General features: G+C 43.9%; 104 protein-coding genes (1 of these 104 running past the window's edge). 48 read left to right on the top strand and 56 right to left on the bottom strand.

Translation table 11 applies throughout. The annotated features are described in order from the left end of the window. Positions 1 to 1,061 carry the 3' portion of a glycosyltransferase gene (locus EGI32_RS01410; RefSeq protein ID WP_255153569.1) on the top strand. Its footprint begins 118 nt before the window's first position, so the window shows 1,061 of its 1,179 coding nt (coding positions 119-1,179); its start codon lies off the left edge, out of view; the stop codon is at positions 1,059 to 1,061. A gap of 45 nt (positions 1,062 to 1,106) precedes the next feature. Continuing rightward, positions 1,107 to 2,591, top strand: a complete 1,485-nt coding sequence (locus EGI32_RS01405; RefSeq protein WP_255153568.1) for a malate:quinone oxidoreductase — start codon at positions 1,107 to 1,109, stop codon at positions 2,589 to 2,591. Position 2,592: 1 nt separating this feature from the next. Here the strand turns inward: EGI32_RS01405 and EGI32_RS01400 are convergent, their stop codons facing one another. From EGI32_RS01400 to EGI32_RS01390, 3 genes are all read right to left on the bottom strand, one after another. Beyond that, positions 2,593 to 3,336 carry an LVIVD repeat-containing protein gene (locus tag EGI32_RS01400; RefSeq protein WP_255153567.1) on the bottom strand — a complete coding sequence of 248 codons (744 nt, stop codon included), beginning with the start codon at positions 3,334 to 3,336 and terminating at the stop codon, positions 2,593 to 2,595. Between the two features lie 9 nt (positions 3,337 to 3,345). Beyond that, positions 3,346 to 3,909, bottom strand: coding sequence for a hypothetical protein (locus tag EGI32_RS01395; RefSeq protein ID WP_255153566.1), 564 nt, complete (start codon positions 3,907 to 3,909; stop codon positions 3,346 to 3,348). 87 nt (positions 3,910 to 3,996) lie between these two features. Further along, a complete protein-coding gene (locus EGI32_RS01390) occupies positions 3,997 to 4,803 on the bottom strand; it encodes a DUF2490 domain-containing protein (protein ID WP_255153565.1) in 807 nt (268 codons plus the stop codon). On the opposite strand from EGI32_RS01390, the gene EGI32_RS01385 reads away from it, so the two are divergent. Continuing rightward, on the top strand, positions 4,771 to 5,874 hold the full coding sequence (locus EGI32_RS01385; RefSeq protein ID WP_255153564.1) for an ABC transporter permease: 1,104 nt from the start codon (positions 4,771 to 4,773) through the stop codon (positions 5,872 to 5,874). The two genes, EGI32_RS01390 and EGI32_RS01385, sit on opposite strands and share 33 nt — an antisense overlap. A gap of 200 nt (positions 5,875 to 6,074) precedes the next feature. Here EGI32_RS01385 and EGI32_RS01380 read toward each other — a convergent pair whose 3' ends face one another. Together EGI32_RS01380 and aqpZ are read right to left on the bottom strand one after the other, a co-directional pair. After that, positions 6,075 to 6,548: an Lrp/AsnC ligand binding domain-containing protein gene (locus EGI32_RS01380; RefSeq protein ID WP_255153563.1), complete on the bottom strand. Its 474-nt coding sequence runs from the start codon at positions 6,546 to 6,548 to the stop codon at positions 6,075 to 6,077. Positions 6,549 to 7,051: 503 nt separating this feature from the next. Continuing rightward, positions 7,052 to 7,825, bottom strand: a complete 774-nt coding sequence (gene aqpZ / locus EGI32_RS01375; RefSeq protein ID WP_255153562.1) for an aquaporin Z — start codon at positions 7,823 to 7,825, stop codon at positions 7,052 to 7,054. A gap of 429 nt (positions 7,826 to 8,254) precedes the next feature. Between aqpZ and EGI32_RS01370 the strand changes: the two genes are divergently transcribed. From EGI32_RS01370 to EGI32_RS01350, 5 genes are all read left to right on the top strand, one after another. After that, a complete protein-coding gene (locus EGI32_RS01370; protein WP_255153561.1) occupies positions 8,255 to 9,547 on the top strand; it encodes a sorbosone dehydrogenase family protein in 1,293 nt (430 codons plus the stop codon). Positions 9,548 to 9,663: 116 nt separating this feature from the next. Continuing rightward, positions 9,664 to 10,374, top strand: a complete 711-nt coding sequence (gene trmB / locus EGI32_RS01365; protein ID WP_255153560.1) for a tRNA (guanosine(46)-N7)-methyltransferase TrmB — start codon at positions 9,664 to 9,666, stop codon at positions 10,372 to 10,374. After that, complete coding sequence (locus EGI32_RS01360) at positions 10,371 to 10,577, top strand: DUF5522 domain-containing protein (protein ID WP_255153559.1); 207 nt, start codon at positions 10,371 to 10,373, stop codon at positions 10,575 to 10,577. Before trmB ends, EGI32_RS01360 begins: the two co-directional genes overlap by 4 nt. Continuing rightward, on the top strand, positions 10,549 to 10,938 hold the full coding sequence (locus tag EGI32_RS01355; RefSeq protein WP_255153558.1) for an MGMT family protein: 390 nt from the start codon (positions 10,549 to 10,551) through the stop codon (positions 10,936 to 10,938). The genes EGI32_RS01360 and EGI32_RS01355 overlap by 29 nt, the downstream gene beginning before the upstream one ends. A gap of 16 nt (positions 10,939 to 10,954) precedes the next feature. Continuing rightward, a complete protein-coding gene (locus EGI32_RS01350; RefSeq protein WP_255153557.1) occupies positions 10,955 to 11,674 on the top strand; it encodes a hypothetical protein in 720 nt (239 codons plus the stop codon). Here the strand turns inward: EGI32_RS01350 and EGI32_RS01345 are convergent, their stop codons facing one another. The 15 genes from EGI32_RS01345 to EGI32_RS01275 all read right to left on the bottom strand — a co-directional run bounded on the left by EGI32_RS01345 (position 11,675) and on the right by EGI32_RS01275 (position 29,173). Continuing rightward, complete coding sequence (locus EGI32_RS01345) at positions 11,675 to 12,145, bottom strand: hypothetical protein (protein WP_255153556.1); 471 nt, start codon at positions 12,143 to 12,145, stop codon at positions 11,675 to 11,677. It lies immediately after the preceding gene. A 9-nt stretch (positions 12,146 to 12,154) separates the two neighbouring features. Then, entirely contained in the window at positions 12,155 to 12,736 is a 582-nt protein-coding gene (locus tag EGI32_RS01340) for a DUF420 domain-containing protein (protein ID WP_255153555.1), read from the bottom strand. Position 12,737: 1 nt separating this feature from the next. Continuing rightward, positions 12,738 to 13,523: an SCO family protein gene (locus EGI32_RS01335; protein WP_255153554.1), complete on the bottom strand. Its 786-nt coding sequence runs from the start codon at positions 13,521 to 13,523 to the stop codon at positions 12,738 to 12,740. A gap of 328 nt (positions 13,524 to 13,851) precedes the next feature. Next, complete coding sequence (locus EGI32_RS01330; protein ID WP_255153553.1) at positions 13,852 to 14,295, bottom strand: cytochrome C oxidase subunit IV family protein; 444 nt, start codon at positions 14,293 to 14,295, stop codon at positions 13,852 to 13,854. A 37-nt stretch (positions 14,296 to 14,332) separates the two neighbouring features. Next, positions 14,333 to 15,211 carry a cytochrome c oxidase subunit 3 gene (locus tag EGI32_RS01325; RefSeq protein WP_255153552.1) on the bottom strand — a complete coding sequence of 293 codons (879 nt, stop codon included), beginning with the start codon at positions 15,209 to 15,211 and terminating at the stop codon, positions 14,333 to 14,335. A gap of 195 nt (positions 15,212 to 15,406) precedes the next feature. Then, positions 15,407 to 15,976 carry a heme-copper oxidase subunit III gene (locus EGI32_RS01320; protein ID WP_255153551.1) on the bottom strand — a complete coding sequence of 190 codons (570 nt, stop codon included), beginning with the start codon at positions 15,974 to 15,976 and terminating at the stop codon, positions 15,407 to 15,409. Positions 15,977 to 16,064: 88 nt separating this feature from the next. Beyond that, a complete protein-coding gene (gene cyoE, locus EGI32_RS01315) occupies positions 16,065 to 17,027 on the bottom strand; it encodes a heme o synthase (protein WP_255153550.1) in 963 nt (320 codons plus the stop codon). A gap of 118 nt (positions 17,028 to 17,145) precedes the next feature. Further along, positions 17,146 to 18,951 carry a cbb3-type cytochrome c oxidase subunit I gene (locus EGI32_RS01310; RefSeq protein ID WP_255153549.1) on the bottom strand — a complete coding sequence of 602 codons (1,806 nt, stop codon included), beginning with the start codon at positions 18,949 to 18,951 and terminating at the stop codon, positions 17,146 to 17,148. Positions 18,952 to 18,989: 38 nt separating this feature from the next. Continuing rightward, positions 18,990 to 20,054, bottom strand: coding sequence for a cytochrome c oxidase subunit II (locus tag EGI32_RS01305; protein ID WP_255153548.1), 1,065 nt, complete (start codon positions 20,052 to 20,054; stop codon positions 18,990 to 18,992). A gap of 151 nt (positions 20,055 to 20,205) precedes the next feature. Then, positions 20,206 to 21,462, bottom strand: a complete 1,257-nt coding sequence (locus EGI32_RS01300; RefSeq protein WP_255153547.1) for a quinol:cytochrome C oxidoreductase — start codon at positions 21,460 to 21,462, stop codon at positions 20,206 to 20,208. Positions 21,463 to 21,494: 32 nt separating this feature from the next. Then, entirely contained in the window at positions 21,495 to 22,148 is a 654-nt protein-coding gene (locus EGI32_RS01295; RefSeq protein WP_255153546.1) for a cytochrome c, read from the bottom strand. 47 nt (positions 22,149 to 22,195) lie between these two features. After that, positions 22,196 to 22,786: a DUF3341 domain-containing protein gene (locus tag EGI32_RS01290; RefSeq protein WP_255153545.1), complete on the bottom strand. Its 591-nt coding sequence runs from the start codon at positions 22,784 to 22,786 to the stop codon at positions 22,196 to 22,198. A gap of 65 nt (positions 22,787 to 22,851) precedes the next feature. Further along, entirely contained in the window at positions 22,852 to 24,306 is a 1,455-nt protein-coding gene (gene nrfD / locus EGI32_RS01285) for an NrfD/PsrC family molybdoenzyme membrane anchor subunit (RefSeq protein WP_255153544.1), read from the bottom strand. 178 nt (positions 24,307 to 24,484) lie between these two features. Continuing rightward, a complete protein-coding gene (locus tag EGI32_RS01280; protein ID WP_255153543.1) occupies positions 24,485 to 27,778 on the bottom strand; it encodes a TAT-variant-translocated molybdopterin oxidoreductase in 3,294 nt (1,097 codons plus the stop codon). A gap of 108 nt (positions 27,779 to 27,886) precedes the next feature. After that, positions 27,887 to 29,173: a c-type cytochrome gene (locus EGI32_RS01275; protein WP_255153542.1), complete on the bottom strand. Its 1,287-nt coding sequence runs from the start codon at positions 29,171 to 29,173 to the stop codon at positions 27,887 to 27,889. 231 nt (positions 29,174 to 29,404) lie between these two features. Between EGI32_RS01275 and EGI32_RS01270 the strand changes: the two genes are divergently transcribed. The 3 genes from EGI32_RS01270 to EGI32_RS01260 all read left to right on the top strand — a co-directional run bounded on the left by EGI32_RS01270 (position 29,405) and on the right by EGI32_RS01260 (position 33,854). Further along, on the top strand, positions 29,405 to 30,286 hold the full coding sequence (locus tag EGI32_RS01270) for a phosphoribosylglycinamide formyltransferase (RefSeq protein WP_255153541.1): 882 nt from the start codon (positions 29,405 to 29,407) through the stop codon (positions 30,284 to 30,286). A 182-nt stretch (positions 30,287 to 30,468) separates the two neighbouring features. Further along, entirely contained in the window at positions 30,469 to 31,221 is a 753-nt protein-coding gene (locus tag EGI32_RS01265; protein WP_255153540.1) for a hypothetical protein, read from the top strand. Positions 31,222 to 31,655: 434 nt separating this feature from the next. Continuing rightward, complete coding sequence (locus tag EGI32_RS01260) at positions 31,656 to 33,854, top strand: penicillin acylase family protein (protein WP_255153539.1); 2,199 nt, start codon at positions 31,656 to 31,658, stop codon at positions 33,852 to 33,854. Positions 33,855 to 33,877: 23 nt separating this feature from the next. On the opposite strand, the gene EGI32_RS01255 is transcribed toward EGI32_RS01260, so the two are convergent. Then, positions 33,878 to 34,393, bottom strand: a complete 516-nt coding sequence (locus EGI32_RS01255; protein WP_255153538.1) for a GNAT family N-acetyltransferase — start codon at positions 34,391 to 34,393, stop codon at positions 33,878 to 33,880. A gap of 71 nt (positions 34,394 to 34,464) precedes the next feature. Continuing rightward, positions 34,465 to 35,001, bottom strand: coding sequence for a hypothetical protein (locus tag EGI32_RS01250; protein ID WP_255153537.1), 537 nt, complete (start codon positions 34,999 to 35,001; stop codon positions 34,465 to 34,467). A gap of 524 nt (positions 35,002 to 35,525) precedes the next feature. Between EGI32_RS01250 and EGI32_RS01245 the strand changes: the two genes are divergently transcribed. Further along, positions 35,526 to 35,852 (top strand): hypothetical protein, encoded by a 327-nt coding sequence (locus EGI32_RS01245; protein WP_255153536.1) that lies wholly within the window; start codon positions 35,526 to 35,528, stop codon positions 35,850 to 35,852. A gap of 163 nt (positions 35,853 to 36,015) precedes the next feature. Beyond that, positions 36,016 to 38,028, top strand: a complete 2,013-nt coding sequence (locus EGI32_RS01240) for a thiamine pyrophosphate-dependent enzyme (protein ID WP_255153535.1) — start codon at positions 36,016 to 36,018, stop codon at positions 38,026 to 38,028. Positions 38,029 to 38,213: 185 nt separating this feature from the next. On the opposite strand, the gene EGI32_RS01235 is transcribed toward EGI32_RS01240, so the two are convergent. The 4 genes from EGI32_RS01235 to EGI32_RS01220 form a co-directional block, all read right to left on the bottom strand. Further along, complete coding sequence (locus EGI32_RS01235) at positions 38,214 to 39,236, bottom strand: bestrophin family protein (RefSeq protein ID WP_255153534.1); 1,023 nt, start codon at positions 39,234 to 39,236, stop codon at positions 38,214 to 38,216. A 32-nt stretch (positions 39,237 to 39,268) separates the two neighbouring features. Then, a complete protein-coding gene (locus tag EGI32_RS01230; RefSeq protein ID WP_255153533.1) occupies positions 39,269 to 39,751 on the bottom strand; it encodes a universal stress protein in 483 nt (160 codons plus the stop codon). Positions 39,752 to 39,858: 107 nt separating this feature from the next. Continuing rightward, positions 39,859 to 41,226 carry a HAMP domain-containing sensor histidine kinase gene (locus EGI32_RS01225; protein WP_255153532.1) on the bottom strand — a complete coding sequence of 456 codons (1,368 nt, stop codon included), beginning with the start codon at positions 41,224 to 41,226 and terminating at the stop codon, positions 39,859 to 39,861. A gap of 9 nt (positions 41,227 to 41,235) precedes the next feature. Continuing rightward, positions 41,236 to 41,910: a response regulator transcription factor gene (locus EGI32_RS01220; RefSeq protein WP_255153531.1), complete on the bottom strand. Its 675-nt coding sequence runs from the start codon at positions 41,908 to 41,910 to the stop codon at positions 41,236 to 41,238. A gap of 231 nt (positions 41,911 to 42,141) precedes the next feature. Between EGI32_RS01220 and EGI32_RS01215 the strand changes: the two genes are divergently transcribed. Together EGI32_RS01215 and EGI32_RS01210 are read left to right on the top strand one after the other, a co-directional pair. Continuing rightward, complete coding sequence (locus EGI32_RS01215; protein WP_255153530.1) at positions 42,142 to 42,480, top strand: hypothetical protein; 339 nt, start codon at positions 42,142 to 42,144, stop codon at positions 42,478 to 42,480. A 326-nt stretch (positions 42,481 to 42,806) separates the two neighbouring features. Continuing rightward, on the top strand, positions 42,807 to 44,210 hold the full coding sequence (locus EGI32_RS01210) for a DEAD/DEAH box helicase (RefSeq protein ID WP_255153529.1): 1,404 nt from the start codon (positions 42,807 to 42,809) through the stop codon (positions 44,208 to 44,210). 76 nt (positions 44,211 to 44,286) lie between these two features. On the opposite strand, the gene EGI32_RS01205 is transcribed toward EGI32_RS01210, so the two are convergent. Next, a complete protein-coding gene (locus EGI32_RS01205; RefSeq protein ID WP_255153528.1) occupies positions 44,287 to 44,763 on the bottom strand; it encodes a nuclear transport factor 2 family protein in 477 nt (158 codons plus the stop codon). Between the two features lie 109 nt (positions 44,764 to 44,872). On the opposite strand from EGI32_RS01205, the gene EGI32_RS01200 reads away from it, so the two are divergent. After that, a complete protein-coding gene (locus tag EGI32_RS01200) occupies positions 44,873 to 45,538 on the top strand; it encodes a hypothetical protein (RefSeq protein ID WP_255153527.1) in 666 nt (221 codons plus the stop codon). A gap of 141 nt (positions 45,539 to 45,679) precedes the next feature. Here the strand turns inward: EGI32_RS01200 and EGI32_RS01195 are convergent, their stop codons facing one another. Beyond that, positions 45,680 to 48,904 carry an amidohydrolase family protein gene (locus EGI32_RS01195; RefSeq protein WP_255153526.1) on the bottom strand — a complete coding sequence of 1,075 codons (3,225 nt, stop codon included), beginning with the start codon at positions 48,902 to 48,904 and terminating at the stop codon, positions 45,680 to 45,682. Between the two features lie 187 nt (positions 48,905 to 49,091). Between EGI32_RS01195 and asnS the strand changes: the two genes are divergently transcribed. Together asnS and corA are read left to right on the top strand one after the other, a co-directional pair. After that, positions 49,092 to 50,534, top strand: coding sequence for an asparagine--tRNA ligase (asnS, locus tag EGI32_RS01190; protein WP_255153525.1), 1,443 nt, complete (start codon positions 49,092 to 49,094; stop codon positions 50,532 to 50,534). A 105-nt stretch (positions 50,535 to 50,639) separates the two neighbouring features. Further along, positions 50,640 to 51,731 carry a magnesium/cobalt transporter CorA gene (gene corA, locus EGI32_RS01185; RefSeq protein WP_255153524.1) on the top strand — a complete coding sequence of 364 codons (1,092 nt, stop codon included), beginning with the start codon at positions 50,640 to 50,642 and terminating at the stop codon, positions 51,729 to 51,731. 33 nt (positions 51,732 to 51,764) lie between these two features. Here corA and EGI32_RS01180 read toward each other — a convergent pair whose 3' ends face one another. Continuing rightward, positions 51,765 to 52,280 carry a DUF2480 family protein gene (locus EGI32_RS01180; protein WP_255153523.1) on the bottom strand — a complete coding sequence of 172 codons (516 nt, stop codon included), beginning with the start codon at positions 52,278 to 52,280 and terminating at the stop codon, positions 51,765 to 51,767. A gap of 71 nt (positions 52,281 to 52,351) precedes the next feature. Beyond that, entirely contained in the window at positions 52,352 to 54,484 is a 2,133-nt protein-coding gene (locus tag EGI32_RS01175; protein WP_255153522.1) for a SurA N-terminal domain-containing protein, read from the bottom strand. 584 nt (positions 54,485 to 55,068) lie between these two features. Between EGI32_RS01175 and nadA the strand changes: the two genes are divergently transcribed. The 3 genes from nadA (at position 55,069) to EGI32_RS01160 (ending at position 58,477) form a co-directional block, all read left to right on the top strand. Next, the gene (gene nadA, locus EGI32_RS01170) at positions 55,069 to 56,070 is read left to right on the top strand and encodes a quinolinate synthase NadA (RefSeq protein WP_255153521.1); all 1,002 of its coding nucleotides are present in this window, start codon (positions 55,069 to 55,071) and stop codon (positions 56,068 to 56,070) included. Between the two features lie 168 nt (positions 56,071 to 56,238). Next, entirely contained in the window at positions 56,239 to 57,180 is a 942-nt protein-coding gene (locus EGI32_RS01165) for an isopenicillin N synthase family oxygenase (protein ID WP_255153520.1), read from the top strand. A gap of 46 nt (positions 57,181 to 57,226) precedes the next feature. Continuing rightward, positions 57,227 to 58,477 (top strand): chromate transporter, encoded by a 1,251-nt coding sequence (locus EGI32_RS01160; protein ID WP_255153519.1) that lies wholly within the window; start codon positions 57,227 to 57,229, stop codon positions 58,475 to 58,477. On the opposite strand, the gene nadD is transcribed toward EGI32_RS01160, so the two are convergent. Then, complete coding sequence (nadD, locus tag EGI32_RS01155) at positions 58,457 to 59,050, bottom strand: nicotinate (nicotinamide) nucleotide adenylyltransferase (RefSeq protein WP_255153518.1); 594 nt, start codon at positions 59,048 to 59,050, stop codon at positions 58,457 to 58,459. The genes EGI32_RS01160 and nadD overlap by 21 nt on opposite strands. A 24-nt stretch (positions 59,051 to 59,074) precedes the next feature. Continuing rightward, positions 59,075 to 59,443 carry a FeoA family protein gene (locus EGI32_RS01150; protein ID WP_255153517.1) on the bottom strand — a complete coding sequence of 123 codons (369 nt, stop codon included), beginning with the start codon at positions 59,441 to 59,443 and terminating at the stop codon, positions 59,075 to 59,077. Between EGI32_RS01150 and ybeY the strand changes: the two genes are divergently transcribed. From ybeY to EGI32_RS01135, 3 genes are all read left to right on the top strand, one after another. Beyond that, a complete protein-coding gene (ybeY, locus tag EGI32_RS01145; RefSeq protein ID WP_255153516.1) occupies positions 59,381 to 59,806 on the top strand; it encodes an rRNA maturation RNase YbeY in 426 nt (141 codons plus the stop codon). The two genes, EGI32_RS01150 and ybeY, sit on opposite strands and share 63 nt — an antisense overlap. A 397-nt stretch (positions 59,807 to 60,203) precedes the next feature. After that, positions 60,204 to 62,072: a tRNA uridine-5-carboxymethylaminomethyl(34) synthesis enzyme MnmG gene (gene mnmG, locus EGI32_RS01140; protein ID WP_255153515.1), complete on the top strand. Its 1,869-nt coding sequence runs from the start codon at positions 60,204 to 60,206 to the stop codon at positions 62,070 to 62,072. A 32-nt stretch (positions 62,073 to 62,104) separates the two neighbouring features. Beyond that, complete coding sequence (locus EGI32_RS01135; protein WP_255153514.1) at positions 62,105 to 62,614, top strand: hypothetical protein; 510 nt, start codon at positions 62,105 to 62,107, stop codon at positions 62,612 to 62,614. Between the two features lie 40 nt (positions 62,615 to 62,654). On the opposite strand, the gene EGI32_RS01130 is transcribed toward EGI32_RS01135, so the two are convergent. Together EGI32_RS01130 and EGI32_RS01125 are read right to left on the bottom strand one after the other, a co-directional pair. Next, a complete protein-coding gene (locus EGI32_RS01130; RefSeq protein ID WP_255153513.1) occupies positions 62,655 to 65,135 on the bottom strand; it encodes a helix-turn-helix domain-containing protein in 2,481 nt (826 codons plus the stop codon). A gap of 155 nt (positions 65,136 to 65,290) precedes the next feature. Continuing rightward, positions 65,291 to 65,629 carry a single-stranded DNA-binding protein gene (locus EGI32_RS01125; protein WP_255153512.1) on the bottom strand — a complete coding sequence of 113 codons (339 nt, stop codon included), beginning with the start codon at positions 65,627 to 65,629 and terminating at the stop codon, positions 65,291 to 65,293. A gap of 162 nt (positions 65,630 to 65,791) precedes the next feature. Here EGI32_RS01125 and EGI32_RS01120 point away from each other — a divergent pair, with 162 nt between their 5' ends. Together EGI32_RS01120 and EGI32_RS01115 are read left to right on the top strand one after the other, a co-directional pair. After that, positions 65,792 to 66,166, top strand: a complete 375-nt coding sequence (locus EGI32_RS01120; RefSeq protein WP_255153511.1) for a hypothetical protein — start codon at positions 65,792 to 65,794, stop codon at positions 66,164 to 66,166. Between the two features lie 35 nt (positions 66,167 to 66,201). Next, positions 66,202 to 67,005, top strand: coding sequence for an amidohydrolase (locus EGI32_RS01115; RefSeq protein WP_255153510.1), 804 nt, complete (start codon positions 66,202 to 66,204; stop codon positions 67,003 to 67,005). A gap of 78 nt (positions 67,006 to 67,083) precedes the next feature. On the opposite strand, the gene EGI32_RS01110 is transcribed toward EGI32_RS01115, so the two are convergent. From EGI32_RS01110 to EGI32_RS01095, 4 genes are all read right to left on the bottom strand, one after another. After that, a complete protein-coding gene (locus EGI32_RS01110) occupies positions 67,084 to 68,502 on the bottom strand; it encodes a S41 family peptidase (protein ID WP_255153509.1) in 1,419 nt (472 codons plus the stop codon). A 227-nt stretch (positions 68,503 to 68,729) separates the two neighbouring features. Beyond that, positions 68,730 to 69,755, bottom strand: coding sequence for a thiamine-phosphate kinase (gene thiL / locus EGI32_RS01105; protein WP_255153508.1), 1,026 nt, complete (start codon positions 69,753 to 69,755; stop codon positions 68,730 to 68,732). Positions 69,756 to 69,847: 92 nt separating this feature from the next. Next, entirely contained in the window at positions 69,848 to 70,252 is a 405-nt protein-coding gene (locus EGI32_RS01100; protein WP_255153507.1) for a hypothetical protein, read from the bottom strand. A gap of 1 nt (position 70,253) precedes the next feature. Continuing rightward, on the bottom strand, positions 70,254 to 71,039 hold the full coding sequence (locus EGI32_RS01095) for an inositol monophosphatase family protein (RefSeq protein WP_255153506.1): 786 nt from the start codon (positions 71,037 to 71,039) through the stop codon (positions 70,254 to 70,256). A 110-nt stretch (positions 71,040 to 71,149) separates the two neighbouring features. Between EGI32_RS01095 and EGI32_RS01090 the strand changes: the two genes are divergently transcribed. After that, positions 71,150 to 72,400, top strand: coding sequence for a glycosyltransferase family 2 protein (locus EGI32_RS01090; RefSeq protein WP_255153505.1), 1,251 nt, complete (start codon positions 71,150 to 71,152; stop codon positions 72,398 to 72,400). Here the strand turns inward: EGI32_RS01090 and EGI32_RS01085 are convergent. Further along, positions 72,357 to 73,472, bottom strand: coding sequence for a glycosyltransferase (locus tag EGI32_RS01085; RefSeq protein ID WP_255153504.1), 1,116 nt, complete (start codon positions 73,470 to 73,472; stop codon positions 72,357 to 72,359). The genes EGI32_RS01090 and EGI32_RS01085 overlap by 44 nt on opposite strands. Before the next feature lie 252 nt (positions 73,473 to 73,724). Between EGI32_RS01085 and EGI32_RS01080 the strand changes: the two genes are divergently transcribed. Continuing rightward, the gene (locus EGI32_RS01080) at positions 73,725 to 73,925 is read left to right on the top strand and encodes a hypothetical protein (protein ID WP_255153503.1); all 201 of its coding nucleotides are present in this window, start codon (positions 73,725 to 73,727) and stop codon (positions 73,923 to 73,925) included. 6 nt (positions 73,926 to 73,931) lie between these two features. Here EGI32_RS01080 and EGI32_RS01075 read toward each other — a convergent pair whose 3' ends face one another. Then, positions 73,932 to 75,197, bottom strand: a complete 1,266-nt coding sequence (locus EGI32_RS01075) for a pyridoxal phosphate-dependent aminotransferase (RefSeq protein ID WP_255153502.1) — start codon at positions 75,195 to 75,197, stop codon at positions 73,932 to 73,934. A gap of 288 nt (positions 75,198 to 75,485) precedes the next feature. On the opposite strand from EGI32_RS01075, the gene EGI32_RS01070 reads away from it, so the two are divergent. Next, positions 75,486 to 76,067 (top strand): adenylate kinase, encoded by a 582-nt coding sequence (locus EGI32_RS01070; protein ID WP_255153501.1) that lies wholly within the window; start codon positions 75,486 to 75,488, stop codon positions 76,065 to 76,067. A 40-nt stretch (positions 76,068 to 76,107) separates the two neighbouring features. Next, positions 76,108 to 76,575: a DUF1569 domain-containing protein gene (locus EGI32_RS01065; protein ID WP_255153500.1), complete on the top strand. Its 468-nt coding sequence runs from the start codon at positions 76,108 to 76,110 to the stop codon at positions 76,573 to 76,575. Between the two features lie 147 nt (positions 76,576 to 76,722). On the opposite strand, the gene EGI32_RS01060 is transcribed toward EGI32_RS01065, so the two are convergent. After that, positions 76,723 to 76,947 (bottom strand): Kazal-type serine protease inhibitor, encoded by a 225-nt coding sequence (locus EGI32_RS01060; protein ID WP_255153499.1) that lies wholly within the window; start codon positions 76,945 to 76,947, stop codon positions 76,723 to 76,725. A gap of 186 nt (positions 76,948 to 77,133) precedes the next feature. Here EGI32_RS01060 and paaZ point away from each other — a divergent pair, with 186 nt between their 5' ends. Together paaZ and EGI32_RS01050 are read left to right on the top strand one after the other, a co-directional pair. After that, the gene (paaZ, locus tag EGI32_RS01055) at positions 77,134 to 79,212 is read left to right on the top strand and encodes a phenylacetic acid degradation bifunctional protein PaaZ (protein ID WP_255153498.1); all 2,079 of its coding nucleotides are present in this window, start codon (positions 77,134 to 77,136) and stop codon (positions 79,210 to 79,212) included. Between the two features lie 6 nt (positions 79,213 to 79,218). Further along, complete coding sequence (locus tag EGI32_RS01050; protein ID WP_255153497.1) at positions 79,219 to 79,989, top strand: enoyl-CoA hydratase/isomerase family protein; 771 nt, start codon at positions 79,219 to 79,221, stop codon at positions 79,987 to 79,989. A gap of 130 nt (positions 79,990 to 80,119) precedes the next feature. Here the strand turns inward: EGI32_RS01050 and EGI32_RS01045 are convergent, their stop codons facing one another. Beyond that, positions 80,120 to 80,596 (bottom strand): pyridoxamine 5'-phosphate oxidase family protein, encoded by a 477-nt coding sequence (locus EGI32_RS01045; RefSeq protein WP_255153496.1) that lies wholly within the window; start codon positions 80,594 to 80,596, stop codon positions 80,120 to 80,122. A 276-nt stretch (positions 80,597 to 80,872) separates the two neighbouring features. Between EGI32_RS01045 and EGI32_RS01040 the strand changes: the two genes are divergently transcribed. From EGI32_RS01040 to EGI32_RS01010, 7 genes are all read left to right on the top strand, one after another. Beyond that, on the top strand, positions 80,873 to 81,964 hold the full coding sequence (locus EGI32_RS01040) for a DNA topoisomerase IB (protein ID WP_255153495.1): 1,092 nt from the start codon (positions 80,873 to 80,875) through the stop codon (positions 81,962 to 81,964). A gap of 10 nt (positions 81,965 to 81,974) precedes the next feature. Further along, positions 81,975 to 82,226: a hypothetical protein gene (locus EGI32_RS01035; RefSeq protein ID WP_255153494.1), complete on the top strand. Its 252-nt coding sequence runs from the start codon at positions 81,975 to 81,977 to the stop codon at positions 82,224 to 82,226. 15 nt (positions 82,227 to 82,241) lie between these two features. Beyond that, on the top strand, positions 82,242 to 83,015 hold the full coding sequence (locus EGI32_RS01030; protein WP_255153493.1) for a Ku protein: 774 nt from the start codon (positions 82,242 to 82,244) through the stop codon (positions 83,013 to 83,015). Positions 83,016 to 83,096: 81 nt separating this feature from the next. Then, a complete protein-coding gene (locus EGI32_RS01025; RefSeq protein ID WP_255153492.1) occupies positions 83,097 to 83,711 on the top strand; it encodes a DNA polymerase ligase N-terminal domain-containing protein in 615 nt (204 codons plus the stop codon). Positions 83,712 to 83,770: 59 nt separating this feature from the next. Continuing rightward, positions 83,771 to 84,769, top strand: coding sequence for a non-homologous end-joining DNA ligase (ligD, locus tag EGI32_RS01020; protein ID WP_255153491.1), 999 nt, complete (start codon positions 83,771 to 83,773; stop codon positions 84,767 to 84,769). A gap of 155 nt (positions 84,770 to 84,924) precedes the next feature. Next, positions 84,925 to 90,180 carry a translocation/assembly module TamB domain-containing protein gene (locus tag EGI32_RS01015; RefSeq protein ID WP_255153490.1) on the top strand — a complete coding sequence of 1,752 codons (5,256 nt, stop codon included), beginning with the start codon at positions 84,925 to 84,927 and terminating at the stop codon, positions 90,178 to 90,180. Then, on the top strand, positions 90,177 to 92,465 hold the full coding sequence (locus tag EGI32_RS01010) for a BamA/TamA family outer membrane protein (protein WP_255153489.1): 2,289 nt from the start codon (positions 90,177 to 90,179) through the stop codon (positions 92,463 to 92,465). The genes EGI32_RS01015 and EGI32_RS01010 overlap by 4 nt, the downstream gene beginning before the upstream one ends. A gap of 172 nt (positions 92,466 to 92,637) precedes the next feature. On the opposite strand, the gene EGI32_RS01005 is transcribed toward EGI32_RS01010, so the two are convergent. From EGI32_RS01005 to EGI32_RS00990, 4 genes are read right to left on the bottom strand one after another with little or no spacing between them, the layout of a single operon-like run. Next, on the bottom strand, positions 92,638 to 92,892 hold the full coding sequence (locus tag EGI32_RS01005) for a hypothetical protein (protein WP_255153488.1): 255 nt from the start codon (positions 92,890 to 92,892) through the stop codon (positions 92,638 to 92,640). 35 nt (positions 92,893 to 92,927) lie between these two features. Further along, the gene (locus EGI32_RS01000; RefSeq protein ID WP_255153487.1) at positions 92,928 to 93,332 is read right to left on the bottom strand and encodes a hypothetical protein; all 405 of its coding nucleotides are present in this window, start codon (positions 93,330 to 93,332) and stop codon (positions 92,928 to 92,930) included. A gap of 1 nt (position 93,333) precedes the next feature. Beyond that, a complete protein-coding gene (locus tag EGI32_RS00995) occupies positions 93,334 to 93,678 on the bottom strand; it encodes a phage holin family protein (protein WP_255153486.1) in 345 nt (114 codons plus the stop codon). Between the two features lie 43 nt (positions 93,679 to 93,721). Further along, on the bottom strand, positions 93,722 to 93,988 hold the full coding sequence (locus tag EGI32_RS00990; protein WP_255153485.1) for a YtxH domain-containing protein: 267 nt from the start codon (positions 93,986 to 93,988) through the stop codon (positions 93,722 to 93,724). A 220-nt stretch (positions 93,989 to 94,208) separates the two neighbouring features. On the opposite strand from EGI32_RS00990, the gene EGI32_RS00985 reads away from it, so the two are divergent. Continuing rightward, the gene (locus EGI32_RS00985) at positions 94,209 to 95,615 is read left to right on the top strand and encodes an ATP-binding protein (protein WP_255153484.1); all 1,407 of its coding nucleotides are present in this window, start codon (positions 94,209 to 94,211) and stop codon (positions 95,613 to 95,615) included. On the opposite strand, the gene EGI32_RS00980 is transcribed toward EGI32_RS00985, so the two are convergent. Continuing rightward, on the bottom strand, positions 95,612 to 95,998 hold the full coding sequence (locus EGI32_RS00980; RefSeq protein ID WP_255153483.1) for a response regulator: 387 nt from the start codon (positions 95,996 to 95,998) through the stop codon (positions 95,612 to 95,614). The two genes, EGI32_RS00985 and EGI32_RS00980, sit on opposite strands and share 4 nt — an antisense overlap. A 319-nt stretch (positions 95,999 to 96,317) precedes the next feature. On the opposite strand from EGI32_RS00980, the gene EGI32_RS00975 reads away from it, so the two are divergent. Both EGI32_RS00975 and EGI32_RS00970 read left to right on the top strand, forming a co-directional pair. Beyond that, positions 96,318 to 97,241: a YihY/virulence factor BrkB family protein gene (locus EGI32_RS00975; protein WP_255153482.1), complete on the top strand. Its 924-nt coding sequence runs from the start codon at positions 96,318 to 96,320 to the stop codon at positions 97,239 to 97,241. Positions 97,242 to 97,323: 82 nt separating this feature from the next. Continuing rightward, positions 97,324 to 98,760 (top strand): sigma-54 dependent transcriptional regulator, encoded by a 1,437-nt coding sequence (locus tag EGI32_RS00970; RefSeq protein ID WP_255153481.1) that lies wholly within the window; start codon positions 97,324 to 97,326, stop codon positions 98,758 to 98,760. Between the two features lies 1 nt (position 98,761). Here EGI32_RS00970 and EGI32_RS00965 read toward each other — a convergent pair whose 3' ends face one another. Then, the gene (locus EGI32_RS00965; RefSeq protein WP_255153480.1) at positions 98,762 to 99,250 is read right to left on the bottom strand and encodes a hypothetical protein; all 489 of its coding nucleotides are present in this window, start codon (positions 99,248 to 99,250) and stop codon (positions 98,762 to 98,764) included. Positions 99,251 to 99,627: 377 nt separating this feature from the next. On the opposite strand from EGI32_RS00965, the gene EGI32_RS00960 reads away from it, so the two are divergent. From EGI32_RS00960 to EGI32_RS00950, 3 genes are read left to right on the top strand one after another with little or no spacing between them, the layout of a single operon-like run. Further along, positions 99,628 to 100,959, top strand: coding sequence for a pitrilysin family protein (locus tag EGI32_RS00960; protein ID WP_255153479.1), 1,332 nt, complete (start codon positions 99,628 to 99,630; stop codon positions 100,957 to 100,959). A gap of 27 nt (positions 100,960 to 100,986) precedes the next feature. Next, a complete protein-coding gene (locus tag EGI32_RS00955; RefSeq protein ID WP_255153478.1) occupies positions 100,987 to 102,264 on the top strand; it encodes a pitrilysin family protein in 1,278 nt (425 codons plus the stop codon). Positions 102,265 to 102,323: 59 nt separating this feature from the next. Next, complete coding sequence (locus EGI32_RS00950; protein ID WP_255153477.1) at positions 102,324 to 102,674, top strand: phage holin family protein; 351 nt, start codon at positions 102,324 to 102,326, stop codon at positions 102,672 to 102,674. A 51-nt stretch (positions 102,675 to 102,725) separates the two neighbouring features. Here EGI32_RS00950 and EGI32_RS00945 read toward each other — a convergent pair whose 3' ends face one another. From EGI32_RS00945 to EGI32_RS00935, 3 genes are all read right to left on the bottom strand, one after another. Continuing rightward, positions 102,726 to 103,916 carry a hypothetical protein gene (locus EGI32_RS00945; RefSeq protein WP_255153476.1) on the bottom strand — a complete coding sequence of 397 codons (1,191 nt, stop codon included), beginning with the start codon at positions 103,914 to 103,916 and terminating at the stop codon, positions 102,726 to 102,728. 303 nt (positions 103,917 to 104,219) lie between these two features. Further along, the gene (locus EGI32_RS00940; RefSeq protein ID WP_255153475.1) at positions 104,220 to 104,675 is read right to left on the bottom strand and encodes an META domain-containing protein; all 456 of its coding nucleotides are present in this window, start codon (positions 104,673 to 104,675) and stop codon (positions 104,220 to 104,222) included. Between the two features lie 89 nt (positions 104,676 to 104,764). Beyond that, positions 104,765 to 105,274 (bottom strand): class IV adenylate cyclase, encoded by a 510-nt coding sequence (locus EGI32_RS00935; RefSeq protein WP_255153474.1) that lies wholly within the window; start codon positions 105,272 to 105,274, stop codon positions 104,765 to 104,767. Between the two features lie 268 nt (positions 105,275 to 105,542). Between EGI32_RS00935 and rho the strand changes: the two genes are divergently transcribed. Continuing rightward, positions 105,543 to 107,207, top strand: coding sequence for a transcription termination factor Rho (gene rho / locus EGI32_RS00930; protein ID WP_255153473.1), 1,665 nt, complete (start codon positions 105,543 to 105,545; stop codon positions 107,205 to 107,207). Between the two features lie 161 nt (positions 107,208 to 107,368). Beyond that, positions 107,369 to 108,862: a hypothetical protein gene (locus EGI32_RS00925; RefSeq protein ID WP_255153472.1), complete on the top strand. Its 1,494-nt coding sequence runs from the start codon at positions 107,369 to 107,371 to the stop codon at positions 108,860 to 108,862. Here EGI32_RS00925 and ctlX read toward each other — a convergent pair. The 4 genes from ctlX to EGI32_RS00905 form a co-directional block, all read right to left on the bottom strand. Continuing rightward, on the bottom strand, positions 108,856 to 109,761 hold the full coding sequence (gene ctlX / locus EGI32_RS00920; protein WP_255153471.1) for a citrulline utilization hydrolase CtlX: 906 nt from the start codon (positions 109,759 to 109,761) through the stop codon (positions 108,856 to 108,858). The genes EGI32_RS00925 and ctlX overlap by 7 nt on opposite strands. A 3-nt stretch (positions 109,762 to 109,764) precedes the next feature. Then, complete coding sequence (locus tag EGI32_RS00915) at positions 109,765 to 110,013, bottom strand: 4a-hydroxytetrahydrobiopterin dehydratase (RefSeq protein ID WP_255153470.1); 249 nt, start codon at positions 110,011 to 110,013, stop codon at positions 109,765 to 109,767. A gap of 168 nt (positions 110,014 to 110,181) precedes the next feature. Then, positions 110,182 to 110,616 carry an IPExxxVDY family protein gene (locus EGI32_RS00910; protein WP_255153469.1) on the bottom strand — a complete coding sequence of 145 codons (435 nt, stop codon included), beginning with the start codon at positions 110,614 to 110,616 and terminating at the stop codon, positions 110,182 to 110,184. Positions 110,617 to 110,696: 80 nt separating this feature from the next. Then, a complete protein-coding gene (locus tag EGI32_RS00905) occupies positions 110,697 to 112,322 on the bottom strand; it encodes a M28 family peptidase (protein WP_255153468.1) in 1,626 nt (541 codons plus the stop codon). 147 nt (positions 112,323 to 112,469) lie between these two features. On the opposite strand from EGI32_RS00905, the gene feoB reads away from it, so the two are divergent. After that, a complete protein-coding gene (feoB, locus tag EGI32_RS00900; protein ID WP_255153467.1) occupies positions 112,470 to 114,596 on the top strand; it encodes a ferrous iron transport protein B in 2,127 nt (708 codons plus the stop codon). Between the two features lie 182 nt (positions 114,597 to 114,778). Here the strand turns inward: feoB and EGI32_RS00895 are convergent. Further along, the coding region (locus EGI32_RS00895) for a hypothetical protein (RefSeq protein ID WP_255153466.1) at positions 114,779 to 115,343 on the bottom strand (565 nt) is incomplete at its 5' end.

The following is a 115,343-nucleotide window of genomic DNA, read 5'->3' as shown; positions in this document are numbered from 1 at the left end:
TTTCAACAAAAGTCACGGTGATCATTCCCGCCCGTAACGAGGAAAAAAATATTGGCCGATGCCTCGAATCCATTACGGCACAGGATTTTCCTGCGGAGCAATTGCAGGTGATCGTGGTGGATGATCATTCAGAAGATGAAACAGCCTCGATTGTGCTAAAATTTGCCCATAAACAGGTAGAATTGATCGATTTAAGCTCATTTACCCACCAAAATATCAATTCTTACAAGAAAAAAGCCATTGAAGTGGCTATAGCAAAAAGTAGTGGTGAGCTTATCATAACTACCGATGCCGATTGCATCGTTCCTCCGTTATGGTTACAAACAATCGTTAGTTTTTTTAACGAGGAAAATGCCAAATTTATCGCCATGCCTGTCACTTTCAGCAGGAGACGGTCTTTGCTGGGGATTTTTCAGTTACTGGACTTCATGGTGCTCCAGGGAATTACCGGTGCCTCGGTGGAGCAGGGTGTGCACAGTATGTGCAACGGGGCCAACCTCGCTTACAGTAAAGAAGCATTTTTTGCGGTAGAGGGCTTCAAAGGAATCGATGGGATCGCCAGCGGCGATGATATGCTGCTCATGCATAAGATCGCCGTTCGTTACCCTGATGATATTCACTTTTTGAAATCCCCGGATGTAGTGGTAGAAACTGCCCCGATGGATACGCTTCGTGATTTTTTCAATCAGCGGATACGATGGGCGAGTAAAGCCGATAAATATGATGACAAAAGAATATTTGCGGTCCTGCTGATCGTCTATCTTTTCAATTTCCTGCTGCTGGCCATTCCGTTTGGATTGGCCTGGTTCAATCCGCGTTTTACTTTTCAGCTTTCGGGTATCACCATTATTTTCTCCCTGGCAGAATGGTGGGTATTGATGCTGGTGGTGAAAACATGGATAGAAATGCGTTTCCTTTTTCCGGTGGCAATGTTTTTTGACCGGGCAAAATTACTGTGGTGGTTTCCGCTGGCGCAGCCGTTTCATATATTATATACAGTGATTGCGGGTTGGCTGGGCAAATTCGGGAGTTACGAATGGAAGCAACGGAAGGTAAAATGAGTTGACAACTCAATGGAGTAGTCAACCGGAATAAATATTACAAACATGAACTTACAAAACGAACACCAACATGCCGTTCTTATCGGCGCCGGCATCATGAGCGCCACTCTGGCCATTTTTCTCAAAGAACTGGAGCCGGGCATCACCATAGATATTTACGAGCGGCTGCCGGCGGTAGCCGCCGAAAGTTCCGATGGCTGGAACAATGCCGGTACCGGTCATTCCGCTTTTTGCGAACTCAATTATACCCCCGAAAAAGAAGATGGCAGCATCGATATCAGCAAAGCATTGAAAATCGCTTCCTCGTTTGAAGTGTCCAAACAATTCTGGAGCAGCCTTGTGCAGCAAAACAAATTATCGGATCCCGCATCTTTCATCCACACTGTACCCCACATGAGTTTTGTTTGGGGAAAAGAAAATACTGCTTACCTTAAAAAGCGCCATGAAACCCTGACAAGATATACGTTGTTCCGGGAAATGAAATATTCCGAAGACAATACCCTGCTGGCGCAATGGATGCCACTGGTGATGCAAGGCCGCGATGCGGCTGAGCAGCATGCTGCCACAAGAATGGAGATCGGTACGGATATCAACTTCGGGGCGCTTACAGAAGCCATGCTCAAATACCTTGATCACCAGGAAGGCGTAAACATCTATACCCGCCACGAAGTAAAAGACCTGGAAAAACAAAAAGACGGCAAATGGAAGGTGACGGTGGAAGATTTTTTAATGGAAGAAAAAAGAAAGCTGTTGGCCGACTTCGTTTTCATCGGCGCTGGCGGCGGCACTTTACCATTGCTTGAAAGATCGGATATCGAAGAAGCCAGGGGATATGGCGGATTCCCTATAAGTGGGCAATGGCTGCGGTGCACCAACGAAGCGGTTATAGCTCAGCATGAAGCAAAAGTGTACGGCAAAGCCAGTGTAGGCGCACCTCCCATGAGTGTACCACACCTGGATACCCGTGTGATTGATGGAAAAAAAGAATTACTTTTTGGGCCATTTGCAGGTTTCTCCACAAAATTTTTGAAGAACGGTTCGTATTTCGACCTGCCTCTGTCGATTGAAATAGATAATATCTTCCCGATGTTATCCGCCGGCTGGCATAATTTACCCCTGACAAAATATCTTGTTCAGCAAGTTACGCAAAGCGATAAGGACAGGCTGGAAGCATTGCAGGAATATTACCCTGAAGCAGATGGAAAAGATTGGGAGCTTGCCATAGCCGGGCAGCGGGTACAGGTGATCAAAAAAGATAAAGATGGAAAAGGCATCCTCGAATTCGGGACCGAACTGGTCAATGCTGCCGATGGTACGTTGGCTGCGCTACTGGGCGCTTCGCCGGGGGCTTCCACAGCCGTTTCTATCATGCTCGATGTATTGAAAAACTGCTTTGCAGAAAATATGCAAAGTGAAAAATGGCAGTCGACACTTAAAAATCTCATCCCGTCTTACGGACAATCATTGATAGAAAACGACGCCTTGGCTGCGGGTCAAAGACAGCGTTCGAAAGAATTGCTGGAACTGTAGATCAGTTATTCACCAATGATAATTCTACCGGAGCCGATGGAACACTCACATCGTATAATGCCAGCCCGGTACTGATATAACATACCAGGATATTATCGTAACAGATGACATCCTCAAAAGTTTTGCCGGTGATCTTGTTTCTCAAAACGGGGGCCGCAGGGTTTTTTACATTGTAAATACTCATACCATTTGTCTTCTGGCAAACGTATAAAATAGAGTCCTGAAGCCCGATGCCATTTGGAGTGGGGATCTTGTTCAGATGAATCTGTACCGGTGTAAGGATGTTTTTGATATTGTACGTGTAAATCCCGTCTTCTGCCGGTCCGCAAGGCTGGTTGCCCATAAGTGATACAAATGCCACGGAATCATTGGCCACCACCGGATCGCAGCTGCGTGTATGTTTTGCCTCTCCCAAAAGCACAGGCGACGAAGGTGTTGTGATCGAATAAATATACATGCCATCGCGGGAGCCGATGAAGAGCTTGTCCTTGTACGGATAGATCGTTTCGACACCAAATCCAAGCGGAACGCTGTTTACGATACTCGTTGTTGCCGGATCGTGAATGTCATATACATGCAGCATGACATTGTCTACCGCATACAGGTAATCGCCTACAATAGTAAACCTGGCAAGCGATCCGCCCTTTCCGGCAGTGTTGCTGTTTCCGGTTGCGGCCGCATCGCCGGCTTTTTCGCAGGAAGTAAAAAACAATGCTGCGCAAACTATCAATAAAATATATTTCATATTAGTTGGTTAAGGCTTGTAACAGGAATTCGAACTGATGCTGTCTCTTCTCCAGTTCACTACCATCGAATCGGGGTAGCTATTGGGGCAATCGAAATATCCGCTTTCTTCCGGAGCCTGCCATGGGTAAGGGTTTTGTTGATCGTAAGCGATAAAGCTGTTTTTTATTCTCTTGATGATCTGCGGCGAAGTATTGTTGCTGAGGTCAATCACTACCAGGTCGGTGTAATTATTGGCATAGAGATAATTCCCTTTTATAGAAAATTCGGTATTGCCGGGCAAACCCCAGAATGCAATGCGGTGAGCGGCCGCGGAATTGCTGTTGTCAATCACATGAATACCCTTCCCTATCTCGTTTTGAAAGATCTTATTGCCGTACACATATATTTTACCGGCCTTTTCTACAGAACGTGGCGTATTTGATACCGTAAGATCGGAATAAGTGGACTCGTGTGCATATACCGGCCGCCAGCCCCATACTTTAGTAGCCACATAATCGCCGGGGCCTGGCTTTTTACCCCAAAAACACGAGCAAAGCTGAAGCAAAATAATCACTGATAAAAAATATCTCATAAGCCGGTTTTTAACATAGATACGTTAACACGCTAAAATGTTGCATCCCGGCATGAAATTTATCAGTTATATAAATTGATAAACATGCTATAATTTGAAATTATGAAACGCCATGATGTTAAATTGGGCCCTCGAGCGGTTTTCCTGCATCTGCGTCATAACGCCGGCGTCTACACGAAAATCTTTGCTGAACACGTAGCCGAGCCCGCCAAATAAGCGGTCGCGGTCGAAGAGCGGCCGGTCTGTGTGCAGGAATATTTCATTATAGGCGGAAAAATAAACCGTGCCTTTTTGCATCACCGGTTTGTTTAGGGCCACATTGGTAGAGAGAAAATAGCGGAAACGAACCCTGAAATCATTTTTCAAAAAACGTTCTTCGATCCTGTAGCGGTGCTGCAGGTTGAAGCGGCCGAATTGCTGGCGGAGGATCAGCTGCTGGTACAGCCGGTGCTCGGTAGTATTGGTAACCACCCCGGCCGAATTGTAATTTCTTCCGCTGATAAAACCATACCCCTGCGCTATGCTTACTGTGGGATTGATGTTATAAATGCCCGCCACCCTCAGCAGGATCTGCTCCCTGTCGTCGATGAAATTGTAGCTGCGGTATTGTGCTTCTGTCCAGATGCTCCACTTATCATTGACCTTACCTGTACCAAAATAAGTAAGCCAGTTACCGAAATCAGATTTTTGCGCCAGCAGGTTCTTTGCCGGAAAAAGAAAGAGGACAATTAAGCTTAAATATATTTTTCGCATCAACTCGTTTTTAAAAATGATGGTTTTACCTGCTGCAAAAGTAACGATCTGCTTTCTTTTCTCTCCCAGGCTTTGCAGTAATTCCCGAATGAATTTGTATTTTACATCATGCGCCAACAACATTTTTCTTTCAGGGCACAAACATGGCAACGTTTAAAAAAAAACAAACTGGCCATGGCCGGCTTGTGTATCATAGTGCTGGCTTTCCTGATGGCTTGTTTCGGTTACTTGTTAGCCCCCGATAATACGGTGTTTGCCGACCTGCAGACCGTAGAAATACAGGCAAAAAAACCGGGGTATACACAACAATTTTTAAAGATCACAGACAATAATAAAACGACCCGTGATGGCTGGTTATCGGCTATGTTCAAAGGAAAACACAGCGGCGACCGCTTTGTGCCGATCACCGGTTACAGCATTGCCGGTGCGGATATCGTCATCGATCGTTATATCGACGAAGACACCACTGTAAAACAATCTTTCAATATCGCCGCAATCACCCATGGTCATCCTGAGGAGATCACACAACATATCATCCGCAAAAAATACTGGCTGGGTACCGATGCTTTCGGCCGCGATATCCTGAGCAGGCTGATCATAGGCACACGGGTGAGCATTGCAGTAGGGTTGATCGCCGTACTCATTTCGCTTACACTCGGCATCTTGCTGGGCGCTTTAGCCGGCTACTACCGGGGATGGGTAGACGAAGCCATCATGTGGCTGGTAAATGTAACCTGGAGTATCCCCACATTGTTGCTGGTTTTTGCCTTCACCATGGCGCTGGGCAAAGGTTTCTGGCAGATATTCATCGCCGTAGGGCTCACACTTTGGGTGAGTGTAGCCCGCCTGGTACGTGGGCAGGTGATGGCGTTGAAGGAGCAGGAATATGTGCAGGCCGCAAGGGCATTGGGTTTCAGCAACGGCCGGATCATCTTACGGCATATTCTTCCGAACATATTAGGCCCGTTGATGGTGATCGCCGCCGGCAATTTTGCTACAGCTATCATTGTAGAAGCAGGCCTCAGCTTTTTAGGCATCGGCGTTCAACCGCCACAACCCAGCTGGGGATTGATGATAAAAGAGAATTATAATTTTGTGATAACACATAACCCGATGCTGGCCCTCATTCCCGGCTTCGCAATCATGTTGCTGGTGCTGGCGTTCAATTTATTGGGCAATGGGCTGAGGGATGCGGTGGACGTAAGGCAGTGAATAGTCAATAGTGAATAGTCAAAACTTCGAAGGTTGTTTAACTCTCAGAAAGGATTTTTATGATGTGTATTAGATATAACAAAAGGCAACGTAAAAAAAATAGTTGCCTTTTATTTTATGTAAATACTATTCTTAAATTTAAACCTCACGTATATAACTTGTACACTTCGAAGGTTTGACCATTCACTATTCACCATTGACTATTCTACAGGTGCTACCGGCACATTCCTGCTAAACCCTTCTTCCAGCGAAATAAACGTTTCCGTACGCTCGATCCCTTTTATCTTTTGCAGCTCATCGTGCAATACATAGCGCAGTTGTGAAATATCCTTGCAGACAATTTCGATGAACATGCTGTAATTACCGGTGATATAATTGAGGCGGATGATCTCCGGGATCTTCATCAGGTCCTGCGCCACGGTATCATACAGGGAGCTTTTTTCGAGATAGATACCTACAAATGCAGTGATATCGTACCCCAGCTGTTTGAGGTCTACATTCAATCTTGTACCTTTGACGATGTTAAACTCCTGTAGCTTTTTGATGCGTACATGAATGGTACCGCCGCTTACAAAGAGTTTTTTACCCAGTTCGGCATAGCTGATCTCTGCATTCTGCATCATGGCTTCGATGATCTGCAGATCGAGTTTGTCAAGATTTAATTTGGCTGCCATTTTTACAAGTTTAATTTGTAAATGTTCAATATTTGATACAAATATTTGAATAATTTCTATACTTTCAAAATTTTTGTTGAATTATTTTTAAATAAACTTCCTTTTCCCTTATTTTTGTGTTATCAAACCAAAGCGATAAAGATCGCATTATACTGTGGGGTGATGAAATTTTTGGCAGACATGCCCCCTTGTCTCGGGGGTGAGGACAACAGGATAAACGAAGTATAGAGCCATACCAACAGCAATGTTGGTATGACCGGGGTCGACCACCGAACTTTGTACTTTAGCTAACTGCCTCGTGGAGGTTCGAACCCTTCCCCTACAGCGCTTTAAAATTGCCCGTTCCGAGAGGAGCGGGTTTTTTGTTTTGAACTACGAAAGCACAAAGACATAAAGCTGCACTTATGAAATCCTGATCGAAACATTCCCGGGTTGAATAGCTCAGAAAAAAACATAAAAATAGCCGGTAAATTTTACCGGCTATTTTATTGTCCCCACTTACTTTACAATCTGTTTATGGATATGTCCTCATGTACATCAACGGTTTTCTTTGTTATCACATCTTCGCTACTCATAACTGTTTTCCAGAAAATGGCGGCAACAAGTCCTCCTGCTACAGGAGCTACAATAAAAAGCCACAGTTGCTTCAACGCTAGTCCGCCAGAAAATATAGCCGGCCCGAGACTACGTGCCGGGTTTACAGAAGTGCCTGTAACAGGTATCAGCACAAGGTGTATCAACACCAGCGAAAAGCCTATCGCCAGACCTGCGAGACTCGGGTTTGCGCGCCTGGCCGTTGTGCCAAATATTACAATCAGAAACAAGAACGTAAATACTGCTTCAGCAACAAACGCCGATGTGGTTGAATATTTACCAAGATACTCTTCGCCCCAGCCATTGGCGCCAAGCGCATATTCATTCATACTGAAACCAGGCTTGCCGGAAAGGACCAGGTACAATACTGCGGATGCTGCTATTGCTCCCAGGCATTGCGATATCACGTAACCAATAGTATCTTTCAGGCTGAGTTGTCCTGCCGCAAGCATTGCGATGGATATCGCCGGGTTGATATGACAGCCGGAAATAGGCCCGATGGTATAGGCCATCACAACTACGCTCAACCCGAATGCAAGTGAAATACCCAATAAGCCAATTCCCGACGGTGCTATACCTTCTGCTGAAGCCCCGGCAATAACGGCGGCGCCACAGCCAAATAATACGAGGCAAAATGTACCAATGAATTCAGCGATGTACTTTGTGGAAGATTTTGTTTCCATGTGTTGGTTGTTTTGGTTAAAAGAAATTATTAGATTAATAATAAGACGTATGTTTCCGGCAAATTGTGTAAATGATAGTAATTATAACTATTTGTTTTTAAAAATCAAATAGCACAAGCAGCCCCGAAAGTTCCAGACAACCGTATAGGTGCAAATTCGTAATCCTTTTCCCGTTTTTACTTTGCAATTCTATTCGTACCAGATCCTTGCCCTTCATTTCTACAAAGAAGGGAGGGGTTGCTGATCGCTGTACAACAGACATTTATCCCATACCCTTAAAAGATGGGAAATCGGATCTCAAAAAAAGAGGTTGTGAGTATTGCCCGAAAAAGAAAAAGTCATGAGAACTTTATTACACTTCCCTTAAATCATGGCCTGCCCTTTGTGATAAACCCATTAAATTTTACCTTCAACATCTAAAGTAATTTCATGAGAACAATCTTTTCGCAAGGCCGAATGGCCACATTGATGCTGGCAGCCATCCTTCCTTTAGCATCGCTGGCGCAAACTTCCAAAGACAGCATCACGCTGCCCGAGCCGTACGCCACTCCATCGGTGCAGGTATTTGTAAAAGCGATCGGCTGGAAAGGTGAACAAAAACCAATTGCGCCCCCGGGGTTTGAAGTGACCAAATTTGCTTCAGGGCTCGAAAACCCCCGCTGGATATACGTGGCGCCCAATGGTGATATTTTTGTAGCAGAAGCCGGCACCAAACGCAAAAAGAAAAAACAGGAGGATGAAAAGGATGCGTTCTTCAAATCGAAAGCGCAAAATTTTGGCAGCGCCAACCGCATCACATTATTCCGGGATAAAGATAAAAACGGCACTTACGAAAGTAAATACTCCTACATCTCGGGGTTGAACCAACCCATCGGAATGCTGGTGCTGAATAATTATTTTTACGTAGCCAACACCGATGAACTGCTCCGTTTTGATTACAAGCCGAAAGATACCGCCATCATTTCCGAAGGCAAAAAATTACTCGATCTGCCGGGCGGTGGATACAACAATCACTGGACGAGGAACATCATTTCCAACCCTGAAAAAACGAAGATCTATATTTCCGTAGGATCGGGCAGCAATGTGGCCGAGTATGGAATGGACAACGAGGTCCGCAGGGCGAATATTTTAGAAATAAACCCGGATGGCAGCGGCGAAAAAGTTTACGCCAGCGGCTTACGTAACCCGGTTGGTATGGACTGGGCTCCCGGCACCAAAACCCTGTGGACTGCAGTAAACGAACGCGACGAACTTGGCGACGACCTGGTGCCCGATTACGCTACCAGCGTGCAGGAAGGCGGCTTTTACGGATGGCCTTATTCTTACTTTGGCCAGCATGTGGATCCGAGGCAAAAAGGCAAAGGCGAAGACCTGGTAAAAAGAGCCATCGTGCCGGATGTGCCTTTGGGCTCTCATACAGCTTCTCTCGGGCTGGCATTTTACCGCGGCAAAGCATTCCCCGAAAAATACCGCAACGGTATGTTCATCGGGCAGCATGGCTCCTGGAACCGCTCGGTGTTATCCGGTTACAAAGTGATGTTCGTACCATTTGCCAATGGCAAACCATCGGGCCCGCCGGAGAATTTCCTGACCGGCTTCATCGCTGATGAAGAAAAAAAGGAAGTATTTGGCAGGCCGGTATGTGTGGCCGAATTGCCAGACGGATCAATATTAGTAACAGATGATGCGGCGAAAACCATCTGGCAGGTAAAAGCGATGTAGGAACGTGCCTGCAGCGCGTTCTGTTTTTGCCACGAATGCACGAATAAAATGCAGGTAATTTTAATTGCATTTTATTCGTGCATTCGTGGCATTTTTCTTTTTTATCTTTGTGTTTTATGGCACAAAAAAAATTACTTCGTTTCGCCCAGATAAGGGAATTTGAAAATGTACTCGAATATCCAAAAGATATGCAGGGTAAATGGTGGGGGCATTTTAAAAATCAGCACCCTATTACCCTGGAACTGGCCTGTGGCCGTGGCGAATATACCGTGGGTCTAGCGGCCATGCATCCCGAAAAAAACCTGATCGGTGTAGATATAAAAGGTAACCGGATGTACATCGGTGCAAAAAAGGCGTTGGATAATAAACTCGATAATGCCGCTTTCCTGCGCACACAGATTGAAATGCTGCCTGAATATTTTGCCGAAGGCGAAGTGGATGAAATATGGATCACTTTCCCCGATCCTCAACTTCGTACTTCCAAAGCTAAAAAAAGACTGACCCACCCGAGGTTTTTACGCCTTTATAACAAAGTATTGAAACAAGGCGGCAGCATACATCTTAAAACAGATTCGCCGGCTTTATTCGAATTCACCAAACGGGTGATAGAAATGTACAAACTTACTTTTATCGATAGTTGCGAGGATGTGTATCATCAGAGCTCAATGCCGGAACTGGCTATCCGCACGCATTATGAAGGCCTTGACATTGCACGCAGCAGCCGGATCTATTACCTGCATTTTGCCTTACCCGCCAGCATTCCCATGCTGGATGATGAGCTGCAGGAAGAGTTGAAACTGACGGAAAACCAGGAACAGCCATCATGAGCAACCTGATTGAAGGAGAAGACTTTTACTATAACAGTGCCGGATACATCGTGCTGACGGAAAAATTTCATCTGAAGAAAGGATTCTGCTGCGGCAACGGATGCCTTCATTGTCCGTACGAATATATCAATGTGGCGGAACCGAAACGCTCACAACTATTAAATAACAAAAGTGATGGCGAAGGCAAAGAAAACCATTCCTGAAAAAGAAAAGCTACCGGTAGCCAAAACAGTCAAAGAATTTACCTTTTTTGATGATGTGTACGAGGTGGTGCGTAAGATCCCGAAGGGAAGGGTAACTTCTTATGGGGCCATTGCAAGTTATGTCGGCACAAGGCTGAGCGCCCGTATGGTAGGCTGGGCGATGAATGCGGCGGGCAACGCCAAGCCTAAAGTGCCTGCCCAGCGGGTGGTAAACCGCAACGGGATGCTGAGCGGAAAACATCATTTCACCGGCACTTCCATGGAAGACCTTTTGAAAAAAGACGGCGTAAAAGTAAAAGACGACACGGTGCAGGATTTTAAAAAAATATTCTGGGACCCGGCAATTGAATTAGCTTTATAGATTCAACACAATTATTATGAGCGAAACCATACAGCAGGGAAAGATATCCTTCATCAACCACGAAAAGAAATATGCCATCATCGAGTATATGAATGCCGGCAAAAAAAAGAACGTGAATGGGAGCATCGATGAAAAGCAGCAACAGAAACTGAAAGAGAAGGGGCTCATCCGGAAGAAACATCATTTCCTCGTAGGTGATGTGGTGAATTTCAAAATAAAACTGAGCGACCGTGGCGACCGTATGATCGCTACCGAAATGGAATACAAATACAATACTGCGCTGGATGTACTGATCGACAAAAGCCGCACCAGCAACAAATTTATAGGTTACCTGAAAATGGTGGACGATAAATACTTTGTGAAAGAGATCGACAGCTACCTGTTTTTTCCGGTACCTTATTCTCCCTGGCAATTGCCGCCGACTGAAAAGGAACTGAACGAGCAGGTAACTTTTGCCCTGGAAAATACAGAGAAGAAAGAAAAGATCACTGCATCACTTTTTAATAATGCTTACATCCCGGAGTTCAATACCGCTGTGAAATTATCGAAGAGCAAAGAGCCGGTAGAAGCCGAAGTGTTCAAGGTTTCCCCGCATGGTGTTTATCTCAATGTGGTGGCAGATAAGATACAGGCCAAGATGAAACCGGAAGAATTGCCGGATGCCAAACCCGGAGATAAAGTGATGGTACGCATCACCTATTTAAGCAAAAGTAAGATCGCGGTGGAAAAGACCTGATCAGAGTTCCGCTGCCTCCGCATCACTGAGGCTGAGCTGAAACGCGACTTTAGCACGTGTTGGCGCCAGCATTCCAAAACAGATCAGCAACACTGCCGCCAATACGAGCAAGGCATAATTTCCACTAAGCAGGAAAATGATGATACACAGCAGTGTAGGGCCTTCCAGCATGGCCCATTGCAAAATGGCAAAGCTTTTAAAGAGATTGAATTTTTGTTGTACCGTACCGCTCATCGCACGGGCTTCCAATATTTTTTTCTTCATCAGGAATGTCCGGCCGAAAAAACCCGCTGCGCTGAAAACGAGTGCGGCCACCTGTAATATTTTTTCCGTTTCCTTATCAATGCCTGGCGGCACCGTATCGCTGTAAGAAAGATAAAAGCAGATGCCTGCAAATGCGATCTGTGTAAAAAACATCACTTTATGCAGCAGGCTCAGTTTCCTGATGGACGAAAGTTGTATTTCTGCCATGAGTTCGGTTTAATAGTAAGGTTGTATCATCAAATATACCACAACACCACTAACAGCCACATAAAACCATATCGGCCAGGTAAAGCGCGCCAGTTTTTTGTGGCGTGTATACTCTCCCGTTAGTGCACGGTAAGCAGTAAAAAGTATGAAAGGCAGGATGATTCCCGCCAGTGGAATATGTGTAAACAACAAGATGTAATAGATCGTTTTTACGCTTCCTACCTGCGCCGCCTCGGCATCGCTCAGTTTTCCATCGTGATCGAGGTCGCCGAAAGGAGTGGGATCGGTAAACAGGTGATGCGCAATATAACATAGCAGGAACAACACCGAAAGTACGATGGCTACCAGCATCAGCTTTTTGTGCAGCACATAATTCTGCTTCCGTACGGCCCAGAGAGCAGCCAGTAGAAAGATGGATACCAACGAATTGATCGTGGCATTGGCAAGTGCAAAAAGATGTGCATCAAAAGGCAGGTTTACATCGAGCTTTATTTTGGATAAAGCAATAACTGCGGTGAAAACGATCACCGAAACGGCGATGATAAAAATATTTGCTTTGCGGTCGTTCTTTTGTAAAACGGGTTGTAACATGTTATGAAAATTTGTTTACTGGTTTGCGTTTTAAAATAACTATCAGTACGATTACCATACCGATACCGATGAAAATAAGTGGCAGGATCGGGATGAAACTGCGTAAAATGGACGGCGTCTTTTTATCCCTTTCGAGCATCAGTGTGGGGATGTCGCGGGCAAGTTGCGAGAGCTGGAGGGTATCGAACCCATTGTAAAAACCGCGTAGCACACGATTGGTATCTATCAGGAAAAAGTTTTCGGTGTGTATGAAAGCGGTATCTACCCCCGGATCGAAAATATTTGCTTTGATCTCTTTATTTCCAAAATCGTATATCTGCTGTTTGTTTCCGGTAACGAACCACCAGGTATCATGATTGGCATTGTATCGGTCGGCAAATTTGCGCAGCTGCGGAACACTGTCGTTTTCGGGATCAACACTTACAGAAAGGAATTGTACGATGCTGTCGTTTTTGATGAACGAATCCTGCAGCTTCTTCATGTTGCGGGCAAGGCCGGGACAAATGCTCGGGCAGCGGGTGAAAAAGAAATCGAGTACGATGATCTTTCCCTTAAGATCATCGAGCGAAACCTGCTGACCTAACTGGTTGGTAAAGGGAATGCTTTTTATCTTATGCCATACGGTATCGTAGGTAGTTTTGCCGCCCTTTTCTATTTTAGTGATACTATCGGGGAAATAATGTTTCGGAATGTGAACGGCGTCTTTGCTATAAAATTTTACGATATAATATCCGCAGAGCGGCAATAATATGGCCAGCAGCAGGGCGAGAAAAGCGGTCTTCTTCATCTTGAAAATCTATTGTTGATGCCGGTGAGGAATGAAAATATTTTACGCTGCAAAGGTCGGTGTTTACAGTATACATTGAGGTTCCGGCAACGATTAATTCTGAAAAAAATCACGCAGATCCCGGTTTTTCTTTTCTCAAATTGCCTCTCTGCCAAATACACATCTTGCTTACGGCACAAAAAACGTTCATTCGTACCGTAGGTACGATGTGTGGTTGAGGTGTTGTACGATGGTGCCGGCAACCATATCATTGCGGGATGAAGAACGATCTGGTTATCAAACAAAAAGCCACCGCTTTCACGATGGCTTGTAAATATTATTGGAAATATCAATCTTTCTTTCCTTCTGTTTTTGCAGGAACAACGTGTTGCTGTTCGGTGGCCGGCTTGTATTCCCTGCTGCCCCCGTTGGTGTTACGCAGGTTTTTCCAGCTTTCGCCATCCCAGAGGAACGCGATGATGAACCATATGAACAATGCCAAAGGCACGATGATGGTCATGATAAAATTGCGCACTTCGCTGCCAAGATGCATGAAAACCGAAACGATGTAATAAGCTTTTGCTAAGGTAAGGATACACACCATCCCTTTGAAACCCAATACAAGCGTAGCATTCGGATGCTCCCCTTTATGGATATTATAAATGGCAAGCCCGATGATCAATTCGATTACAGTAAGAACCGAAAGAATTATAAACGTTCTCCAAATGGCTTTTGTTCCTCCGCTATGGTCTGGTGCAAATGTTATTTCCGGAGATATAGTATGTTGGCTCATATAATAATTTCAAAAAGTGATCGAATGTTTGTTGTTGTTAGATTAGATAGAAGCAAAGGAATACGAATACCCAAACCAGATCCACAAAATGCCAGTAAAGACCTGCTTTTTCTATCATTTCATAATGCCCGCGCTGATCAAAATGACCCAATCTTGTTTTGATATACATTACAATGTTGATGATCACCCCGCTGAATACGTGGAAACCATGGAAGCCGGTAATACCGAAAAAGTAGCTGCCGAATGCAGGACGCCCCACTGTATTCACATGCAGGTCTGCTGCCTGTATGGTGCTGATAAGTTGATCATGTGACATTGCTGCCGCATCATGGTGTGCCGCACCGCCGTGGCCCAAAGAATTCACGATATTAATAAGCTGATCATGGGGCGTTTTTTGCAAAGCAGCCAATACCTGGTCGTGTGGTACAGCTACACCCCATGGGTTTGATTTTACCGTAGTAGCCAAAGTAGCCAACGTGCCGTCATGCATCAGGGTAACGTGTTCGCCGGTGAGCAAATGCGTCCATTCCCAGGCCTGGCAGCCAAGGAAAGCCAACCCGCCGATGATGGTCATGATCATATATTTCTCTACTGCCTTACGGTTCATCTTGTGGCCTTCGTGTACCGCCAGTACCATCGTAACAGAACTGAAGATGAGGATGAAGGTCATAAGACTCACGAATGCCAGTGGCAGGTTTGCGTGACCCGCAAAAGGGAATGAATTGAACACATGGTTCGGATCGGCCCAGTCGTTCACACTGAAACGAATGGTACCATAACTGATCAGGAATGCACCAAATGTAAAGGCATCACTCATCAAAAAGTACCACATCATTACCTTCCCATAACTGGAGTTGAACGGGCTTCTGCCACCGTTCCACCATTTTGTTCCTGCCGGAATTGCTGTTGTTGACATAATCTTTAATTCTGGTTAAGAAGACAACCGACGACGGACAACCGAACGGCGATGACTCTTTTATGTTTAAACTATCTTTTTGACGACGGACGACCGACGACGGACAACCGATGCTATTTAATTATTTTTGTTACGTCTTGTGTTTGCGCCACAGGCAGAATCAACATTCACTCATTGCCGCATTCACCCATTCACTTACCTGATCATTACGAGAAATACCAACAGGTAGATCCATAGTATCCCCACAAAATGCCAGTAGGTGCTGATCAATTCTACCGGTACACTGCTGTAGCTTCTTACTTTGGTATTGAATGCTTTCAGCGACATCACGATAAGTACGATCACCCCTCCCAGCACGTGCGCTCCATGCAAACCAACGATCACATATAAAAAATCGACCGAGCTTTTTCTGCCCAGGGCTAACCCCTGCTGCACTAATTCCGAAAAACCTACCACCTGCAAAGCCACAAATACAATTCCAAGAATCAGTGTAGCCAGCATCAGCGAGCGGTATTTTCCCATCGCCCTTTCCCTGAATGCTTTCAATGCCATCCAAAGGGTAACACTGCTGAAAGCCATCACGGCAGTGCTGTACCAGAACGCCGAAGGAAGATCAAAGGATTCCCAGTTGGCCATATTTCGTTTAACGATATAGGCACTGGTAAGCCCTGCAAACATCATCAGGATGCTTCCAATTCCTACCCATAAGGTGAACTTATGCGGGTGTATCCTGTTTTTCCTGTTATCTATCATCACTGTATTCATTCTTCATTCTGCCACCGATGCCGGACGACCGACCACCGATGTTTTTTATATTTTAATCAGAACGCACCACATGCACGCTCCTGCATTCTTAATTTTTAATCCTTAATTCATAATTGTTTTCCGCCAGCATGCTTGTTTCCCGTTGTTTCTTGTTTGCATATAAACTAAGAAAAACGATCATCAGGTAGAAATAAGAGCTGAACATCACCCTTCTTGCCGATGGGATATCCATCTTTAAGAATAACCTGATACTCACATACACCATGAACAGGTTGCAGGCCAGAACGATCCACATGCTTTCTACCCCGCTCATTTTGTAGAGGTAAGGTAAAAACCCGACAGGTATCATCAATGCGCTGTAGATGATCGTCTGCAACGCCGTGAATTTCGTAGGCCCTTTATCACCCGGCAACAATTTGAACCCTGCTGTGGTATAATCCTGGTGCGCTATCCAGGCTATTGCCCAGAAATGCGGGAACTGCCACAGGAATTGAATCCCGAACAATATCCATCCACCTGTCCAGTCATTCGCGTTGCCATCTCCAAAACTCGCCAGCCATCCGATGAGACAAGGCAATGCGCCGGGGATTGCCCCTACCAGCACAGCGATGGAGTTGATTTTTTTCAACGGGGTATAAATAAACCCATACAAAACCAGACTGAACAGGCTCACCAACGCTGCTTCCATACTGAAAGTATACATTATGTATATTCCCAGCAGGCCTGCTACCGCTACAAATACCCACCCTTCTGTAACACTCATCCTGCCGCTGGCGACGGGCCTTTTGGCAGTGCGTTTCATCATGGCGTCGGTATCTTTTTCCAGTATCTGGTTGATGCCGTTGGCGGATCCTGTTACCAGCATGCCGCCTGCAAAAAGTAAAAGAACTTGTAGTAAATCAAATTTTATATTCGGCGCCAGCAGGTAACTTACTACGGTACTGAACACTACCATAAAACTTAGCGTGAATTTTATCAACAGAAAGTAATCCTTTACTTTGCTTGCCAACGTAAACGACGCTGAATTGGTTATCGTATTGTTCTCCTGCATGTATAATATGCCAATTTGCAAATTTGCAGATCTGCAAATTTTATTTCAACCTTTATTATTTATTTACCGCTCTTCTCTCCTCCACAATAATTTGCACGTTTGCAAATTTGCATATTTTTTAATGGTGCTTGCTTTCATCATCTCCCACCGGAACATCCTGTGGAATGAAATCCTTTCCGTCTTTTGCATAATCATATGCCCAACGGTGTACTTCAGGAATTTCACCTGGCCAGTTACCATGACCCGGACGGATCGGAGTGGTCCATTCCAGGGTATTTGCTTCCCATGGATTTTTGGTGGTCACTTTCCTTCCTTTGAAAATGCTATAGAAGAAGTTGAAAACAAACAACAACTGCACGGCGAATACGATCATCGCCACAAGGCTGATAAATTCGTTCAATCCGCCAAACATTTTGAATGATTCCCAGTTTGAGTAATCATAATAACGACGAGGCATACCCGCCAAACCTTCGTAGTGCATTGGCCAGAAGATCAGGTAAGCACCGATGATGGTTACCCAGAAATGGATATATGCCAGTGTATTATTTAAATATGTTCCGAACATTTTCGGATACCAGTGATAGATACCGGCAAACATTCCGAAGAAAGATGCCACACCCATTACGATATGGAAATGCGCAATTACGAAATAGGTATCGTGCAGGTGAATATCCAGTGCAGAGTTACCCAGGAATATCCCGGTAAGACCCCCGCTGATGAACAGGCTCACGAAACCAATCGCGAAAAGCATCCCCGGTGTAAAACGGATATTACCTTTCCAGAGGGTAGTCAGCCAGTTGAACACCTTGATAGCCGATGGTACCGCGATCAGTAATGTCAGCAACACGAACACCGAACCGAGGAACGGATTGAGGCCGGTTACGAACATATGATGCGCCCATACGAGGAATGCCAGGATTGTGATGGCAAACATCGAACCCACCATCGCCATGTAACCAAAGATCGGTTTGCGGCTGTTGACAGACAGGATCTCTGATGCCATACCCATGGCAGGTAGGAGAATGATATATACTTCGGGGTGACCAAGGAACCAGAATAAGTGCTGGAACAGGATGGCACTACCGCCTTCGTTTGGTAATATTTTACCTGCCACGATGATATCGCTCAGGAAGAAGCTGGTTCCGAGGTTCCTGTCGAACAGCAACAGGATGGCGCCAGACAACAATACAGGGAAAGAAAGTACGCCCAATACAGCGGTGAAGAACAACGCCCATATTGTGAGAGGCATACGGGTCATGCTCATACCTTTGGTACGCATGTTCAAAATTGTGGTGATATAGTTCAAACCACCGAGCAGAGACGATACGATGAACATCGCCATTGCTACCAGCCAGAGATCCATACCTATTTTGCTACCAAGGCTCGCGTCGCCCAAGGCGCTCAACGGAGGATAGATCGTCCAGCCGCCGCTTGCAGGCCCTGTTTGTACAAACAAAGAAGAAACCATGATGATAGAAGCCAGGAAGAAAAACCAGTAGCTCAGCATGTTTAGCATCGGCGAAGCCATATCCCTTGCCCCGATCTGTAATGGAATGAGGAAGTTGGCAAACGTACCGCTAAGGCCGGCTGTCAATACGAAGAACACTAGTACGGTTCCGTGCATGGTTACCAATGCGTAATAAAACTCGGGATGCAGCTTACCACCTTTTGCCCAATGACCAAGTATATCTTCCAGCCATGGGAAAGTGCTTTCAGGATAACCCAGTTGTAAACGGAATATCACCGAAAAGAAACCGCCAATGATAGCCCAGATGATCCCCGTAATAAGGAATTGCTTGGCAATCATCTTATGGTCCATGCTAAACACATATTTGGAAATAAATGTTTCATGGTGGTGATGTTCGTGATGTGCATCGGAATGGCCGTGTGATACTACATCGTGTGTTGAAGCTACGCTACTCATAATCTTTAATTTTTCTAAACCGGGTGTTCTTAATATTATTAGTGTGCTGCAGACATATTAGCAGCTACTGTTGTTGTCTTTGTTGTGTCGCTGGTTGCTTTGTTGGCATCCGGATCTTTGTCTTTGAACAAAGTAAAGTATTCAGGTTTTTGTTCAGACAACCATTTTTTGTACTCCGCTTCCGAAACTACAGTGATAGTACCTCTCATGGAATAATGCCCTTGTCCGCACATCTGATCGCAACTGATCTCGTAAACGAAATTCGGGTTGCCTGTTCTAACCTTCATTTCTTCGGTGGTGTATTTTGGTGTAAACCAAAGTGTGGTCGGGATACCCGGCACCGCATCCATTTTCAAACGGAAATGCGGAAGACCCACATCATGGATAACGTCCTGTGCATGGATGACAAATTTTGCAGGCCTTCCTACAGGCAGGTACATATTTGCCGCTACGTGGATATCATCCCAGCTTGCCGGGTCTTCGAAATCTACTGCAAGAGAGTTTCCAGAAGGCTGATTGTATTTTCTGTAATCAATTTTGCCCAATACACTGTCTTTACCCGGGTAACGCATATCCCAGCTGAACTGGTGACCAGTGATCTCTACCACTACCGCGTCTTTTGGAGCATCGCCGGTGATGAGGAACCAATGTTTCAAACCGAAAACCACTAATACTGTCAGCACGATAGCTGGAATGGTGGTCCAAATCAATTCAAGTTTTGTATTGTGCGGGAAATAAAATGCTTTCCTGTTATCTTTTTCCTGGTATTTGAATGCAAACCAGAACAACAGCACCTGTGTGATCACGAAGATGATACCGGTGATGGTGATAGTTACATACAGCATTGTGTCGATCTCTTCGCCTTCAACGGAAGCAGAACCCTGTGGAAACAAAGTCTTGCCATAGTACAGGTGATTACAATACCAGGCGCCGATAAGACCGAGCACCAGGAATGTGATCAGCATGAACCCATTGATCTTGTTATTCTGCTTGCGTGATTTCTCCTCACCTTTCAGCACACTTACATACTCGCTTGCTTTCGCAATCTGGAATATGATAATGAAAATCATTACAGCGATGACTACCACAAAAAAATCCTTCATTTGATAAAATTTTAGCGTCTTTCAATGCCTTTACATTTTCAAGACCTTTTTAATTTTTTTTGTCTGCGCCACAGGCACGACCTACAACTTTTGTATTTTGTTTTTCAGTTCGCTCCACAGGCGCGAACCTACATTCTTAATTCTTAATTGACTATGTATGGTGTATCATACTTTCTTTCATGAAAGGATGATTTTTCGGCACCAGTGAATTTTTCGTGATATAACGTCCTACTCCCCACATGATCACCCCGATGAAGAATGCTGCAGAACCGAATTCGAAGAAGCCCAGTTCAGCATGTTCGTGTAAAGTGCCCGGCATCACCATCTGGAATACATCGATCCAGTGACCGAAGATGATCATCACTGCAGTAAGCGTTACTACCGTCCAGCTTTTCTTGGTCGCTTTTTTCATCAGTATCAATAACGGGCCCAGGAAGTTCAGCGCCAGGTTCAGGAAGAAGATCCCGTGGAAAGGACCGCTTTTTTCAGCAGTACCGATACGGTCAACGAAATACCTTGTTTCTTCCGGCTGGTTACTGTACCAGATCAGCATATATTGAGAAAACCATAAGTATGTCCAGAATACGGAGAACGCGAACATGAACTTACCGATATCGTGCAGATGCTCGTCGGTAACATATTCCAGCTGTCCTTTGCTCCTTAAGTAAATAATATAGATGGCTATCAGCGACATGCTCGCCACGAATGTGCTTGCAAAAACATACCAGCTGTACATGGTACTGTACCAATGCGGATCGATGCTCATCAGCCAGATCCATGGAATGGTAGAAGCTACGGTAAGTCCGAAGAATACCGTGTATAAAGAAGCCCAAACCGTATTTTTCCAAATCCATGCTTTTCCTGTTTCGTAATCCATGGTGCCGTTCTTATCCGTATCAAGGCTCAGCTTGCGCATTTTGCGACCAAGCAATGACCAGAGGACGATTGAAATTGCAGACCAGGTGATGTAAAAACCAGGACTGAGGAAAGCGCTTTTTGCTTTCAGTATTTTATCGTGTGCAACCGCTTCTGCATCCAGCCAGTGATAGATATCTGTACGGTGGCCTAAAACGATGCAAAGCAATATGATGAAAGTAATCAATCCGAGTATAGGTACCACGCTGGAGATAGCCTCAGGAACACGGCGCAGGGCAACCTGCCATCCGCCCATTGCCATGGTAGTAACACATATAAAGAACATAGAAGCATTTACCAGCAAGAGCCAATACACACTATTCTGTAAAAGCACAGCCCAGAAACGGGTAGCCGCCACATTTTGACCATGGCCGCCATGAGCAGTAGCATCGAATGCAAAAAAGCCGTACACAATCGTCAGCAGCCCCACGATAAGAAGGATCAGGGTCCACTTTTTATAACTTCCCGGTAATACAAATTGATGGTTGTTCATCTAAAAAAATATTTTGTGTTAATGCTTCTGAATTATTTTGCTGTTTTTGCCGTGCTGTCTGTTTTTGCCGGTGCTGCTGTTGCTGCAGTAGCTGCTTCTGCTTTAGGTTGTAATGTTCTTACATATTTAATGATCGACCAGCGCTGTGCCCTTGTAAGCTGTGATGCATAGCTACCCATGTCGTTTTTGCCATAAGTAATGGAATAAAACATCGTTCCGTCTGCCATCGCCACGTAGTTTGGCAAAGTAAGGTTTGCGATCGCACCGATCTTTGAGCTCAGCGGGCCGTTACCGCCGCCTTTTTCACCATGGCAGATCGCACAGTTGATGTTGAACAACCTCCCTGCTTCCGCCAGCTGATCTTTTGTCAAAGAATCGATCGGGTTCTTCACTGTTCCGCTGATCTTGTAGCTGTTGGTATCGTGCGCCAGCGGGTAAGGATACAGTTCGCCCCTTTTCAGCGTACCTGATGGAGGCATGCTGTTGTAAAATATCTTATCGCCACCTTTGTCGTTGATGTCCATGGTAAATTTAGCTGTATCGTGTTCTGCATAAGATTCATACGCACGGCTATAGGTCATATCCGGCATGTAGATCTTACCTGGCTTACGTTTGCTGTCGCAACTCGCCACGCTTACTGCAACTGCTGCTACCAATATGGCTGTTATATAAGTAAATCGTTTCATTTATCAATTTATCAGCCTGCGTTTTACAGGCGGGTTAATAATTCAAATTAATATCCTGGTTCGTCCCTGTACAGCTTTTGTTCTTTGTCGTAACGACCGATCCACCAGCCGGTTTCAGCTACCTGCACATTGATCTCTTTTGCGCCGGCATTCTGAAGGAAATTTTGTACTTCATTGTCGTCTGTTTTATCGCTGCACTCAATGGCCATTACAAAAAGGTCATCAGTTGCCCTTGGGTGAAAATGATGTTTTTTTACAAACGGGGCCAGGTTACACAGGTAGCAAAAAGTAAGCACCATGCCCACGGCAGAAAACAATACAGTCAGCTCGAACGTGATCGGGATCCAGGCCGGCAATGCGAAATGCGGTTTACCACCGATGTTCAACGGCCAGTCTTTGGTAAATACCCAGCTGATAAATGTAAGCGCTGTGGTAGTACCGGTGATGGCGTAAATGAACCCTGCGGTATGCAGGCTCGTTTCGCGGATACCCATTGCGTGATCCAGGCCATGCACAGGAAATGGTGTGTACACATCATGGATCTTGTATCCTGCTTTGCGAACATTCTTCACCGCGGGAAACAATACCGCTTCGTCATCGAATGAACCAACTACAAATTTTTTTATTCCTCCAGCCATAGTATTTAGCTTTTGCTTTTTTTAAACCTTTTTGAACTTTTGAACTGTTCTAACTTTTTGAACTATTAATGTGCGTGTTCTACCTCTTCTATATAAAACTTCTCTGCATCCGCCCTTTCGATATCTGTCATTTTCGCTTTATAATTTTCACCGCTCGTTTTCAGGATCGACTTGATCTCTGCCAATGCAATCACAGGGAAATATTTAGCGAACAGGAAGAAGCAGGTGAAGAACAACCCGAATGTACCGAGGTAAAAACCGATCTCATAGATACTTGGGCTATAATAGGTACTCCAGCTCGATGGTAAGAAATCACGGTACACGGAAGTAACGATGATCACGAAACGCTCGTACCACATACCGATGTTTACGATGATACTCATGAAGAAGGTAACCGCGATATTCCTTCTCAACTTCCTGCTCCAGAACAACTGCGGAGAAACCACGTTACAGAACATCATCAGCCAGTAGCTCCAACCATAAGGACTGAAAATGTTGGCCCTGTTTTCCTGGAACACATACATTTCATACAGGTTCTGGCTGTAATATGCACCGATGAAAAGCTCGGTAAGGTAGGCACAACCTACTATGGAACCCGTCAATACGATCACTTTGTTCATCGCTTCGATATGCCCCATGGTAATATAATCCTGCAGGTTCATCACTTTTCTTACCACGATCAGCAGGGTTTGCACCATGGCGAAACCAGAGAAGATCGCACCCGCTACGAAGTACGGAGGGAAGATGGTAGTATGCCAGCCGGGAATTACGGAAGTAGCAAAGTCAAAAGATACGATGGTGTGTACAGAAAGTACGAGTGGTGTACTCAAACCTGCCAGTACCAGTGACAAAGACTCGTGACGTTGCCAGTGTTTGGTACTACCAGTCCAGCCGAAGGCTGCGATACCATATAATAATTTACGCAGTTTTGTTTTGGCCCTGTCCCTTACGGTTGCAAAATCCGGAAGCAGACCAGAATACCAGAACAATAATGATACGGTGAAATAAGTTGAGATCGCAAATACGTCCCACAGCAACGGAGAGTTGAAGTTTACCCAAAGCGGGCCGCGGGTATTTGCATAAGGTAATACGAAGAACGCCATCCACACACGGCCCATATGCCAGATCGGGAACTGACCTGCGCACATTACCGCAAAGATCGTCATCGCTTCAGCCGCACGGTTCACACCGGTTCTCCAGCCCTGGCGGAAGAGCAACAGGATCGCAGAGATCAGCGTACCCGCATGCCCGATACCTACCCACCATACGAAGTTGGTGATATCCCAACCCCAGCCAATGGTTTTATTAAGGTTCCACTGACCGATACCGTAGGTTACCTCACGATAGATCGAGTACACCCCGAATAAAAGGAGTGCCACACTAATCCAGAAGCCGATATACCAAAGCCTGGTGGGCTTCAGCTCTATCGGGCCAATGATATCTTCCGTTACCTGGTGATAGTTCTTGTCGCCATCTACCAGCGGTTCCCTTTGTTGCGATTCGTATTTCAGTAATGACATATCTTTTATTAAGCTTTTTGGCCTGACTTGATAACCTATTGGCAATCAATAAACAGTAATTAATTTTATTTAAACTAAGCTTCTATTTTTTCCAATTTCAACCTAAACTTTGAAAATTTTTTGTGTCAATTGTCAAAGTGCTGTTGGCATTTTGACACAAAGAATTATTTCTTCGTTCTTAATGATGAGCCGGTTCAGCTACTTTTTCTGTTGTTGTTTCTTCCTCTTCTTCCAGACCGATGTGCCTGTCTGTATTCCTCACTTTAGCCAGGTAGCTAACGTTTGGCAATACGTGCAGTTGTTCCAGTACGTAGAAGTTCCTGTTTTGATCCTGCCTTGCTTTGTACACATCGCTTTCTGTATCGTTTACGTTACCAAAAGTGATACAATCGCTTGGACAAGCCTGGGCGCAGGCAACTTTTACATTGCGGACCATGGTCGGGTCCTGGTGTTTCTTCGCTTCCAGTTTGCTTTCCTGAAGACGTTGTACGCAGAAAGAACATTTTTCAATCACACCACGGCTACGTACGGTAACATCCGGGTTCAGCACCATCCTGGTCAGGTCGTCATTCATCTGAAGGATCACTTCATCTGTATCTACACCGATCAGTGGTTTCTGGTTGTCAGCAAAACTGTCTGATCCGTTGAAATCAAGCCAGTTGAAACGACGTACTTTATAAGGACAGTTATTAGCGCAATATCTTGTACCGATACAACGGTTATAAGTCATCTGGTTCAACCCTTCGCTGCTGTGGTTGGTAGCGGCTACCGGGCAAACGTTTTCGCAAGGCGCATTATCGCAATGCTGGCACAACATCGGCTGGAATACCACATCCGGGTTTTCCTGGTCGCCGGTAAAGTAACGGTCGATCCTCAGCCAATGCATTTCATGTGCACGTTGTACCTGGGTTTTACCCACAACGCTTACGTTGTTTTCTGCCGTACATGCTACAACGCAGGCGCTGCAACCGGTACAGGTATTGAGATCGATGCTCATTCCCCATTTGATACCAGGTTTTACGTGGTCGGGGTACATGGTAGCATCTTTTGCGAAATCTGTTTTACCGTATGGAGTGGTGTTTGCCCTTTCCAATGCGGCTTCCGCCAGCAATGCTTTCGGGTTTTCCACGAAGCTCTTCAGGTTGGTTTCGTAGATCACCGGCCTTTTTTCTGTATAACCATGCACCTGTGTTTGTGCAAGCGCATAAGTATTACTGGTCTTTTCGAAAGAAGCTGAAGCTGAGTATACAAAGCTCACACCATCAAATGTTACCAGGGGGTAAGCATTTTTACCGGCACCTGTAGCGGCACGGCCGATACGTTCGAGGCTTACTTTGTTTTCTCCATCCTTATCTGCGGCACTGCGGCGGCCGTAACCTACTGCTATCGCGATAGTGGAGGAATGTATACCAGGGATGATCAATGCCGGCAATTCCAGCACATTTCCACCCACGGTTATTTTCACTACCGGTTTTTCCGGTGTTACTTCGTAACTATCTGCCTCGCGCTGATTTTTTATTACATCGATTCCAAAAATTTTGTGTGCCAGTTCAGGGTTCATCATCGCGTAATTGTCCCAGGTCACTTTAGAGATCGGATCCGGAACTTCCTGCAACCATGGATTGTTGGCCTGTGAACCATTTCCGATGGAGATCTTCTGGTAAAGCACTATTTCAGTAGCGCCGCCTTTGACAGCCGCGATCTTTGCAGCAGCTTCTGCCAGTTTACCAGCGTTGTAAGTGCCTGCTGCTATTACAGGAGTAGCTGGTTCTATCACACCATCCTGCAATGCTTTATCCCAGGTATCAACTGTACCCAGTTTAGACATCCAGTAATTTTTGTAATAAGTTTCGTATTCTCCATTACTGTCAGAAGTGGGCACAGGTGTAACTGCCACCGCTGAAGGCCTCGTAGTATCCTTTGCCGCTGTTGCTGCCGGAACAGTCGTTGCCGGAGATTTGGTATTTCCGCTCCATTTCAGCAATGAAGTCTGGAAAGGCCTTGTTTTGAACAGTGGGTTGATGATCGGCTGTATAAGGCTGATGTATCCTGATTTTGGTTCCGCGTCACCCCAGCTTTCCAGCCAGTGTGGGGCTGGGAGGATGAACTTACATTGTTCGGCCGTTTCATCCAGGGAGCCGTTGAAAGAAACGCTCAAAGGAAGTTTGGCGATATCTGCCGCCAGTTGTTTTCCTTGCGCATAAGTATATACAGGGTTGCTGTCGTAAACGAACAAACCGCCTATAGCGCCTGCTTTCAGGTCGTTGGCCAGTTGCACCATATCGGTATCAACACCTTTGCGGATGTTGGTAGTAGACCCCCAGTTGATAGTAGTACCATTTGCGCCGATCGCTTCATTGATCGCGTTTACCACGATCTGAACATTCGCGTCGTTGCTGCCGGAAACCACCAGCGCACTTCCTTTGCTTGCTGCAAGAAGGGCGGCAGTTTTGTCGATGCCGGCTTTCAATTTAGCATCGATGGCCGGAGCGGATACCGCTACCCCCAGTTTGGCTGCGAGGTTCAATGCGATCGCGCCGGTTTCGGATGGTTTGTGCATGTACCTGTCATCGGCGTTGCTGCCGGTAAGGCTCATCATGCTTTCGAAGTGGATGTGACGGCTGAGTTCAGGGTTTGCCTGGCCTTTCACTTTCCTGTTGTCTGCATAATGTTTGCTGTATTCAGTGCTGTTCAGCCATGTTCCGAGGAAATCGGCGCCCAGGCTCACGATCACTTTTGCTTTATCGAACTGGTAAGAAGGGATAGCCCTTTTACCATAAGATGCTTCATTTGCCAGCAACATACCGCTATGGCTTACTGCATCGTATTGTACGTGGCGGCTGCCCGGGTATTTCGCCAGGAATTCGCCGATGATCTGTAAAGTAGAGGGTGAATGAATGGTAGAGGTAAGGAGTACCAATGGTTTGCTTCCGATAGCGCCGATCGCCGAAGCGACCATGTTATCAAATGCGTCGAAGCTGGTTACTTCTTTGAATCCTTCGCCGTTTTTCTGTAATGGGTTACGCAAACGGATCGGGTCGTAAAGATCAAGTACGGAAGCCTGTGCCTGAGCGTTGGTACCGCCTTTGGTAACGGAAGAAAGTTCGTTCCCTTCGATCTTGATCGGACGGCCATCGCGTTGTTTTACCAATACGCTGATCGCGTCGCCACCATTTACATAAGTGCTGGCGTAAAAATCCGATACCCCCGGGATAATGCTATCCGGCCTGTTGAGGTAAGGTACCGCTTTACGTACCGGCATTTCGCAGCTGGCCGCGATCGCAGCCGCAGCAGTGCTGAAGCCTAAATATTTAAGAAAGTCTCTTCTCGGCGTTTTCGCATCCAGTAATCCCTTCCCGTCCAATTCTTCCAATGGCAGCAGCTCTTCCTGAAATTCTTTCTCTTTCGCCTGCTGAAAACGTTCAGAATCTGTAAGGTCTCCGAAATTTTGCCAGTACTTTTTGTTACTCATAATTTATTTTCAAATATGCAAATGTGCAGATGTGCAAATGTGCTAATTATAAATTGTTACTTATTTCTCTAAATGAACTATCCTATTGTATAGAAAGTATGCGTATGCTTAGTAGTGACATTTCTGACACTCTGTACCACCAATATGCTCTACAGTCACGCTATCCATTTTGTGATTCTTGATATCCTTGTGGAATTTCTCGTAAATGCTGTAAAACTTGTTGCCACTGCTGTCAGCTTCGTTGAAGAAGTTAACCTTGGTTTCCCTGTGGCAATTGATACACCAGCCCATGCTCAGTTCAGCAAACTGGTACACTTCGCCCATATCCTGGATATTTCCATGGCAGGTCTGGCATTGCTGCTGGCCCACTTTGATATGCTGGCTGTGGTTGAAATACACGTGATCCGGAAGATTGTGGATCTTCACCCATTCGATCGGGCGGGCACCATCAGGAATGCCATCGTGATTATTATCGGGATTGTAAGATTTCGTGGTAGGGTTCCAGCCTGCATAAGAATACAGTTTCTGGATCTCGGCAGTTCCGTTCACGGAAGAACCATCTTCACGTACGATCGGGTCGCCTTTGTATTCTTTGATCGCCATGTGACAGTTCATACACACATTCACCGAAGGAATGCTCGCCTGCTTGCTGTCCTGTGCACCACCATGGCAGTAAAGACAACTGATCTGGTTTACACCGGCATGAACTTTATGCGAATAATAGATCGGTTGTACCGGCTGGTAATTCTTCATACGGCCCAGGCCGATCGCTGCATTTGTAAGGAAGTAACCGGTAAGTACCGCAAAGAACAATACGCCGATCATCAGGTAAGTCTTGTTTCTGTAGAAAGGAACCGGTTCGCCACGATGAATGCCTTCTTTTTCGTCGGAAAGTTTACGGAGGTTACTGTTTACCTGCAATAATATAATACCTACCACTGCCAATACCAGGGTAAGGATACCGAAGAGTAATGAATTGTCTGAACCGCCTTCTGTACTACCTGCTACTGCTCCACCTGCTGCCGGTGCTGGTGGGGTATAATCATCCACATATTTCAGGATGGCATCGATCTCCGCTTTTTTCAATTGCGAAAAACCGGTCATCACCGTAGGCTTCCACTTTGCCGCAAGCTTTACCGCGTATGCATCGCCGCTACCGATCATACCGGCAGGGCTGGCGATCCACTTGTATACCCAGCCTTCTTCAGGTTCTCTTTCCTTCCAGCCTTTCAGCGCCGGGCCGGTAAAGTCTACATCCGGCTTATGACAGTTGGCACAATTGGCTTTAAACAATGCTTCACCATCTTGCGCAAACACATTGTTATTGGCAGAAAGAAGAACAACAAAGAGTAAACTTGCAAAAAGCTTGTTAATGATTTTTCTATAGCGACTCATACAGTTTCGGGGCTAATGTGGAAAATTTCCTTATACACGTGCAAAAGTAAGACACGATGTTGACATAATATCAACATTTGTTAATTTTTTTTTTCCTTATCCAGACTGGATTTCAGCCGATTGTGCAAAAACAAAAAATGCCATTGTCATAATTCTGTAAGGACAAATTAATCAAATATTTCATGTGTAAAAGCATAGCCGTTTTAACAAATTTTAACGCACATTTGCATCATGTTTCAAAAACTGCAGACAAAATGGAAAGTGAGCGGCGGGCGGCTGTTGCTGATCCTCGTCACTTTTGCCACCGGCGGAAGCCTCTGTGGTATTGCAGGGCGAAAGATCCTGGAATGGACCGGATTGGAAAAAGGCGTACTCTGGGTCATCTTATATATAGTATTGATCACCCTCATCTGGCCGGCGTGCGTTTTACTGGTAAGCATCCCTCTCGGACAGTTCGGTTTCTTCAAAAAATACATCCGCAAGTTATTTTTCCGGATGAGTGGGCAGAAAAACAACATGGTTTTGGGAGAAAAACAGCAGAATCTGGCCATTTTCGCTTCCGGAGCCGGCAGTAATGCCCAAAAGATCATTGAACACCTGTCTGGACATACTTCTATAAAAGTAGCCCTGGTGGTTTGCAATAAAGCCGGGGCCGGAGTGATCGCTATCGCTGAAAAAGCGGGCATCCCGGTGCTGATCATTGAAAAAGAACAGTTTTTCCGGGGCAATCATTATGTGGATGAGCTTCGGGCATATAATACCGACTGGATAGTGCTGGCCGGTTTTCTCTGGAAAGTTCCGGTGGGGCTCATCGCTGCTTTTGCCGGCAGGATCATCAATATTCACCCCGCATTGCTGCCAAAGTATGGCGGAAAGGGCATGTACGGAAAGCATGTACACGAAGCCGTTAGATCGGCCAACGAAACCGAAACCGGTATCACCATTCATTTTGTGGATGAATATTACGATCACGGAAAGATCATCCTGCAGGAAAAATGTACGGTGACCCCTGAAGATGATGCGGATTCGATTGCGCAGAAAGTGCATGCGCTGGAGCATCAGTATTTTCCAAAAGCTGTGGAAGACGTTATTTTAAATTCTATCATAAAGTAAAGGGTCCTGTCAGCCTGAGCTTGTCGAAGGCGATATTGGTAAGACTAAATCCGCCTTCGACAAGCTCAGGCTGACAGGAGTTTAACACGGGAGACAAAAAAGCAAAATCATAGTTAAATCAATCGACCTCTAATTTTATTAAATTATAGTTCCTTAATATTACGCCTCAAAAAACATTCTATTTGCGTTATTTATTAACCGGTTTACTGCTTACCCTTTTTTCTGCCGCTTCGCACGCGCAGATAGTCATAAGCGGTACCGTGCTGGATAACAGCAAAAAGAATTACGTGGAATCTGCCCGGGTGGAAAGTACCAGCGGCATGTTTTGCATGACGGATTCGCTGGGACATTACTCCATCATCGTGCACGAAAACGATTCGCTTTTTTTCACCTACAATAACAAGCCTACGCAGAAGTTTGCGGTAAAAAATATCACCAACCCCAACCAGTTTGATATTTCGCTTCGCATTCCGGTGCAAAGCCGGTACAATGTGTTGAAGGAAGTGATCGTGTATTCCAAATCCTTTAAGCAGGATTCGCTGGAAAACAGGCAGACCTACGCCGATGTGTTTGATTATAAAAAACCGGGCTTATCCACCAGTGTTGGCCCCGGAGGTACGGTTGGTGCCGATGTGAATGAACTCATCAATGTTTTCCGCTTCAGGCGAAACAAGCGGCTGAAGGCTTTTCAGCAAAGGCTGGAAGAACAGGAAAAGGAAAAATATATCAGCTACCGTTTCAACAAGATCACCGTGAAACGCGTAACAGGCCTGTCCGATGCCGCCCTGGACACTTTCATGATACACTTCCGCCCCACTTATGAATTTGCCGCACTCAGCGATGAAGTGCAATTCAACCAGTATCTGTTGAATGCATCTTCCTTATTCAAAAAACAAACAAACTTGTCTCCGGCGGCGAAGAAGAATGATGACTGATTTCCGCAGATAACGCAAATGGATATACACAGGTTTTCGCAAACGAAACTCCTGATCTGACGGAATAATTGTATCCCGTAAAAAACATTCCGCGACACAAACCGTACCTACGGCACGGATCATATTGATTGCATATTTTGGCTACCTATAAGTTGTCCCTACGGGACATGATTTTCTTTTTATTTTAAACTCACAGAAGCCTTGTTCATCATAACCAGAAGGAAAGACTTTTTAACAGCCTCAACAATACAATTCCGCATTTTCAGAAAATATTCACTGCATTGTTCCGTAAGAACATTTTGTGGGTAACAAATGACCATCCGGTTTTATCCGTGCCGTAGGTACGGCGTGTGATAAATGCGCAACCGGTTCCAAATGCTGCCAGCACAAGAAAAACATTCCCGCCCAATCCCGTTCACCCCGATATTTGTAGCATGAAAAATAATATCCGCATCGTATTATTCCTGCTGGCATTCTTTCCTTTGCCGTTGCTGGCGCAAAATTTTTCACAGGAAGATATTTCCCGTTGGGAAAAACAGGCGCAGAATGTTTCCATCATCCGCGACAACTGGGGCATACCACACGTGTATGGCGAAACGGATGCCGACGCGGTCTTCGGCCTGCTGTATGCGCAATGCGAAGATGATTTCAAACGGGTGGAGATGAATTATATCGAAAAGCTTGGGCGCATGTCGGAAGTGAAAGGCGCCGCTTCTTTATGGGATGACCTTTATTTAAAACTGATCATCGACTCTGTTGATGCCATGGCTGATTATAAAAAAAGCCCGCCTCGTTTCAGGATACTGCTCGACGCCTTTGCTGATGGCGTCAATTATTATTTATACAAACATCCGGAAGTAAAACCTGCCTTGCTGACAAAATTTGAACCCTGGTATGCTTTACTCTGGACCGATGGAAGCATAGGCGCCATCAGCACGGGCAGCATCACGGAGAAAGATGTAGAAAATTTTTATGGAGGCTTCAGCGGCGCTTATGTGCCTAAAAAAATTGTTGCGGAAGATCCTGTAATTGGTTCCAACGGTTTTGCCATTTCTCCCTTCAAGACAGCATCGGGTAACGCGATGTTATACATCAATCCGCATGTTACTTTTTATTTCAGGCCTGAGGTACACATGGTGAGTAAAGAAGGATTGAATGTATATGGTGCCGTTACCTGGGGACAGTTTTTCATTTACCAGGGATTCAATGAACATTGCGGCTGGATGCATACTTCCAGCGAAGTGGATGTATCGGATATGTATGCCGAAAAAATATTCCGGCAAAACGGGAAATGGATGTACGAATACAACCATGAATTGCGCCCGGTGAAAGAAAAGGAAATATCGATCGGGGTAAAAATGGGAACGAATACCAGCATCAGAAAATTCAGCACCTACTCTACACATCATGGCCCGGTGATGGCAAAAATAAACGACCGCTGGATCAGCGTGAAAGGATATAACCGTTCGCTACAAAGCCTTATCCAGAGCTGGCAGCGCACCAAGGCAACCGGATTAGAATCGTATAAAAATGCCATGGCGCTTTATGCCAATACTTCCAACAACACCGTGTATGCCGATGATCGCGGGAACATCGCCTACTGGCATGGAAATTATATTCCAATAAGGGATACGGCTTTCAATTGGGCAAGGCCGGTAGACGGCACTACGCCTGCCACCGAATGGAAAGGGCTGCATACCATGGATCAGTCGGTGCATGTGTACAATCCACCAAACGGGTGGCTGCAAAACTGCAATTCCACTCCGTTCAGCGTTGCCGGGGCCAACAGCCCGAAACGGGAAAATTACCCGATGTACATGGCACCCGATGGAGAAAACTATCGCGGCATCAATGCCGTAAGGGTTTTGGCAAGGGAAGATAAATATACGCTCGACAAACTCATTGCCGCAGGCTACGATACTTACCTGGCTGCATTTGAAAAGCTGGTGCCGGCGCTGGTGAATGCCGCCAAAAACCTACCTGATGATACGATCTATAGAGATCTTCAGCCCGCTATTGATACTCTAAAAAACTGGAACATGCGCAGTGGGGAAAATTCTATCGCCACCACTCTTGCCGTAGAATGGGCACAGCGGCTGATACCGAAGATGACTCAAAGTGGTGATGAGGATGAATATCAATTTGTTTACCAGGTCAAACGTACCGACCGTTTTCTGGCGGTTGCCACTCCACGGGACCTGGTGCTTCCGTTGGTGGATGTATTGGATACCCTTAGCCAAAGGTTTGGCAGCTGGCAGATACCGTGGGGACAGATCAACCGTTTTCAACGCATTTCTTCCGATATCGATCAACAGTATAATGACTCGGCAGTCAGCATCCCTGTTGGGTTTACATCATCCATCTGGGGGCAATTGCCGTCGTATACAAGCCGTTATTATCCTGGTACGATAAAACGATATGGTGTAAATGGCAACAGTTTTATCTGTGCCGTAGAGTTTGGTAAGAAAGTAAAAGCAAAGTCATTGCTTGCGGGCGGCGAAAGCGGTGATCCGTCATCGGCCCATTTTAAAGACCAGATGGAAATGTACAGTAAAGGTGTTTTTAAAGATGTGTTGTTTTACAAAGAAGATGTGCTGAAGCATGCGGAGAAAACGTATCATCCCGGGGAGTAACCCGCACCAGGTCCAACCCTGCCCTAAAATTCCAATAACATCCGGTGATTGGGATTGGAATGTGTAGCCGATATAGGAAAATCGTAACTGCCGGTTATTTTAAATCCCGATCTTTCATAAAAAGAAACGGCGCGTTTGTTTTCCGTCCAGGTATAGAGCCATAGCCCGCTTTGATTGTTTGCTCTGGCAAGGGCAATATCAAATTGTAACAACGCTTCTCCGAGTTTCAATCCATAAAATTCTTTCATCAGATAAATGCGGTCGAGTTTGGTAACATTATTTACCGGGCTGCCAGGGTAAGGCTCATCAAAAACAATGTTGGTATAACCCACCACTTCATCGTTGTAATAAAGCAGGTGATAATTATTTTTAGGATTGGCGAGTTCCTTCGCCATTATTTCATCAGTGTATTTTGCCTTTACATAAGCGTTGATATCATCAGTTTTGGCGCTGCTTCCATGCGATTCTATAAAAGTTATTTTTCCAATGTGTGAGAGTGTTGAAGTATCTTTTGTTGTTGCTTTAATAATGGATATCATTAAGCAAAATTAACAATTAACCTACTGGAAAGAAAAGGAGATTTGGTGCATTCAATAGAAATAATATTGGTTTAATCTTTCCAATTCAATAAGGTGCTATTGAAAAAACTCGGTCGATGATCGACAGGAACATTCAAAGAGTAAAATAGTTCTCTATCTATTGTTGAACCTAATAAACGTGTTAAAACGATTGATTCATTATTATGTAAAATTACTCGTCCATAATAATATCGAACAAAATGTAACGTTTTAAGGCCACTGTCGTAATTCCTTGCTTTAAATAAAATAACCTCTTTGATAGAACTTAAAGGAACTCTTTGGACAGATCCTTTTTTTTTAATTATTAAATCACTATCCGTTAATTGTACGGTAAGTTTCCAGTTAACTAATATGTATTCACAATGGAGATATACAGAAGGCAGGAATAAAATACAAAGTATGATAATAACCAAGGGGAAACTATTTTCTCCATAATTATTTTCAAATGCATTGGCTTGTGTATGAAGTATGATAGTTAACGCAATGAGAGAGAACATCCCCATAAAAAGAAATCCAGCTAGTTTAAAATGATTTAAAAATGTTTGCCGGTAAATCGGATTAGTATTCATTACAGCTAAGTTAACTTATAACATAGAAAACTGTAAAATACTCCGGTTAAAATCAGAAAAGCAAGGACCGGACTTTTTGAAAAATACTTGGTGTTTCTTTGTCTCTTTGTGACTTGGTGGTTAGCAGTAAACTCTGCGCAAAAAAAGATGGCGCAGACCCTGCTTACCGTTCTGAGGCTCTGGTAAGCCCGCACAGATAAGAGAGCCCACGCCAAATGACGTGGGCATTCTACTCATCCTCTCTGTGCGTTAAAAATGTACCAGATTTCAGAACGGAGATTCAAAGCGAATGCTTCAAAAGTATTTCATTGAAGAAGTCGCGAAATTAAAACAAATTTGCTTTAGTAAATCAAATATACAACATTGTACTTAATTGTACAATAATGCTCACGAAATTTATTTATTTGAACAAATAATGGGCTTTTTATTGTTCAATTATGTACTTTTCTTTACAGATGTTGGATAATTTTGAAAATAAACGGCATAGAGGTCAAGTCCTGGCTTCAGTGGCAAAAGCTTCGGGCATGACTGTAGAGAGTATCGTAAAGCGATTGAAGTATAATTCTAGAAACAGCTTTTACAATCATACCCGCAATCCGGATCTTTCTCTGGCCATCCTGGCCCGGTACGGCAAACTGTTCAATTATGATTTTTCGGTGGATATCGAAGAAATGAAAGCCTTCTCCGTAAAGGAGGATGAAGGACACTATACCAATAACCCGAAGAGCCGTGCAGATGCCATCAACCAGCGGGATTATTATAAAGACCTTTATATGGAGCTGCTGGAAAAAGTACGGGAGCTGAAACAGGAAATTTCTGAGCTGAAAGCTCAGAAAGTGAATGGTCAATAGTCAAACCTTCGAAGGTTGTAATAAAATCGCAGGTTTTTATTTTCTGCCATTCTAACTATCATAAAACCCTGTCAATATCTGACCGAAAGTACTAACCTATTTTTAATACACTTCGAAGGTTTGACCATTCACTATTCACCATTGACTATGCTATCTTTGCCAAATGAATTTCGATCCAAAGCACTACAGCCATACTACGCTCAAAAGTCTCTACCGGTCCCTCCTCCTCCCCCGCATGATTGAAGAAAAAATGCTGGTGTTGTTAAGGCAGGGAAAGATCAGCAAATGGTTCAGCGGAATCGGCCAGGAAGCCATTTCAGTAGGCGCTACCGCCGCATTGCAGCAAGACGAATGGATCATGCCATTACACCGCAACCTCGGCGTTTTTACCGGTCGTAATATGCCGCTCAGCAAATTGTTCATGCAATGGCAGGGCAACAAAGACGGCTACAGCAAAGGCCGCGAAAGAAGTTTTCACTTTGGCAGCAAAGAACATCATGTGTGCGGAATGATCTCTCACCTTGGCCCGCAACTCGCCATTGCCGATGGTGTGGCGCTTGCTTATAAATTGAAAAAAGAAGATAAGGTTTCGCTCGCCTTCAGCGGCGATGGGGGCACCAGCGAAGGCGATTTTCATGAAGCATTGAACACCGCTGCCGTGTGGGACCTGCCGGTGATCTTCATCATTGAAAATAACGGGTATGGATTGAGTACACCGGTAAATGAACAATACCGCTGCAAAAGCCTTGTAGATAAAGCGATCGGTTATGGTATCGAAGGCGTAAAGATAGATGGCAACAATATCCTGGAAGTGTACGATACTATCAAAGGCGTTCGCGATTACTGCATCAAAAATCAAAAGCCTTACCTGGTGGAATGTATGACGTTCCGCATGCGTGGGCACGAAGAAGCCAGCGGCGTAAAATATGTTCCGAAAGAATTGTTTGAAGAATGGGAAGAAAAAGACCCGATCAAAAATTACGAAGAATGGCTGCTGTCGTGCCATGTGATGACGAAGGAAGAAATTGAAAGCACAAGGGCGGAAGCAAAAAATTATATAGAAACGGAATTGAATAAGGCTTACCAGGCCCCTAAGATAATCCCGGATACAAAGGAGGAAATAGCCGACGTGTATAAGTTACGGCTGAAGAGTGACGGGTTATTGATCGTTGATAACTCTCAACCTGCCACCCGTAACCCGCAACCCGTAACCACTGAAAAGAAATTCATCCAGGCTTTGAGCGACGGCCTCCGCCAGTCGATGATCAAACACCCGAACCTGATTTTGATGGGCCAGGATATCGCGGAATATGGCGGTGCCTTTAAAGTGACCGAAAATTTTGTAACAGAATTCGGAAAAGAGCGGGTACGCAATACACCGCTTTGCGAAAGCGCCATCGTAGGCAGTGCTTTAGGCCTTAGCCTCGAAGGATATAAGGCAATGATGGAAATGCAGTTTGCCGATTTTGCTACTGTCGGTTTCAACCAGATCATCAACAACCTGGCGAAGATCCATTACCGCTGGGGACAAAACGCCGACGTAGTCATCCGGATGCCTACCGGCGGCGGTGTGGGCGCAGGGCCGTTTCACAGCCAGAGCAACGAAGCATGGTTTGCACATACACCTGGGTTGAAGGTCGTTTACCCAAGCACTCCCGAAGACGCGAAAGGTTTGCTGATAGCCGCTATCAACGATCCCAATCCCGTTTTATATTTTGAACACAAAGCGCTTTACCGCAGCATCAGCGGACAAGTGCCCGACGAATACTACGAAATAGAAATCGGCAAGGCACGCCATGTACAGGAGGGGCATGACCTGTCCATCATCACCTATGGCGCCGGTGTACATTGGGCACAGGAGTATGCGGAAAAACATAAAGACATTTCCATCGATATTCTCGATCTGAGAAGTTTGCTGCCGCTTGATTACGATGCTATCCGGGCAACTGTTGGCCGTACCGGCAAAGTACTGATCCTGCATGAAGATTCCCTCACAGGCGGCATCGGCGGAGAAGTGGCCGCATGGATCGCCGAGCATTGTTTCAATAAGCTCGATGCGCCGGTAATGCGTTGCGCCAGCATGGATACCCCTATTCCTTTCAGCATCGAGCTGGAGAAAAATTTTATGGCTTATTCAAAGCTGGAGGCAGTAATTGAGAAATTAATGATTTATTAATTTTATTACACGAATTTCCGCGAATTACACGAATTCGCGAAGAATAAAATAATACCTGATTTTACAAAAGTAATTCGTGTAATTCGCGAAAATCCGTGATTAAAAAAAGACAGGAAAACTTTCGTTTCACTGCCGGCTGTTGATCTGTGATCGTGGTAAGCGATCGTACTTCGCCTTGTCCCTGTTTACAATACGAAATATGTTTTATTAGAAGAGTGTCTGAAATATGATAATAGCCCGTCGTCGCCTGCATTTTCCTTTTGCCAGCCCGCCCACTCTGTTACTTTTGGCGGTTGCTCGTCAATACCTGCGATGGCTGGGTAATTGCGGTGATTTTTCGCCGGAGCCATCTGGTACAATTGCAGCAGATTTTTTTCTATGCCTTCGGCAATCGTTGTCACTGGCGTATCCGTAGGTTTATTTTCAAATGGATCCTGCAGGTGGATCGCCATTTTTTCGATCAATAAAAAGCAGGCTGAAATGGCTACCACCAACGGCACTTCTATGAAACCGAAATACTCTATCACACCAAATGGCAGCAACCCGATGAAGAGCATCAGCGAAAGATGGATATACAAACTATACGTGCTTGGGAAAACCGTATTCTTGATACGTTCGCATTTACCCATCGCATCGCAAAGCCTTGTAATGGTGCGGTCTATTTCCACCTGCTGGTAACTGTTGATCCAGCCTTTGTCGAGCGCAAGGTGCAGGTCGCGGCCCATGTTATCGATCAATGCCGATGGCACGTTATCGATGGATCGGAGGGCCTCCAGTTCGTTTTTATCCAGGTGTTTTTCAAGCCCGCGCCTCGCATCCTCATTACGAAGGTGACGCCCCAGGGCAAACGTCCAGGCGATCTGCCTGCGAATGATGCGTTCGCGAAACGCCTGCACATCTTCGCTGTGGTAACTGTTATGCGTAAACGACATTACCTGGCGCGCCAGTGTCCTCGATTCGTTTACCACAGAGCCCCATATATGACGGGCTTCCCACCAGCGGTCGTACGCCTGGTTGCTCCGGAAACCCAGCAGCAGCGAGATCACCGTACCCAACACCGCCGGTATGGCCAGCGGTATGGTAATGCGGATGAAATGATAATTCTGATAGATGATCGCGATGGCCAATGCATAGATCGTGATAGCGATGATCTCGTATTTGATCTTGCCAAATACATATTTGAAAGGAATATTTTTTCTTAGTAGCATGTGTTCTTCTTTTTGCTGAATGATGGATAGCGTTAAGCAGTTGCGAATGATCTTTCCAGCCTGGTTACCGGTGCTTCCGCGGCAGGTTTTTGCACCGGCGCAAAATCTGTCAGCATCGGGATGCGGCTTTTTTTGAAAAATGGTACCGGGTTGAGGCTGCGTGCATGTGTTTTGGTGTATACGTAACTGTCCGGGCAAACGATGAGGTGGATGTTGTTGCCTTCGGCAAAATTGCGGAACAAGGCATTGGTGTTACCCTGCATATATTGAAAGTTGATCTTCTTCACCAGGTGCGGATATTGTGCTTTCAATTGCCTGCAGCCCTGGCGAAAGCCATCGTTGAGCATTTTATAATAAGGCGGCTGTTCGTTTGCGAAAAGATCCTGGTAGTAAAAAGGCATTTCGTATGCATGAAACAGGATCACGTTTACTTCCCTGTTTAAAAATCTGATGGCCTGCTCCGCCATCCTGAATGAGTCTGCTGAAAAATCTGTCGGTATTAAAATATTTGTCATATCTGATGTTTTTTATAACATCAAAATTGGAGTTACAACATTAAAAGCCCTTAAGAGGGAGATGAGAATGACATTAGAAGTACATTAGAAAGAAATTAGAAACACGTTCAATTCAATGGTAAAATGATGGTGACCGTTGTTCCCTGGTCAACTTTTGAATCTAAGATTATTTTTCCTTTGTGCATACGGATGATATTATTGGACAAAGGCATCCCTATTCCATACCCTTCAAAAGAAGCGGTGTTGGATGCCCTGAAGAAGGGGTCGTAAATTCTTTTGATCTCATTTTCGGGAATACCGATGCCATGATCGCGGATGGTGATCACCGCTTCGTGGGGCTCTATCGTGAGCCCGAGTAATACATCTCCGTTGTTGGAATATTTGCAGGCATTAAGTACGATGTTTTCCAGCGCTATCCGCAGCAGATCCAGGTTGCCGTACATGCTCATCTTTTCCTCGTTTTCAGGAAGCTTGGAAAAATGCACGCTCACGTGGTTATCTGTCAATATGGTATCCACATTTTCTTTTACGGTAAACAACAGTTCATCGATGCGGAATTTTTCCCAACGCTGTTTTTTTCCGTCAAAAGTTGTTTGCGCCAGCGACAGTAACCCTTTGGTGAGCTTCTGCAATTTTTCTGCCTGCTGGCCAATATTGCGCAGGCTTTGTTCATATTCCGCTGCTTCACGTTTGCGTGAAAGCGCATAATCCGATTCGGCAATGATGGCCGTAAGCGGCGTACGCAATTCATGCGAAGCATTGCTTACAAAATTATTCTGGGTTTCAAAAGCTGCCGAAAGCCTGTCCAGCATGGTATTGAACGTCTCTATCAGTGCAGCGATCTCATCCGAACCATCTTGTTGCTCCAGCCTCAATGCCAGGTTACCGTCGCTGATGGCCTGCACTTTCCGGTTGATATAACGGAAAGGCTGAAATGTTTTTCGGGAAAAATATAAACCTACGCTGTATATCATCAATACCGATACCACGAAAGTGATCAGCAATATATAACCCAGCCTGCTGATGATCTCGTTGCCATATTTGTTGGTGGCAGATTCGATAACGGCATAATTGCCGGTTTCATCCCTGTACAAAATGCCCGCATAATGCAGAAAATTATCCTGGAAAAAAACCGTTTCACCTCCGGCTGCATAAATATCCAGCAGGTAATGTTTGTCTATCCTTTCCGGGATCGGGCCTGTTGGCTTTCCTTCGGGCGTATAGGCTACCGAAAAAGATTCTTCATCGGGCAGGCGTTCCAGATATTGCCGTTGTATATCCCTGAAAGACTGTATGGAATTGTGATCCTCCTCGAATTTGAATTTTGCGGCGATCTTTGCCCTCAGTTCAAGCCTTTTGTAAAAATCGGTGTAAATGAATTTATCGGAAAAATAATAGACGGTAAAGGTAAGCACGCCAAAAACCGTGGCTGTGAGTATCGTGAAAAGTATCGTAGTTTTTGTTTGTATCTGCATGCCTGCTCATTAAACTTTCAGCATATAACCCATGCCGATAATGGTTTGTATCATTTTCGTTTCGGGATCGGTATCTATTTTTTTCCGAAGGTAATTGATGTATACATCCACCACATTGGTGCCCATGTTAAAATCGATTCCCCATACATGTTCCAGTATTTCTATACGGGATAACACTTTATTCCTGTTGCGCACAAAATACTCCAGCAGCCTGAATTCGGTCGGTGTCAGGTTGATGAGCGTTTCGCCGTTATAAATCAATTTTGTTGTGAGGTTTACATTCAGCGGGCCCACGTTCAACACATCTTCCTGTTCTACCGCCAGCTGTTTTCGCCGGGCAAGCGAATGTATCCTCGCTTCCAGTTCCGCAAACTTGAATGGTTTTACCAGGTAATCATCGCCGCCGGCATTGAGGCCGGCCACAATGTTTTCGGTGGTGCCCAATGCGGTGAGGAAAAGGATGGGTGTGTAGATATTGTTATCGCGGATGGTTTTGCAAAGCTGCATCCCGTTCATTCCGGGCAGCATGATATCGAGTATGATCACATCGAACCTGTTTTTCAACACCAGGTCGAGGCCGGTATCTCCATCAGGCGCAATGGTAATGTGGTGGCCGTTTTCGGTAAGCCCTTTATTGATGATGCCTGCAACACTTGGCTCGTCTTCAATCAGCAATAATTTCATTCGGTATTTTTTGACAAAGATATAGGGGTTTCACGCAAAGGCGCAAAGTGTGCGCAAAGATGAAGATTGCCACATTTTTATATCCTCTGTCAGCCTGATCTCATTCTTCTTATTCGGGAATTCGTGTAATTCGCAAAATTCGTGTTTCAATTTCCTATTGCGTAACTGCATTTCCGCTTAGCGTTACCCGTTGAAAATTTAAAGTTTCACTTTTGTGAAAACAATTCGACTATGTGCCAATTCCAACAATTACATTTCAGCGATCTGGGTTATGTGGTAAAGTGTAACGCCTGCGGGCACTACCAGGTGGGGTTTGCAAGTACATTGCTCACGTTGAAACCTGAAGATTATTTTTTGCTCCGCGATATCGTGGGCAGCAGGATCACGGAGAATACCAATTTTCCGGATAGTACTATCAAAAACAATATCATCCCTACTCCCTACAAAGGCGTAAACCTGTACCTGAGTGAAAAAGAACTGGCCGAGCTGTACGGTATACTGGATGAAGCGCATACGGAAGAGCAGGTGGCGGGGCTGATGGAATTGTTTAATGGAAATATTAATGGATAATTCTTAAAGTTTAAACTTCACGGGAAAACATTATCCGCTATCAATTATTCAATTATCAACTATTTAAGTCCGGGAGAAACCCTTTTATAACAGATAGCCCTTATACACGGCGGTTGGAAAATGTTTGTTTGTAGTGGGTTTTGACCGGCACCAACTCAATTACGAATGCCAAATTACGAATTACGGGTATTGTGCACTATTGAAGACTTAACAAATTCGTAATTCGTAATTTGGCATTCGTAATTAAAAAAGCGTAGCTTTGCACCAGTTCATTTATTTCGCGGCATTACAAGCCAGTTTATTGTAGAAATTTCTCTCCCAATAAAATGTCCTCATTTGAACAGGATATACTCGTTTATGATGATGAAGCAGACGACTTCATTTCCGCACTAATTTTTAAAGATAATACATTGTTATTTACAGACTTAAACATCATTAAGCCTATTCTTGATGCGCTTAATGAAGAGGGTTATTCAACCCCTACGCCTATTCAGCAACAGGCCATTCCACACATTTTAAAAGGTAGGGACCTGCTGGGTTGTGCCCAGACCGGCACCGGTAAAACGGCGGCTTTCGCCATCCCGATGCTGCAATTGCTGGCTCAACCAAAAACCATGGAAAGCCGTGGTCAACGTCCGATCAGGGCATTGGTACTCACTCCTACCCGTGAACTCGCTATCCAGATACAGGATAGTTTTAACGCATATGGCCGCCATCTTCGACTGAAAAATCTGGTGATATTCGGTGGTGTAAACCAAAATCCACAGGTAGATGCGCTCAAGAGAGGCGTTGATATCCTGGTTGCTACCCCCGGGCGCCTGCTCGATCTGATGAGCCAGGGACATATCCGCCTGAATGAGATCGAGATCTTTGTGCTGGATGAAGCAGACCGTATGCTCGATATGGGTTTTGTGCATGATGTGAAAAAAGTGATCACCAAGATCCCTGCAAAAAGGCAGACCTTGTTTTTCTCCGCCACCATGCCTGCCGAAATACAATCATTAGCCAACAGCATCCTGAGCAATCCCGAAAAAGTAGAAGTAGCCCCGGTTTCTTCTACCGCCGATACCATTCAGCAATCGCTTTATTTTGTTGCGAAAGAAAATAAAAGATCATTGCTGGCATATATCCTCGCGGATACCAGTATTGAAACCGCTTTGGTATTCACCCGTACCAAACATGGCGCCGATAAAGTGGTGAAAGACCTGGTGAAGATCGGCATCAGCGCCGAAGCGATCCATGGCAATAAATCGCAGAATGCAAGGCAACGTGCTTTGTCGAATTTCAAAACACGCGAAACGAGGATACTGGTCGCTACAGATATCGCAGCCCGCGGTATCGATGTGGACGAACTTACCCACGTGATCAATTACGAACTTCCGGAAGTGCCTGAAACTTATGTGCACCGTATTGGCCGTACAGGCCGTGCAGGATTGAGCGGTACTTCATTTTCTTTTTGCGAAGCAGAAGAAACCGGCGATCTGCGTGATATTCAAAAACTGATCGGCAAGAATATTCCTGTTCAGGAAAACCATCCTTACCATACCGTATTTAACGGCATCACCAAAAGGCCGGCTCCGCAAGGAAGGCCGCAACGTAGCTTTGGTGGCAACAGGAACGGAAATGCCGGTGGCGGAAACAGGAATGCCAATTCTTCCAACGGATCCAAGAGCCGCTTTGGTGGCGACAGGCCGAAAAGTTTTAGTGGCAACAGGAGGAATGAATTTTAAATTTTAAAAAGGCTTTCTCTATAAAAACTAAACCCACGAATTATCGTGGGTTTAGTTTTTATAGTAAGGCAGACCTTTATTGAAGTATTGCTGTTTCCTGGTAAAACACAGATTTCCATACGCCGTCCCTTTTTGCATACGTGGCAGCTGAAGCAACATAGGGGGTCCATTTGTCACCATTTTCATCCATCACATCCTGGCTGAGCTCATAGTAAATAATCGCCACATTATCCGTCACCGGTTTTATTTTAATGTTGGACAGGCGATACGATCTTACAATGCTGTTTTGAAACGTGCGGATCACATCGTTTTTGTTCATGATGTTCCGGCCAAAATATGCGGTGTAATCATCGGCCAGTATTTCTTTCAGCCCGGCAAAATTTTTTGTTTTGCCAAACTCCCAGGTGCTGATCTCCCTGTTGGTGATCATCTTCTGATCGTCGGCCGAAAGAGTGGGCAGCGCCAACGCAGGAGTGGCGGCCGGCTTGTTTTTGCAGGCTGTAAAAGTACCTGCAATCAGTACTGCCATCGTTATGGTGAAAAGGGTTTTCATGATAAAATTTTTTAGATTTAAAAAAGGGTTCATATCCCGCTGAACCTGTATTTCAAAAACCTTGCCCATCTTTGGTATCATAGTTGAGTGGTACAACAAAAAGATTGTTATGCGTTTACTTTCGCTTGTTTTCGTTTGTTTTTCTTTATTTGCCTGCAATAGTGGTTCGCAAAAAAAAAACGCGACAGCGCCTCCAAATGATTTTAAAATTACCGATACACTGAAAGGGCACACTGTTTCGGGCAACCCCGATTCCATGCCGCCTGTGCCTGCCGCAGAGCTGATCGTGCCGGGAAAAAGCATCGGGCTTACTTCCATTGGCGAGCGGGCCGATAGTGTAAATGCAAAACTCGGCCGGCCAGATGATGGCGATGCCGCCATGGGAAAAGCGATCAGCACCTGGTATTCAAAAGGAAATAAATTGCATAGCACCACCATCTTTTTCTCTGTCAACTTTGGTGATAAGGACGAAGCCAGCAGGGCAAAACAGATCCGTATTACCTCCCCTTATTTCAAAACACAGGAGGGCCTTTGCGTAGGGAGCCATATGGAGGAGATATCCAAAGTTTATCCAGTTTTGAAAAAGACAGGAAGATACCCTTCTCCCACAAATGCTACGCAAATGGTAGTGGTGATGGATGAGCCGGATAAAGGGATCGCGTTTGAAATTTCGCCGGCGTATAAATGTGTGGGCATAGTCATCCACCGGCCGGAAGACAAGCCTTTTGAAACTTACCTGGGCTTTATCAAAGGTTATACCCCCTCTGCTCCCTGAAAGAGGAACTCAGATGCTGTTTCTTTGATTTCAATTTATGTTATTTAATTTCTCCTTCTCAAAAACACACTTTAAAAATAGCCATAGGAATAAGCCTGAGATTCTCGTGATGTTCAGGTTCCCCCTTCAGGGGTCCGAGTATTAATCCAGGTCCATTTCGCTGGCGCTGTTCACAGCACCCTCGTGCCATGGAAAAGCTCCGGCGTTCTTTCCGTTTTCCCAATAAAATTTACCGCGTGGTTTATTGTAATTACCGGTTTCGTTCATCGTTTCGGAATCATACAATCTTCCATTCACCATGGTATACCGGATGCTTTCGGTGTTGTGAATATCCGCCAGCGGATCTTTATCCATCACGATCAGGTCTGCCAGTTTGCCCACCTGCAGGGAACCTATTTGTGTATCCAGGCCGAGGCTGGTAGCCGAATTGATGGTGGCGGTTTTTAATGCCTGCAGGTTGCTCATGCCACCCTGCTGCATCATCCATATTTCCCAGTGAGCACCGATGCCTTGTATCTGCCCATGTGCGCCCATGTTTACGGGTACGCCGGCATCGCTCAGTTTTTTGGCGCTTTTGGACACGAGGATATGCCCGTTCTCATATTCTTCTTCCGGCAAAATAGTACGCCAGCGGCTTCTTGTATCCAATACATTCCGCGGAGTAAAACGCATCAGCCTTTCTTTTTCCCACACATTTGTATGCTGGTACCAGTAATATTCACCACTAGGTGCATTGTAACAAACGATGAGTGTTGGTGTGTACCCCGTTTTTGAATTTTTCCAAAGGTTGATCACGTCATCATACAACACCCCAACCGGCACATTATGTTCTACCGTGGTATGCCCGTCCATCACCATACCAATATTGTGAAAAAAGAACGAGCCTCCTTCCGGCACTACCTCCATTTTCAGTTCGCGGGCAGCCTGAATCACCATCTGGTTTTGCTCGCGGCGTGGCTGGTTGTAACTTTTTACGCTGAACGCGCCAAAAGCTTTTGTCCGGCGCAAGGCACTTCTTGCATCATCAAGGGAATTGATCACCGCCTTAAAATCGCCATCGGCACCATACAATATAGTGCCCGTGCTGAATACACGAGGGCCCACCATTTCACCGGTCCTTACCATTTCGCTTTGCGCAAAAACCATTTCGCTGTTAGCCGATGGATCATGTGTGGTGGTTACACCATACGCCAGGTTGGTATAATATGGCCAGTGTTTCTGCGGCGTCAGTCCGCTTCTGAAGTGCCCCACATGCGCATGCGCATCTATGAAGCCCGGCATGATGGTCTTGCCTTTGCAATCGATTTGTTTTGCAGTGGCAGGGATGCTTACGTCCGTACTTTTTCCAACTGCTTTTATCATGTTTCCATCTACCAGGATCGTCCCGTCGGCAATCACTTCATCGCCATTCATGGTAATGATCTGTGCATGTGTAAATGCGATCAGGCCTTTAGGTTTGTCCGTTTTTAAAGTAAGCCCTACACTTATCCCGGAGTCGGGCATTTTGAAAAGGCTGTCGGGTTTGTTCGCGATGAATTCAAAACGTTCGGCAAGGTTGATAGTGTAATACTGGTCGCCAAGTGTATAATGTACCTGTTTGTTATCGGCGCTCCAATGAAGGTTGATACCCGCGTCGCGGGAAATTTTCTTCACCGGTACTGCATTCGTGCCTGCAGATATATCGATCGTTTTGCCCGTTGCCGGAAATGCTGCCACATATACATTATGCAGGTCTACAAATGCCACCCATGTTTCATCGGGTGATACTGCAAACTGGCTGCCATAGGTACTTTTGAAGATCGTTTTTTCATCGGTTCCATCAAGCTTGTAACTGCCGAATGAGTTTCTGCCACGTTGCACAAAAAGCCTGTCGCCGGCAGCATTGAACTTCGGTGACTCACCACCGGCGCTTACAAATTTTTCATTTTTCCCTTCGGCATCCATGATGTACACACCGGTTTTTGCGGTGTATGGATTACCCAATACATTGTCGCCGTCGTCTTTCAGGAAAGCGATCCATTTTCCATCAGCAGAAAAAGAGGGCGTACGGTAAATGGCTTTGGCAGTAGTTATTTTTTTCGGTTTTGCACCTGCGGTAAGATTCAATTTACAGATCGCCCCTGCTGCGGTATCATTCCATGTTACATAAACAATATTTTTTCCATCGGCAGAAAAAGAAGGCTCCGCTTCCTGGTCGGTGCCATTGGTAAGCCTTTCAGGTTTACCGTTCGGTAATGTTTTTTTCCAAAGGAAACCGGCTGCATTGAACAGCAACAATTTTCCATCTGGAGAAGTGGTTGCATTGCGGATGACGTGTGCCGTAAATTCATCGGGGTTGATATCCTGCTGAAACCTGACGGCATCGGTTATACGCTGTTTTACATGGCAGGTGAATGGTATTTCTTTCGCAGCGTTCACAGCCATAGCATCAATGCGCAGGATCTTGCCTCCGCTCCAGATCACTATCTCTTTATCGCCGGGCATCCAGCTGAAGCCGGTGTACACACCAAAGGTTGTCCAGGCTTCCTGTTGGTCTTTCGTCAGTTGATCGTATATGGGCCACTCTTCCGCGGTTTCGAGGTTGCGCAGGTACAACACGGATCTTGTTCTTACTCTTTTTACAAAAGCCAGCGTTTTGCCATCGTGCGAAATCTGCGGCCTGCATGCTCCTCCCGGCCCGCCTGTAACGGTTTCGATGCTTCCTTTTTCACGGTCGAAACGTTTGATCACGAATATCTGGTTGTTCGGATCCTTATTATATTGAAAAAACCCACCGGGATACATATCCTCACTATAATAAACATATTTTCCATCGGAGGAAGCGCTCGGCTCGTTCACATCCTGCTGATCGTTTTTTCTTACCGTCAGCTGAAGGCCATCGCCGCCGCTGATATGATAGATCCACAATTCACCTGCACCGAGTGAGCGGCCTGAAGTAAAATGTTTTTTTGCGATGATGTACTGCCCATCCGGCGACCAGGTAGCATTATTAAGCAACCGGAAATTTTCTTTGGTCACCTGTTTTGCGTCGCTGCCGTCGCGGTTCATCGTCCAGATATTATCGCCACCACCGGCATCGGAAGTAAAGAGGATCTTCTTTCCATCGGGACTGAAACGCGGCTGCACTTCCATCGCAAAATTGTGGCGCAATACTTTCGCTTCGCCACCGGCGATCGGAATGGAATAAATATCACCCAAAAGATCAAACACCACGTCTTTTCCATCCGGCGACACATCCACATTCATCCACGTACCTTCTTTAACGGTAAAGGCCACTTCTTTAAAAGGGCCTTCGGGATTATTGACATCCCATTTCTTTTTATCCTGGGCATGGGAAAAGGAAAAAGCAAAGATTGCTAATGCCAAAAGCAGTGATTTGGTGTGCATGCGGATTTTTTTTGTAGGAGTGAAGTTAAGATTTTTAACCACAGAGTAGCATGGGGTTATTTCGCAGAGTAGCACAGAGAAATACTTTAAACCCCTGTGCCACTCTGTGATTGCCTCTGTACTACTCTGTGGTTTTCTGTTTATATTTGCAGCCTTAATTCCATTTATGTTCAACAAAAGAAAAAAGATCAACAGCCTGCTGCAATCCGATGAGGCTAATTATGAAGCAACCGTGATGGGTTGGGTGCGCACTTTTCGCAACAACCAGTTCATCGCACTCAACGACGGCAGCACCAATAATAATTTACAGGTAGTAGCCCAATTAGGTCTGCTCGATGATGCCACTTTGAAACGCATCACCACCGGCGCCTGTATCAAAGCGGTGGGTGAAGTGGTCCCTTCGCTTGGTAAAGGACAGAAAGTGGAGCTCAAAGCTACTTCCATTGAAATACTGGGGGACAGCGATGCGGAAAAATTTCCGTTGCAGCCTAAAAAACATAGCCTGGAATTTCTACGTGAAAATGCGCACATCCGTTTCCGCACCAATACTTTCGGGGCAATTTTCCGTGTAAGGCATTCTCTGGCCTTCGCGATCCACCAGTTTTTTAACGATCGGGGTTTTGTATACATGCATACGCCTATCATCACGGCCAGCGATGCGGAAGGGGCTGGCGAAATGTTCAGGGTGACCACCTTGCCACTGGATGGCACGGCTCCAAAGAACGAAGATGGCAGCATCAATTACAAAGAAGATTTCTTCGGGCGCAGCACCAACCTTACCGTTAGCGGACAGCTGGAAGGTGAACTGGCAGCAATGGCGTTCAGCGATGTGTATACGTTCGGGCCTACGTTCCGTGCGGAAAACAGTAACACCACCCGTCACCTGGCGGAATTCTGGATGATCGAACCGGAAGTTGCTTTCAACGACCTGGAAGATAATATGAACCTTGCGGAAGATTTCATCAAGTATATCATCCGCTACGCGATGGAACACAATGTGGATGATCTCGCATTTTTAAGCCAGCGCCTGGAAGAAGAAGAAAAAACCAAACCACAGGCAGAACGCAGTGAAATGGGGCTGCTGGAAAAACTGAATTTTGTGGTGAACAATGATTTTGAGCGCCTCACTTATACCGAAGCGATTGAAATATTGAAAGAAAGCAATCATAATAAAAAGAAGAAATTCCAATACCTCATCGAAGGATGGGGTGCCGATCTGCAGAGCGAGCACGAGCGTTACCTGGTAGAAAAACATTTTAAAAAACCGGTGATATTGACCGACTATCCCAAAGACATCAAATCGTTTTACATGCGTATGAACGAAGATGGAAAAACGGTAGCCGCGATGGACATACTGGCTCCGGGCATCGGTGAGATCGTTGGCGGCAGCCAGCGTGAAGAACGACTCGATAAATTGCTCGAACGCATGAAAGAAATGCATGTGCCGGCAGAGGAACTTGACTTTTACCTCGATACCCGCCGCTTCGGTTCCTGCCCGCATGCGGGCTTCGGACTGGGTTTTGAGCGATTGGTTTTATTTGTAACCGGTATGACGAATATCAGGGATGTAATTCCTTTTCCAAGATACCCCAAGAGTGCTGCATTTTAGTTGGCAGGCAAAGAGGAAAAAATACAAAAGGCGTCCCGAAAATTTCGGGACGCCTTTTGTATTTTTTCCTTGCACATTTGCGTGAACTCTTTGTAACTTCATTTTATGCCTGCAAAAAAATATTTCGAATACATTCTGAACCCGATGGAGATACTGCGTACCAAAAAAGTACTGCAGGTAAACCCAACGGTGGCGCCTACACGAAAAGAGCCGGAAGAGAGCAGGATCTGCGTGTACGAATACGACAAGGATAAATGCAGTGATGTAAAGCTGAAAGAAGTAACCGATTGTTTTAAGTTCCTGGATTCAAGATCTATTACCTGGATCAATGTGGATGGTTTGAGGAAAGATGATGTTGAAAAGCTGTGCGCTCATTTTTCTGTTCATCCGCTGATCGTAGAAGATATTTTAAGTATCGGCCAGCGGCCAAAAATGGATGAGATCAACGGGCTGGTGTTTTGTGTGCTGAGCATGTTGTATTATAATGACAAAGATTCCATTGTAGAAACTGAGCAGGTGAGTATCATCCTCGGCAATAATTTTGTGATCAGCTTCCAGGAAGATGCCGCCAAAGATGCGTTCAATCCCCTACGCGACAAGCTGAAGATCAATACCAGTAAGGTTCGGCAAAATGGCGCCGACTTTTTATATTATACCCTCATCGATCTTATCGTAGATAATTATTACCTCGTAATGGAAAAACTCGGTGATAAGATCGAAAACCTCGAGGAAGATATCATCCGCAACGCGAATACCCGAACGCTGGCAAAAATTAATATGCTGCGGAAAGAGATGATCGTTTTTAAACGCAGCATCGCACCTGTTCGCGAACTCGTCAATGGCATCCTGCGCAGCGAAAGCGAACTGATAGAAGAAAAAACGGAAAAATATTTCAAGGACGTTTATGATCATATCGTGCAGGCCAATGACCTTGCGGAAAACTACCGTGATATGATGATGAACTTACAGGACCTTTACCTCAGCAATGTGAACCTGAAGATGAACGAAGTGATGAAAGTGATGGCGGTAGTTACCTGCCTGCTGGCGCCGGCCACCGTTATCGGCGGCATCTTCGGGATGAACTTCGAACGGCTGCCCCTGCTGCACAATCAATGGGGATTTTTTATTTCTGTAGCGGCCATGTTATTTATTCCGCTGGTGATGATCGGGATATTCAGGAAGAGAGGTTGGTTTTAACAAACCCCGGAGGTTTTGAAAACCTCCGGGGTTTTATCGCACTATAGGTTTCTTGAACACCGGCACGGTACTGCATGGCTCGCCATACATAATGCTTTTCGCTACCGGGCGCAAACGCTTCGTAATTTCTATGTAGGCAGATTCGGTGATCGGCAACTCGCCGCAACCTTTCACCACCACCCGCTGGTCTGCAAATTCTTCTGTGGTGATGTTACCGATATTCTGCAGCAATATTTTTTCCGTGGTTTCTTTTTCCGTACCGAAAACTATTTCCCGGGCTACGGGTTGCAGTGCACTCGCCACCAGCATATAAGCCCACATTGGTATTACCGCATCAGCGCTGCAGGTAAGTGCAACAATTTTATCCTGGTAAACGGATACATCCAGCGCCTTCAGTTTTTCCCTGAAATCTTTTTCTTTCAGGATAAGTTCCATAAACAGGTAATCTTTCATATCAAAAACCGCTACCTCGTTTTTTGGATAATAATCTTCCAGGTTCAAGGTGATGATCCCGCTTTCGGCTACCTTATTTATAAATGTTTCGCTCATTGTGTAAAATTAAAACAAAAAACCGCCCCGGGGATACCGGGGCGGCGATTATAACTTTCTATAAACGGAAATTAAAAGGTTTCGCTTCTCTTATCCTTGATATCTGCCTGTTTCCTGAGGCCTTCAAACCAGTTGTTCAGCTGGCTGCGCAATGAAGCCAGGCGTGAAGTGATCCTTGCAGATGCAGCTTCCGGTGCTTCCACTTTATTCTGGATGCTGTTTACCTTTATGATATACACACCATTTGTACCTTCAATCGCCGGAGATTCTTTGGTTTCGTATGCTTTGTTGAAAGCGGCACCTATCACTTTCGACTCCATACCCAGCGAGTTGATGATCTGGGAGTTGAAGGTGAGGGTAGAATCCTGGCCCGCCATCGCCACCGGTTTGTTGTATTTGGCAGAAGCTGTCTGCATGGTCGGGTTTGCACCGATCGCTGATTTTATCAACGCGGCTTTTTTCTGTTTAATGATGATCACTTCCGCACCACTACGAGCTGTAGCTGCATCCTGAACACCTTCTTTTTCAATCTTATCAACTGTTGCTACCACAAACTGGTCGCCCAGGTCGAAGGGTTCGCTTACATCTCCTTTATTAGCTTTGAACGCCCATTTGATCAGTTCCCTGGTACGGCTGTCCTGCAGGGTTCCGGCAGAAAAATCGTTTTCTTTCACCAGTTGTGGCAATTGAGTAAGGTGCAGCCCGTTCTTCGAAACGTATGCTGCCAGGGTGGTAGCATTTTTTTCGCTGGCTGCTTTACCGGCATCATTGCTGGCTTTGTTGATCGTTTCAGGGCTTGCGGCAATTTCTTTTGCTACAAACGCGATCTTGTAAGCCGGCTTGAAATTAGACTGGCTCAATATTTCTATAATATGATATCCGTCGTTAGAAAGAATCACTTCTTTGCTGCCAACCGGTTTGTTGAATGCAAATTCGTTGATAGCCGCGTCTTTGGTGCCGAATGCAAAAACACCCATATCACCGCCTTTCGCTTTGCTTTCGTTATCTGCGGAATATTGTACTGCCATGCTTACAAAATCACCACCACCTTTAAGAACTCCCAAAAGGCTGTCGGCCAATTTCTGTGCACCCGCCTGATCCCTGATCGGCTGGTTGGTCTGCGGATCATTCAATCCTATCACAATTTCCCTCGCCCTCACGCTGTCCGGCATTTCTTTGGAAGCCAATACTTTTGATAATAGGTAAAGACCTTGTTCTACCACCGGGCCAAACACAGTTCCCTGCGGTTGTTTTACGATCGTATCTATGTTAGATGCACCGATCTTATCTTTTGGCAGGAACATGTCGTTGAATTCGATCGCCGATCCGTTTGCCGCAACAAATGCTTTTGCATTGCTGTCTGTAGCAAAAGATTGTTTGATCGTTTCCAGCGAATTCCTGATCGCAGCGCTATCTGCCGCAGTTGGCAGCTGGCTGAAGCTGAGGTAAGATATCTTACGGCCGGCTTCCTGCTTGAATAATTCTTTGTTCTTATTTACATAATCAACGATGTCCTGGTCAGTCACTTTTACGGCGCTGTCAGAAATTTCGCTGTATGGAATTCCTACATAAGAAATGGTAGAGAATGCTGTTGCATCTTTTGTATCCCTTTCCTGCATCCAGGTGGGGTAGTATGCGCTCGCGCTGATGAGGCCACCATATTTTGCAGCACTGCTGGACAATTTCAATGGATCGATCAACTGGCTGTTGATATTGTCACGGGCTTCGCCTTTTGATTTCTTGATCTCAGCCCAGGCCTGCTGTGCTTTCGCCATATCAAGTTTGCCGGTTGCCTGATCGGCAAGACCTTGCTGCATGAACGGGTTGGTAGGATCACTGCTGAATAATATAGCAGACAATTCTTTTGGAGTAAGTTCGATACCCAGTTTAGCAGCTTCTTTATAGAATACCGCTTCAGCTACCAGCTGGTTCCAAACCTGTTCCCTGATCTGGTAAGTTTGCTGGGTAGTTACTTTCTGCCTTGTACGGCTTTCTTCCTGTGCTTCAAGTTGTGTTACACGTTTTTGAAATTCTGCGAGCTCGATGCCCTGTCCGTTCACTTTACCTACTGTGGTACCGGAAGAACGGTTGGCATTGTTGGCCCCTGAATTTCTATCCATCAAAATGAAACCGATCAGACTCAAGGCGATAACAACAACGGTGATTGCTGCTCCTTTGTCACGAATACTTTGAATAATTTGCATCTGCTTTATTTAATTAATTTTGGAGGGCAAAAATAGGGTAAAAAATGTTATTAACACCTAATTTATAAACTGGGGAAAACATAAGTTTTTTACGCTGTAGTATTGGCCTGTCCTGCATTCGCAGAAAAAAAAGCGGGGCGGGGGGAAATTTTGAAAAAACGGTTATCAACAGCCCTTGTTAAAAACCCTCTTTTTATGTTGATAAAGCAGGTTTTTAAAAAAAATTACTGGGTATAATTGGATGGTAAAAGGAGGGGTTATTCACCAAAACGGGTAAAGGCATCCTTTTTTATCATTTTATCCCAATGCTGTTAACAGCATTTATAAAAAAAAGCGCCGGATTATTATCCCCCGTGTTTTTTATAAACAGGTGTTAATTATAAAGGCCATAAAAAATAAAATCAGCGGATAACAGGCGATAGCGGCGCTATATATTACTAAATCGTTATGTTAATATGATGTGGATGAGGGTGGGTAAAGTAAAAAATTTAATTTTGCAATAGTTGGGAAAAGTTTTGTTTCCACATATTAACAGCCCTAATAGTAATAAGGGATTATATAAATAAATAGTATTAATACATATTATGGCAGATATTAACACACATTCGTTGGTAGCAGAAAAAGGTTTTCTCGACATAGAGCTGGATCCCACACTTGATCTTTTCGCGGAGATTGAAAAACTTAAGAAAGAAAAAAATGCGATCGTGCTGGCACACTACTACCAGGAGCCGGATATCCAGGATGTGGCGGATTATATCGGCGATAGCCTGGGGCTGGCGCAAAAAGCGCAAAGCACCGATGCCGACATCATCGTTTTTGCAGGGGTACACTTTATGGCCGAAACAGCCAAGATCCTCAACCCAAAGAAAAAAGTGTTGTTGCCCGATCTTAATGCCGGATGTTCATTGAGCGACAGTGCTCCCCCTGCCCTCTTCAAGGCTTTTAAGGATAAACACCCGGATCACCTGGTCATCACCTACATCAACTGCAGCGCCGGTATGAAAGCGTTGAGCGATATCATATGCACCAGCAGTAATGCGCAGAAGATCGTGGAAAGCCTTCCAACGGATCAGAAGATCATTTTTGCACCTGATAAAAACCTGGGTGCATGGATCAATAAACAAACGGGCCGGAATATGGTGCTCTGGAACGGTGCCTGCATGGTTCATGAAATTTTCAGCCTGGAAAAGATCACCAGACTGAAAGTCCGCCACCCCAATGCAAAAGTATTGGCGCACCCTGAGTGCGAGGAACCTGTATTGGCCGTAGCAGACTATATAGGCAGCACTACGGGCATTTTGAAATATTCGCAGATATCCGACGCCAAAGAATTTATAGTGGCTACAGAAGCCGGGATTCTGCATCAGATGCAAAAGAGCAATCCGGAGAAAACGTTCATTCCGGCTCCGCCAAACAATTCCTGCGCCTGCAATGATTGTCCATATATGAAATTAAATACATTAGAAAAATTGTATCTGTGTATGAAATACGAAACTCCTGAGATCGATATGGATGAAGAATTGCGCCTCGCGGCAAAAAAGCCCATTGAGCGTATGCTGGAGATCAGCGCTAAATACGGACTGTAAGTCAATAGTCAATAGTGAATAGTCAAATCTTTGAACTTCTCTCGGGCTCATTATTTTTTTGCTCAGAAATTATAAATATTTTTGCTTTTTGATGTTAAAAATTTAAAGGTTAGTGCAGCCTTCGAAGATTTGACTATTCACTATTGACTATTCACTAAAATATTACACATGTCTATCCCTTCGGTTGATCTTGCAGATTTTTTAAGCGGTGATCCAAAAAGAAAAGAAGCATTTGTTCAGGATCTTGGCAAGGCCTACGAGGAAGTCGGTTTTGTTGGTGTAAAAAACCACGGCCTCACCGACGAATTGATTGAAGATCTTTATAAATACGTTCAGCAGTTTTTTTCGCTGCCACTCGAACAAAAAAAAGAATATGAAATTGTCGGAATGGCCGGCCAGCGGGGTTATACCAGTTTTGGTAAAGAACATGCAAAAGGAAGTGATGCGCCGGACCTGAAAGAGTTTTTTCAATACGGACAGATCGCCCGGGAAAATTTTTCAGAAGAATTGTATCCTGAAAATGTGAGGATTGCTGAAGTTCCGGCTTTCAACAATACATTCGATGATGCCTACCGGGCATTCGAAAGATCGGGTACGGCATTGCTGCAGGCCATTGCTTTGTATCTCGGACTGGATGAGAATTATTTTGACCAGTACGTGTATAATGGAAATTCTATTTTGAGAGCGATCCATTATCCGCCAATCACGAGCGAACCAAAAAGTGCTATCCGTGCGGAACAGCATGAAGACATCAATCTTATTACTTTGCTCATTGGCGCTTCGGCAGATGGTTTGGAAATTCTTACGAAGCAGGAAGAATGGATACCGGTAACTTCGGTACCGGAGCAGATCGTGGTGAATGTTGGCGACATGTTGCAGCGGCTTACGAATAATAAATTGCGCAGCACCACACACAGGGTTGTCAATCCAAAACGTGAAGTATGGCATACCAGCCGTTTTTCTATCCCGTTCTTTCTTCATCCAAAAAGCAGCATGAGCCTGAAATGCCTGGAAAGCTGTATCGATGAAGATCACCCAAAAGCTTATGAAGATGCCACTGCAGGTGAATACCTCGATGAGCGCCTGAGAGAAATAGGATTAAAAAAATAATTATTATTAAGCCATTCATTCCGATGAATGGCTTATCTTTTTCGTATTGAAATTATTTCGCCATATACCTTTTCTGAAAGCTGTATTATTATACAGCGTTACTGCTTTTGGCGGGCCCCAGGGGCATTTGGGAATGATGATGAAAACTTTCGTTCAAAAAAGAAAAGACATCACCGAAGAAGAACTGATCGAATATAATTCTTTCTGCCAGCTTTTACCCGGTGCATCCAGCACACAGACCATCACTTTGATCGGTTACAAACGTGGAGGAGTTTTGCTGGCCACACTCACACTCATCATCTGGATATTACCGGCGGCGATATTGATGGGGGCCTTTTCTTTTTTACTGACAGCATTTCCTTCCAAGAATCTTACGAACGGTTTATTGAAATTCATTCAACCAATGGCCATCGGCTTCCTGGCATTCGCTGCAATAAAAGCATTTAGTATTTCTGTCAAAAATCTTATCACGCAGATCATCATGCTGATTTCTGTGATCGTCACTTTTTATTTTTTCCGGACGCCATGGATATTTCCGATCCTGATCCTTTGTGGTAGCATTGCTACTAATTTCAGCAACAAGCGTATTCCTGAAGTGGAGAATAAAAAAGTGCGAACGATCCATTGGAGAAATATCTGGCTGTTCGTGGTGATCTTTTTAATAGCCGGTATTCTCAGTGAAACAGCGCGTAAGCAGGAGTGGGAAAACAGGAAGGCGTTTAATCTTTTTGAAAACTTTTACAGGTTTGGAAGTTTTGTCTTTGGAGGCGGTGATGTTTTATTGCCGATGATGCTGGATCAATATGTGGAAAGACCTGTAGCTCCCATCGTGTCAGTAAAAAATCCGAATGCGATCAAAATTGAAAGAAATGATATCCTCACTGGTTTTGGAATGGTGAGGGCGATGCCGGGTCCTGTTTTTTCGGTAGCCAGTTTTACCGGTGGTATAGCTTTGAAAGACGAAGGATTCAAAATGCAATTGCTCGGTTGTTTTATTGGTACAGTGGCCATTTTTCTTCCAAGTGCGTTGCTGGTACTTTTCTTTTTTCCGGTGTGGCAATACCTAAAAAAATATGTGGTAGTTTACCGTTCGCTCGAAGGGATCAATGCGGTAGTGGTCGGGGTCATGTGGGCGGCAACATTATACCTCCTCAGGGGAATGAAAGTGACTGACCTTGGATTATTGAATTTATTGAGTTTTGGAGTAATAGCCGTGACTTTTTTATTATTACGTTACACAAAAATCCCGGCTCCGTTTATCGTGATCGGCTGCCTTTTACTCGGCTGGATTTTCTAAAGAGTTTCCGTAATAATTATTTTTTTCAATTTCTTCTTTCACTGCATCAGTTACAAGATATCGAATAGACTTTCCTTTTTTGATCAACTCACGGATACGCGTACTCGAAATTTCCAGCAATGGCGCATCAACAATTTCTACCGCTGCTCCATCAGGAACCTGCACGTCGAAGCCTGGTCTTTTGTAAATGTAGATCTTGTAGCTTTTCAGCAGCAGTGCTGCGTTTTTCCATTTCTCAATATTTTGAAAACCGTCACTTCCCATGATGATGGAAAATTGATGCTGCGGATATTTTTCTGAAAGATAAGTAAGCGTATCGATCGTGTAGGAAGGCTTGGGAAGTTTAAATTCGACACTGCTGGCTTTTATTTTATGTTCGCCTTCCAAGGCAGTATTTACAAGGTGAATCCGGTGATGTTCGTTCAATAATCCGGCAGATCTTTTAAAAGGATTTTGTGGTGACACTACTAACCATACTTCATTTAGTTCGGAAGTATTGGCCATGTGTGATGCTATGATCAGATGCCCGGTATGTATGGGATTAAAGGAACCGAAATATAATCCTATTTTCATATAATAATTATATATAATACAAAATTATATTTCCTCTACCAAAATATGATGAGCTTCATCCAGACGAAGACTTAATTTATATCCTGCAACGCTTATTGAGATGGGATCTTTAAAAGGAGCTATAAGATCTACTGTAATTGTTTCACCCGGGACACATCCCATTTCCATTAGCTTTAAAAAAATATCATCATTTTCAAATGAGCGGATGATCACTTCTTTTCCAACCTTTATTTCTGATAGCCTTTGATACATAAATATATTTCCAATTTGAAGGGTTGGTAAAATTACAATAATGAGAATGTTATTAATTTCGATTTCAGAAATATTAGCATGGATATAGCATTTCATTTTCAGAAAAAATGTTCCCTCAAAAATAGGCTTGAGCTGAAGCAATTTATTACGTCGGTTTTTAATAAAGAAAAAACACCGGCAGAATCGTTGAACGTTATTTTTTGCGACGATGAATATTTGCTTGATATCAATCGTACATTTTTGAGCCACGACTACTATACCGATATCATCACTTTCAACCTGGCTCACGGAAAGGATCAAGCAGTTCAGGCTGAGTTATATATCAGCATCGACCGGGTAAGGGACAATGCTATTTCGCATTATGTAACGAATAACCAGGAACTTCATCGTGTGATCTTTCATGGAGTGCTTCATCTTTGTGGATACAAGGATAAATCGAAGAAGGATATTTTAGTGATGAGGCAGATGGAGAATAAGTATTTGAACTTATATTTTAAAAGTTAGTCTTCAGTTTTAATTTCCTCCAAATCATTTTTTTAATTCATCAATATAAGTCACTAGTTCTGGCGCAACTTAAATATTTAAAACCCTCCTTTTACTAGCCGGTGAAACAGGCTTCTTTACTGTTTACTTCCTTTTACTTCATACTCTCTATTAAAGTGACTTCAGCCTGTCGGCTTATAAACAATAGAATAAGGCAGAATTAAAAGTTTCATGTATTTAGTTTGCTTTGTAGAAGCAGTTTTTATTTAGACAACAATAAAGATCATATCAGACTATGATGTTCCACGTGGAACATATTATTTCTCACTATGGTTAAATACAATGTTCCACGTGGAACAGCTGTTAAATTACCACTCAACGTCTTTATTTAGGAATGGGTAAATATTACCTTTGTACCATGTTTCAGAAATACGATGTAATAGTAGTGGGCGCAGGGCATGCAGGCTGTGAAGCCGCCGCCGCCGCTGCCAATATGGGCAGCAAAGTGCTGCTTATTACTATGAATATGCAGACCATCGCCCAAATGAGTTGCAATCCGGCAATGGGTGGTATTGCAAAAGGACAGATTGTGAGGGAAATAGATGCCCTGGGAGGTTACAGCGGAATAGTAACCGATAAGAGCATGATACAATTTCGCATGCTGAATAAAAGTAAAGGACCCGCTATGTGGAGCCCGCGGGCTCAAAGCGACAGGATGTTATTCGCTTCAACATGGAGGGAAATGCTGGAAGCTACTCCCAACATCGACTTTTACCAGGATATGGTAAATGAATTGATCATCGAAAACGGTGTTGCAAAGGGCGTAATCACCGGGCTTGGCCATAAAATACACTCAGATGCTGTGGTGTTAACCAATGGAACATTCCTTAATGGAGTGATCCATATTGGAGAAAAGAATTTTGGTGGTGGGCGTGTGGCAGAAAAAGCCGCCACAGGGATTACTGAACAATTGGTTTCTTTGGGATTCGAAAGCGCCAGGCTGAAAACCGGTACACCTCCACGCATCGATGGCAGAAGCCTTGACTATAGCAAAATGGAGGAACAGAAGGGAGATGAAGAAATGGTTGGCTTCAGTTATGAACCAATAGAAAAATTGGCCGCGTCTAATCAAAAAAGCTGCTGGGTTACTTATACCAGCTCAGAAGTTCATGAAATATTACGCACCGGATTTGAAAATAGTCCGATGTACCAGGGAAGGATCAAAGGCTCCGGGCCAAGATATTGTCCGAGCATAGAAGATAAGATCAATAGGTTTGCGGAGAGAGAGAGGCACCAACTGTTTGTTGAACCCGAAGGTTGGAATACGGTGGAAATATATGTAAATGGATTTTCTACCTCGCTTGCTGAAGAAGTACAGCTTAAAGCATTGAGACAAGTACCAGGTTTTGAAAACTGCAAGATGTTTCGCCCGGGATATGCGATCGAATATGATTTCTTCCCTCCTACCCAACTTACTGTCAGTCTGGAAACCAAACGGATCAAGAAACTTTTCTTTGCCGGGCAAATCAATGGAACAACCGGATATGAAGAAGCGGCCTGCCAGGGGTTGATGGCAGGTATAAATGCTCATTTAGCTGTTAAAAACGAACAGCCGTTAGTTTTAAAACGTAGTGAAGCATACATTGGAGTGTTGATTGACGATCTTATAAATAAAGGAACGGATGAACCTTACCGGATGTTTACCAGTCGTGCGGAATTCAGGACATTGTTACGCCAGGATAACGCTGATATCCGGTTGACAGAGATCAGCTATCGTCTGGGACTGGCCAGCCAGCAAAGGATGGAGAGGGTGTTGGAAAAGATTGAAAAAGTAAAAGAAGTAAAGTCTGTACTAAACTCCACAGCAATTGAGCCCGCGGAGTCAGACGAATTTTTAAAAGGCGTTTCATCATCACCGTTAGTATCACGCCAAAAGGCCGCCCAGCTTCTATTGAGGCCAAATATTGATTTGAAAGAAATGATATCTTCAATTCCATCTCTTGCGGAAAAACTGAATGGATATAGTGCAGAAGTTCTGGAACAGGCAGAGATACAAATGAAATATGATACTTATATTGAGAAGGAAAAAGAACTGGTAGGAAAAATGAATCAATTGGAAAATCTTGCCATACCGGAAAACTTCAATTATGATAAGTTGGTTTCGCTGAGCAATGAAGCAAGGCAAAAGTTCATGAAAATTCAGCCACGTACACTTGGCCAGGCCAGCAGGATATCAGGAGTTAATCCAAGTGATGTGCAGATACTGATGGTGTATATGGGCAGATGATATAAAAATTAATCATATTAAATAATAATTAAATGTTTTTAAAACCAGAAAATACAAAAGCAGAAATATTTGCAGAGATTGATGAATTTCTCTCCAGCAAAAAATTAGAAGTTGCCAATAAAGATGACCAACGCCCATGGGGTGGATTTTTTGTGATTGATGAAGATGATGCAGAAAAATTCATTGCCGAATTTTTCCCACATCTGAAAAAAGAAGACCTGACTATTTCAGGAAAATTGAGCCCGAAAATATTGCTGGTGGCTCCTTCAAAAAGATTGAGCTGGCAATACCATCATCGTCGTGCGGAAATATGGAAACTGATTGGCGGTGAAGCTGGTGTAATTACAAGCGATAACGATGAGGAAAAAGAGTTGACAAAACTATCCATCGGAGATATTGTTAAACTTCAGCAAGGAGAACGCCATCGGCTGATCGGGCTCGACAACTGGGGAGTGATAGCAGAGATCTGGCAACACACCGACTTTGACAATCCAAGCAATGAAGATGATATCATCCGCCTGCAGGATGACTTTGGTAGATAATTAAAAAAAGGCGACAATTACTGTCGCCTTTTTATGAATTTTATTTTGCGGAAAATTTCTCCGCGGCAAAATACATTCTCAATTCGTTGTAACTGACTTCCGGCGCAAGGGCTTCCATGAGTGTACTCATACTTACATCCCCGTGAATATTCACAGCATCCCGGATGGACGACTGCTTCTTTTCTGAAAGCAGATCGGTAAGAGCGATTTCTCCCAATTCAATAAAGTGTATAAGGTGGCCTTCAATAGTGCCGGTTGTTAAAGACCTTATGGAAGAAATCTCATTCACTGTCTTCCCTTCTTTAAAAAAATCAAGGGAGACTTTTTTCGTATCAATCTTAGGCTCTTTTACTTTCTCCTTCTTTTCTTTTTTCTCCTTTTTTTCTTTCGCAGGTTTCACATCCAGCGCGGCCATGTTTGTTTCCAGTGAGTTTTGTGTGCAATAACTTTCTATCGCTTCCAGAATTTCATCGCCGTATTTATCAACTTTAGCTTTTCCAAAACCAGAAATGCGCAAGAGGTCTTTTTTGTTCAATGGAAGAAAAGTAGAAAGTTCTTTTAATGTGGCCTGGTTGGCAACCATCCAGATGGGGCTACTTGTGTCCTCACAAACCATATCCCTCCAGCGTTTGAGCGTATCATACAACTCCGCATTCGGCGTGTCTGTATAAGATTGTTTTTTTCCACTTGCATAACAATTGATACTAAATCTGGGAAGAGCGAACTTCAGTTTATGTTGCAGAAAGGTAGTAACAGAAAAAGGCTGCGTACAATATTGTAGAAAATAATTACTGGTGTAAATGCTGGTAAGCAATTGTAGCAATGCTTCATTAACAGGTGTGGATGCTTCTTTATATTCAGTAACCAAAGGATGTTGCTGCAGCATGGCCTGGAATTTTTCCAGCCTTGGTAGAAAATAATTTGCTGCATCATTGATCCGTTTTTGCAACGCTTCATTTTTTTCTATCTCCGAAATGCCTTTCATCATCTCTGATATCTGAGAATTGAATTTTAAACCAGCGGCCCTGTCTGATAGTAATTGCTGACGAAATTGCTGTACCCATTCGAGCGCACCCACATTAAATTTATCCTTGTTTTGCCTGATAAGGTTTTCGAGTTGATCCCCACTTATATGTATTTCTTCGAAAGAAAAAATACTTTCCAATAATTGTTGCGTAAATATTTTTCTCGCTCCTTCAAAACGTTCTGCCAGAGAGCCACGGTGCGAAAGCGATTGCTGTCCTTTCAACACATGTTCGTTGCTGTGAATTGCTGACGCAGGAATTTTTGATAACAAAACAATTCCTTCAAGACTGGTACACCTGCTCAATGCGACATATACCTGTCCACTACTGAAAGCAGCTCCCGCATCAATCATAACATGATCGAATGTAAGTCCCTGGCTTTTATGTATGGTAATTGCCCACGCCAACCTCAAAGGATATTGGGTAAATGTACCGAGTGTTTCCTGCTCCAGTTTTCCATCCGCTTTATTTAAACTGTATCGTGAGTTTTCCCATGTTTCTTTTGGTACATCAATATCAAATCCATCGCAATCCACGATGATCTTATCTTCTTCGAGCGATTTTACAGTACCGATCTTACCATTGAAGTATCGTTTATAAACTGCATCATTTTTGAGGAACATCACTTGCGCACCTTGTTTCAACTCCAGGGTTTTATCTACCGGAAAAAGATGTTCCGGAAAATCATTTTCCACTTCCGATTCATATTTATAAGCCGGTGCCAATAACCGGTTTATCTCGCGCTGGTTAATTTCATCGGCCTGGCGGTTGTGAGAAGATAGCGTAATATACTTTTGTTCCTCTGTTGGTCGGAAACCGGGATCGTACCTGAAATGCAGATCCTCAAAATCATCGGCAGACATATCATTGTTACGGATCTTGTTCAATAGTCGCACGAAGGAATCTTCTTTCTGACGATAAATTTTATCCAGCTCAATCAACAAAGGCATTTGCTCCTTTACTGCAATGCTGTCAAAAAAGAAGGGGGAACTATAATATTCCTGTAAGATTGTCCATTCCTGGTTTTGTACCACCGGTGGAAGCTGATAAAGGTCGCCTATGCAAAGCACCTGCACCCCACCAAAAGCTGAATCATGGTTTCGGCGTACACTTCGTAAAATGGTATCGATCGCATCCATCACATCGCACCTTACCATACTGATCTCATCGATCACCAGCAGTTCCATTTTTCGTAATAATTGTTGCCGTTGTTTATTAAATCTGATCTTTGCCAGTAATTCTTCTTTGTTGTGACGTGTCGGCAAAAAAGGGTGAAAAGGCAATTGAAAAAGGCTATGTAAAGTGACACCTCCGGCATTTATCGCAGCAACACCGGTAGGTGCGGCAACAATGATATTCTTGGCGCAATGCTCTTTCAGGTATTTTAAAAAAGTAGTTTTACCGGTGCCGGCTTTTCCCGTCAGAAATATATGTTCGCTGGTTTCTGTAACAAAGCGAAAAGCCAGGTCGAAGATTTCATTTTTTTCAATTGTCATTATCACAAATTATCGGGTATCTGCAAAATTATAGCCCCGTTCAAAGTTAACCATCCTTCATCGATATTGGCTACACTGCATCTGATTTACCCGGATGGAAAAAGTAGCGGCCATCACATACAATTATATGTTAGCGATGACCGCCTGATCATCCATTATCCTGCCTTTCCTAACATCAGTAATTCATCTACCTGGATCTCCGTTATATACTTTTTAACCCCTTCCTTATCAGTATAATTACGGGTTACGAGCTTGCCTTCAATGGCCACCTCGCTCCCCTTTTTTAAATATCTTTCAATGATATCTGCCACTTTTCCCCAGGCGATCAGGTTGTGCCATTGCGTTTCCTTAACCTTATCACCCTGGGCGTTCCTGTAGGTTTCAGTGGTTGCAACTGAAAATTTAGCCAGCTTTTTTCCGGATTCGGTATTCTTTATTTCAGGGGCATTACCCAGGTTTCCGATCAGCTGAACTTTGTTTTTTATTGAATACATTTTTGGTAAATTTTAATGTTATTAATCATTTTTAGAGGAGAAAACCAGCGCCGTTTTCCGTTGAGAAAACAAATATCTGATGGGAAAAACAACAATCGGTGAATTATGCCTTTACTTACTTTTATAAGCGGATGTATACGGATAATTTTAAAACAACGAGTAATGGAAAACAGGGAATCAGAAAGAAAATGTAAAGTGTGCGACAAGCTGATCAGGGGGAGATCAGACAAAATATTTTGCGATATGTATTGCAGGGCAATTCATAACAATCAGGCAAAAGGCCCGGCCAACAGGTTCATGCGCAACATCAATAATGCATTGGGAAAAAACAGGAAGATCTTAAAAGATTTACTTGCCGGCAACGGATCGCCGAAAAAAATTTCCCGGGATAAGTTGCTGGAGGCCGGGTTTCAATTCAAATACCTCACACATACTTTAACGAATCAGAAAAGAGGGGTGTATTATTTTTGTTATGAATTCGGTTATCGTTTGCTGGACAACGATTGCTTTTTGATCGTAAAAAAACCGGAAGAATAAAATTTACCGCTACTTTTGATCTCTAAAATATTTTGATGTCAACGCTCACCGTCACACTCATTCAGACAAAACTTTATTGGGAAAATAAAGAGGCTAACCTGCGCATGCTGGAAGAAAATATCAACAGCATTCCACAAAAAACAGAGCTGGTCGTTTTGCCAGAAATGTTCAGTACGGGCTTCAGCATGAAACCGGAGCAGCTGGCGGAAACCATGGAGGGAGAAACCGTAAAGTGGATGAAGGAAATGTCGGCGAAAAACGGGGTGATCATCACCGGCAGCGTGATCATAAAAGAGAATGAAAAATATTTCAACCGCCTCATCTGGATGCTGCCCAACGGGCAATACGGGCACTATGACAAACGGCACCTTTTTGGTTTTGCCCATGAAGACGAACATTACCATGCGGGAGAAAAAAGGCTGATTGCTTCGGTGAAAGGCTGGAAGATCAACTTGCTGGTTTGTTATGATCTGCGTTTCCCGGTATGGGCAAGGCAACAGGTAAAAACTGATGAAGAAAAACCAACTCCTGAATATGACCTGCTGATCTACGTGGCCAACTGGCCGGAGCGCCGCAACCATGCATGGAAAACATTATTGTGCGCAAGAGCGATAGAAAACCAATCGTATGTAGTGGGGGTAAACCGTGTTGGAAAAGATGGCAATGATATTTATCACAGCGGCGATTCGATGGTGATCGATCCGTTGGGAGAAGTGTTGTATCACACGGCGGATGACGAAGATATTTTTACGCTGACGCTCGAAAAAGAAAACCTCGATAATGTGAGAAACAAATTTCCATTTTGGAAAGATGGGGATTCGTTCAGGATTGAAGGGTGAGGCTTTCACGCAAAGAAAAAGTAAGACAGAGAAAAAAAAATTTTTCTTAGCCCCGCTAAACGGCTGGGGGGAAACCAATTATTTATTTTCTAAGATCATTTTTCGCACCACTTCCATTTTTTTATCATAACCTCTCAGCAGTGCTTCATAGCTTGTTCCCACATAAATATCAGGAATGATGCCGGTGCCTGTTTTGGGAACATGTTTATATTGCACCAGCTTAAATAGAGGAAGCCTTACCCTCAAATGTGTATTGGGCAAGGTGATATCCGGGATCATTATGCCGCTGTTGCCATGCCAGCCGCCGCCGGTTTCTTCACCTACCAGTTTAATTCCTTCCTGCCCTTTTACTGCATTACAAAATAAAGCCGCCGCTGAAAACGTAGGCCCGTTCGTCAGCACGTACACGTTACCGTTATAATGATTGTTTTGCTTCGGTTTGTATAATTTTTTTTCCAGCAAACCGAGATGGTATTTTCCATCAGTTCTTTTTTTACTGGCAAAAAAAAGTTCGATGTTGTTCAGGAATCTTCCCTTGATATATTTTGTATAAGGCGCCAGCGAGTGGCTTACCGCATACACTGTATCAGCCACTTTAAATGGCTGCCGCGAAATATATTTTGTCAGCAAGGTCGACAACCCTACTTTACCACCACCATTATTTCTCATATCCAGCACAAGATGATCTATGTTTTTTGAACGCAACTCTTTGAATGATCTTTTGAAAAACCTGCGTAAACGTCCTTTGGTAAAACCATTCAATGTCATCACCGCAAATTTACCCGAACTGTCGATCTGCATAGAACGGTATTGTAATAACCGGTTTTGTTTCGGCTGCTTTGGAGGACGCATGACTTTTATTGCACTGTCTTTTTTAGTAGTGTCTTTAACCGGAGTAAAAGCCGGCACGGTTGCTACTCTCCGGATATTATTACTATCCAGGTATCCAACCTGGTATGTTTTCGACAAGCCAAAAATATTCCGGTGGTAATACGGAAAATTTGCGCTCAGGCGTATATAATTAGAGTTGTCTGCATATCCATCTTCCGGCAAGTAACCGAATATCCGGCTGATAAGTTGCTGGTTACTCAATCCGTTTACAGAAGTGATCAGCGTACCTCTTTTGAAAATGCTGTCTTTCTGGTGGAGGTTACCAATGACGGCCATCGTATCGTTCCATACTTTTACATACAACGGAAAAGAAGGGAATTTTTTTCCCTGAACCCATTTTACATATTCCTTGCTGAAGCCAACGCTGGTGTGGCCGCAATGAATTTTTTCAATCAGCGGTGCAAGTATCTGCCAGGCAAACTGGCCTTCATTCATACTGTCGCTGATGGCATGGTAATACTGGTCAAAATAGCCGTCCATACTGTCTTTCGGAGTATACCAATAAATAGCGGGATGTTTTGTTTCGAGAATATTTCTTAATAAAATATAATCCTTCTGAAGTGTCTGCCGGGAATATTTGGCATAGGGGGAATAATTTTTTTTCATAGGGGTACAAGAAATGAACATACAACACGCCAGCACCCAACCACATAAAAATCTATTCATATCTTAGAAAAAAATTCAGCTTAAAGATATTTAACTTAAAATAAAATACCACTGAATTAACATTTAGGAAAGTTCAAAGGTTCAAACGTTCAAAAGGTTCAAGAAGTTAAATGCATTTTATTAGAATGCTAACTTCTTGAACCTTTTGAACGTTTGAACCTCTTGAACTATTTAAGATGGTTCCACCCTTGTGCTACCAGCGCATGTTTATTTCCTGCACGGGTGATGATATGTTTTCCTTCTGCAGCTTCGGTGATATAACCGATCACGCTGATCGAAGGATTTAGTTTTATTTTTTCAAAATCTGCCTGCGAAACAGTAAAGAGCAATTCGTAATCTTCTCCCCCGCTCAAGGCACAGGCGGTAGGATCGAGCTGGAGTTTGTAGGCAAATTCTTTCGCTTCATCATTCAAGGGAAGTTTTTCTTCATACAACACACAACCTGTTTCACTTTGTTTGCAAATGTGCAGCAGCTCGCTGCTGAGGCCATCGCTGATGTCCATCATACTGGTAGGCATGATGTCGGCTTCTGCAAAATATTCAATGATATCTTTTCTTGCTTCGGGTTTCAATAAACGGCCCACGATATAAGCCTGCCCTTCAAGATCGGGCTGGGCACCGGTTTCCTCGAATATCTTTTTTTCCCTCTCGAGAATGGTGAGCCCGAGAAATGCTCCGCCAAGTTCGCCGCTCACGCAAATGAGGTCGTTTGGTTTTGCTCCTGAACGCGTTACATATTTATCCGGCGTTACTTCGCCGATGGCAGTAATGCTGATCACAAAGCCGCGTTGGGATGTGCTGGTATCGCCGCCCACCAGGTCTACATTGTAAAAATCACAGGCTGCATAAACGCCGGCATAAAATTCGTCGAGCGCTTCCAGGCTGAACCGGTTGCTGAAGCCAAGGCTGATCACGATCTGTGTAGGCGTGGCATTCATTGCATAAATATCACTGATGTTTACCACTACAGATTTGTAGCCAAGATGTTTCAACGGCGTATACGACAGATCGAAATGCACACCTTCCAATAAGAGATCGGTGCTTATTACTGTTTGTTTTCCAAAATGGTCGATCACCGCGGCATCGTCTCCAACACTTAAAATGGTGGACGCATTTTTGGTTTCATTGTTATTGGTGAGATGATCGATCAGCCCAAATTCCCCTAACGACGCTATCTCTGTTCTTTCTTCCATGATGATTGATTTGATTATTATTTTAATAAACTGTCAGCCTGAGCTTGTCGAAGGCAATTGGCCTTCGACAAGCTCAGGCTGACAGTCGTTCTTTAATTCATTTTTATCTTCCACAAAAACTTATCCCCTTCTTTCCAGAAACGCACATTGCCATTGTAACTATTGAGGTCAACTTTTTGGGTTTTATCGTATTCTTTCATATCGCTGATATGATTGGAAAAATAAAATACCATGTTGTTACTGTCTTTTATTTTGAACTCGGTGTTTTGATAAGGAAACCCGTTCACCACTTCATAATACCGGATATCCTTACTTTTAAAATCTTCCATTGAAGAAGGCCATCCTCCTTCTTTGATCCTGAAGTCGACCATGCGGTCGAAGATCAAAACCGACGGAGTTGCCTGCCGCTGTTTCTTTTTTCCTTTAGGATTATAGGTCACATAATTACAACCAGCCAGCAATGCAACAGCCAATACAAGTATGGATAATCGTTTCATATTATACTGTGATCAATTCCCCTCCGTTCAATACCTTCAGCAATTCATCGTGGATCTTGCCGTTGGTTGCAATGATATGTGGCTGATGAGGAGAAAATGTACCGCCTTTGAAATCGGTCACTTTACCACCGGCTTCTTCTACAATGAGCGATCCCGCTGCACTATCCCATGGCTGCAATTCATGTTCGTAAAAACCGTCGAAGCGCCCGTCGGCCACCCAGCAAAGGTCTATAGCAGCGCTACCCAATCGCCTTACCGGAATTCCCTGCCGGATCATTTTTTCAAAAACCTGCAACGGACCATTCGGCGAATCGAGATAAGTGTATGGAAAGCCTGTAACCATGCAGCTTGTAGCCAGCGATGTTTTTTTGCTTACAGAAATTTTCTTATCATTCAAAGAAGCGCCAAAACCGGTTTGCGCAAAATAAAATTCATTCATGATCGGATTATAAACGGCGCCCATGATCATTTTCCCTTGTTTCTCCAGGCCAATGCTCACACAACAGATCGGGATGCCATTGGCAAAATTCACCGTACCATCAATAGGATCTACGATCCATTTGAATTCGCTGCCGGTGGCCAGCACCCCGCTTTCTTCCGTAAGAATGAAATGGTCGGGATAATCCTTGCGGATAACTTCAATGATGGCTTTTTCTGCCGCATGATCGGCTTCCGTCACCAGGTTGTTTATTCCTTCCTTATTAGATATCTTGAATTCGCCGTTGAAAAAATGAACGAGTTGCGCTGCTCCGGCATTTACTGCATTGATCAGGGTGGTTTTTAACATGCTGCAAAGATAACAAAGGTGGCCGACCTTATAAAGTGTGCACCTTAAATAAGAACTTTTTGAAGACTGGCTTAAATACTCGTTTTTTGTAAACAAAATCAAAACTTCCTTTGCAGCTTTCCATCATCATAGTAAACTACAATGTAAAATATTTCCTGGAGCAATGCCTTTACTCGGTGATAAAAGCGTGCTGCAACCTGGAGGCGGAAATATTTGTGGTAGATAATTATTCTACTGATGGAAGTGAGCAATATTTGCCGGCAAAGTTTCCGCAGGTAAAATTCAGGTGGAACAGCCACAACATGGGATTTGGCAAAGCCAATAACAGTGTGCTTTCCGAAGCAAAGGGCGATCATATCCTATTCCTGAATCCGGATACGATCGTGCCCGAAGATTGTTTTGAAAAATGCCTGCAGTTCTTCCGCCAGCACCAGGATTGCGGTGCATTGGGTGTAAGGATGATCGATGGCAGCGGCACTTTTCTCAAAGAAAGCAAACGCTCTTTTCCTTCTGCAATGGCATCTTTTTATAAGATCATCGGGCTGGCAAAATTGTTTCCACGATCCAAAACATTCGCGGCATATTATGCCGGGCATTTACCCGAACATAAAACTGCGCCGGTAGACGTGCTGGCAGGCGCATTCATGATGCTGGATAAAAAAATGGCCGATGCTACACAAGGATTCGATGAAAAATTTTTCATGTACGCGGAAGACATCGACCTGAGTTTCCGGGTACAGAAAGAAGGAAAGAAGAATTATTATTTCGCGGATACCACCATCATACATTTCAAAGGGGAAAGCACGCAAAAATTATCCAAAGAATATATCAATCAGTTTTACGGAGCCATGAAAGGATTTGTGGCAAAGCATTACAAGCAACAGTGGTTTACTTATTTCATTACCACTTTGGCCATCTCGCTTAATAAATCGCTTGCCTCGCTCTTGTTATTGCTAAAAAAAATGCTGCCTGAAAAATCCCCTGCAGAAAAAAAAATAAATACTGCAATCATTGCCCCCCAGATATTGTTTGATGAAATGATTCACCTGCTGCGCAATGCAAAAATGCCCCCGGTGATAATAGGAAGGATAGCGGTTTCTGGAGATGATATCAAATATAGCATCGGCACAACAGGTACACTAGCAGGCGATATGAAGAAGAATAAAATAGAGCAGCTCGTTTTTTGCGAAGCGGTGATGAATAATAAAGATGCTATTGAAATGATAGAAAAGCTCCCGTCAAAGACCATCTTTTTATTTCACGCCGCAGGAAGCAGCAGCATTGTGGGAAGCAACGAAAAAAACAGGAACGGTATATTTATCGCGGAACGTCCGGCTGTAGACCCTTTACAAAAGTGGTGATCCCGTCTTGTAGATTTTCTGAAAAATCAGAAATTGCATAATCGAATTCTTCCGCAGCTTCCAATGCTTTTTTAAGATTGAAATTTCCCTGTTTATAAGTTAGAAACATTTTTTTCTCCTGCAGGTAACCGGCCAGGTATTCCTGCTCTGTCTGCCCCGGAGTGGGCACCAGTATTGCTTTTTGCTGCACACAGGCCAGATCCATGACGGTAGAATAGCCACTCCGGCAAACCACCATTTTCGATTGCTGAACAAGAGCGGAAAGTTCTTCCGCAGGAAGATGATTGTAAAAAACAGTATTCCTGTTAATTTCGGGCAAACTGGTTGCCGTTGGCAATCCTCTCACAAAAACAACAGGTATTTCAAGACCCTTCAATTGCTGCAAGAGGATATCTTCAAAATAAGAGCGCTGTGGCTCCGGCCCCGACAGCAGGATCAGCAGATCGTGTTTTTTTTTCGGGATGATTTTTTTAAACCTGGATAAAGCACCCAGGTATTTTACAGGAATTGCCGGCAATTTTTCAGGATGTGATAATTTCCCTGCCAGATTGGTAACACCTTCTGCATCCGGCACCCAGCATGCATCATAGCGGTTGATATAGCGGTAATGGATCTTTTGCGCCAGCCAGTTAAAAAAAGAATGATTGGTTTCTATGTGCAATTGATGTGTTATGTAAATACTTTTTACCAGCCTGCTGTGCATTCCAAAACGATTATCCGAGATCACCGCATCGATCGAATGCTCCCTGATCATTTTCTCCAGCCACTTATTTTCGTAACGGATCACCGACAAAACTCCCGGCACCTGTTGTAGTAGTTTTGCGAATAATGACTTTTTCTCAGCGGGATAACTGATATTGTAACCTCTAAGGGGAAGTATCGTAACATTATGGAACTCTTTTTGGAATAAATTTAATATAGCGCCTTCGGCGGCTATAAAAACGGTGATATTTTCTTTTAATAATGCATGAATGATTGGAATACAGCGGGTAGCATGGCCAAGCCCCCAGTCGAGCGGAGCGATCAGGACCCGTGAAAAAGATGATGATTTGTTAATATTTTTTTCATTCATTCAAAATGTGCAATATTTATTTGTGAAAATAGTTTAAATTGTAACCAGTTTATATGCAAAAATTAATAAAAATCTCATCGTTGCTCTTAATTGCCGCCTGTCTGGTAGCTACCGGTTGTTCCTCTTCTAAGAAAGGACAATGCGGTTGTCCTAATAAGCAGGGGATGGTGGGTTATAAGTAACAACAATTAATTTGTAGTATCAATGAACAAATCCAATCGTGATCTACTAGTAATGTTCAAGCAAGAATTAATGACGCCTCAGGCTATGGAGCATGAGGTATCCATGCTCCATGAAATGTTGTTTATGGTAGAGCGCCTGGATAATTTTGTGAAGGCACACGAAATCATCGACCTCAATAAATATAAGATCATCAGCCAGTCTATTGCGATCAAGAATATTATCCGTCAGCATAAAGACAAACCTTTCGTTTTCCTTAATAACAAGAATTAATATCGCTTAGCTAAGCTTCGAAAGGGCATTCCGCAATTTTTCAATTACAGTTCCGATCTCTTCTTTTTTGCAGCAACCTACACTCAGCCTGTACCAGCTGTTGTTTTTACCTGCACCAAAATACCCGAAAGGCACCAGTGCAAGTTTGGCTTCATCAAGCACATAAGCTGTCACCGCTTCCTGGTCGGCAATGATGGTTCCGTCAGCCGTTTTTTTACCGGTGAGGTCTATTTGTACAGTGAGGTATATAGCAGCCTGGGGCGCAATGGCGTCCACAGAAAAACCTTCTTTTTTAAGTTGGTGAAAACCTTCGGCAAGCGTCGTGAGCCTGTAAGATATTTCACTTTTAAATTCTTTGAAATAAGCGTCCAGTGCATCTTTCTGCGTCAGGAATTTTGCTACGGCTTTTTGTTCGGCCATAGGCGCCCACGAACCTACATGACTATTGATACCCCTCATTTTCTGGATCAATTCTGCGGGCCCCATCGACCAGCCTACCCTTACGCCTGTAGCCGCAAAAGCCTTGCTGATGCCATCGATGAAAATGGTATAATCTTTCATTTTCGGCCGCAAGGAAACCGGCGTATAATGAACGGTATTTCCAAAGGTCAGGGTCCAATAGATCTGATCGTAGAGCAGGTACAATTTTTTCTCGCCTTCTTTCCTGGATTCGTTTTCTTCGATCACCAGGTCGCATATAGCGGTCAATTCTTCTTTGGTGAAAGTGGTGCCGGTGGGGTTCAACGGCGAGCACACCGCCAACAGCGACGCCCCTTTTACATGCGGACGGATCTGGTCGGCCGTAGGCATGAAATTATTTTCACGGGTAGCTTCTATCACCACGTGTTCACCTTCGGTGAAATGAACATAGTGGTTGTTGTTCCAGCTCGGAACCGGGTAAATGACCTTATCGCCCTTATCAACGATTGCCCTGTAAGCAGAATAGATCAGCGGCCGGCCGCCTGAAGCCACCAGTATTTCCTGCGGGGAATAATCAAGGTCAGCATTATCCTTTAAGAAACCCGCGATGGATTTGCGGAGATCGAGTTCGCCCTCAGCAGCGGGATAAGTAGTATAACCTTCTTTGTAAGCGGTTACGATTTCTTCCTGCAACCCAGCCGGGATCGGGAATACCGAAGAATCAAAATCGCCGATTGTATAATTATAGATATGGTCACCAGCTTTTATCTTTTCCTTGATAGTAGCGCCAAGACGCACGATTTCCGATGCTATTAGTGTTTCAGCCAGGTGGCTGAGCTTAAGTGAACCCATAACTGTAGTTTATTTTAAATCGTCAATGCGGCAAAAGTAAATCTTTAGCCCCTTTATACAAAACCAAGTTGATTAATTGCCCCGGGCAATTTGGGCATCCCATTTTGCCCACAAAATGAACTTGTCATAGTCAGCATGGAATATTATATTTACGCCGATTACGCCGTTTACACGATTGAAGCACGCCTTTATAGCCAAAAAGGGTGGATTTTAAACAATGCTTAGTTACATTTGCATGCAAACTGGCTCACCCTGATTGTTCACTTACAACTTGTTTAGCGAGAAACTATGTTCAATTTAATACTCTTTGGCCCTCCGGGCAGTGGAAAAGGTACGCAAAGCGAAAAATTAATGGCGAAGTATGGCCTCAAGCATTTGAGTACCGGAGATTTACTGCGTTCGGAAATCAGCAGGCAAACTTCACTGGGCCAGGCTGCAAAAGGTTTTATGGATAAAGGGCAACTTGTTCCCGATGAAGTGGTGATAGGAATGATCAGTTCGGCATTGGATGAAAACCCGCATGCGACAGGGTTCCTGTACGATGGTTTCCCACGTACCTCCGCACAGGCTGAAGCGTTGGATAAACTGCTCCATTTGAAAAAAGCTTCAATAGGTGTGATGCTGGCGCTGGATGTCAGCGAAGAAGAGCTGGTAAAAAGATTATTGAAAAGAGGCGAAACCAGCGGCCGCAGCGATGATACCAACGAACAGGTCATCAGGGCGAGGATCACGGAGTACCAGACTAAAACCGCCGCCGTTGCGGATTATTACCATCAGTTCAATAAAGTGGTAATGATAAAAGGGGAAGGAACGATTGATGAAATTTTCGGAGAACTCTGTAAGGAGATCGACAAAAGAATAAACAGGTAATGAAAGCAGGCTCCGGCCTGCTTTTTTAAATTTTTGCCATATGCCATCCGATCAGCTTGATTTTATTACCAACAAATATTTCGTCCTGCTCAACGATCTTTCTGCACAAACCCCGGCTAAATGGGGCGTGATGAACCCGCAACAAATGCTGGAGCATGTAACGGATTTCTTCAACGTATCTGCAGACAAACTACAATTGAAACTGGTTACACCGGAAGAACACCTTCCTAAATACCTGGAGTTTTTATACAGTGAAAAACAATTCCGTGAAAATACGAAAGCGCCGGTAGAGATAATCGGTGAAGCGGCGTTACCGGAAAGGTGTGCCAGTATTGACATTGCAAAGGAAGAGCTGAGGCAAAGCGTCGATAATTTTGTGAATCATTTTAAAGGAAATCATCCAAATAAGACATTACACCCGGTATTTGGGTGGCTGGATTTTGAGCAATGGGTGAGGCTGCATTACAAACATGTAACGCATCATTCGCGACAGTTTGGGTTGTTGTGAAAGGCTAAAGATTTGCTTTAGCTAAATAGAAACCAGGCCGAAAATATCCGTATACAACCTTGTTCTTCCTTCCATACCAATACCTGCCTGCTGCCATATTTACAATGATATAGCAGCAATTCATCAATGCATCATCAATACATTCAATTATTTGGCGCTGGCGCAATCCCCATCCTTCCATGTTTTTACACCGGCACATTTTGCCATCCCGGCGTTGCTGTAAGTTTTTCCGTCACAGCCGCATACGGGTTTGTACTCCATGGTAGTAACGCAATCTTTGATAGGCTGGCCAATACAGGCGTTTTCTATCTGGGTTGTTTTGCAGGAAATGGCAGAAGCGAAGATGATCATCGCGAACAATAAATATTTCATACGGGAAATTTTAAATGTGAATACGCTTTCCGATCTCTATAAAGTTACACTATATCCTCAGAGATAAGCGCAACTATTTTAAGAAATCTTTTCCTTTAAAAATTAACCCTGTAAACACCTCATTGCAACTTAAAAACTAAATTGTTTACAAGGCATTGCGTAGCTTTGGAAACGCAAATATGTCATATGCAAAAATTAGGAAATTACATTACCGGCAACTGGATAGAAGGCGATGGTGACGGACAATTATTATACAATGCCGTAACCGGAAAAGAGTTTGCCAGCGCAACCACCAAAGGCCTCGACTTTGAATCGGTACTCGATTATGCCCGCAAAAAAGGAAATACGGCGCTCAGGAAAATGACCTTCCAGGAAAGGGGAAGAATGCTGAGGGCACTCGCCCTGCACCTGATGCAGCATAAAGAAAAATTTTACACCATCAGTTATTTATCAGGAGCAACGAAGATCGATAGCTGGATAGATATCGAAGGTGGCATCGGCAACCTGTTTTCCAATGCATCGCTTCGCCGAAAATTACCCGACGAACCTTTTTGCCTCGATGGCGACCCGATCGCGTTGAGTAAAGGAAATACGTTCATGGGCCATCATATCCTGGTGCCAAAAGAAGGGGTGGCTGTACACATCAATGCCTACAATTTCCCGGTGTGGGGGATGCTGGAAAAAATCGCCGTCAATTTACTGGCAGGAATTCCTGCGGTGGTAAAACCCGCCACGGTTACATCTTACCTTACTGAAGCAGTGGTGAAAGAGATCATCGCGTCTAAAATATTGCCGGAAGGTGCCCTACAGCTGCTTTGCGGGAGCGCAGGCAATATCCTTGATTTTGTAAACTCACAGGATGTGGTCACATTTACCGGGTCAGCCTACACAGGGCTGAAATTAAAATCGCATCCTACAATCTTAGGCGAAGCCGTGCCATTCAATATGGAGGCGGACTCTCTCAACTGCATCGTGCTGGGTGCCGATGTGGAGCCGGGTATGCCCGAGTGGGACATATTTATTAAAGAAGTAAAAAAAGAGATCACGGTAAAAGCCGGTCAAAAATGTACTGCTGTGAGGAGGATATTTGTTCCGGGCAATAAGATAGAGGAAATGTCGAGGGCGATCGCCAACGAGCTTGGCAAAACCGTCATAGGCAACCCGTTGAATGAAAAAGTACGAATGGGTTCTTTGGCCGGACAAGACCAGCGGAATGAAGTTCGCAGCCAGGTACAGAAACTATTGGCGTCATCGCAGATAATTTATGGTTCGCTGGATAGTGTGGCCGTGCTGGATGCGGATGAAAAAGAAGGTGCTTTCATAAGCCCGATGCTGTTACTCAACGAAAACCCGTTCGCTACCGAAACATCTCATGATGTGGAAGCATTTGGCCCGGTGAGTACGATCATGCCGTATAAAAATATGGATGAGGCGATAGAGCTCAGCAAAAAAGGAAAAGGAAGCCTGTGCTCAACGATCGTAACGGCAGACCCGAAGATCGCGAAACAATACGTACTTGGCGCGGCAACGCATCATGGAAGGATACTGGTGTTGAATGAAGATTGCGCCAAAGAGAGTACCGGCCATGGTTCCCCTCTCCCACTGCTGGTGCATGGTGGTCCGGGCAGGGCCGGCGGCGGCGAAGAAATGGGCGGGCTCCGAGGCATCCGGCATTACCTGCAGCGTACGGCCATACAAGGTTCGCCAACGATGATCACGGCCATCAGCAACGTGTACCAGGCACATGCAAAAGGAAATGATCCGGGGGTACACCCGTTTAAAAAATATTTCGAAGAACTCCATATCGGCGACCAGATCATTACAGAAAAAAGATTAATTACTTCGGAAGACATTGATAAATTTGCAGCACTGAGCGGCGATAATTTTTATGCGCACCTTACGGCAACGGATTTTGCCGGTACGATGTTTGAACAACAAGTAGCGCATGGATATTTTATCATGAGTGCTGCTGCGGGATTATTTGTAGACAGCTACGAAAAAAATCCGGTACTGCTGAATTACGGGATTGACGAGCTGAGGTTTACAAAGCCAGTTTATCCGGGCTCCTCGATCTATATCCGTTTCAGCTGCAAGGAAAAGACCGCACAGGAAATGAAGGAACAAAACCCGGAAGTGCCTTTTGTAAAAGGGCAGGATATTCCAAAGGGGATTGTGAAATGGTTTGTAGAAATTTTTGATGAAACAAGCGAAGCTGTTGGCGTAGGTACGATCCTTACCATGGTAGAAATGAAAAATAAAATATAATAAAGCATGATACAGCAAATAAAAGACGGGCATGTAAATTCTGAGACACACAACGGAATTACAACGATTGAATTCTTTCATCCGCAAAGCAATTCTTTGCCGGGAAAAATTTTAGAAGAACTGACGAAAGAGATCCATTTTGCAGGAACGCACAGTGAAACAAAAGTGATCGTATTGAAAAGCGCCGGCGAAAAGGCATTTTGTGCCGGGGCTTCCTTTGAAGAATTACTGGATATCAAAAATGAAAAAGAAGGACTGGAGTTTTTCAGCGGCTTTGCCAATGTGATCAACGCTATGCGTAAATGCCCTAAGTTCATCATCGCACGCATACAAGGCAAATGTGTCGGCGGCGGTGTTGGTATTGCGGCAGCGGCAGATTATGCCATTGCATTAAATACTGCAGATATAAAATTAAGCGAACTTGCCATCGGCATAGGTCCGTTCGTGGTGGGTCCAGCAATGGAACGGAAGATCGGTATCGCCGCTTTCAGCGCCCTGGCAATAGATGCTACCATGTGGCGCAACAGCGAATGGGCGAAACGAAAAGGGTTGTTTTCCGAAGTACATGAGAATACAGAAAACATGGACGAATCAGTATTACGCCTGGCGAATTCTTTGGCGCACTCCAACCCGGAAGCAATGTCTGAGTTGAAAAAAACTTTCTGGCACGGAACTGATCATTGGGATGTATTACTGAAAGAACGAGCTGCTATCAGCGGAAAAGAAATATTAAGCAGTTTTTCAAAAGAAGCAATCAGTAAATTCAAGATAAAATAATCGGCAATGTGAATTTTTAATATGCAAGAAGCAAAATTCCTCTCAACCTGAGAGGAATTTTGCTTCTTGCATATTCTCTGCTTATTCTTTTTAATGTATTTGTATGTTCGATAGTCAGTATTTTATTGTATCAATTAAAATCATAAACCCTGTGTGATTCGGAAAAGAAGAAATGCTGAAAAGCTCCCTTCAGCTTGTCTTTCCACGAATGATTCGGCTGATGTTTGTTCTCAAAATATTCTGCCTGCATGATCTTCATCTTCACCAGCACCAATCTGCCTGCGGTGGCTTTACTATAATTACTGATGCTCAGGAAATCACCATCCTCATCTTCCACTATACTTGCTTTACCGCTCAACCGGATCCTGCACCCTGTTCCCTTTTTATAATAATCGAGATAAGCATAGAAAGAACGCTCTACGCTTTTGGCATAATCACCCGTACAGGAAGTGAAGAACCAGATATGTCCATCGTCTTCCACTTTTAATGTCTGGATGATGTTGTTGGGCAACTGCAGTTCAGAATTGATTTCCGACTTGAACAATGCCACGTTGATGTCTTTGATCTTTTCTTGTATGAAAGAAAGGTTTTCGTCCTGATAAAGCATGGTGTGTGTTTTTAGGTAATGATAAAATTCCAAAGGGTGTACCAGATTGAAAGCAGATACGAACTTTTGCTTTTCGGAGATTTTTCAGGAAGATTGGAGGCTTTTCGTGGAACTAATTCCTCAGGATGAGTAGGATATAATGTTAGACAGCAAAAACCTGAGATTGGTTGCACATAGGCACAGATATTTCATTGTGGTAAGCGATCAATATAAATGTAAATCGTTTTGAACTGATTTCATAGCAATGTTGAAAACTTAAAATTTAAATCTGAGCGGATGAAAGAAACGATGGATGTCGTGGAAGAGTTGCCAAAAGCGATCATTAAAAAAATAAAAAACGATCCGGTGAAAACGGCTGAGGCTGTGAATCTTATCTATGTTTCAGATCAGGATGAGGGAATACTTCGCAAAAAGAAAGGCGATAAATTCTTTTATATTTTCAAACAAAAGGCCTTAAAAAATAAAGCCGACCTCGACCGGATAAAAAGCCTGGTGATACCTCCGGCCTGGGAAGACGTGTGGATATGCGCCTTGGAAAACGGCCACCTGCAGGTTACCGGACTTGATGTGAAAAAGCGCAAACAGTATCGTTATCATGAGTCCTGGAACTCATTGCGCAACCACACCAAGTTTTATCGCCTGCGTGAATTTGGCAAACACCTTCCTGCTATCCGCCTGCAGGTAGAACAGGATATGGCATTGCCGGGATTACCACAGCCCAAGATACTCGCTACCATCGTAAGCCTGATGGAACGCACGAATATCCGGGTGGGAAATAATGTGTATGAAAAACTATACGGCTCTTTCGGCCTTACCACTTTAAAAGATAAGCATGTTAATATCAAAGGGGGCAATGTTACTTTTTCTTTCAAAGGAAAAAAGGGCGTGCAACATACCATTAACCTGCGCAACAAAAAGCTGGCTAACATTGTGCAACAATGCAAAGATATACCCGGAAAGGAGTTGTTTCAATATTATGATGATAAAGGCCAGCACCATAGCATCGACTCCGGAATGGTCAATAGTTATATAAAGAACGCCTGTGGCCAAGACTTTACTGCAAAGGATTTCAGGACATGGGCTGGCACGGTAAATGCATTTTTAGCTTTCAAAGAAATAGGGCTTGCGGAAAACGATAGCTCAGTAAAAAAGAACACGGTAGCCATGCTCGACATGGTGGCGAAAAACCTGGGAAATACGCGGACTGTCTGTAAAAAATATTATGTGCATCCCGTTGTGATCAGTTTGTACGAAAATAAAAGCATTGAAAAATATTTTGCGCAACTGGATAAGATATCGGTCAACGACAATAAAGCTGATCTTACGGCAGACGAAAAGATCATCATGAAAATATTAGACAACAGTTAAAAACAACAGTATGGAAAAGATTACTACTACTATCAGCTACGGCGGAGCAAAAATTGAAACGATCATTTCACAGGAAGAAAATCCTGCAGGTACACTGTACCTGGTAGATATGAATGGAAATTATGGCTTTACATTGTTGCATGACGAAGACGATGAATGGAGCATTCAAAAAGAAGCAGATGCGAGCGTTCCGTTTGTTGAAGAAGAATTGTACGATAAGATCATTAAAAAGCTGCAATACGAATTGCGGTACGCAGCATAACCTAAAACTTATTTTATGCGACCACTTTGGACAGGCGCTATCGGTTTCGGACTGGTAAATATTCCTGTGAAACTTTACAGCGCTACAGAATCGAGCAACCTGGAACTTGATATGCTGGATAAGAAAGATCATAGCCATATCAAATTTCAGCGTATCAACGAAAAGACGGGCAAAGAGGTGAAATGGGAGAATATCGTAAAAGGGTTTATGATAGGCAATAAATATGTAGTGTTGGATGATAAAGACTTTGAGCGGGCGAATGCGGTAAAAACCAAGCTGATAGAGATCACCGATTTTGTGAACCAGGAAGAGATAGACAGTGTATATTACGAAATGCCTTATTACCTGGCACCCGAAAAATCGGGTAGTCGCCCGTATGCGCTCCTAAGGGATGCGCTTATAAAAACCGGGAAGGCTGGTATCGCCAGTTTTGTGATGCGGAATAAGGAACATTTGGCTATCCTTCGGGTTTCGGGGGATGCTATTATCCTGAACAGGATACGTTTTCACGAAGAGATCCGCGCGACCACCGAACTGGCTATTCCAAAAACCACCGCCAAGCCCGCCGAATTGAAAATGGCCATCGCATTGATCAACCAGCTTTCAGGTAAATTCGATATAAAAAAATACAAGGATACCTATGCCCAGGAATTGATGAAGGTAATAAAAGCCAAGGCAAAAGGGAAAAAGACAACAGAACCGATCATGAAAGTGGTGCATAGTAAAACCTCCGATCTGATAGAACAGCTGAAGGCAAGTATCGGTACGAAGCGTAAGAAGGCTTCTTAGGTGGAGCACCTGTATGATTATCTATATTTTTCCTCAAAATGAAGGTTATATTAAAATACCAGGTTTATAAAATTCTCCCCCATGAGCCTCTCCCTCTATAAAAAGAAACGCGATTTTAAACAAACTGCAGAACCGGCCGGAGCCGTAAATACCGCAAAAGAAAAATTGATCTTTGTAGTACAGCGGCACAAAGCCTCTCACCTGCACTACGATTTTCGGCTGGAGCTGAACGGTGTATTAAAAAGCTGGGCTGTGCCCAAAGGCCCTTCCCTCAATCCCGGCGATAAGAGGCTGGCCATGATGGTGGAAGATCATCCGTATGAGTACAAAGATTTTAAAGGCGTTATCCCCGAGGGAAATTACGGGGCGGGAATTGTGGAAATATGGGACAAAGGAACTTATACGGCGTTGAAAGATGATAAAGATGCGAACGATGAAAAATTATTGAAAGCCGGATTGAAAAGCGGCAACCTGAAATTTGTTTTAAAGGGAAAAAAACTGAAAGGAGAATTCGCGTTGGTAAAAATAAAAAACAACTATGGCGACAAGGATAATGTATGGCTGCTGATAAAACATCGCGACAAATATGCAACTGATAAAAAGTACGACAGCGAAAAAGAAACGCTTAAAACTTCACCGATAAACAAGTTGATTTCGAAAGAAAAAAATCTCCGAAAAAACGATAAACCTTTATGAAAATCCGGCTTAAGATCTCCGGATTTTTTTGTTTGAAATTCACCCCAAAAGAGACCAAAATGGAACAGAAAAAGGCGGGCAAAAAAACGGCTTCAAAACAGGCCGAAAAAGCGAAAAAAAATACCAGCAAAAAAGAAGAATTTTTTATCTCTTCAGGAAAGCTAAAAGTGCCGGTTTCGAATCCGCAGAAATTCTATTTTCCGAAAGAAAAGATCACTAAAAAAATGGTGGTGGAATATTATCAATCCATCGCGAAATATATTTTACCTTTTTTAAAAGATCGTCCGGAATCTTTAAAAAGAAATCCGAATGGAATTCTCGATGCCGGATTTTATCATAAGGATGCAGGAGAAAACGCACCGGGTTTTATTAAAAGTTTTCCTGTTCATTCGGAGTCTTCCAACAAACAAATTGATTATATCATTTGCAACGATAAAGCAACCCTTGCCTACCTCAATAATTTAGGTTGCATCGAATTGAATCCCTGGCATTCGACCATCAAAAAGCCGGACCATCCGGATTACATGATCATCGATATTGACCCGTCTGAAAAAAACAATTTTGAACAGGTGGTGGAAGTTGCGAAAGCATTTAAAAAATTATTTGATAAGGCCGGCGCAAGATCTTTTTGCAAAACTTCAGGCTTTACAGGTTTGCATATTTATGTTCCGATGAAGAAAAAATATCCTTACGAAGAAGTAAAAGAGTTTGCTCATCAACTTTGTATTTCAGTCAGTGAATTGCTGCCGGATATTACCACGCTTACAAGAAATCTTGAGAAGCGTGGGAACAAAAAAATATACCTTGATTACCTTCAGAACAGGGCAGGACAAACCATCGCATCAGTGTATAGTTTGCGGCCGAAAAAAGGAGCGACGGTATCAATGCCGCTTGAATGGAAAGAGGTTAAAAAAGGATTGAGCCCGGCTCTGTTCGATATCCATAATGCCGCAAAGAGGATCGCAAAAAAGCCCTCAATATTTAATGGCATCTTCGGCCCGGCCACCAACATATCCGCCTGTATCAAAAAACTAAAGCTACCGGCTTTGGGGAATTAGTTCCACAGAAAAATTATTATCATTTACAGCAACGTTTTTCAAATTGCAGCAGGGACGCATACCTTTAAAAAGGCATAAAAATTTCATATATTGGATACGGATAAAAAATGTAGGAATATCTTTTTACCGCTGAAATTAACTTTTTCGTCTTCTGAATGGCAAACGCAACAAAAATTTTAAAAAAAACCGGACGTATATTTTTATACATTTTCCTGGGCATTCTCGCGCTGGTGTTGCTGCTGTTTATCTTCATAAATCTTCCGGTTGGAAAACGTCTTGTAAAAAACCAGGTGACCAGTTATTTGCAGAAAAAACTGAAAACGAAAGTGGAGATCGGCTCCGTAGATTACAGCCTCCCGAAGTGGTTGAAAATTGAAAAGGTTTACATCGAAGATCAACAAAAAGACACGCTGATTTTCGGAGAAGAGTTGTCCGTTGATCTCAACATGTTGAAACTGATCCGGGGAAATACCGACATCAAAAAAGTATTCTTCAAGAATATTTCCATCAACGTTAATCGTGCAGAAAAAGATTCCGTCTTTAATTATCAATTTATCATAGATGCATTTTCAGGAAATAAACCTTCCACTCCAAATACGGATACGGCAGAAATGAAATTGACAATGGATCGTTTGATCTTTGATAACGTAGGATTAAAATTTAAAGATCAATTTGGTGGAACGGATTTTTCTGCACGCATAAAAAATCTTGATCTGAAAATGAATAAATTTCAGCCGGATAGGGTGAAATTTTTGATCGATGATTTTTATGCAGACGGTGTAGATTTTTCCATGAATACTTATAAAGAAAGTTTACCCGTTACCGAAGAAAAAAATACCGGTACCGCAAAAACAACTTCTTATGGTTTATACATTACCGCAAATAAAATTGATCTCAGGAACGTAAATGTTTCAATGGAAAATAAAATTTCCGGACTATTTTATGGCAACAATGTTACCCATCTGGGAGCCACTAATCTGCTCTTCAATTTGGACCAATCTGTAGGCATGGCAGACGCTCTTTTATTGGACAGTTCTTCCATCATTTTTTCGGCCCCAAAAACAGTCATAGATTCTGTAAAAAAAGACAGTTCCATTGCCCCGAAAGTTCCATGGCTTTTTGAGGCAAAACAACTGGCCGTCAGGCATTCAAAAATCAGGTATGACGACAACAATAAAAAGGCTGCTGAAGGGCTCGATTTTTCGCACCTGGATGTGAATAACCTGAACACATTGATTTCCTCTTTTAAATTTTCTGATGATACCACGAGGGCAAATATCAGCCAGTTTACCTTTGCCGATAAAAGTGGTTTTAAACTCGACACAACGCATGTAAATTTCCTGATGACGGATACGATGATCTCCGCTTCCGATATTTACATCCGCACCCCCAACTCGCTCATTCAGCGATCTTTTCAACTCACATTCGACAGCCTTGGCGGTATACAAACATCGCCGCAAAATAGTTTTATCTCTGGCGCATTCACCAACACGAGTGTTGCATTCAATGATATATATATGTTAGTGCCGGCATTGAAAACTTCTCTTCCACCGGCTCAGTTTGCCAACCAGCATATTAATATCAATACGGAGTTGCGGGGAAGTATAGCAAGGTTATATCTGCCATATTTTCAATTGAGCGGTTTGTCTGGTAGCAGGATCAGCGCAAGAGGTACTTTGTATAATCTCAGCGATCCGAAAAAATTTGCTTACGATCTGTATATCCATGAATCGAATTTCCTGAAATCGGATCTGATGAAGTTTGTACCCCCGGCAAATCAGCAGCAGCTGGCCAACCTTCCGCCGGTGTTCAACCTGCAGGGGCATTTCGTGGGCACCACCAATGACATTACCGCTGATGTGAAAACGAACGCCAGAGATTTTGGATTGAACGGGCATTTTGTAGTTAAGAATATAAGTGATCCCGCCAGGCTGCAATACAATGCACAGATAAAACAATTGTCGCTGGATAAGAATTTTATCGTCGGTTTCCTTCCACCCGATGTGCTGGCACAGCTCAATCTGCCGCAAAAAATAAATGCTTCAGGAAAACTGGAGGGTAATACCAATAATATTACCACCGACCTGAAAGTGGCTACCAGCTATGGAGGCGTTGCCATAAAAGGATATGTAAAGAATATCAAGGACACTAAAAATGCAAATTACGACCTGGATATCATTACACCAGGTTTCAATGTAGGTACACTTATAAAACAGGATAGCGTCCTTGGGCGTGTGGCCGGAAAGTTCAGCGCAAAAGGTACCGGCTTCGATTATAAAACCATGCGTTCGGTAATAAAAGCGGATGTAGCCGGACTGGAATACAATGGCCACGATTACAAAAACGCATTGATCAACGCTACGCTCAATAATGGTGTCATCAACAGTGTGGGAAGCATCAACGACAGCAGCCTTAATTTAAATTATACAATTGATGCCAATGTAAGAGATAAATACCCGACGTTTAGCGGGGTGATAAAAGTGGATACGGTGCAGTTGCAAAAACTTAATCTGTATAAGGACACACTTAATTTTTCAGGCACTCTTACAGTCGATTCAAAAAGCCTGCAGCCGCGTAGCCTGGATGCAAGTGCGGTGCTGGATAGCGCCAGCATTCAACTGGGGAAAAATATTTACCAGCTGGATTCCATGTCGCTGATAGCGACTTCTGCCAACGGTATCGATTCCATTAAATTATGGGCGCCATTTGCAGAACTTACTGCTGGCGGGGCTTTTGATTATGATAAAATAGGCACCTCAATACAGCGCTACATCGGCAAATATTATACTTTCCCCGGAGCAAAAGATACGCTTGGAAACATCCCGGACCAACAGCTTGCATTTACCGGGGTAATAAAACAAAGCCCCCTTCTAACAGGTCTCGTACCGGGCTTGACCCGTTATGATGATATCAATTTCTCCGGAAGTTATGCGTCCGCGGATACGGACAGCGCACTCAATTTTAAAGCGACTATACCGGTGCTGCAGTTCCAGGCCAACAGGGTGGCGGCAGGTGACATCACGATCGCGTCAAAAAATGAGCGCATCAATTATGAGATAAAATTTGATACACTGGTAACACCCGCCCAAACATTGTTTGGAACTTATGTAAGGGGTGCAGCAGCACACGACAGTATTTCGTTGAATGCCCGTACCAAAGATGATAAGGACGTGGATTGGTTCGGTATCAGCGGTGCGGCTTATACACGCGATGAAGTTTACACTTTCCGTATGAAAGACAGCCTTTTGCTGAATTATGAAAAATGGAATGTAGCCAATGATAATTATGTAAGTTATTCAGAACAAGGCCTGATCATCAATAATTTTTTACTGACGAGCGACACTTCCAGGATATTTATCAAGAGCCGTGAGTTGGTGAACAATAGCCCGATCGATATCGACATTGATAATTTCAACCTGAAAAGCATCAGTTCGTTAACCAGTGGTGATACATTATTTGCTGCAGGAGTACTTGACGTGAAAGCAACCGTGAGTGAGCTCGATAAGGCTTTGCCTGCATTTACCGGTAATGCGGGTATCAGCAACCTGGAGATCATGCAGCACCCTTTGGGTAATGTGACTGCATTTGCAGAGAAACAGTCGGAAAATAATATCGCCGCAAACATGTCGCTGCAGGGTTTTGGCAATGATGTAACAGCAAAAGGAAATTATTATCTGAACAATGAGCAACAACAATTTGACGCGGAACTCGCCATCAATAAATTGAATTTTCAAACCATCGAAGCATTCTCTGCCGGGGCTTTAAAAAACTCTGCAGGAAATATCCATGGTAACATCATTGCCAATGGCAAATTTTCCGATCCACGCTGGAAAGGTGAACTGAATTTCGACACAACGAAATTCACGCTTACACAATTAGGCACGCCATATAATATCAACAGCCAAAAGATAGTACTGGATCATCCGAAAGTATCGTTCCCGGATTTTACCATCACCGATTCGCTCAATCACCAGTTGAGGGTAAATGGTTTTGTTGGTTTAAAAACGATGTCGGAATTTGACCTGGGTGTTGATGTAAATGCAACCGATTTTATTCTGGTAAATGCGCCGAAGGCCATCAATAGCCAGTTTTACGGTTTCGCATCCATTGATGCGAACGTGTCTGTAACCGGCACTTCTACTGCGCCACAGATAGAAGGGGATATTTATCTGAATGATAAGAGCAACGTCTTTATCGTGCTGCCAGAAAAAAGTTATGCAAAGGATGAAGGCACGTCCATCGTACGTTTCATCGACCGCGATACATTCGATATCAACCCTCCGGTAGTAGCTTTTGAAGAAGCTGCCATACCCCAGAGCCAGTTTGGAAAATTCCTGAATTACAACCTGAATATAGAAGTAACCAAAGAAGCGGCGCTCACTATCATTATCGACCCGGTAACGCAGGATGAGATAAAAGTGCAGGGTGATGCACAGCTCAATGCTGGAGTAGATCCCGGGGGAAATATAGTGCTGGCGGGTAATTACGAGCTTGATAAAGGATATTATAATCTGCATTACCAATTCCTGCAAAGAAAGTTTGACCTTGAAAAAGGAAGCACGATCGTGTTTGCAGGAGCACCGATGGATGCAAGGATAGATATTACGGCGGCATACCAGCTTGAAACAACAGCAAAGGAATTATTAAGCAGTGAAGTAAGCGATAATGGAGGTACGATCGGTAACGCGATGAACCAGAAGCTGCCTTTTAAAGTGGTATTGAAACTGACCGGGGCGTTGAGCAAACCGATCATCAATTTTGATATCCAGCTGGACGAAAAAGATAATACCATCATCAACAGCGAGCTGCAGACAGCTATAGAAAATAAACTCACCCAGCTTCGTGGCGATGAGGCGGCTACCAACAAGCAGGTATTTTCCATGTTGTTGTTTGGAAGATTTGTAAGCGAACAAAGCAGCGATTTCTTCAAAGGCAACGGAACAAACTTTTCCGATATCGCCAGACAGAGTGTGAGCCAGTTCCTGTCGGGCGCATTGAACCAGATCGCCGGGGATCTTTTCAAAGGCATCAATGTTGATCTTAACCTGAACTCGTATAATGATTATACCACGGGGGGTAGCCAGCAGCGGACGGATCTGAATGTTGCGGTAAGCAAGAATTTCCTCAATGATCGTCTAACCGTAACCGTTGGTAAGAACTTCGGTGTAGAGGGCCAGGATGCGGCAGCAAAGGCCGGAAACGATGGAAGCGCAGGTTTCAGCCCCGACATTACCCTTACCTATAAACTCACAGCGGATGGAAAATACCTGGTGAGGGCGTATACAAAAAACCAGTTTGAAGTAACGGTGGATGGTTATGTGGTAGAAAACGGCGTGGCATTTTTGATCACGATGGACTACGATAAATTCAATGAATTATTCAGAAGAAAAAAATCAAAGAAGACAAAATGAGGAGGATATATTTTTATACGGCCCTATTGCTGCTGCTGGTTTCGTCCTGTAGTGTAAGAAAATATATCCCTGCGGGAGAACGCATCTACAAAGGCGCTACGGTAAAAGTGCAGAAAAATCCGGAAACAACAACAAAGAGCAAGTCCTTAAAAAAAACCATTGCACTTGCGGCAAAACCCAGGCCCAACAAATTCTTATTTGGTCATCCATATAAAGTGTGGTGGTGGTACGTGATCGGTGAGCCCAGGAGGGAAAAAGGTTTCAAAGCATTTCTCCGGAACAAACTTGGCGAACCGCCGGTTTTCAGCAGCCGTGTAAATGCGGCTACTACAGCAGAGAATATGCAATCGCTGATGGAAAACCTTGGATACTTCCACACTACCGTTCAGGGCGATACCAGCAACTTCAGTTATTTTACCAAAGCACATTACACGGCGCAGGTACAGCCGAGGTATACCTTGGATAGCATCGTTTGGGTAAGCGATAGTTCGGCATTGCTGAAGTTATTACAACGAAATTCCGAACGGCGCGGCTTTTTGAAAAAAGGAAATCCATACACACTCAGTGATATTTCTGCAGAACGCGACAGGCTGGATCTTTTCCTGAAAACCCGTGGGTATTACTATTTTAATCCGGACTATATTCTGGCTTACGCCGACACTACCGTTGGCAACAGGAAAGTCAATCTTTTTCTCAACATCAAGCGCAGTGCCCCCAAAGAGGCCAGGTATCCATACAAGATCAATGATATTACCATTTATCCGAATTACAGTTTATCCAGCGCCAATCCGCAGGCCGATACCAGCCGGCTAGGCCTGGTGAAATATGATACATTGCTGATACAGGATCCGGAGAAAAAATTCAAACCGGAATTATTTTCTACTACCATCACCTATCGCCCTGGCAGCGTATACAGCAGCAGGCAACAGAACACAACGCTCAACAGGCTGATCAACCTGGGGGCTTTCAAATTTGTAAAGAACAGGTTTGAGTCTACAAAAGATTCAACCCACCAACTGAATGTTTATTATTACCTCACACCAGCAAAGAAAAAGTCAATACAAGGCGAGATTGACGGGTTCACCAAAGAGAACAGTTATTTTGGAACACAGGCGAGTGTGAACTGGAAAAACAGGAATGCATTTCGCGGAGCGGAACAGCTTGGCGTGAAAGTGTATGGCGGATTGGAAACCACCAGGGCAGATTCTTTGAAGAACAACAACTACAGGCTTGGTACGGAAGTGACGCTGAAATTGCCGAAATATCTTATTCCTTTCCTGAAAATAAAAGAGAACAATTTTTACCCGCCCAATACCAGCATTTTGTTAGGATATGAGTGGTTTCGCAGGGATCTTTTTTATACAAAAAACCTCTTCAGGGCACAATATGAATTTACCTGGAAGAACAGCATACAAAGTCAGTTCACCTTTGCGCCAATCGCGTTGAGTTATCTGCAGGCTTCCGCAATCACAGATAGTTTTTATCGCCAGGCGGCACAGGAACCGGCCATACTGCTCAATGTATTTTCGGAAGCTACCGTGGGGTCATTTTTCTCTTACACGTACAACTCCGGCTTCCGGTCACGTATAAACAAATGGTACCTCAATGGAAGTATGGATTGGTCGGGCAATATTCTCGGACTGGTAACCGGCGCCAAAGAATACCGGTCGAAAAATATCTTCGGGACGCCCTTTGCACAATATGTAAAGTTTGATTTTGATGCGCATTACACCCGCAAGCTATCCAATGGGTTCGATTGGGCCAACAGGTTCCAGATCGGCATCGGCTTGCCCTACAACAATTCACGCCTGTTGCCTTTTGCAAAATTGTACACCATCGGAGGGTCCAACTCTATCCGTGGTTTCAGGGCACGAAGCCTGGGGCCGGGTACGCACAGGCCTACGGCGGATGATCAGCGTTACTTCCAGATCATCGGTGGCGATTATAAATTGCTGATGAATACAGAGCTGAGAATACCCTTTACCAAACAACTCAGCGGGGCGCTATTTGTGGATGCCGGCAACATCTGGACAAAAGATACATTGCTCTTTGGCCCCGAAGGGAAACTCACTAAAAATTTCCTGAAAGAAATTGCGGTGGCGGGTGGTGTGGGTGTGCGGTTTGACGCGACAGTATTACTCATCAGGCTAGACCTTGGTGTTCCGCTGCGCAAACCTTATCTGCCCGAAGGGCAACGCAACGTGATCAGTGAAATAAAATTCGGCAACAGGGATTGGAGGAGAGAGAATCTGATATTGAATATCGCATTGGGGCTACCATTTTAATTAATAATGAATAATTAAGAATTAATAATTGGTGTTAAAAAGAATTACAGAATATTGATAGCTATTTCAACCTGAAGAATTATTCATTATTAACTATTAATTATTCATTCGAAAATCATAAAGCCCCGAAATAGATCCGGGGCTTTATTGCAGATAACTATTTGCAATTATTTTATTCCGATGCTTCCGTATCGCTGTTATTTCCGAGCCCTTCTTTGAATGTGCGCTCAGCCTGACCGGGATTTCCTTTTGTTTCTTGTTTCTTTGAAAAAGAAGCATCGTCTTCTGATGGGAGATCTGTTTCATCCTGCATGTTCGTCACATGCATTTGCTCCTGGGTATTTACAATCACTTCTTCCTCCCTGCCCGGAGCTGATGTATCTTTTCTTTTTTCTTCGGGACTTTGTTGATCCGGTTGATTTTTCATACTACTGAAATTTAAAACGGAGTAGATCGCTATTTTTACTTTTTGAAAAGATTATGGTAAATAGCGGTACCATATGCTTTCAGCTTATCTGCATTATTGTAAAATACTTTTCCGGCCCCCACCCTTAGTGCTTTTTTGAAAAAAGAGCTTATCATGCCGCCACTTTTATTGCCTATTATTCCTTTAGTCAGTAATCCTGCGCCTATACCGCCGATTGTTTTCAATATCATGTCCCTCGTGTCGCCCGGTTCAATTACTTTAGAAAAGGCTTTCCTGATAAGATTACCCGGTTTAAACCCCTCAATAGTTTCGTGGAACAACTGGTTTAGCTCAGCTCTTTGCTCTGTTTTTTTTTGTTTAAGCTCTATTATAGCGAGCTCCAATTCGGCGCGGTTAGTTACAGAGAGCTTTTTTTCTTCCCTATTCGTGATGGTCGTCATATTATTTGAACGCTTTACGGATAATAGAATTAGCTACAGGTTCCTTAACCCATTTACTCTTGTTTGCATAGAAAATAAGTCCGACGATAAAATAAAACCCGGCGAGCGCAAAGAAGCCGTAATAATTTTTTCCAAGCCAGTCGCCTAATACAAGTGCGATACCGATATTAAGGATCATTACTACAATGACTATTAAAACCATCATTACAAGCCTGGAGGCCAGAGACGAAACAATGTCTGAAGTTTTTTGTATGACCTGTAATTTCACAAGGTCAAGCCTTGTATCCAGGTAATCTCCTGCATGGTCCAATAAAGCCTCCACATTATTCTTTGGTTCGTTTTCCATTTACTTTTATTTTATCACCGGTACTTATTAATTAAGATTCAGATCAGGCAAATGTTTTTTTAGCATCCTGCGCTTTGTCTTTTCCTTTTTCGATGATATCATTTGCTTCACCACGGATGCTGTCATATTTTTCCTGTAAAGCTTCTCCCAGTTCGTTGAATTTGCTTTTTACAGAATCAGTGAAATCGCTGCTTTTTTTCGCGATCTTTTTCCTGGTTTCTGTTCCTTTATCCGGGGCGAACAAAACACCTAACACTGCACCTGCGGCAGCACCTAATAGTATACCGGCTAATAATTTACTTGAGCTCATAGTTTTAATTTTAAGAATTGATAAATAGTGTATTAAGTAATAAGCTAAAATGTTGCCAAATGCTGCATATGCCCATTTTTGAAAAAAAATGCCAAAAGGTCATCCGCTTGTGTATTATTTTCTACGACAGAACATTAGCAGGTAATTTATTGTATTACGTGGCAATGTATCCGTAAATTTGAAGAGCCTCTGAATTTTTCACCCCCCAAAATAATAGGTCATGCACTTTGGTATTACAAATGCAAAGATAGTCGGCTTCATATCTACTTTCGTCCTTCTTGTATTGTCTTACATGCTGTTGTTTTATAATACGCAAAAACTCAACGAACAATCCTATTGGGTAGATCATACCAATAAAGTGATCACCAACCTCGAATACCTGGCTTCGGAAAATAAGGAGATCGAGTATAATTACCGTGGTTATATCGCGTTGCGCACTCCCAACTATTACGACAAATTTCACATTTCGGTAAAAAAGACAGATTCCCTCCACAGCCTGCTGAAAAGCCTTACTTCAGACAGTGATGTACAGCAGCTTCGCCTCGATACGATCAAAGATGCCCTTCGCTCCAAAGTTACAAAAATGAGTTCGGCAATCGAACTTTATGCCAGTACAAAAACCCCCGAAAAATTCAAGGATTCCTTATATGCCGTAGGATACACCGGCGATAAAGTAGGCGTTTTGCGCCGCCAGGTAAAACTGATGCAATATTATGAAGGCTCGTATCTCGAAGCCCGTACCAAAGAGGCCGAAAGTTTTTCCAACGCCATCAAGATCATCACTACCGTTTCCTTCATCATAGCGGTGATCCTTGCCATTTCTTCGTTTCTCACCTATCGACGCGAAAATAAAGCCCGCGAAGAAGCCGATGAAAAATCAGAATTATACCGCAACGAACTGGAAGCGCGGGTAAAAGAACTGGCGGATGTCAACAAGGAAATAAAAGAGCTGAAGAATATAGAAAAATTTGCTTCCACAGGCCGCATCGCACGTACCATTGCACACGAAGTGCGCAACCCGCTTACCAATATCAACCTGGCCACGGAGCAACTGAAAGAATCGAGCCCGGCCAGCGATGAAAACATAATGCTGCTGGATATGGTGAAAAGAAACAGCCTGCGCATCAACCAGCTTATTTCTGATCTGCTCAACGCTACCAAATTTTCGGAACTGGCTTTTGAAAGTGTTTCGCTGAATGATGTGATCGACCAGGCGCTGGAACTGGCCGAGGATCGCATCAACCTGAAACATATTACCATTCAGAAAAATTATGCGGATAATATCTGTGATCTGAAAGTTGATGAGGATAAGATGAAGATAGCCTTTCTGAATATTGTAGTGAACGCCATCGAAGCGATGGAAGCAGACAAAGGGGTGTTGAAGATATCTACGGAAAGTGTACAGAAAAAATGCAGGATAATTTTTGAAGATAACGGAACGGGTAGGAGCGAGGAAACACAGTCGAAACTATTCGAGCCATTTTTTACCAATAAAGACAACGGTAATGGCCTTGGAATGACCAACACTCAAAATATCATTTTAAATCACAAAGGAAGAATAGAGGTAGAGAGTATGGAAGGTAAAGGAACGAAATTCATCATTTCGTTGCATACAGAGGATTATTAGTTGGTGAGTTGTTCAACAGTCTTGTAAATGATATCCCTGGTAAAAGGTTTTCCGATGAAATAATCGGCACCCACACTAAGTGCTTTATTCCGGTCGGCTGAAGTATCATGTGCGGTGATCATGACGATCTTTGTATCGGGATAATTATCTTTTATGTAGCTGACATAATTCATCCCCAGCCCATCCGGCAGGTGGTTGTCGATAAAAACGATCTCAGGAAGTTCTTTTTGCAAAGCTTTAGTTGCGTCCGATAAGGTGTTTACGTATGCTGTCTCTAAGTTTTTCTGTTTTAAAAGTGTACTCAAAAGGTAACATATGTCTGTTTCGTCGTCAATTATCAGAACTTTCAAGGTGTCATCATTTATAGGGAGGCCTGGTTTCATGTTATTACTTTTCACATAGTGGTGCGCAATTATGCTGCCAACAGGGGTTGATTTACATCAATTAACAGGCTGGCACATAAAATGATCGATTTTTTCCTCCGCAATAAGTTTGAAATCAAGGGCTTAATTTGACATATTTGTGAAAACCCTTGTTTTACTTTCGGATTGTTGTGAAGGAAATGATTCTTTTAAAAAAATTAAAATTGCCCCCGAAGCTCTAAAAAAACCTATGTTGTGATACCAGGTTGAGAAAAAAATAAGCAGATTGAGGAAAATCTTACATGGTTGGAATAATGATTGCCCATATTAGTATACAAATATGAAAAGGAAACTTCTTTTTTTCTTCCGGTTCAATAAACAGGTGATCACCGAGTTTATAGGCGATAATGTATTGAAATATAGCGCATCATTAGCATATTATACCATTTTGTCGCTGGCTCCGCTCCTGGTGATCGTATTGTTCATTGCCGGCAGTCTTTTTGGTCGTGAAGCCATCAGCGGACAGCTTTATTCCGAAATAAACGATATGGTGGGAAGTGCGGCGGCATTGGAGATACAAAATGCCATCGCGAAGATTCATCTCAGCAGCGACAACGTATTTGCCACCACTATCGGGGTGATCATACTGGTGATAGGAGCCACCGGGATTTTCGGCGAAATGCAGGATTCGCTCAATAAGATATGGGGTTTGCGTACCAAGACCCGCAAAGTGTGGTGGAAACTGCTGGTCGACAGGATGATCTCTTTTTCCCTCATCCTCAGCCTGGGGTTTGTGTTGATCGTGTCGCTGGCACTAAATGCGGTAGTGGCAGCTTTGAGCGCCCGTATCGGCAATATTTTCGCCGGAATGGGTGAAACTGTGTTGATTGTGATCGATAACCTTATCTCTTTGTTCGTGACAACAATATTATTTGGCACTATTTTTAAAGTATTACCGGATGCCAAAATCAAGTGGAAAGATGTGATGATCGGGGCATTCATTACCTCATTACTATTTATGTTAGGTAAATACGGAATAGGGTTATACCTTGGGAAGAGTAAATTATCCAGCATATATGGAGCAGCTGGTTCAGTGATGATCATCATGATCTGGGTATACTACAGTTCGGCCATATTGTATCTTGGAGCAGTATTTACAAAAGTATATGCCACCAATTTTGGCGGAAAAATATTCCCGAACGATTATTCAGTCTGGATTAAAATGGAAGAAATCCCCGTGCCCGCGGTAACACTGAAAGAATGATACAACAGAATTGATTTTTAACCCCAAAGTTTGCATCCTCAGCAGGAGCATATTTATATTTGTATAAAATAACCGGAAAAGAATGAATAAGAAAGTGCTAATAATCGATGACGACCTGGATATGTGTACACTGCTTGGCAGGTTTCTTACCCGTAATGGATATGAAGTGGATATGGCGCATTCGGCCAGCAAAGGGTTACAGAAATTTAAAGATGGTAATTTCGATATCGTGCTCTGCGATTTTCGCCTCGGCGATAAGGATGGGAAAGACGTATTGGTGGAGATCAAGACAGAATCTCCTGAAACGATCGTACTTATCATCACCGGTTATTCCGACATCAAGGTGGCGGTAGACGTGATCAAGCTGGGCGCATACGATTATATCACCAAACCATTGGTACCCGATGAAGTATTGAAAGTACTCAACGATGCCATCAATCGCCCTGCAGACAGCATCACCACCTCTTCTTCTTCGCCAAGAGCGGCCGGAACAGCCTCCGGGGGCAAAGCGGTAACCCACAATCAGGAATTTCTGGTAGGAGAAGCGCCTACTACCAAAGATCTGTACAAACAGATAGAGATCGTGGCACCAACCAACTACAGCATCATACTTTATGGCGAAAGCGGCACCGGTAAAGAAGTGATCGCAAAGACCATTCATGATATGAGCGACCGTAAAGACAAACCATTCATAGCGATGGATTGCGGAACGCTTTCAAAAGAATTGTCCGGAAGTGAATTGTTCGGCCACGTAAAAGGGGCTTTCACGGGGGCGCTTACAGATAAAGAAGGGCATTTTGAACTCGCCAACGGGGGTACATTGTTTTTGGATGAAGTAGCCAATCTTTCCTATGATATCCAGGCATCTTTGCTGAGGGTGATACAGGAAAGAAAATTCAAGCGTGTGGGTGGAAACAAGGAAATGCCGGTGGATGTCCGCATCGTGGTGGCTTCCAACGAAAACCTCCAGGATGCTTACCGAAAGGGTAAATTCAGGGAAGACCTTTATCACCGGTTCAACGAATTTTCCATCAACCTTCCGCCACTGCGTGAAAGGAAAAAAGATATACCATTATTTGCCAACTTCTTTTTGCAGAAGGCAAAAGCCGAGCTCAACAGGGATATAGAAGGCTTCAGCCCCGAAGTAATGCAGATGTTCATCAATTATCCATGGCCTGGTAACCTCAGGGAATTCAGGAATGTGGTAAGGCGATCTGTTTTGCTTACAACCGAAGGCCTGGTATCTGCGGCCACATTACCGTGGGAGATCACCAATCCAAGTTCATCGCCCCTGTCGTCAGCCACTACCGTGGAAACAAAGCTTAAGTCAGGCGAAGAAGAACCAGCAGGTAAAAAAGATTATGACCTGAAAGATGCGGCGTCAAAAGCCGAGTATGAAGCCATCATGAATGTGCTGAAGGAAGTGAATTACAATAAAACAAAAGCCGCAGAAATACTCAAGATCGACCGCAAGACGCTTTACAACAAGATAAAAAGTTACGAAGAATCAAATAACTGATCTATTCGAAATACGCATACAACGGCAGCACTTTCGTCACTTTGTGAATGAAATTGCTGTCGAGTGTATCTATGCTCACATTATCATGTTCCATTATCTGCCAGTCTTCATGCGGCATTTCCACTAAAGTATACATGTATTTTTTGCTGCTGTCGTAGATCTCAAACATTTTATGATCGCCATTCAGGAAACTGAAAAAGCCGAATGAAACCATTTTGTTGTTCATTTCTAGTTTATGCCAGGTAAGCAATTTGGGCACATGGATAGGCTTAAGCTTCATTTTCTTCACTTCTTCGCCAATCTGCTGCGCAAGATCGGTAAAACCAAGATCTTCTTCGATCCACAAGCCAGTTTCCACATCTGTATAAAATATATTGGAATAACCGCTTTCAAGGGTGGCTTTGAACATCAGGTGATGTTTATGCGGGATCTCTGTCACCAGGATAGCTGAATACTGGCCATCTACGGCCATGTGTAATATTTCATTCATATACCTTAATTATATATTTTTTAGCTAATACATAAAACCTGCCAAAAAGCGGCCTATGAAATCCTTGGGGGAAAGAGAAATATCAATAGTGCACAAAATGGGAAGAAATACTGAGAAAAGCAATCAAAAAAAATAAATAATAGAAATTTTAACGGGAGCCATACCTCTTTAGGGTGATTTTTTAACAGGAAGAGAGATTGGCATAATAAATGAATAATTCACTTCGGTTTTTCATAGGATATTGGATTTAAAACGGGGCCTTATTTTTATTCGGTCCCCCATTTTTAAGCATCATTGACTCAATATATATATCGCCATCCGCCAAAAGCGGGTGGCTTTTTTCTACGCCAGAGCTTCTATACCGGCAATAGATTGCTATGAGTTTACATTTCGAACAGCCAGGCTTCGCTTTCTCAGTACAAACCACATATTTTCACTATTCACTATTCACCATTCACTATTTTTGCAGCATGATCAAGTTTGAAAAATTCACTTTAGATAACGGCTTACGGGTACTCGTACACGAAGATAAAAGTACGCCGATGGCGGTAGTAAATGTTATGTATGATGTAGGGGCAAGAGACGAAGACCCGGGCAAGACAGGTTTTGCGCACTTATTTGAGCACCTTATGTTTGGCGGCAGCATCAACATTCCATCCTACGACGAACCCCTGCAAGTGGCAGGTGGGGAAAATAATGCCTATACCACCAACGACCTTACAAATTATTACTGCCAGCTGCCGGCCGAAAATGTAGAAACAGCTTTCTGGCTCGAGAGCGACCGTATGCTGAGCCTTGCTTTCAGCAAAAAAAGCCTCGAAGTACAGCGCAAGGTAGTTTCTGAAGAATTTAAGGAACACTATATCAACAAGCCTTATGGCGATGTGTGGCATAAATTACGCGAAGTGGTTTACACCAGCCACCCCTATCGCTGGATGACCATCGGTAAAGAGTTGAAACATGTGGAAGACGCTACGCTGGAAGATGTAAAATCCTTTTTTCACAAACATTACACGCCTTCCAATGCCATATTGGTGGTGGCCGGTAATGTAGAGCTGGCGCAGGTAAAAGAATTAGCGGAAAAATGGTTTGGGCCTATTCCCGCAGGCGAAAAATACCGGCGTAATATTCCACAGGAGCCGCCGCAGACCGCACCAAGGTTCCTGGAAGTGAAAGCGGATGTGCCGCTGGATGCGTTGTACAAATGCTGGCATATTTATCCACGCGTGGATGACCGCTATTATACCGCCGACCTGATGGCAGATGTATTGAGTGGCGGAGGTTCCTCGCGTTTGTATCAGAGCCTGGTAAAGGAACAAAAGCTCTTCAGCAATATCGAATGTTATCACATGGGCAGCATCGATGCGGGTATTATGGTGATAGAAGGAAAACTGGTGAAAGGGATAGACATAAAACTGGCGGATGAGGCCGTGAAGAAAGAACTGCAATTGTTGCAGGAACAAGGCATTACCACCAACGAGCTACAAAAAGTGAAGAATAAAACCGAAAGCGCCATGGCATTTGAAGATATGTCGGTGATGAACAGGGCACAAAGCCTTGCGAATTACGAACTGCTGGGCGATGCGGACCTGATCAACAGCGAGCTGGGCAAATACCAGGCAGTAACCGCCGCCGATATCCTGGAACAAAGTAAGATCATCTTCAGCGAGAACAATTGTACTACGATGTACTATCGTGCCTTGAATTAATAACAACCTACAAACGAAAGGAAAAAAATGAACAGAAAAGAGGCTCCGGTCATCATCGATGCAGTAGATTTTAAATTGAATCTTAAACCATACGAATATTTTACGCTTGACAACGGTGTACCGGTTTACACCATCGATGCGGGTGCGCAGGAAGTGGTGCAGATAGAATGGGTATTTTATGCCGGCAACTGGAACGAGGAAAAACGCGGGCTTGCCGGAGCCACCAACTTCATGTTGAAGAACGGAACAACCCACCGCACAGCATTTCAGATAAATGAAGATTTTGAATATTATGGAGCCTACAGCAACCGGGCATGCTATAACGAAACGGCTACGGTAACGCTTCATACCCTGAGCAAGCACCTTGATAAGTTGTTGCCGGTGGTGAACGATATGCTTACCAACGCCACTTTTCCCGAAGAAGAACTGGAAATATTCAAACAAAACAGCAAGCAACGATTGAAAGTGAACCTGCAGAAATGTGAATTTGTTGCAGGCCGGCTGATCGATGCATATGTGTACGGCGAAGATCATCCTTACGGAAAATATACTCACCTGGAAGACCTGGATGGGTTAACGACCGATCTGATGAGATCGTTTTACAAAAAATATTACCTCAACGGTCAATGCGCCATTTTTGTTTCAGGGAAATTGCCTTCGGATATTCAACAACAATTGAATGAGCAATTTGGAAAACTGTCGATCACAAAACCGTCTTTCAAAAACACGTTGATCCAGCCAGCACCTTCGGAACAAAAAAAATACAGGATAGAGAATGACCCCAAAGCGGTGCAGGGGGCCATACGCCTTGCGGCGGAATTTCCGAATCGCCATCACGCAGATTTTAAAAAAGTGATGGTGCTGAACAATATCTTCGGCGGATTTTTTGGCTCCAGGTTGATGAGTAATATCCGCGAAGACAAAGGCTATACCTACGGTATTCATAGTTATATACAGAATCACATACAGCAATCGGCATGGTTGGTAAGTACAGAAGCAGGGAAAGATGTGTGCGATGCTACGCTGGAAGAAATTTACAAGGAGATGAAGACCCTGCGGGAACAACCGGTGGATGAAGAAGAACTTTCGCTGGTAAGGAATTACATGATGGGCAGTATCCTCGGCGATCTGGACGGCCCTTTTCAGATCATGGCGAAATGGAAAAATATTATCCTCAACAACCTGGATGAAAAATATTTTTACGAAAGTGTAGATGCCATCCGCAATACTTCAGCCGAAGAGTTGCAGGCGCTGGCGCAAAAATATCTGCAGCCCGAAAATTTTTATGAGTTGATCGTATACTAAAATTAAACCCCGGAGGTTTTCAAAACCTCCGGGAATTTTCAAAAATAAAAGAACCTCCCATGAACTTCCTCATCCGTCTTTTAGTTACTGCCGCCGCGGCTTATGGGCTTACGCATATTTTATCAGGCGTACATATTTCCGACTTTACATCGGCATTTATTTTTGCCATTGTGCTGGCGGTCTTGAACGCGATCGTTAAACCTGTACTGGTCTTTCTCACCATTCCCATCACGATTGTGACGCTTGGTTTGTTCCTGCTGGTGATCAATGCACTGATAGTATTGTTGGCCGACAAGTTGCTCGACGGATTAAAAGTCGATGGTTTCTGGTGGGCATTTATCTTCAGTATACTATTGACGATTGTTTCAGGGTTTTTAAATTCGCTCGTAGTCGATAAAGAAAAAGAATAGTAGATAATGGATAATTGTATTCATTATCCATTATACAATTATCCATTATTTTTATTGTATGGTCATCCTGAAACGTTTGGCCTGCTCTTTAATGATCTTCTCTACTTCGGTTTCAAGCGTAGCATCCGCCGCAGTTGCAGTAGTTGTTTTTTTGGCCGTAGCGATATAAGATTCCCTTTTCATGCTGAGATCGGCAATCTCTTTTTGAAGGCTCACCCGTTCCATATTTTTTTCTTTCACTATCTTTTGAATTTCAGGCCTTGATTTATTCTGCAATTCTGCAGGCAGGGTTTTGAGGTCCACTTTGGCATAAAAAGTACTGTCTTTATCGCTTGCATCCACAAGGTCCCAGCTTTCATTTTTATACAACGATTTTTTCCCTTTCACCCCTACCCTTTTAAGCGCAGCGCTTTTGCTTTGTGAATAATTCATTTTATCAACACTTTCCTGGGCCGCAAAATACCCGGCGCCGCCATTTCCATAAGCTATGTAAGTGCCATTGAGCCGGGTGTTGAGGGTAAACATGGCGCTGTCATAGGGAGTAGCGATATCTTCCTGGCGGGCATTCTGATTGATGTTGGTATAACTTCCTTTTCCGCATTCTCCCGAAAGGTTCCAATGCTCGCGGATGCCCTGCATACGGTCGCCACAATAGATGGTATTTACGATCACCCCCTTGCTGTTGGCTTTATCACAACTTTGTGTGTAATGTATTTTGCCTTGCAAAAAATCTTCATTGCCAGCAATAAAGATCACTTTGTAACTGGCAGCAGAAGTGTCCCAGGAGAGTTCATTCAGTGAAGTGCTGATCACCTGGCCGCAATATTCGCTGCCGCCATTGGTAGTCAGCGAAAAAAGTTTTTGTGACAAACCATCGAGGTCGGTGGTGAACCCGCTCAGCTGTTTTACATACCCGGCTTTCGGATCGTTGCTGTCGCGGCCATATTCGTACAACGCGATCTCTATCTGTGGCGTAACCCCGTCGCAACTGGCTTTGCCCATCACGCTCACCATGTTCCAAAGCTGGGCTTTGGCCTGATCGATAAGCCCATCCATACTTCCGCTGACATCAAGGAGGATGGCGGCCTGTATTTTCGGGATTGAATTGTTGAGGGGCTTTTGTTGCGGTACGGAAACCGGGTCGGGAGAAGTAGTTTTATTGTCCGGAACTTTGAGAGCGATCGCTGAAGCAATGATCAGCAGGGCTGAAACAGCCGCGAAAGGTTTTTGTATCAGTTTCATAAACAACAGGTTTTTGCCGTGGATGCAACTGATTCAAACAAAGCATAAAATAAAATGGGAATAATTTGGGTTTTAGAAATTCTTTAACAGAATGGAGAAGCAGGATCACAGATTTCAAATGGATGAAGGGGATTGCACAGATTATCTTTCACGGAGTGAAAGACATAAATACATTCTGTAATAACCCGGCTTCGCCTACACAATTCCCAATATTTATAAACTGCATTTATATTTTCTGCGAAGCAGAAAATAATCTGTGGAATCCCCTTCATCCATTTGAAATCTGTGATCATTCTCCTCGCATCATTTCTTCGTAAACCGCATCATTGCTATATCTCCCGCTATCAGGTTCAACGTGTTTCCATCGGTCACCGAAAATTTATTGATCTTTTTCAGCATTTCCAGATAGGTAGTTTCGCCAAGCATGCCATTCCCTGCACAGGCCATCCGCGTAACAGCAATCGGTTGTTTGAAATCGATCGAACTGTTTTGTGCCACCAACGGACCGGTATACGAATTACAACCAGTATTTCCACTGATCTTTTTATTGGCTACATCAATTATCAGCGTTGGTTTTTTATTGGGATACAACCCCTCGAAAGCGATGCGTGGTCCGGTGATATAAGTCAGTTCCCAGGTGCCTTCCAGCAGCGGAACGTCATTGGAGGTGGGGGTAGTGCCGGTAGTGCTTCCTTTGGTGGTATCACAGGATGCAAATGCAAAACAGGCAACAAGGAGGGATACAAAAATTGTTTTCATGATTTTTATTTTCAGGGATGAAAAAAGAAGGATCATTACACAATTGAAGGTAATCAAATTTTTTGCAGGAAACTGCCACAGCTACGTTCCTACACCAGCATATCACTGTATGAAACCGCAATATAATCCTGTGGCTGTATGTCAAAAAAAACGGCAAACCTTTCACATTGCTCTTTCAGTTTTTCCAGGCCGATGCTTCCGTCGGTATCGATGGCCTCCACTTCGATGAAAGTGCCCAATGTTGCCACGGTATCAAAATGAAATTTTATATTCTCAATGAAATAGATCTTGCGGTTCTTTTTCACTACGATCTTTATACCATTCGTAGTGGTGAGTATTTCCTTCAGGGTCGCGTCAGGCTGATGTTTGTACAAAAGTATGTGCGATTGTTTTCCTCCGGATCTATTTTCTCTTTCGTAATAGATCAGTGCATTTTCAATATTGCCTTCACGAAGTTTCAACCTTCCTTTTGGCACATTAAAATAAGTATCGCTTTGATGATCTTCGCCTTTGAAAAAAGGGGAAAGTTGCTTCAGTTTATTTTCCTGCTCCGCAAGAAACTCTGTGCGGGCTTTGAATTCGTAATTTAGATAAGCCATGTATTGCCTGGATTTTGTGGATGCTGCTATCCGCAAATGATTAAATATTATCAAATATTAGGCTAATAATCAATGAAATGGCGCTTATTTGCGCAAAAAATGTTTGATTATTGAAAAAACTGCTTAATATTGCAATGGAATCAGTTGCGAAGTTATCCTAATTTTAATTGCTGCAGCTTCAGCGCATCTTCCATCAGAACAATTTCAACTACTATTTTTCAGACAACAAGCCTGGCATTTTTTGAAAAACGCATTTTCTAAATAATTTATGTACGATATATCACAACTGAACGACTTACTCGTTCCTGAGTTGCTTGACATTGCAGAAGAACTCAAAATTCCCAATCCCAAAAAATTGAATAAAACTGATCTGGTACAAAAGATCATGGATAAACAAGTTGTTATGACAGCAGAAAATAAATCGCCGGAAGGTGAAAAACCGAAACGCAAACGTATCGCTAAAGCTCCGTCAGCCGAAACAGAAGATATACATGAGGCCGCAGAGGTAAAACAGGCAGAGGCTCATAAAAAAGATGCGTCGCCGGTAAGAGCTAAAAAAGAAACGATTGAAAAAAAGGTTCCGGTAAAAAAAACCAGGCAGGAAGAATTTCAGCAGCAGGAAGAGGACGATGAAGAAGATCTCCAGCCTATCACCAGCGAACAAAGCAGCATACCTGCGGCAATTGCGCAGATGCTTCAGCAGGAAGATATACAGCAACCCGAGGTACAGATGGAAGAAGAACCTGCACAACATTCCGGCAACCAGGGCCGAAGCAACCAGCAGCAACGCCGGGAGCCGCCTGTGTTCAACATCGAATTCGACGGAATTGTACTCGGCGAAGGTGTTTTGGAAATGATGCCCGATGGGTATGGTTTCCTCCGCAGCAGCGATTACAACTATCTTTCATCTCCCGATGATGTATACGTTTCCCCATCACAGATAAAATTATTCGGACTTAAAACCGGCGATACCGTTTACGGGTCTGTTCGCCCTCCGAAAGAAGGAGAAAAATATTTCGCCCTTTTAAAAGTGAATACCATCAATGGTAAATCTCCGGAAGAAGTTCGCGACCGCGTTCCTTTCGATTACCTGACGCCATTGTTCCCATACGAAAAATTAAATCTTACCACAAGGTCTGATAACTACAGCACAAGGATCATGGATCTGTTTACACCGATCGGTAAAGGCCAGCGTGGATTGATCGTGGCACAACCGAAAACTGGTAAGACGATGTTGCTGAAAGAACTGGCAAATGCCATCGCGGAAAATCACCCGGAATGTTACCTGATGATCGTACTCGTGGATGAAAGGCCGGAAGAGGTGACCGATATGGAACGTAGCGTAAAGGCGGAAGTTATTGCCAGCACATTTGATGAACCTGCAGAAAAGCACGTGAAGGTTTCTACCATCGCTTTGCAAAAAGCAAAACGCCTGGTAGAATGCGGACATGATGTGGTGATATTGCTGGATAGCATTACCCGTCTGGCAAGGGCACATAATACAGTTGCTCCATCAAGTGGTAAAGTTTTATCCGGCGGTGTGGAAGCCAACGCGATGCAGAAACCAAAACAATTCTTCGGGGCGGCGCGTAAGATCGAGCATGGTGGCTCACTTACGATCATCGCTACAGCGCTGGTAGATACAGGAAGTAAAATGGATGAAGTTATCTTTGAAGAATTCAAGGGTACCGGTAACATGGAGCTTCAGCTGGAACGAAAATTATCGAACCGCCGTATTTATCCGGCAATCGATATCATCGGCTCTTCTACAAGGCGCGACGATCTGTTGCTCGACAAAGATACCTTCCAGCGTATGTGGATATTGCGCAAGCACATGGCCGACATGAACCCGGAAGAAGCGATCAACACATTGCTGAAAAACATGAAAGGAACAAAAGACAATGCAGAGTTCCTGACAAGCATGAACGGATAGGAAAATGTGCAGGGATGCATATCCAACGATATAATAAAAGCTGCTTAGTAATAAGCGGCTTTTTTATTGGCTTTTTCAAAACAATTTTAAACGGATACAAACGTTTACAAACGGATATATCTTTGTGTAATTAAGTGTATGTGTGGCTAAACCAGATTCTTATGCGATACCAATATCTTCTTATCTTTTTCTTTTTTCTTCCTGCAAAAATGTTTGCGCAATCAGCCGATACCGATATCACCGGTTTGTGGAAAGGAACTTTGTATAATGACAGCACGCATCAATTCTACAAATATGAAATCGGTATCAGCGAAGAGAAAGGCAAGCTGACCGGGTTTTCACACACCTGGTTTTTGCTGGATGATAAACAATACTACGGACTAAAAAAGGTGAAAGTAAAACGTAAGGATGGAAAGGTCATCATTGAAGATGATGGGTTGATCGCCAACAATTACCCCGTAGCGCCGGCAAAAGGAATCCGTCAACTGAATGTATTGGTGCTGGATACACGCGATAGCATCATGACTTTATCAGGCCCGTTTACTACCAACCGTACAAAAGAGTATGCGCCACTTACAGGCACCATAGATCTGCAACGAAAAAATGATTACTGGCAATCGGCGCTGATACCACATTTGCAGGAACTCAACCTGGTCAATACACTTTCGTTCATGAACGACGACAAGCTGATGGCGCAAAATAATATCATCATTGCGGCCAGGCAACCAATAACTGTTGTTGCAAAAAACACCATCATAGAAAATAAAACGCAAACTCCTGATGTAAAAAGCATTTCCCCGCCGGAAGTAAAAGAAGATATGATTGCGAAAAACAAAGAGGTAAGAACGGAGGCCGGGAATAACCTCGCATTGCCAAAAGAACCGGAGAGAAAAGAAGCTGTAAATGATCCAATAGTGAAAACGGCCACTACTAAAAATTCTCAGGATAAAAATGAAATAACTAAGAACGAAGTGGTGAAACAAATGCCCGTAAAAACCGCAATCGCAAAAAATGAAGACCCAAAGAACCAGGATCCGAAAAGCACGGTAAATGATATTGCCCGACTTAATACCAATAAAAGCGATACGGTTTATTCCATTGCATCTGTAAGCAACAAACCGGTAGCAACAGCTCCGGTCAACCCAGGTGTAACACAATCAAACAACGAGAATACAATTGATCCGGCAAGCGCGGGTATCGTAAAAAACGCGACTGTTCAGCAAGTGAAAAAAGAAGAAAAGACAGTTGAAAAAATAGCCAATATTACACCTCTCATTGCCAGGTCGGCCGCCGCAGATGTGGAAAGGCGGACAACGTTGCTGCAACAGACAGTTTCTTTCCATTCGGATAGCCTGCAGATATCTTTGTACGATAATGGAGAAGTGGATGGCGATACGGTGAGTGTATTGATGAATGGAAATATCATCATGGCGAAAGAAAGGCTGAGCACGAATGCGGTTCGAAAAACGATTTATATACCCCGGGAAACCGATTCGATACAACTGGTGATGTATGCCGAAAACCTGGGGTTGATACCGCCCAACACCGGGCTGCTCGTAGTGAAAGATGGCAAAGACCTGTACGAGATCCGCTTCAGTGGTGATCTTCAAAAGAATGCAGCGATCTTGTTGCGGAGAAAGAAAAAAGATCAGTAAAATATTTCCGCTACCATACAGCGTACACTTCCACCTCCGGCTTTTTCAATATGTGAAACATCGGGAATGATGAAAGAACAGAATTTTTGAAGTGACAGGATTTGTTCCATCGTGAGAGAGTTTTGTGCGGTGCTGCTCATCAGCAGATAGAGCCTGCCTTGCGGATCGCGGAGCTGTAACATGTTTCCTGCAAAAAACCTCATTTGTTCAAAACTGATATCAATGATCTCGTGTCCGGAAGCAGATAACATTTCAAGGATGAACTGACGCTCGATCGAATCGGCAATGGCCGCGGAACAGATTACAGCGAACTTGCTGCCAATGCAAAGCATCACATTGGTGTGGTAGATATCTCTCCCGTTTTCATCAGCCGCTTCAAAAGCCACAGGCACGTACCCCTGCTCCCTGGCAAATTTTTCAAATAATTCCTGGTCGGTCCTGCCAGATAAACAGGCGTAGATGGTCCTGTTTTCATGGTCGAAGACCATGCTGCCGGTACCTTCGAGGAAGCGTTGCTCCCGCTCATACACACTCAGGTCTTTGATGATGTTCGTATTCGCCAACGATTTGATCTGCTTGATAAGCTCCAGTCGTTTTTCCAATCGCCTGTTGGGCGCAAACAAAGGAAACACGGTAATTTGACCATTTCTGCAGCTGAACCAGTTGTTGGGAAAAATTGCATCAGGTTTGGGAGGTTCGGCACTATCCTGCAACACGATTACTTCTATCTGATTTTCACGAAGCAAAGAAACCATGGCATCAAACTCCTGCAAAGCATCGGATTGCAAACGGGCATTATTTTTTTCAGCATGATCCTGGAAAAAATTATTGGCAGCAGTTTGCTCATTGAAACCGAAAGCAGCAGGACGAACCATTGCCACGCAGGAAGCTGATTGCATAAATTAATTAGTATTGGGAGGTTCAAATATGGCGTCGATCTTTTTAGCCAGCAAATGATCCTTTTTGGTGACCATATCGCCGGCATCGTGGGTGTTCAGCCATATTTCCACTACATTATAAACATTTTTCCAGGTTGGATGATGGTTCATTTTTTCGGCAGCCATCCCAACTCTCGTCATGAAAGCAAATGCAGAGGAAAAGTCTTCAAATTGAAATTTACGGTAGAGCTTGTTTTTTTGTTCTTTCCACATGGCAATTAATAATTTATAATTAATAATGAATAATTCTTTCGAAAGTCACGATATACACATTGCTACTCTCTAATAATAGTTACAAAAAGCATGCGGGTATAGTATGTTCGAAAAGAATTTCTAAATTTCCCTGCAATAAATTATTAATTATTCACTATTAATTATTAATTAAAAGATAAGGTGCTGCTTATTCCTGATCTTCTCATTTGTCATTTCCGTCACCAGTTGCACAGGCGGTAATAAGCGGATCGATTGCTGAAGCCCTTTCATTTCCTCATCTTCCACCCGTTCTCCTTTGGCAAGCCATAAAAAATCGAGGTGCTTGAATTCCGGCAAGAGGTATTCTCCATCATATTGATTATTGTATAAATAATGCACAAGGCAGCAGCCGGGCACTTCATACTCGTAAATGGAAAAAAAATAATTGCGCTCTTTTTTCTTCAACTGAATTTCAAGACTGTTGTTGATCCTGAATTTAAAACCGAGTATCTGGTTCACATGCCAGCTGAAAGCGTAATCTTTAATAGGCGCAACGATGCCCATGAGGCGGGTGTCTTCAAAGAATTCTTCCGCAAGGGTTTCGTTATCTATTTTGAGTTTCATTTCTTATTGCACGAATTCTTGTAGGAACGTGCCTGCGGCGCGTTCGAACGCGCCGCAGGCACGTTCCTACAAAATTAAAATTAAAACGTAATCTGCAAACTGATCTCTTCTTTTCCTCTTTTTAACTTTACCGTAGTAGTATCGCCCTTATTGAATTTATTGAGCGCACCCATGTAAGATTGCACATCATTGAACGGATGATCGCCGAGCTGTATCAATATATCACCGGTTTTGATGCCCGCTTTTTGTGCAGGCCTGTTTTCCGAAACGCCGTCTACAAGCACGCCATCACCGCCGAATGTGTAATCGGGCATGATGCCAAGGCTCACCTTGAAAGTATTTTTACCCATGGAAGCTTCCCGTGTTTTAGAGAACGCCAGTTTATCTTTTCCGGCGGTAGCCGTAATAACGTTTTTGATATAATTGATGATCGCTATTTCGCCCGGGATATTGATCTTCTCCGCATCATCCGACGGCTTGTGATAATCGCTGTGCGTGCCGGTGAAAAAGAATAATACCGGGATATCTTTTTTATAAAAAGAAGTGTGGTCGCTTGGGCCGCTGCCGGCGCTGTCGATCTTTATTTTAAAATACGGGTCTTCCGTTTTGATGAGTTCGCCCCAAAGCGGCGATGTGCCATAACCGCCAATGGTAAGCCCGCGGGTGCTGTCGTTCAGCCTGCCCACCATATCCATGTTCACCATGTAATTCACATTTTTCAAATCTACAGGAGAATGATCAGCGAAATATTTAGAACCATACAACCCAAGTTCTTCGCCGGAAAAAGCTACGAGCAGATAATTGAATTGTTTGGGAGCCGAAGTTTTCGTCCATTTGCCCAGTTCTATCAAAGCCGCGGTACCACTGGCATTGTCGTCGGCACCGTTGTGGATCATTTTGGTTGAACCGATATATAAGGAATTATGATCTTCCCCATAACCCAGGTGATCGTAGTGAGCACCCAGCACAATGGTAGTAGCTGCATTGTTGTTTACAAATCCTGCAACATTATGCCCCTCCCTCACCTTCGGGCCGGTTACGATATTGTAAGAAAGATTAACCAGATCCCTTTCCGCAGCCAGGTATTTTTTTAACCCTTCCGCGGTGAGATAGATCAGCGGAATGCCAACCTGTGGCGTCTTATCTTTATCGTCGTATCCGATCTCTTCTTTTTTTGCTTCACTGTTGGAAAGGAAAATGATATCCACTCCACTCTTTTCTTTTTCTTTTATTTCTGTAAGCAAACTTTCTTTCAGGTCAAAATGCGGATTATCCTTATTCTGATCGATCAAGGCATTTATTTCAAGCAGGTAAATATTTTTCTTGCCACTTTTTGCGAAGTTTCCCGAACCGGTGGCGGAGTATGGCAGGGGGTAATAATCTTCATTCAGTACAAGGCTCTTATCGCCGATCTTGAAAAATGTTCCCTCCTTCAATTCCTTTCCTTCTTTCACTTCAAAAGGCTGAATGTAAGTTCCGTTGTCGCCTACAGGAGCAAGGCCGCTTTTTTTGAATTGCTTCGCAATGAATTCATAGGCAAGTTTTTCACCGGCAGTGCCGGTACGCCGGCCCTCGAGTTTGTCATCTGCCAGGTAACCGACAGAGCTCTTCAGGCTTTTCGCCGTTTTTTCGTCTTCTTTGGTGAGTTTTTGTGCGTTTGCTAATTGGGTACCCAACAATGTTATAAACAGCAAATATTTCTTCATGATATCCGTATTGTATGTGATTTTTCTGAAATGCAAAGGTAACCAACCTGTACTGTTTTTTCCGTAATATATAAGTCATCTTTCTTGAATTCGTAAGCTACATCCGCCGGTTAATGCTATTTTTGCAGATACTTAAAAAACGTTGTATTGAGCCCGGGTAAAAAAATAAACATAGCATTGGTGGGAAATCCCAACAGCGGAAAATCTTCGCTGTTCAATGTGCTGACAGGGCTCAACCAGAAAGTAGGAAATTTCCCCGGGGTAACGGTTGACAAAAAAACCGGCGTGGCCGCCATCAATGAAGAGATCACTGCTAATATCATTGATTTGCCGGGCACTTACAGCCTTTATCCAAAACGTGCTGATGAATGGGTGGCTTACAAAGTTTTACTCAACCAGGATGATACCATCAAGCCAGATATGGTGCTACTGGTAGCCGACGCCAGCAACCTGAAACGCAATCTTCTCTTCTGTTCACAGATCATCGACCTGAAAATACCGATCGTAGTGGCTTTGACGATGATGGACCTGGCCAAACAGAAAGGGACGCAGATAGATATTCCCAACCTGGAGCGGGAACTGGGCGTGCCGATCGTGGCGATCAACCCGAGAAAAAACAAAGGCATCGCTCCGCTGAAAAAAATATTGGAGATCACCATACAGAATTTACCGCAGCATCCTGCCCGCGATTTCATTGATGCTTCTCCGGCAAATACGGAGGCGGTGGCAGCGGTAAAAAAAATGTTTCCTGCCATCAGCGGCTATGCTGCGGTGCATTACCTCATCAACCACGAACATTTTTCTTTTACAGAGAATGAGCAGGCCGCTATCGAACAGGCGGAGATCGATAATAAATTTAATCCCACCAAAACGCAGGCGGAAGAGATACTGCAACGGTATACGCGTATCAAACATGTGATGCAGCAATCGATCGTTGAAAGCGATCCGCTGCAAAAATCGTTGTTTACTGAAAGGCTCGACAACATCCTGTTGCATCGCCGCTGGGGCTACCTGATATTATTGGGTGTGTTGTTCCTGATGTTCCAGAGTGTGTTCTGGCTGGCGCAATACCCCATGAATTTCATCGAATGGAGCTTCGCGGAAATTTCCCACTGGCTGTCGGGGGTAATGCCGGAAAGCTGGTTCAGCGACCTTTTCATCAACGGACTGGTGGCAGGTATCGGCGGCATCGTCATATTTGTACCTCAGATCATGATACTTTTCGGGTTGATCACTTTGCTGGAAGACACGGGTTACATGGCACGCATCAGCTTTCTAACGGATAAGCTTATGCGCAAAGTGGGGTTGAATGGTAAAAGCGTGATGCCGATGATCAGCGGTTTTGCCTGTGCCGTTCCGGCTATCATGAGCACAAGGAATATTGAAAATAAAAAGGAGCGGTTGCTCACTATCATGATCACCCCGCTGATGAGCTGTAGCGCAAGGCTTCCGGTGTATACTATACTTATCGCATTGGTGATCCCGTCGAAACTGGTATGGGGTTTCCTCAGCCTGCAGGGTTTGGTGATGATGGCATTGTATCTTTTAGGAACCGTGCTGGCATTGATAGTGGCCTGGGTGATGAAATGGTTCATCAAAAGTACCGAACGTAGTTTCTTCATACTGGAATTGCCGATATACCGCAGCCCCCGCTGGAAAAATGCACTTTACACCATGGTGGAAAAAGCCCGCATCTTCGTATTCCAGGCAGGGAAAGTGATCATGGTGATCAGTCTTTTATTATGGGCGCTCAGCACTTACGGTCCTGCGAAAAAAATGGCCGCCGTTACGGCGAAATATGACGCCCTGGAAGTGCAAAACCCGGCAGCGAAAGATGAACTGCAAAAGGAAAGAAAAACTGCTTTGTTACAAAATTCTTTTGCCGGAACTGTGGGCAGCGCCATCGAACCAGTCATCCAGCCTTTGGGTTACGACTGGAAGATCGGGATCGCCCTGGTGACTTCTTTTGCGGCCCGCGAAGTATTTGTAGGTACCATGGCCACCCTGTATAGTGTAGGCGATGACGCCGATGAAAACAGCCCCACCCTCCGCGAAAAAATGCACGCGGCGGTAAGAGAAGACGGAACAAAAGTTTACACGCTCGCCACAGGATTATCACTCATGGTATTTTATGTGATCGCCATGCAATGCATGAGCACACTGGCAATAGTAAAAAGAGAAACCCGCAGCTGGAAATGGCCGGTGCTGCAGTTTGTATATATGACGTTGCTGGCGTATGGGCTGAGCTGGGTGGTGTATGAGATATTTAAGTAGGCAATAGTGAATAGTCAATAGTCAAATCTTTGCGGTTTATATATCTCCAGAAATATTTATTGTTAGAAAGGCAAATAAAAAAGCAACTTTTTAAAGTTGCTTTTTTTATAAAATTGTAAGTAGTTGCCTTTGAATTAAGAACTCACGAAGGGTTGGCTATTGACTATTCACTATTGACATCCTCACCAGTCGACCGTATAACTGATATTGCTCTTCACCTGCGGATATATCTTCCTGTACAATTCGCTGAGGATATCTTCGCGGCGCGGCGTGTTGTAATTATTATTGTTGATCAACGCCCAGTCGTCGGAGCTAAGTGCCCGGCTGTCGCCGGTATAGCTGGCACGTTCTTCCTGCCAGCGATAATCTTCACGATAGTTTTTGTAACTGATATTCTTTCGGGTACGCACGTCCGTTATGGTCATTTCCATATTCGCGTTGGCGGTAAAACTTGAGCGCTGCACATTCAGCGTAGCATATACTGTTTTATAGATCGGCTTACCAGAAGTATCTGTACCGTTGCGTACCTCCGCACTCCTGCTGCGGGAATAAGTATTGCTGACAGGATACGGGATATTCAGGTCACGCAGTCGAAGATCCACCGCCCAATCCGGCTGAACATTTTCACGGCGGGCTTCCCAATCCGTGTAAAACCTTGCGGCATATCTTCCATTGCCATTGCTGTTCTGCAATTCCCTTACGAGAGTCTGCTGAAAATATTCGTTGCTGTAATTATAACCTGAACTT

Source organism: Ferruginibacter sp. HRS2-29, from assembly GCF_024343615.1.
Classification (GTDB): Bacteria; Bacteroidota; Bacteroidia; order Chitinophagales; family Chitinophagaceae; genus Ferruginibacter.
This window is presented reverse-complemented; position numbering and strand designations above follow the sequence as displayed.

What these genes read in the sequence shown, in the direction of transcription:
- EGI32_RS00985 (WP_255153484.1), top strand. Translation starts at nt 94,209, where the DNA reads ATGCACTTTGGTATTACAAATGCAAAGATAGTCGGCTTCATATCTACT.
- ybeY (WP_255153516.1), top strand. Translation starts at nt 59,381, where the DNA reads ATGGATATAGCATTTCATTTTCAGAAAAAATGTTCCCTCAAAAATAGG.
- EGI32_RS01065 (WP_255153500.1), top strand. Translation starts at nt 76,108, where the DNA reads ATGCCATCCGATCAGCTTGATTTTATTACCAACAAATATTTCGTCCTG.
- EGI32_RS01045 (WP_255153496.1), bottom strand. Translation starts at nt 80,596, where the DNA reads ATGCTTTATCAGGACGAAAACCTTTCTTTCATACAAGAAAAGATCAAA.
- EGI32_RS00975 (WP_255153482.1), top strand. Translation starts at nt 96,318, where the DNA reads ATGAAAAGGAAACTTCTTTTTTTCTTCCGGTTCAATAAACAGGTGATC.
- EGI32_RS00955 (WP_255153478.1), top strand. Translation starts at nt 100,987, where the DNA reads ATGAACAGAAAAGAGGCTCCGGTCATCATCGATGCAGTAGATTTTAAA.
- EGI32_RS01010 (WP_255153489.1), top strand. Translation starts at nt 90,177, where the DNA reads ATGAGGAGGATATATTTTTATACGGCCCTATTGCTGCTGCTGGTTTCG.
- aqpZ (WP_255153562.1), bottom strand. Translation starts at nt 7,825, where the DNA reads ATGGAAACAAAATCTTCCACAAAGTACATCGCTGAATTCATTGGTACA.
- EGI32_RS01270 (WP_255153541.1), top strand. Translation starts at nt 29,405, where the DNA reads ATGTTTCAAAAACTGCAGACAAAATGGAAAGTGAGCGGCGGGCGGCTG.
- EGI32_RS01275 (WP_255153542.1), bottom strand. Translation starts at nt 29,173, where the DNA reads ATGAGTCGCTATAGAAAAATCATTAACAAGCTTTTTGCAAGTTTACTC.
- EGI32_RS01230 (WP_255153533.1), bottom strand. Translation starts at nt 39,751, where the DNA reads ATGACAAATATTTTAATACCGACAGATTTTTCAGCAGACTCATTCAGG.
- EGI32_RS01165 (WP_255153520.1), top strand. Translation starts at nt 56,239, where the DNA reads ATGTCTATCCCTTCGGTTGATCTTGCAGATTTTTTAAGCGGTGATCCA.
- EGI32_RS00935 (WP_255153474.1), bottom strand. Translation starts at nt 105,274, where the DNA reads ATGGCTTATCTAAATTACGAATTCAAAGCCCGCACAGAGTTTCTTGCG.
- EGI32_RS01255 (WP_255153538.1), bottom strand. Translation starts at nt 34,393, where the DNA reads ATGATATCCATTATTAAAGCAACAACAAAAGATACTTCAACACTCTCA.
- EGI32_RS01235 (WP_255153534.1), bottom strand. Translation starts at nt 39,236, where the DNA reads ATGCTACTAAGAAAAAATATTCCTTTCAAATATGTATTTGGCAAGATC.
- EGI32_RS01240 (WP_255153535.1), top strand. Translation starts at nt 36,016, where the DNA reads ATGAATTTCGATCCAAAGCACTACAGCCATACTACGCTCAAAAGTCTC.
- EGI32_RS00960 (WP_255153479.1), top strand. Translation starts at nt 99,628, where the DNA reads ATGAGTTTACATTTCGAACAGCCAGGCTTCGCTTTCTCAGTACAAACC.
- EGI32_RS01295 (WP_255153546.1), bottom strand. Translation starts at nt 22,148, where the DNA reads ATGAAACGATTTACTTATATAACAGCCATATTGGTAGCAGCAGTTGCA.
- ligD (WP_255153491.1), top strand. Translation starts at nt 83,771, where the DNA reads ATGGAACAGAAAAAGGCGGGCAAAAAAACGGCTTCAAAACAGGCCGAA.
- EGI32_RS01325 (WP_255153552.1), bottom strand. Translation starts at nt 15,211, where the DNA reads ATGTCAACAACAGCAATTCCGGCAGGAACAAAATGGTGGAACGGTGGC.
- EGI32_RS01095 (WP_255153506.1), bottom strand. Translation starts at nt 71,039, where the DNA reads ATGTTAAAAACCACCCTGATCAATGCAGTAAATGCCGGAGCAGCGCAA.
- EGI32_RS00925 (WP_255153472.1), top strand. Translation starts at nt 107,369, where the DNA reads ATGCGATACCAATATCTTCTTATCTTTTTCTTTTTTCTTCCTGCAAAA.
- EGI32_RS01280 (WP_255153543.1), bottom strand. Translation starts at nt 27,778, where the DNA reads ATGAGTAACAAAAAGTACTGGCAAAATTTCGGAGACCTTACAGATTCT.
- EGI32_RS01205 (WP_255153528.1), bottom strand. Translation starts at nt 44,763, where the DNA reads ATGAAAACCCTTTTCACCATAACGATGGCAGTACTGATTGCAGGTACT.
- corA (WP_255153524.1), top strand. Translation starts at nt 50,640, where the DNA reads ATGCCTGCAAAAAAATATTTCGAATACATTCTGAACCCGATGGAGATA.
- EGI32_RS01175 (WP_255153522.1), bottom strand. Translation starts at nt 54,484, where the DNA reads ATGCAAATTATTCAAAGTATTCGTGACAAAGGAGCAGCAATCACCGTT.
- EGI32_RS01080 (WP_255153503.1), top strand. Translation starts at nt 73,725, where the DNA reads ATGACGCCTCAGGCTATGGAGCATGAGGTATCCATGCTCCATGAAATG.
- EGI32_RS00990 (WP_255153485.1), bottom strand. Translation starts at nt 93,988, where the DNA reads ATGAGCTCAAGTAAATTATTAGCCGGTATACTATTAGGTGCTGCCGCA.
- EGI32_RS01200 (WP_255153527.1), top strand. Translation starts at nt 44,873, where the DNA reads ATGCGTTTACTTTCGCTTGTTTTCGTTTGTTTTTCTTTATTTGCCTGC.
- EGI32_RS01050 (WP_255153497.1), top strand. Translation starts at nt 79,219, where the DNA reads ATGATACAGCAAATAAAAGACGGGCATGTAAATTCTGAGACACACAAC.
- EGI32_RS01290 (WP_255153545.1), bottom strand. Translation starts at nt 22,786, where the DNA reads ATGGCTGGAGGAATAAAAAAATTTGTAGTTGGTTCATTCGATGACGAA.
- EGI32_RS01380 (WP_255153563.1), bottom strand. Translation starts at nt 6,548, where the DNA reads ATGGCAGCCAAATTAAATCTTGACAAACTCGATCTGCAGATCATCGAA.
- EGI32_RS01000 (WP_255153487.1), bottom strand. Translation starts at nt 93,332, where the DNA reads ATGACGACCATCACGAATAGGGAAGAAAAAAAGCTCTCTGTAACTAAC.
- EGI32_RS00995 (WP_255153486.1), bottom strand. Translation starts at nt 93,678, where the DNA reads ATGGAAAACGAACCAAAGAATAATGTGGAGGCTTTATTGGACCATGCA.
- EGI32_RS01250 (WP_255153537.1), bottom strand. Translation starts at nt 35,001, where the DNA reads ATGAATACTAATCCGATTTACCGGCAAACATTTTTAAATCATTTTAAA.
- EGI32_RS01135 (WP_255153514.1), top strand. Translation starts at nt 62,105, where the DNA reads ATGTTTTTAAAACCAGAAAATACAAAAGCAGAAATATTTGCAGAGATT.
- EGI32_RS01030 (WP_255153493.1), top strand. Translation starts at nt 82,242, where the DNA reads ATGCGACCACTTTGGACAGGCGCTATCGGTTTCGGACTGGTAAATATT.
- ctlX (WP_255153471.1), bottom strand. Translation starts at nt 109,761, where the DNA reads ATGCAATCAGCTTCCTGCGTGGCAATGGTTCGTCCTGCTGCTTTCGGT.
- EGI32_RS00940 (WP_255153475.1), bottom strand. Translation starts at nt 104,675, where the DNA reads ATGAAAACAATTTTTGTATCCCTCCTTGTTGCCTGTTTTGCATTTGCA.
- EGI32_RS01385 (WP_255153564.1), top strand. Translation starts at nt 4,771, where the DNA reads ATGCGCCAACAACATTTTTCTTTCAGGGCACAAACATGGCAACGTTTA.
- EGI32_RS00910 (WP_255153469.1), bottom strand. Translation starts at nt 110,616, where the DNA reads ATGAAACTCAAAATAGATAACGAAACCCTTGCGGAAGAATTCTTTGAA.
- EGI32_RS01320 (WP_255153551.1), bottom strand. Translation starts at nt 15,976, where the DNA reads ATGAATACAGTGATGATAGATAACAGGAAAAACAGGATACACCCGCAT.
- rho (WP_255153473.1), top strand. Translation starts at nt 105,543, where the DNA reads ATGTACGATATATCACAACTGAACGACTTACTCGTTCCTGAGTTGCTT.
- EGI32_RS01360 (WP_255153559.1), top strand. Translation starts at nt 10,371, where the DNA reads ATGAGCAACCTGATTGAAGGAGAAGACTTTTACTATAACAGTGCCGGA.
- EGI32_RS01340 (WP_255153555.1), bottom strand. Translation starts at nt 12,736, where the DNA reads ATGTTACAACCCGTTTTACAAAAGAACGACCGCAAAGCAAATATTTTT.
- EGI32_RS01040 (WP_255153495.1), top strand. Translation starts at nt 80,873, where the DNA reads ATGAAAGAAACGATGGATGTCGTGGAAGAGTTGCCAAAAGCGATCATT.
- EGI32_RS01215 (WP_255153530.1), top strand. Translation starts at nt 42,142, where the DNA reads ATGTGCCAATTCCAACAATTACATTTCAGCGATCTGGGTTATGTGGTA.
- trmB (WP_255153560.1), top strand. Translation starts at nt 9,664, where the DNA reads ATGGCACAAAAAAAATTACTTCGTTTCGCCCAGATAAGGGAATTTGAA.
- paaZ (WP_255153498.1), top strand. Translation starts at nt 77,134, where the DNA reads ATGCAAAAATTAGGAAATTACATTACCGGCAACTGGATAGAAGGCGAT.
- nrfD (WP_255153544.1), bottom strand. Translation starts at nt 24,306, where the DNA reads ATGTCATTACTGAAATACGAATCGCAACAAAGGGAACCGCTGGTAGAT.
- EGI32_RS01395 (WP_255153566.1), bottom strand. Translation starts at nt 3,909, where the DNA reads ATGAGATATTTTTTATCAGTGATTATTTTGCTTCAGCTTTGCTCGTGT.
- EGI32_RS01305 (WP_255153548.1), bottom strand. Translation starts at nt 20,054, where the DNA reads ATGAAGGATTTTTTTGTGGTAGTCATCGCTGTAATGATTTTCATTATC.
- EGI32_RS00915 (WP_255153470.1), bottom strand. Translation starts at nt 110,013, where the DNA reads ATGTGGAAAGAACAAAAAAACAAGCTCTACCGTAAATTTCAATTTGAA.
- EGI32_RS01245 (WP_255153536.1), top strand. Translation starts at nt 35,526, where the DNA reads ATGACTGTAGAGAGTATCGTAAAGCGATTGAAGTATAATTCTAGAAAC.
- EGI32_RS01015 (WP_255153490.1), top strand. Translation starts at nt 84,925, where the DNA reads ATGGCAAACGCAACAAAAATTTTAAAAAAAACCGGACGTATATTTTTA.
- EGI32_RS01100 (WP_255153507.1), bottom strand. Translation starts at nt 70,252, where the DNA reads ATGAAACGATTATCCATACTTGTATTGGCTGTTGCATTGCTGGCTGGT.
- thiL (WP_255153508.1), bottom strand. Translation starts at nt 69,755, where the DNA reads ATGGAAGAAAGAACAGAGATAGCGTCGTTAGGGGAATTTGGGCTGATC.
- EGI32_RS01070 (WP_255153501.1), top strand. Translation starts at nt 75,486, where the DNA reads ATGTTCAATTTAATACTCTTTGGCCCTCCGGGCAGTGGAAAAGGTACG.
- nadA (WP_255153521.1), top strand. Translation starts at nt 55,069, where the DNA reads ATGGCAGATATTAACACACATTCGTTGGTAGCAGAAAAAGGTTTTCTC.
- EGI32_RS01110 (WP_255153509.1), bottom strand. Translation starts at nt 68,502, where the DNA reads ATGAAAAAAAATTATTCCCCCTATGCCAAATATTCCCGGCAGACACTT.
- EGI32_RS01210 (WP_255153529.1), top strand. Translation starts at nt 42,807, where the DNA reads ATGTCCTCATTTGAACAGGATATACTCGTTTATGATGATGAAGCAGAC.
- EGI32_RS01400 (WP_255153567.1), bottom strand. Translation starts at nt 3,336, where the DNA reads ATGAAATATATTTTATTGATAGTTTGCGCAGCATTGTTTTTTACTTCC.
- EGI32_RS01335 (WP_255153554.1), bottom strand. Translation starts at nt 13,523, where the DNA reads ATGAAGAAGACCGCTTTTCTCGCCCTGCTGCTGGCCATATTATTGCCG.
- cyoE (WP_255153550.1), bottom strand. Translation starts at nt 17,027, where the DNA reads ATGCAGGAGAACAATACGATAACCAATTCAGCGTCGTTTACGTTGGCA.
- EGI32_RS01355 (WP_255153558.1), top strand. Translation starts at nt 10,549, where the DNA reads ATGGCGAAGGCAAAGAAAACCATTCCTGAAAAAGAAAAGCTACCGGTA.
- EGI32_RS01025 (WP_255153492.1), top strand. Translation starts at nt 83,097, where the DNA reads ATGAGCCTCTCCCTCTATAAAAAGAAACGCGATTTTAAACAAACTGCA.
- EGI32_RS01035 (WP_255153494.1), top strand. Translation starts at nt 81,975, where the DNA reads ATGGAAAAGATTACTACTACTATCAGCTACGGCGGAGCAAAAATTGAA.
- EGI32_RS01120 (WP_255153511.1), top strand. Translation starts at nt 65,792, where the DNA reads ATGGAAAACAGGGAATCAGAAAGAAAATGTAAAGTGTGCGACAAGCTG.
- EGI32_RS01130 (WP_255153513.1), bottom strand. Translation starts at nt 65,135, where the DNA reads ATGACAATTGAAAAAAATGAAATCTTCGACCTGGCTTTTCGCTTTGTT.
- EGI32_RS01085 (WP_255153504.1), bottom strand. Translation starts at nt 73,472, where the DNA reads ATGAATGAAAAAAATATTAACAAATCATCATCTTTTTCACGGGTCCTG.
- EGI32_RS01125 (WP_255153512.1), bottom strand. Translation starts at nt 65,629, where the DNA reads ATGTATTCAATAAAAAACAAAGTTCAGCTGATCGGAAACCTGGGTAAT.
- EGI32_RS00950 (WP_255153477.1), top strand. Translation starts at nt 102,324, where the DNA reads ATGAACTTCCTCATCCGTCTTTTAGTTACTGCCGCCGCGGCTTATGGG.
- EGI32_RS00965 (WP_255153480.1), bottom strand. Translation starts at nt 99,250, where the DNA reads ATGAATGAAATATTACACATGGCCGTAGATGGCCAGTATTCAGCTATC.
- EGI32_RS01220 (WP_255153531.1), bottom strand. Translation starts at nt 41,910, where the DNA reads ATGAAATTATTGCTGATTGAAGACGAGCCAAGTGTTGCAGGCATCATC.
- EGI32_RS00980 (WP_255153483.1), bottom strand. Translation starts at nt 95,998, where the DNA reads ATGAAACCAGGCCTCCCTATAAATGATGACACCTTGAAAGTTCTGATA.
- EGI32_RS00970 (WP_255153481.1), top strand. Translation starts at nt 97,324, where the DNA reads ATGAATAAGAAAGTGCTAATAATCGATGACGACCTGGATATGTGTACA.
- EGI32_RS01345 (WP_255153556.1), bottom strand. Translation starts at nt 12,145, where the DNA reads ATGGCAGAAATACAACTTTCGTCCATCAGGAAACTGAGCCTGCTGCAT.
- EGI32_RS01405 (WP_255153568.1), top strand. Translation starts at nt 1,107, where the DNA reads ATGAACTTACAAAACGAACACCAACATGCCGTTCTTATCGGCGCCGGC.
- EGI32_RS01330 (WP_255153553.1), bottom strand. Translation starts at nt 14,295, where the DNA reads ATGAGCCAACATACTATATCTCCGGAAATAACATTTGCACCAGACCAT.
- EGI32_RS01005 (WP_255153488.1), bottom strand. Translation starts at nt 92,892, where the DNA reads ATGAAAAATCAACCGGATCAACAAAGTCCCGAAGAAAAAAGAAAAGAT.
- asnS (WP_255153525.1), top strand. Translation starts at nt 49,092, where the DNA reads ATGTTCAACAAAAGAAAAAAGATCAACAGCCTGCTGCAATCCGATGAG.
- EGI32_RS01370 (WP_255153561.1), top strand. Translation starts at nt 8,255, where the DNA reads ATGAGAACAATCTTTTCGCAAGGCCGAATGGCCACATTGATGCTGGCA.
- EGI32_RS01260 (WP_255153539.1), top strand. Translation starts at nt 31,656, where the DNA reads ATGAAAAATAATATCCGCATCGTATTATTCCTGCTGGCATTCTTTCCT.
- EGI32_RS00945 (WP_255153476.1), bottom strand. Translation starts at nt 103,916, where the DNA reads ATGAAACTGATACAAAAACCTTTCGCGGCTGTTTCAGCCCTGCTGATC.
- EGI32_RS01115 (WP_255153510.1), top strand. Translation starts at nt 66,202, where the DNA reads ATGTCAACGCTCACCGTCACACTCATTCAGACAAAACTTTATTGGGAA.
- EGI32_RS01300 (WP_255153547.1), bottom strand. Translation starts at nt 21,462, where the DNA reads ATGAACAACCATCAATTTGTATTACCGGGAAGTTATAAAAAGTGGACC.
- EGI32_RS00905 (WP_255153468.1), bottom strand. Translation starts at nt 112,322, where the DNA reads ATGAAGAAATATTTGCTGTTTATAACATTGTTGGGTACCCAATTAGCA.
- EGI32_RS01075 (WP_255153502.1), bottom strand. Translation starts at nt 75,197, where the DNA reads ATGGGTTCACTTAAGCTCAGCCACCTGGCTGAAACACTAATAGCATCG.
- EGI32_RS01060 (WP_255153499.1), bottom strand. Translation starts at nt 76,947, where the DNA reads ATGAAATATTTATTGTTCGCGATGATCATCTTCGCTTCTGCCATTTCC.
- mnmG (WP_255153515.1), top strand. Translation starts at nt 60,204, where the DNA reads ATGTTTCAGAAATACGATGTAATAGTAGTGGGCGCAGGGCATGCAGGC.
- EGI32_RS01225 (WP_255153532.1), bottom strand. Translation starts at nt 41,226, where the DNA reads ATGCAGATACAAACAAAAACTACGATACTTTTCACGATACTCACAGCC.
- EGI32_RS01350 (WP_255153557.1), top strand. Translation starts at nt 10,955, where the DNA reads ATGAGCGAAACCATACAGCAGGGAAAGATATCCTTCATCAACCACGAA.
- EGI32_RS01310 (WP_255153549.1), bottom strand. Translation starts at nt 18,951, where the DNA reads ATGAGTAGCGTAGCTTCAACACACGATGTAGTATCACACGGCCATTCC.
- nadD (WP_255153518.1), bottom strand. Translation starts at nt 59,050, where the DNA reads ATGAAAATAGGATTATATTTCGGTTCCTTTAATCCCATACATACCGGG.
- EGI32_RS01180 (WP_255153523.1), bottom strand. Translation starts at nt 52,280, where the DNA reads ATGAGCGAAACATTTATAAATAAGGTAGCCGAAAGCGGGATCATCACC.